The 113,633-nt window shown below is 70.7% G+C and carries 103 protein-coding genes, 3 tRNA genes and 1 other RNA gene (2 of these 107 running past the window's edge); 50 read left to right on the plus strand and 57 right to left on the minus strand.

The window, feature by feature from the left end:
• Both metH and AC2AXK_RS07080 read left to right on the plus strand, forming a co-directional pair.
• Positions 1–1,899, plus strand: partial view of a methionine synthase gene (gene metH / locus AC2AXK_RS07075; RefSeq protein ID WP_484344648.1) — the 3' portion only. It extends 1,632 nt beyond the left edge of the window; the window shows 1,899 of its 3,531 coding nt (coding positions 1,633–3,531); its start codon lies off the left edge, out of view; it ends in the stop codon at positions 1,897–1,899.
• Entirely contained in the window at positions 1,896–2,873 is a 978-nt protein-coding gene (locus AC2AXK_RS07080) for an aminoglycoside phosphotransferase family protein (protein ID WP_484344649.1), read from the plus strand. Before metH ends, AC2AXK_RS07080 begins: the two co-directional genes overlap by 4 nt.
• 55 nt (positions 2,874–2,928) lie before the next feature.
• Here the strand turns inward: AC2AXK_RS07080 and AC2AXK_RS07085 are convergent, their stop codons facing one another.
• The 7 genes from AC2AXK_RS07085 to AC2AXK_RS07115 all read right to left on the minus strand — a co-directional run bounded on the left by AC2AXK_RS07085 (position 2,929) and on the right by AC2AXK_RS07115 (position 11,619).
• On the minus strand, positions 2,929–3,753 hold the full coding sequence (locus AC2AXK_RS07085; RefSeq protein ID WP_484344650.1) for an ECF transporter S component: 825 nt from the start codon (positions 3,751–3,753) through the stop codon (positions 2,929–2,931).
• Positions 3,750–5,399, minus strand: coding sequence for an ABC transporter ATP-binding protein (locus tag AC2AXK_RS07090; RefSeq protein ID WP_484344651.1), 1,650 nt, complete (start codon positions 5,397–5,399; stop codon positions 3,750–3,752). The genes AC2AXK_RS07085 and AC2AXK_RS07090 overlap by 4 nt, the downstream gene beginning before the upstream one ends.
• Complete coding sequence (locus tag AC2AXK_RS07095; protein ID WP_484344652.1) at positions 5,396–6,439, minus strand: hypothetical protein; 1,044 nt, start codon at positions 6,437–6,439, stop codon at positions 5,396–5,398. Before AC2AXK_RS07095 ends, AC2AXK_RS07090 begins: the two co-directional genes overlap by 4 nt.
• Before the next feature lie 2 nt (positions 6,440–6,441).
• Positions 6,442–7,245 (minus strand): hypothetical protein, encoded by an 804-nt coding sequence (locus AC2AXK_RS07100; protein ID WP_484344653.1) that lies wholly within the window; start codon positions 7,243–7,245, stop codon positions 6,442–6,444.
• A 1-nt stretch (position 7,246) separates the two neighbouring features.
• Positions 7,247–8,302 carry a prenyltransferase/squalene oxidase repeat-containing protein gene (locus AC2AXK_RS07105; protein WP_484344654.1) on the minus strand — a complete coding sequence of 352 codons (1,056 nt, stop codon included), beginning with the start codon at positions 8,300–8,302 and terminating at the stop codon, positions 7,247–7,249.
• 49 nt (positions 8,303–8,351) lie between these two features.
• Complete coding sequence (locus tag AC2AXK_RS07110; RefSeq protein WP_484344655.1) at positions 8,352–9,401, minus strand: GNAT family N-acetyltransferase; 1,050 nt, start codon at positions 9,399–9,401, stop codon at positions 8,352–8,354.
• Between the two features lie 91 nt (positions 9,402–9,492).
• Entirely contained in the window at positions 9,493–11,619 is a 2,127-nt protein-coding gene (locus tag AC2AXK_RS07115; protein ID WP_484344656.1) for a DNA gyrase/topoisomerase IV subunit B, read from the minus strand.
• A gap of 127 nt (positions 11,620–11,746) precedes the next feature.
• Between AC2AXK_RS07115 and AC2AXK_RS07120 the strand changes: the two genes are divergently transcribed.
• Entirely contained in the window at positions 11,747–11,956 is a 210-nt protein-coding gene (locus tag AC2AXK_RS07120; RefSeq protein ID WP_484344657.1) for a DUF7455 domain-containing protein, read from the plus strand.
• Positions 11,957–12,173: 217 nt separating this feature from the next.
• Here AC2AXK_RS07120 and AC2AXK_RS07125 read toward each other — a convergent pair whose 3' ends face one another.
• The 3 genes from AC2AXK_RS07125 to AC2AXK_RS07135 all read right to left on the minus strand — a co-directional run bounded on the left by AC2AXK_RS07125 (position 12,174) and on the right by AC2AXK_RS07135 (position 15,670).
• The gene (locus tag AC2AXK_RS07125; RefSeq protein ID WP_484344658.1) at positions 12,174–13,688 is read right to left on the minus strand and encodes an RNA polymerase sigma factor; all 1,515 of its coding nucleotides are present in this window, start codon (positions 13,686–13,688) and stop codon (positions 12,174–12,176) included.
• Positions 13,689–14,009: 321 nt separating this feature from the next.
• Complete coding sequence (locus tag AC2AXK_RS07130; protein WP_484344659.1) at positions 14,010–14,420, minus strand: universal stress protein; 411 nt, start codon at positions 14,418–14,420, stop codon at positions 14,010–14,012.
• Positions 14,421–14,494: 74 nt separating this feature from the next.
• Positions 14,495–15,670, minus strand: coding sequence for a DUF4192 domain-containing protein (locus tag AC2AXK_RS07135; protein WP_484344660.1), 1,176 nt, complete (start codon positions 15,668–15,670; stop codon positions 14,495–14,497).
• A 144-nt stretch (positions 15,671–15,814) separates the two neighbouring features.
• Here AC2AXK_RS07135 and AC2AXK_RS07140 point away from each other — a divergent pair, with 144 nt between their 5' ends.
• Entirely contained in the window at positions 15,815–16,924 is a 1,110-nt protein-coding gene (locus tag AC2AXK_RS07140; RefSeq protein WP_484344661.1) for a polyprenyl synthetase family protein, read from the plus strand.
• Between the two features lie 32 nt (positions 16,925–16,956).
• On the opposite strand, the gene AC2AXK_RS07145 is transcribed toward AC2AXK_RS07140, so the two are convergent.
• Entirely contained in the window at positions 16,957–17,424 is a 468-nt protein-coding gene (locus AC2AXK_RS07145) for an Rv2175c family DNA-binding protein (RefSeq protein WP_484344662.1), read from the minus strand.
• A gap of 204 nt (positions 17,425–17,628) precedes the next feature.
• Between AC2AXK_RS07145 and AC2AXK_RS07150 the strand changes: the two genes are divergently transcribed.
• Positions 17,629–18,675: a lytic transglycosylase gene (locus AC2AXK_RS07150; protein ID WP_484344663.1), complete on the plus strand. Its 1,047-nt coding sequence runs from the start codon at positions 17,629–17,631 to the stop codon at positions 18,673–18,675.
• Between the two features lie 91 nt (positions 18,676–18,766).
• Positions 18,767–20,938 carry a Stk1 family PASTA domain-containing Ser/Thr kinase gene (gene pknB, locus AC2AXK_RS07155; protein WP_484344664.1) on the plus strand — a complete coding sequence of 724 codons (2,172 nt, stop codon included), beginning with the start codon at positions 18,767–18,769 and terminating at the stop codon, positions 20,936–20,938.
• Positions 20,939–21,040: 102 nt separating this feature from the next.
• On the opposite strand, the gene AC2AXK_RS07160 is transcribed toward pknB, so the two are convergent.
• From AC2AXK_RS07160 to AC2AXK_RS07170, 3 genes are all read right to left on the minus strand, one after another.
• A complete protein-coding gene (locus AC2AXK_RS07160; RefSeq protein WP_484344665.1) occupies positions 21,041–22,405 on the minus strand; it encodes a class II 3-deoxy-7-phosphoheptulonate synthase in 1,365 nt (454 codons plus the stop codon).
• Positions 22,402–23,619, minus strand: coding sequence for a pyrophosphate--fructose-6-phosphate 1-phosphotransferase (locus tag AC2AXK_RS07165; RefSeq protein ID WP_484344666.1), 1,218 nt, complete (start codon positions 23,617–23,619; stop codon positions 22,402–22,404). Before AC2AXK_RS07165 ends, AC2AXK_RS07160 begins: the two co-directional genes overlap by 4 nt.
• A 79-nt stretch (positions 23,620–23,698) precedes the next feature.
• A complete protein-coding gene (locus AC2AXK_RS07170; protein WP_484344667.1) occupies positions 23,699–24,478 on the minus strand; it encodes a lysophospholipid acyltransferase family protein in 780 nt (259 codons plus the stop codon).
• Positions 24,479–24,549: 71 nt separating this feature from the next.
• Here AC2AXK_RS07170 and AC2AXK_RS07175 point away from each other — a divergent pair, with 71 nt between their 5' ends.
• Positions 24,550–25,095: a hypothetical protein gene (locus AC2AXK_RS07175; protein ID WP_484344668.1), complete on the plus strand. Its 546-nt coding sequence runs from the start codon at positions 24,550–24,552 to the stop codon at positions 25,093–25,095.
• 1 nt (position 25,096) lies between these two features.
• Here AC2AXK_RS07175 and AC2AXK_RS07180 read toward each other — a convergent pair whose 3' ends face one another.
• On the minus strand, positions 25,097–26,041 hold the full coding sequence (locus AC2AXK_RS07180; protein WP_484344914.1) for an ROK family glucokinase: 945 nt from the start codon (positions 26,039–26,041) through the stop codon (positions 25,097–25,099).
• Positions 26,042–26,183: 142 nt separating this feature from the next.
• On the opposite strand from AC2AXK_RS07180, the gene AC2AXK_RS07185 reads away from it, so the two are divergent.
• The 3 genes from AC2AXK_RS07185 (at position 26,184) to AC2AXK_RS07195 (ending at position 30,240) form a co-directional block, all read left to right on the plus strand.
• Positions 26,184–27,998, plus strand: coding sequence for an AMP-dependent synthetase/ligase (locus AC2AXK_RS07185; RefSeq protein ID WP_484344669.1), 1,815 nt, complete (start codon positions 26,184–26,186; stop codon positions 27,996–27,998).
• 67 nt (positions 27,999–28,065) lie between these two features.
• Positions 28,066–29,958 carry a DEDD exonuclease domain-containing protein gene (locus tag AC2AXK_RS07190; protein WP_484344670.1) on the plus strand — a complete coding sequence of 631 codons (1,893 nt, stop codon included), beginning with the start codon at positions 28,066–28,068 and terminating at the stop codon, positions 29,956–29,958.
• Positions 29,959–30,240, plus strand: a complete 282-nt coding sequence (locus AC2AXK_RS07195) for an Lrp/AsnC family transcriptional regulator (RefSeq protein WP_484344671.1) — start codon at positions 29,959–29,961, stop codon at positions 30,238–30,240. It begins immediately after the preceding gene.
• 60 nt (positions 30,241–30,300) lie between these two features.
• Here AC2AXK_RS07195 and trpD read toward each other — a convergent pair whose 3' ends face one another.
• A complete protein-coding gene (gene trpD, locus AC2AXK_RS07200; protein WP_484344672.1) occupies positions 30,301–31,365 on the minus strand; it encodes an anthranilate phosphoribosyltransferase in 1,065 nt (354 codons plus the stop codon).
• Complete coding sequence (locus AC2AXK_RS07205) at positions 31,362–31,787, minus strand: response regulator transcription factor (RefSeq protein WP_484344673.1); 426 nt, start codon at positions 31,785–31,787, stop codon at positions 31,362–31,364. Before AC2AXK_RS07205 ends, trpD begins: the two co-directional genes overlap by 4 nt.
• Before the next feature lie 247 nt (positions 31,788–32,034).
• Here AC2AXK_RS07205 and ctaE point away from each other — a divergent pair, with 247 nt between their 5' ends.
• The 5 genes from ctaE to AC2AXK_RS07230 all read left to right on the plus strand — a co-directional run bounded on the left by ctaE (position 32,035) and on the right by AC2AXK_RS07230 (position 37,049).
• Positions 32,035–32,685: an aa3-type cytochrome oxidase subunit III gene (gene ctaE / locus AC2AXK_RS07210; protein ID WP_484344674.1), complete on the plus strand. Its 651-nt coding sequence runs from the start codon at positions 32,035–32,037 to the stop codon at positions 32,683–32,685.
• A gap of 90 nt (positions 32,686–32,775) precedes the next feature.
• On the plus strand, positions 32,776–33,555 hold the full coding sequence (gene qcrC / locus AC2AXK_RS07215) for a cytochrome bc1 complex diheme cytochrome c subunit (protein ID WP_484344675.1): 780 nt from the start codon (positions 32,776–32,778) through the stop codon (positions 33,553–33,555).
• Positions 33,552–34,583 (plus strand): cytochrome bc1 complex Rieske iron-sulfur subunit, encoded by a 1,032-nt coding sequence (qcrA, locus tag AC2AXK_RS07220; RefSeq protein WP_484344676.1) that lies wholly within the window; start codon positions 33,552–33,554, stop codon positions 34,581–34,583. Before qcrC ends, qcrA begins: the two co-directional genes overlap by 4 nt.
• The gene (gene qcrB, locus AC2AXK_RS07225; RefSeq protein WP_484344677.1) at positions 34,580–36,292 is read left to right on the plus strand and encodes a cytochrome bc1 complex cytochrome b subunit; all 1,713 of its coding nucleotides are present in this window, start codon (positions 34,580–34,582) and stop codon (positions 36,290–36,292) included. Before qcrA ends, qcrB begins: the two co-directional genes overlap by 4 nt.
• A 133-nt stretch (positions 36,293–36,425) precedes the next feature.
• Entirely contained in the window at positions 36,426–37,049 is a 624-nt protein-coding gene (locus AC2AXK_RS07230; protein ID WP_484344678.1) for a superoxide dismutase, read from the plus strand.
• A gap of 418 nt (positions 37,050–37,467) precedes the next feature.
• On the opposite strand, the gene AC2AXK_RS07235 is transcribed toward AC2AXK_RS07230, so the two are convergent.
• The 3 genes from AC2AXK_RS07235 to ctaC are packed head-to-tail and all read right to left on the minus strand — an operon-like array spanning position 37,468 to position 40,546.
• Complete coding sequence (locus tag AC2AXK_RS07235) at positions 37,468–37,866, minus strand: cytochrome c oxidase subunit 4 (protein WP_484344679.1); 399 nt, start codon at positions 37,864–37,866, stop codon at positions 37,468–37,470.
• Positions 37,863–39,650 carry an aa3-type cytochrome oxidase subunit I gene (ctaD, locus tag AC2AXK_RS07240; protein WP_484344680.1) on the minus strand — a complete coding sequence of 596 codons (1,788 nt, stop codon included), beginning with the start codon at positions 39,648–39,650 and terminating at the stop codon, positions 37,863–37,865. The genes AC2AXK_RS07235 and ctaD overlap by 4 nt, the downstream gene beginning before the upstream one ends.
• Positions 39,650–40,546, minus strand: coding sequence for an aa3-type cytochrome oxidase subunit II (ctaC, locus tag AC2AXK_RS07245; protein ID WP_484344915.1), 897 nt, complete (start codon positions 40,544–40,546; stop codon positions 39,650–39,652). The genes ctaD and ctaC overlap by 1 nt, the downstream gene beginning before the upstream one ends.
• A gap of 185 nt (positions 40,547–40,731) precedes the next feature.
• Here ctaC and AC2AXK_RS07250 point away from each other — a divergent pair, with 185 nt between their 5' ends.
• Complete coding sequence (locus tag AC2AXK_RS07250; RefSeq protein WP_484344681.1) at positions 40,732–41,937, plus strand: cysteine desulfurase family protein; 1,206 nt, start codon at positions 40,732–40,734, stop codon at positions 41,935–41,937.
• A complete protein-coding gene (locus tag AC2AXK_RS07255) occupies positions 41,934–42,191 on the plus strand; it encodes a sulfurtransferase TusA family protein (RefSeq protein WP_484344682.1) in 258 nt (85 codons plus the stop codon). The genes AC2AXK_RS07250 and AC2AXK_RS07255 overlap by 4 nt, the downstream gene beginning before the upstream one ends.
• Positions 42,192–42,349: 158 nt before the next feature.
• On the opposite strand, the gene AC2AXK_RS07260 is transcribed toward AC2AXK_RS07255, so the two are convergent.
• Positions 42,350–42,700 carry a HesB/IscA family protein gene (locus AC2AXK_RS07260; protein WP_484344683.1) on the minus strand — a complete coding sequence of 117 codons (351 nt, stop codon included), beginning with the start codon at positions 42,698–42,700 and terminating at the stop codon, positions 42,350–42,352.
• A gap of 149 nt (positions 42,701–42,849) precedes the next feature.
• Entirely contained in the window at positions 42,850–44,076 is a 1,227-nt protein-coding gene (locus tag AC2AXK_RS07265) for a glycerate kinase (RefSeq protein WP_484344684.1), read from the minus strand.
• 53 nt (positions 44,077–44,129) lie between these two features.
• Between AC2AXK_RS07265 and nadA the strand changes: the two genes are divergently transcribed.
• Together nadA and AC2AXK_RS07275 are read left to right on the plus strand one after the other, a co-directional pair.
• The gene (gene nadA / locus AC2AXK_RS07270; RefSeq protein WP_484344685.1) at positions 44,130–45,341 is read left to right on the plus strand and encodes a quinolinate synthase NadA; all 1,212 of its coding nucleotides are present in this window, start codon (positions 44,130–44,132) and stop codon (positions 45,339–45,341) included.
• 113 nt (positions 45,342–45,454) lie between these two features.
• On the plus strand, positions 45,455–45,985 hold the full coding sequence (locus tag AC2AXK_RS07275; RefSeq protein ID WP_484344686.1) for an acyl-CoA thioesterase: 531 nt from the start codon (positions 45,455–45,457) through the stop codon (positions 45,983–45,985).
• Positions 45,986–46,025: 40 nt separating this feature from the next.
• On the opposite strand, the gene AC2AXK_RS07280 is transcribed toward AC2AXK_RS07275, so the two are convergent.
• On the minus strand, positions 46,026–47,372 hold the full coding sequence (locus AC2AXK_RS07280; RefSeq protein ID WP_484344687.1) for a M20/M25/M40 family metallo-hydrolase: 1,347 nt from the start codon (positions 47,370–47,372) through the stop codon (positions 46,026–46,028).
• A gap of 55 nt (positions 47,373–47,427) precedes the next feature.
• Here AC2AXK_RS07280 and AC2AXK_RS07285 point away from each other — a divergent pair, with 55 nt between their 5' ends.
• Entirely contained in the window at positions 47,428–48,039 is a 612-nt protein-coding gene (locus AC2AXK_RS07285; RefSeq protein WP_484344688.1) for a DUF3043 domain-containing protein, read from the plus strand.
• A 49-nt stretch (positions 48,040–48,088) separates the two neighbouring features.
• Entirely contained in the window at positions 48,089–49,099 is a 1,011-nt protein-coding gene (locus tag AC2AXK_RS07290) for an aldo/keto reductase family protein (RefSeq protein WP_484344689.1), read from the plus strand.
• Between the two features lie 22 nt (positions 49,100–49,121).
• On the opposite strand, the gene AC2AXK_RS07295 is transcribed toward AC2AXK_RS07290, so the two are convergent.
• From AC2AXK_RS07295 to AC2AXK_RS07310, 4 genes are all read right to left on the minus strand, one after another.
• The gene (locus tag AC2AXK_RS07295; protein ID WP_484344690.1) at positions 49,122–49,337 is read right to left on the minus strand and encodes a hypothetical protein; all 216 of its coding nucleotides are present in this window, start codon (positions 49,335–49,337) and stop codon (positions 49,122–49,124) included.
• A complete protein-coding gene (locus AC2AXK_RS07300) occupies positions 49,334–50,365 on the minus strand; it encodes a quinone-dependent dihydroorotate dehydrogenase (protein WP_484344691.1) in 1,032 nt (343 codons plus the stop codon). The genes AC2AXK_RS07295 and AC2AXK_RS07300 overlap by 4 nt, the downstream gene beginning before the upstream one ends.
• An 80-nt stretch (positions 50,366–50,445) precedes the next feature.
• On the minus strand, positions 50,446–50,880 hold the full coding sequence (locus AC2AXK_RS07305; protein WP_484344692.1) for a hypothetical protein: 435 nt from the start codon (positions 50,878–50,880) through the stop codon (positions 50,446–50,448).
• Entirely contained in the window at positions 50,877–51,233 is a 357-nt protein-coding gene (locus AC2AXK_RS07310) for a hypothetical protein (RefSeq protein WP_484344693.1), read from the minus strand. Before AC2AXK_RS07310 ends, AC2AXK_RS07305 begins: the two co-directional genes overlap by 4 nt.
• A gap of 79 nt (positions 51,234–51,312) precedes the next feature.
• On the opposite strand from AC2AXK_RS07310, the gene AC2AXK_RS07315 reads away from it, so the two are divergent.
• The 4 genes from AC2AXK_RS07315 to AC2AXK_RS07330 all read left to right on the plus strand — a co-directional run bounded on the left by AC2AXK_RS07315 (position 51,313) and on the right by AC2AXK_RS07330 (position 57,268).
• Positions 51,313–52,821, plus strand: a complete 1,509-nt coding sequence (locus AC2AXK_RS07315; protein WP_484344694.1) for a leucyl aminopeptidase — start codon at positions 51,313–51,315, stop codon at positions 52,819–52,821.
• Positions 52,822–52,971: 150 nt separating this feature from the next.
• Positions 52,972–54,357, plus strand: a complete 1,386-nt coding sequence (gene lpdA / locus AC2AXK_RS07320) for a dihydrolipoyl dehydrogenase (RefSeq protein WP_484344695.1) — start codon at positions 52,972–52,974, stop codon at positions 54,355–54,357.
• A gap of 29 nt (positions 54,358–54,386) precedes the next feature.
• Entirely contained in the window at positions 54,387–56,237 is a 1,851-nt protein-coding gene (sucB, locus tag AC2AXK_RS07325) for a 2-oxoglutarate dehydrogenase, E2 component, dihydrolipoamide succinyltransferase (protein ID WP_484344696.1), read from the plus strand.
• A gap of 113 nt (positions 56,238–56,350) precedes the next feature.
• Positions 56,351–57,268: a TIGR01777 family oxidoreductase gene (locus tag AC2AXK_RS07330; protein WP_484344697.1), complete on the plus strand. Its 918-nt coding sequence runs from the start codon at positions 56,351–56,353 to the stop codon at positions 57,266–57,268.
• A 36-nt stretch (positions 57,269–57,304) separates the two neighbouring features.
• Here AC2AXK_RS07330 and AC2AXK_RS07335 read toward each other — a convergent pair whose 3' ends face one another.
• From AC2AXK_RS07335 to AC2AXK_RS07345, 3 genes are read right to left on the minus strand one after another with little or no spacing between them, the layout of a single operon-like run.
• Positions 57,305–58,798, minus strand: coding sequence for a hypothetical protein (locus tag AC2AXK_RS07335; RefSeq protein ID WP_484344698.1), 1,494 nt, complete (start codon positions 58,796–58,798; stop codon positions 57,305–57,307).
• Between the two features lie 53 nt (positions 58,799–58,851).
• Positions 58,852–59,925: a Gfo/Idh/MocA family protein gene (locus AC2AXK_RS07340; RefSeq protein WP_484344699.1), complete on the minus strand. Its 1,074-nt coding sequence runs from the start codon at positions 59,923–59,925 to the stop codon at positions 58,852–58,854.
• Complete coding sequence (locus AC2AXK_RS07345) at positions 59,922–62,168, minus strand: MMPL family transporter (RefSeq protein ID WP_484344700.1); 2,247 nt, start codon at positions 62,166–62,168, stop codon at positions 59,922–59,924. Before AC2AXK_RS07345 ends, AC2AXK_RS07340 begins: the two co-directional genes overlap by 4 nt.
• 52 nt (positions 62,169–62,220) lie before the next feature.
• Between AC2AXK_RS07345 and AC2AXK_RS07350 the strand changes: the two genes are divergently transcribed.
• From AC2AXK_RS07350 to glnA, 5 genes are all read left to right on the plus strand, one after another.
• Positions 62,221–62,658, plus strand: coding sequence for a MarR family winged helix-turn-helix transcriptional regulator (locus AC2AXK_RS07350; protein WP_484344701.1), 438 nt, complete (start codon positions 62,221–62,223; stop codon positions 62,656–62,658).
• Between the two features lie 9 nt (positions 62,659–62,667).
• On the plus strand, positions 62,668–63,360 hold the full coding sequence (gene lipB, locus AC2AXK_RS07355; protein ID WP_484344702.1) for a lipoyl(octanoyl) transferase LipB: 693 nt from the start codon (positions 62,668–62,670) through the stop codon (positions 63,358–63,360).
• Between the two features lie 34 nt (positions 63,361–63,394).
• Positions 63,395–64,405, plus strand: coding sequence for a lipoyl synthase (gene lipA / locus AC2AXK_RS07360; RefSeq protein ID WP_484344703.1), 1,011 nt, complete (start codon positions 63,395–63,397; stop codon positions 64,403–64,405).
• A 96-nt stretch (positions 64,406–64,501) separates the two neighbouring features.
• Complete coding sequence (locus AC2AXK_RS07365) at positions 64,502–65,251, plus strand: DUF4191 domain-containing protein (RefSeq protein ID WP_484344704.1); 750 nt, start codon at positions 64,502–64,504, stop codon at positions 65,249–65,251.
• A 147-nt stretch (positions 65,252–65,398) separates the two neighbouring features.
• Entirely contained in the window at positions 65,399–66,823 is a 1,425-nt protein-coding gene (gene glnA, locus AC2AXK_RS07370; protein WP_484344705.1) for a type I glutamate--ammonia ligase, read from the plus strand.
• Positions 66,824–67,029: 206 nt separating this feature from the next.
• Here the strand turns inward: glnA and AC2AXK_RS07375 are convergent, their stop codons facing one another.
• Positions 67,030–68,904 (minus strand): alkyl/aryl-sulfatase, encoded by a 1,875-nt coding sequence (locus tag AC2AXK_RS07375; RefSeq protein WP_484344706.1) that lies wholly within the window; start codon positions 68,902–68,904, stop codon positions 67,030–67,032.
• Positions 68,905–69,170: 266 nt separating this feature from the next.
• Between AC2AXK_RS07375 and AC2AXK_RS07380 the strand changes: the two genes are divergently transcribed.
• On the plus strand, positions 69,171–70,331 hold the full coding sequence (locus AC2AXK_RS07380; protein ID WP_484344707.1) for an AI-2E family transporter: 1,161 nt from the start codon (positions 69,171–69,173) through the stop codon (positions 70,329–70,331).
• Here AC2AXK_RS07380 and AC2AXK_RS07385 read toward each other — a convergent pair.
• Together AC2AXK_RS07385 and AC2AXK_RS07390 are read right to left on the minus strand one after the other, a co-directional pair.
• Positions 70,313–73,414 (minus strand): bifunctional [glutamine synthetase] adenylyltransferase/[glutamine synthetase]-adenylyl-L-tyrosine phosphorylase, encoded by a 3,102-nt coding sequence (locus tag AC2AXK_RS07385; RefSeq protein WP_484344708.1) that lies wholly within the window; start codon positions 73,412–73,414, stop codon positions 70,313–70,315. The genes AC2AXK_RS07380 and AC2AXK_RS07385 overlap by 19 nt on opposite strands.
• Before the next feature lie 37 nt (positions 73,415–73,451).
• A complete protein-coding gene (locus AC2AXK_RS07390; RefSeq protein WP_484344709.1) occupies positions 73,452–74,786 on the minus strand; it encodes a glutamine synthetase family protein in 1,335 nt (444 codons plus the stop codon).
• Positions 74,787–74,866: 80 nt separating this feature from the next.
• On the opposite strand from AC2AXK_RS07390, the gene AC2AXK_RS07395 reads away from it, so the two are divergent.
• Together AC2AXK_RS07395 and panB are read left to right on the plus strand one after the other, a co-directional pair.
• The gene (locus tag AC2AXK_RS07395; RefSeq protein ID WP_484344710.1) at positions 74,867–76,528 is read left to right on the plus strand and encodes an NAD+ synthase; all 1,662 of its coding nucleotides are present in this window, start codon (positions 74,867–74,869) and stop codon (positions 76,526–76,528) included.
• Positions 76,529–76,567: 39 nt separating this feature from the next.
• Complete coding sequence (gene panB, locus AC2AXK_RS07400) at positions 76,568–77,407, plus strand: 3-methyl-2-oxobutanoate hydroxymethyltransferase (RefSeq protein ID WP_484344711.1); 840 nt, start codon at positions 76,568–76,570, stop codon at positions 77,405–77,407.
• Positions 77,408–77,441: 34 nt separating this feature from the next.
• Here the strand turns inward: panB and AC2AXK_RS07405 are convergent, their stop codons facing one another.
• Positions 77,442–77,627, minus strand: a complete 186-nt coding sequence (locus AC2AXK_RS07405; RefSeq protein WP_484344712.1) for an SPOR domain-containing protein — start codon at positions 77,625–77,627, stop codon at positions 77,442–77,444.
• 159 nt (positions 77,628–77,786) lie between these two features.
• Between AC2AXK_RS07405 and map the strand changes: the two genes are divergently transcribed.
• Together map and ppgK are read left to right on the plus strand one after the other, a co-directional pair.
• Positions 77,787–78,653 carry a type I methionyl aminopeptidase gene (gene map, locus AC2AXK_RS07410; RefSeq protein WP_484344713.1) on the plus strand — a complete coding sequence of 289 codons (867 nt, stop codon included), beginning with the start codon at positions 77,787–77,789 and terminating at the stop codon, positions 78,651–78,653.
• Positions 78,650–79,453, plus strand: a complete 804-nt coding sequence (ppgK, locus tag AC2AXK_RS07415) for a polyphosphate--glucose phosphotransferase (protein WP_484344714.1) — start codon at positions 78,650–78,652, stop codon at positions 79,451–79,453. The genes map and ppgK overlap by 4 nt, the downstream gene beginning before the upstream one ends.
• Positions 79,454–79,558: 105 nt before the next feature.
• On the opposite strand, the gene AC2AXK_RS07420 is transcribed toward ppgK, so the two are convergent.
• From AC2AXK_RS07420 to AC2AXK_RS07430, 3 genes are all read right to left on the minus strand, one after another.
• Positions 79,559–79,903, minus strand: a complete 345-nt coding sequence (locus AC2AXK_RS07420; RefSeq protein ID WP_484344715.1) for an STAS domain-containing protein — start codon at positions 79,901–79,903, stop codon at positions 79,559–79,561.
• Positions 79,904–80,069: 166 nt separating this feature from the next.
• Positions 80,070–80,451: RNase P RNA component class A (rnpB, locus tag AC2AXK_RS07425), an RNA gene on the minus strand.
• Positions 80,452–80,483: 32 nt separating this feature from the next.
• Positions 80,484–80,870: a tautomerase family protein gene (locus tag AC2AXK_RS07430; RefSeq protein WP_484344716.1), complete on the minus strand. Its 387-nt coding sequence runs from the start codon at positions 80,868–80,870 to the stop codon at positions 80,484–80,486.
• A gap of 53 nt (positions 80,871–80,923) precedes the next feature.
• Here AC2AXK_RS07430 and AC2AXK_RS07435 point away from each other — a divergent pair, with 53 nt between their 5' ends.
• Positions 80,924–81,709, plus strand: coding sequence for a YaaA family protein (locus tag AC2AXK_RS07435; RefSeq protein ID WP_484344717.1), 786 nt, complete (start codon positions 80,924–80,926; stop codon positions 81,707–81,709).
• Between the two features lie 55 nt (positions 81,710–81,764).
• Here the strand turns inward: AC2AXK_RS07435 and AC2AXK_RS07440 are convergent, their stop codons facing one another.
• The 6 genes from AC2AXK_RS07440 to AC2AXK_RS07465 all read right to left on the minus strand — a co-directional run bounded on the left by AC2AXK_RS07440 (position 81,765) and on the right by AC2AXK_RS07465 (position 86,982).
• Entirely contained in the window at positions 81,765–82,538 is a 774-nt protein-coding gene (locus AC2AXK_RS07440) for a histidine phosphatase family protein (protein WP_484344718.1), read from the minus strand.
• Between the two features lie 3 nt (positions 82,539–82,541).
• A complete protein-coding gene (locus AC2AXK_RS07445; protein WP_484344719.1) occupies positions 82,542–83,291 on the minus strand; it encodes a zinc ribbon domain-containing protein in 750 nt (249 codons plus the stop codon).
• Entirely contained in the window at positions 83,288–84,517 is a 1,230-nt protein-coding gene (locus AC2AXK_RS07450; RefSeq protein WP_484344720.1) for a Nif3-like dinuclear metal center hexameric protein, read from the minus strand. The genes AC2AXK_RS07445 and AC2AXK_RS07450 overlap by 4 nt, the downstream gene beginning before the upstream one ends.
• Before the next feature lie 88 nt (positions 84,518–84,605).
• The gene (locus AC2AXK_RS07455) at positions 84,606–85,937 is read right to left on the minus strand and encodes an amidohydrolase family protein (RefSeq protein ID WP_484344721.1); all 1,332 of its coding nucleotides are present in this window, start codon (positions 85,935–85,937) and stop codon (positions 84,606–84,608) included.
• 202 nt (positions 85,938–86,139) lie between these two features.
• Positions 86,140–86,304 carry a hypothetical protein gene (locus AC2AXK_RS07460; protein WP_484344722.1) on the minus strand — a complete coding sequence of 55 codons (165 nt, stop codon included), beginning with the start codon at positions 86,302–86,304 and terminating at the stop codon, positions 86,140–86,142.
• Between the two features lie 267 nt (positions 86,305–86,571).
• Positions 86,572–86,982, minus strand: coding sequence for a DUF6157 family protein (locus AC2AXK_RS07465; protein WP_484344723.1), 411 nt, complete (start codon positions 86,980–86,982; stop codon positions 86,572–86,574).
• A gap of 81 nt (positions 86,983–87,063) precedes the next feature.
• Here AC2AXK_RS07465 and AC2AXK_RS07470 point away from each other — a divergent pair, with 81 nt between their 5' ends.
• Positions 87,064–87,918 (plus strand): helix-turn-helix domain-containing protein, encoded by an 855-nt coding sequence (locus AC2AXK_RS07470; protein ID WP_484344724.1) that lies wholly within the window; start codon positions 87,064–87,066, stop codon positions 87,916–87,918.
• A gap of 46 nt (positions 87,919–87,964) precedes the next feature.
• Here AC2AXK_RS07470 and AC2AXK_RS07475 read toward each other — a convergent pair whose 3' ends face one another.
• Complete coding sequence (locus AC2AXK_RS07475) at positions 87,965–88,690, minus strand: hypothetical protein (protein ID WP_484344725.1); 726 nt, start codon at positions 88,688–88,690, stop codon at positions 87,965–87,967.
• Positions 88,691–89,243: 553 nt separating this feature from the next.
• On the opposite strand from AC2AXK_RS07475, the gene AC2AXK_RS07480 reads away from it, so the two are divergent.
• From AC2AXK_RS07480 to AC2AXK_RS07495, 4 genes are read left to right on the plus strand one after another with little or no spacing between them, the layout of a single operon-like run.
• Positions 89,244–89,495 (plus strand): hypothetical protein, encoded by a 252-nt coding sequence (locus AC2AXK_RS07480; RefSeq protein ID WP_484344726.1) that lies wholly within the window; start codon positions 89,244–89,246, stop codon positions 89,493–89,495.
• Positions 89,492–90,307: an ABC transporter ATP-binding protein gene (locus AC2AXK_RS07485; protein WP_484344727.1), complete on the plus strand. Its 816-nt coding sequence runs from the start codon at positions 89,492–89,494 to the stop codon at positions 90,305–90,307. The genes AC2AXK_RS07480 and AC2AXK_RS07485 overlap by 4 nt, the downstream gene beginning before the upstream one ends.
• Positions 90,304–91,077, plus strand: a complete 774-nt coding sequence (locus AC2AXK_RS07490) for an ABC transporter permease (RefSeq protein WP_484344728.1) — start codon at positions 90,304–90,306, stop codon at positions 91,075–91,077. Before AC2AXK_RS07485 ends, AC2AXK_RS07490 begins: the two co-directional genes overlap by 4 nt.
• 15 nt (positions 91,078–91,092) lie before the next feature.
• Entirely contained in the window at positions 91,093–91,932 is an 840-nt protein-coding gene (locus tag AC2AXK_RS07495; protein WP_484344916.1) for a MerR family DNA-binding transcriptional regulator, read from the plus strand.
• On the opposite strand, the gene AC2AXK_RS07500 is transcribed toward AC2AXK_RS07495, so the two are convergent.
• From AC2AXK_RS07500 to AC2AXK_RS07510, 3 genes are all read right to left on the minus strand, one after another.
• A tRNA-Val gene (locus AC2AXK_RS07500) sits at positions 91,889–91,965 on the minus strand. The two genes, AC2AXK_RS07495 and AC2AXK_RS07500, sit on opposite strands and share 44 nt — an antisense overlap.
• An 84-nt stretch (positions 91,966–92,049) precedes the next feature.
• On the minus strand, positions 92,050–92,523 hold the full coding sequence (locus tag AC2AXK_RS07505; RefSeq protein ID WP_484344729.1) for a peroxiredoxin: 474 nt from the start codon (positions 92,521–92,523) through the stop codon (positions 92,050–92,052).
• Positions 92,520–92,933: a DUF3052 domain-containing protein gene (locus tag AC2AXK_RS07510; protein ID WP_484344730.1), complete on the minus strand. Its 414-nt coding sequence runs from the start codon at positions 92,931–92,933 to the stop codon at positions 92,520–92,522. Before AC2AXK_RS07510 ends, AC2AXK_RS07505 begins: the two co-directional genes overlap by 4 nt.
• Before the next feature lie 397 nt (positions 92,934–93,330).
• Here AC2AXK_RS07510 and aceE point away from each other — a divergent pair, with 397 nt between their 5' ends.
• Positions 93,331–96,075, plus strand: a complete 2,745-nt coding sequence (aceE, locus tag AC2AXK_RS07515) for a pyruvate dehydrogenase (acetyl-transferring), homodimeric type (protein WP_484344731.1) — start codon at positions 93,331–93,333, stop codon at positions 96,073–96,075.
• 94 nt (positions 96,076–96,169) lie between these two features.
• Here aceE and AC2AXK_RS07520 read toward each other — a convergent pair whose 3' ends face one another.
• Positions 96,170–96,826 carry a hypothetical protein gene (locus AC2AXK_RS07520; RefSeq protein ID WP_484344732.1) on the minus strand — a complete coding sequence of 219 codons (657 nt, stop codon included), beginning with the start codon at positions 96,824–96,826 and terminating at the stop codon, positions 96,170–96,172.
• A gap of 155 nt (positions 96,827–96,981) precedes the next feature.
• Between AC2AXK_RS07520 and AC2AXK_RS07525 the strand changes: the two genes are divergently transcribed.
• The 5 genes from AC2AXK_RS07525 (at position 96,982) to AC2AXK_RS07545 (ending at position 101,935) form a co-directional block, all read left to right on the plus strand.
• Positions 96,982–98,175, plus strand: a complete 1,194-nt coding sequence (locus tag AC2AXK_RS07525) for a PucR family transcriptional regulator (protein ID WP_484344733.1) — start codon at positions 96,982–96,984, stop codon at positions 98,173–98,175.
• Between the two features lie 95 nt (positions 98,176–98,270).
• The gene (locus AC2AXK_RS07530) at positions 98,271–99,272 is read left to right on the plus strand and encodes an ACP S-malonyltransferase (RefSeq protein WP_484344734.1); all 1,002 of its coding nucleotides are present in this window, start codon (positions 98,271–98,273) and stop codon (positions 99,270–99,272) included.
• Positions 99,269–100,273, plus strand: a complete 1,005-nt coding sequence (locus AC2AXK_RS07535; RefSeq protein WP_484344735.1) for a beta-ketoacyl-ACP synthase III — start codon at positions 99,269–99,271, stop codon at positions 100,271–100,273. The genes AC2AXK_RS07530 and AC2AXK_RS07535 overlap by 4 nt, the downstream gene beginning before the upstream one ends.
• Positions 100,274–100,326: 53 nt before the next feature.
• A complete protein-coding gene (locus AC2AXK_RS07540; protein WP_484344736.1) occupies positions 100,327–100,575 on the plus strand; it encodes an acyl carrier protein in 249 nt (82 codons plus the stop codon).
• A 115-nt stretch (positions 100,576–100,690) separates the two neighbouring features.
• On the plus strand, positions 100,691–101,935 hold the full coding sequence (locus AC2AXK_RS07545) for a beta-ketoacyl-[acyl-carrier-protein] synthase family protein (RefSeq protein ID WP_484344737.1): 1,245 nt from the start codon (positions 100,691–100,693) through the stop codon (positions 101,933–101,935).
• Between the two features lie 132 nt (positions 101,936–102,067).
• Here AC2AXK_RS07545 and AC2AXK_RS07550 read toward each other — a convergent pair whose 3' ends face one another.
• The 5 genes from AC2AXK_RS07550 to AC2AXK_RS07570 all read right to left on the minus strand — a co-directional run bounded on the left by AC2AXK_RS07550 (position 102,068) and on the right by AC2AXK_RS07570 (position 105,855).
• Positions 102,068–102,568 carry a DUF3145 domain-containing protein gene (locus AC2AXK_RS07550; protein ID WP_484344738.1) on the minus strand — a complete coding sequence of 167 codons (501 nt, stop codon included), beginning with the start codon at positions 102,566–102,568 and terminating at the stop codon, positions 102,068–102,070.
• A gap of 129 nt (positions 102,569–102,697) precedes the next feature.
• The gene (gene def / locus AC2AXK_RS07555; RefSeq protein ID WP_484344739.1) at positions 102,698–103,186 is read right to left on the minus strand and encodes a peptide deformylase; all 489 of its coding nucleotides are present in this window, start codon (positions 103,184–103,186) and stop codon (positions 102,698–102,700) included.
• A gap of 96 nt (positions 103,187–103,282) precedes the next feature.
• Positions 103,283–104,101 (minus strand): DUF1206 domain-containing protein, encoded by an 819-nt coding sequence (locus tag AC2AXK_RS07560; protein WP_484344740.1) that lies wholly within the window; start codon positions 104,099–104,101, stop codon positions 103,283–103,285.
• Positions 104,098–104,661 (minus strand): type 1 glutamine amidotransferase domain-containing protein, encoded by a 564-nt coding sequence (locus AC2AXK_RS07565; RefSeq protein WP_484344741.1) that lies wholly within the window; start codon positions 104,659–104,661, stop codon positions 104,098–104,100. Before AC2AXK_RS07565 ends, AC2AXK_RS07560 begins: the two co-directional genes overlap by 4 nt.
• A gap of 84 nt (positions 104,662–104,745) precedes the next feature.
• Complete coding sequence (locus AC2AXK_RS07570) at positions 104,746–105,855, minus strand: saccharopine dehydrogenase family protein (protein WP_484344742.1); 1,110 nt, start codon at positions 105,853–105,855, stop codon at positions 104,746–104,748.
• Positions 105,856–105,967: 112 nt separating this feature from the next.
• Between AC2AXK_RS07570 and AC2AXK_RS07575 the strand changes: the two genes are divergently transcribed.
• The 3 genes from AC2AXK_RS07575 (at position 105,968) to AC2AXK_RS07585 (ending at position 106,697) form a co-directional block, all read left to right on the plus strand.
• Positions 105,968–106,044, plus strand: a tRNA-Ile gene (locus AC2AXK_RS07575).
• Between the two features lie 39 nt (positions 106,045–106,083).
• Positions 106,084–106,608: a hypothetical protein gene (locus AC2AXK_RS07580; RefSeq protein WP_484344743.1), complete on the plus strand. Its 525-nt coding sequence runs from the start codon at positions 106,084–106,086 to the stop codon at positions 106,606–106,608.
• A gap of 16 nt (positions 106,609–106,624) precedes the next feature.
• A tRNA-Asn gene (locus AC2AXK_RS07585) sits at positions 106,625–106,697 on the plus strand.
• Positions 106,698–106,757: 60 nt separating this feature from the next.
• Here the strand turns inward: AC2AXK_RS07585 and AC2AXK_RS07590 are convergent.
• From AC2AXK_RS07590 to AC2AXK_RS07605, 4 genes are all read right to left on the minus strand, one after another.
• Positions 106,758–108,551, minus strand: coding sequence for an ABC transporter ATP-binding protein (locus AC2AXK_RS07590; RefSeq protein WP_484344744.1), 1,794 nt, complete (start codon positions 108,549–108,551; stop codon positions 106,758–106,760).
• A complete protein-coding gene (locus tag AC2AXK_RS07595; RefSeq protein ID WP_484344745.1) occupies positions 108,548–110,461 on the minus strand; it encodes an ABC transporter ATP-binding protein in 1,914 nt (637 codons plus the stop codon). The genes AC2AXK_RS07590 and AC2AXK_RS07595 overlap by 4 nt, the downstream gene beginning before the upstream one ends.
• A 66-nt stretch (positions 110,462–110,527) precedes the next feature.
• Positions 110,528–112,480: a DNA primase gene (gene dnaG / locus AC2AXK_RS07600; RefSeq protein ID WP_484344746.1), complete on the minus strand. Its 1,953-nt coding sequence runs from the start codon at positions 112,478–112,480 to the stop codon at positions 110,528–110,530.
• A 78-nt stretch (positions 112,481–112,558) separates the two neighbouring features.
• Positions 112,559–113,633: the 3' portion of a deoxyguanosinetriphosphate triphosphohydrolase gene (locus tag AC2AXK_RS07605; RefSeq protein WP_484344747.1), read on the minus strand. The gene runs 227 nt beyond the window's last position; the window shows 1,075 of its 1,302 coding nt (coding positions 228–1,302); the start codon falls outside the window, past its right edge; it ends in the stop codon at positions 112,559–112,561.

The following is a 113,633-nucleotide window of genomic DNA, read 5'->3' on the forward strand; positions in this document are numbered from 1 at the left end:
GTGTCCAACGTGTCCTTCGGGCTCAACCCGGCGGCACGCGTCGTGCTCAACTCCGTCTTCCTCCACGAGGCCGTGCAGGCCGGCCTCGACTCCGCGATCGTGCACGCCGCGAAGATCCTCCCGCTGTCGAAGATCTCCGACGAGCAGCGCCAGGCCGCCCTCGACCTCGTCTGGGACCGCCGCGAGTTCGACGCCGAGGGAAACATGACGCACGACCCCCTCGCGCACCTGCTCGACCTCTTCGCCGGCGTCGACAGCGCCGCGCTCAAGGACGTCCGCGCCGCAGAGCTCGCTGCCCTGCCCCTCGGTGAGCGCCTCGAGCGCCGCATCGTCGACGGCGAGCTCAAAGGTCTCGACGCCGACCTCGACCAGGCGCTCTCCGAGGGCATGAAGGCCCTCGACATCGTCAACGACCACCTGCTCGCGGGCATGAAAGTCGTCGGGGAGCTGTTCGGCAAGGGCGAGATGCAGCTGCCCTTCGTGCTCCAGTCGGCCGAGGCGATGAAGACCGCCGTGGCGCACCTCGAGCCGCACATGGAGAAGTCCGACGAGGCCGGCAAAGGCACGATCGTCCTGGCGACCGTGCGGGGTGACGTCCACGACATCGGCAAGAACCTCGTCGACATCATCCTCACGAACAACGGCTACACGGTCGTCAACATCGGCATCAAGCAGCCGATCGCCGCGATGATCGAGGCCGCAGAGGAGCACGACGCGGACGTCATCGGCATGAGCGGGCTGCTCGTGAAGTCCACCGTCGTCATGAAGGAGAACCTCGAGGAGCTCAACTCGCGAGGGCTCGCCGGCCGGTGGCCCGTGCTGCTCGGGGGCGCGGCGCTCACCCGCACGTACGTCGAGGACGACCTCGCGGACGTCTACGACGGGGAGGTCCGTTACGCCCGGGACGCGTTCGAGGGTCTGCGGCTCATGGAGCCGCTCGTACGGATCGCGCGCGGCGAGGACCCAGGTTCCGTCGGTCTGCCGCCGTTGAAGAAGCGTCGCCATGCGACGGTGACCGTGACCCAGACGGCGGAGGAGGACCTGCCGGTGCGGTCCGCGGTCGCTACCGACAACCCGGTGCCCACTCCCCCGTTCTGGGGCACGCGCATCGTCAAGGGCATCCAGCTCGCCGACTACGCCGCGTTCCTCGACGAGCGCGCCACCTTCATGGGCCAGTGGGGCCTCAAGCCGTCGCGCGGCGACGACGCCCGGAGCTACGAGGAGCTCGTCGAGACGGAGGGCCGCCCGCGGCTGCGCGAGTGGCTCGACCGCATCAAGACGGAGGACATGTTCGACCCGTCGGTCGTCTACGGGTACTTCCCCGCGGTGTCCGAGGGCAACGACATGATCGTGCTCCACCACGACGGGCCCGACGGCGGCTCCGGCGGGGAGCCCGGCACGGAGCGCGTGCGCTTCACGTTCCCGCGCCAGCGCCGTGACAAGCACCTGTGCCTCGCCGACTTCGTCAAGCCCAAGGAGTCCGGCGAGATCGACGTCGTCGCGTTCCAGCTCGTCACCGTCGGCGCGAGCGTCGACGCGCACACCGCCAAGCTCTTCGCAGAGAACAGGTACCGCGAGTACATGGAGCTGCACGGGTTGTCCGTCCAGCTCACCGAGTCCCTCGCGGAGTTCTGGCACTCCCGCATCCGGGAGGAGCTCGGCTTCGCAGCCGAGGATCCCGCGGACCTCGACGGCATGTTCAAGGTCGCCTACCGGGGTGCGCGCTACTCCCTCGGGTACCCGGCGTGCCCGGACATGGAGGACCGCCGCAAGGTCATGGACCTCCTGCGCGCCTCGCGGGTCGGCGTGGAGCTGTCCGAGGAGCTCCAGCTGCACCCGGAGCAGTCGACGGACGCGATCGTGTTCCACCACCCCGAGGCGAAGTACTTCTCGGTATGACCGGCAGCACGGGCGGCGTCGGGAGCACCGCGGGAACCCCGGGATATCGGACCGCGCAGCGCCCCCGGTGGGCCGATCTGCCCGCCACGGTCCACGAGGCGGTCGAGACCCGGTCCGGGGCCCGCGTCGTTGCCGCGACGACACAGGAGGCTGGTTTCACGCCCGGATTCGCGAGCCGGCTCCTCCTGGAGGACGGCCGACGTCTCTTCCTCAAGGGCGCTGGCCCTGCGGCCGAGGCCTGGCTCGTCGCGACCTACCGTCATGAGGCACGGCAGGTCGCTGCCCTGCCCGCGCACGACGCGCTCGTCCCGGGCCTCTGGAACGTCGACGTCGCCGGCTGGTTCCTCGCCGCGTACGAGGACGTCGAGGGCCGTCACCCTGCGCGCCCGTGGCAGTGGGCCGAGGCAGCCGCTGTGCTCGGAGCGCTCGCGGATGCAGCGCGTGCGCTCACCCCCCTTCCTGACGGGACCCAAGCACCGTCGTGGGCCACCGAGCTCGCACCCTGCGTGGACGGGTTCGACGTCCTCATCCCTGTCCTCGGACCCGAGCGGTGCGCCACAGCCAGGGAGCTGGCGCTGCGCGTGCTCCGCGAGGCACCCCCCACGACGCTCTGCCACGACGACGTCCGCGACGACAACCTGCTCCTCGAGGCGGACGGTCGGGTCCGGCTCGTCGACTGGAGCCTCCCGATCGCGGCGCCCGCATGGTTCATGCCGGTGGTCGCCATGATCGCGGTCGCCGGGGACGGTCTCGACGCGGACGCGCTGCTCGCCGCCCACGACGCGACGTCCCAGGTGCCGGGCGACCACATCGATGGCGTACTCGCGCTGCACCTCGGGTACTACGCAGGGGTCGCCGAGCAGGACCACGTCCCGACCTCACCCTGGTTGCGCCGCCACCAGCGCTGGTACCGCGACGCGACGTTGGGGTGGCTCGCGCGCCGACGCGGCTGGAACCTCACTGCTGCTTCTTGAGACAGGTACACCGCCGGCCTCCGCGCTGCCCGCACGTTGGACGAGCGGGCGCATCTCAGCCGAACGACGCCCGCCGTCGTGCCCGGGCTAACGTCCCGAGCACGGGCCGGCCGAGCAGCACGACGGCGACGACGTTCGTCACGGCGCGCACCGTGTCCCACGTGAACGTCGACGTCGCCGCGGTGAAGACCGCGAAGCGCCGCAGGTTCTCGACGAGCCCTCCCCCGGGCACGTAGGAGATCGCGGTGTCGCCGCCGAGCGCGAACGGCCAGAACCACAGGTTCATCAGGGCGCCGAAGAGGTACGCGGCGACAGCGGCGTAGACCGCGAGCGCCGTGAGCTCCGCGCGGCCGCGGGGCGCGACGCGTCCGGCGAGCGCCTGGCCGAGGAGGCCCGCGCCGAGCCCGACCCACCCGCAGGCGAGCATCTGGAAGGGCAGCCACGGCCCGATGCCAGCCGTGAGGAGCGCTGACGCGAAGAGCGAGAGCGTCCCGAGGAGGAAGCCGAACACGGGGCCGAAGGAGTAACCGGCGAGGACGAGGAGGAAGAAGACGAGCTCGATCCCCCCCATTCCGGCCCCGACGAGACGGAGCGCCGCGTTGACGGCGGCCAGCACGCCGAGCATCGCGAGGGTCCGTGGGTCGAACCCGTCCTGGCCGAGGTGGAGCAGCACGGCGAGAAGGAGGACGGGGAGCAGGACGAGCATGACCCACGGTGTGCTCGGTGCTCCGTCGGCGGGGAGCACACTGCCCACGAGCGGCCAGCAGAAGACGGCGATCCCGACGAGGCTCGTGGCCGCGAGCACGAGCGCAGCAGCCCGGGGCGACCGACCAGCCCGATCGGCCTGAGCAGCACCCCTGAGCGCCCCGACGGCGGTCATGGCGCGCTCGCTGCGCCCGGTGGCGCTTCGAGGCCGAGATCGCTCAGCAGCATCCACGGGCCGGGCGCGAGGATCTTCGCGATCTGGGGCGCGAAGGCCGGGGAGCCGGTGAGCATGGCCCGTGCGGGTCCGTCGGCGACCACCTCTCCCTGTGCCATGAGCACGACGCGGTCGGCGACGGCGGCCGCGAGCTCGACGTCGTGGGTCGCGACGACCACCGCGTGGCCGTCGCGTGCGAGGGCACGCAGGGCGGCGACGAGTCCGTCCTTCGCGACCGGGTCGAGTCCCCGGGTGGGTTCGTCGAGGAGGAGCACCGGGGGTGGCGTGGCGAGCGTGATGGCGAGGACGAGGCACAGGCGCTCCCCCTCTGACAGGTCGCGGGGATGCGTGCCCGGGTCGAGCTCCGGGGCGAGCCGGGCGGCGAGCGCGGCGGTCGTGCCGGGGGGGACGCCGGCGTCCTTGTCCGACGCCGCGCACTCCTGCGCGACGGTCTCGAGGTAGAGGAGGTCCGCGACGTCCTGCGGCACGAGCCCCACAGCCCGCCGGGCACGCCGGGCATCGACGTCGCGCGGATCGGTCCCACCGACGTCGACGCGCCCCGCATCGCGCCGGCCCGTGCCCTGCAGGGACCACAGGAGCGAGGACTTGCCGGAGCCGTTGCGTCCCATGAGTGCGACGACCTGCCCGGCGTGGAGCTCGAGGTCGACCGAACGCACTGCCTCGTGGGACCCGTGACGCACGCAGATGCGACGGGCGCGCAGCGCCACGGGGCCGGACGAGGGTGACGGCTCGGGCGGCACCGGCGCCAGCGGGCCGAGCTCGGGCACGCGGCGTCGGGCGTCGCGGACCGACAGCGGGACGGGGTGCCAGCCGGCGGCCGCAGCGAGGCGCACCACGGGTGGGGCCACGGCGGTGCCGGGCAGGAGGACCTCGGGCGGTCCGCACCGGACCGAACCGTCCCCCACGAGCTGCACGACGGTGTCTGCGAGCTGGACGACCCGTTCGAGCCGGTGCTCGGCGAGGACGACCGTGAGGCCGAGGTCGTGGACGAGGCGGGCGATCGTCGCGAGGACCTCCTCCGCGCCCACGGGGTCGAGGGCCGACGTCGGCTCGTCGAGCACGAGGACCCGCGGTCCGCTCGTGAGGACGGCGCCGATCGCCACCCGTTGCTGCTGGCCGACAGACAGTGAGTCGAGCGGACGCTCTCGCAGCGCGGTGATCCCCACGAGGTCGAGCGTCTCCTCGACCCGGCGCCGCATCACCGCGGGGTCGACGCCCTGCTGCTCCATGCCGAACGCGAGCTCGGACTCGACGTGTGCGGTGACGAACCCGAGTGCCGGGTTCTGTCCCACGTAGCCCACGAGGCCGGCCAGCTCCCGGGGCGGCACGTCTCGTGTGGAGATCCCGGCGACCCGGACCTCACCCGTCATCCGGCCACCGGTGAACCGCGGGACGAGGCCGTTGATCGTCTGCAGCAGCGTCGACTTCCCTGAGCCCGTGAGCCCGACGACGAGCGCGAGCTGACCCGCGCCGATCGCCAGGTCGACGTCACGCAGGACCGGAGCAGCGCCCTCGTGGGCGAACGTCACGCCGGACAGGGCGATCACGGGCGGCTCGACGGGTCCACGCGGTCCGGCCGCGCTCATGTGTGCCCCCGTGGTGCGAGTGCGACCGGCAGGCACGCGAGGAGCGCAGCGACGAGGCCGACGGCGGTGAGGTCGGGCAGCGTCCCCGGCGCCGGGTGCCGCACCGCGAGCGGGACGGCGACGAGCAGCGCTCCCAGGCTCGATGCACCGCTCGCACCGGTCGCGGTCGACCGCCACCCCCACGCGTGCGGACGGTAGACCGTCCGCCGGCGGGTCCGGTCGACGAGGGCCGCGCCGGTCGCGGCGAGCACCGCGAGGGTGCCGAGCGCGAGCGGGGACCACCGGGGCCACGCGACGTCGAGCAGGGCGTAGGCGGCGAGCGCCACGGCGAGGACCGACGTGAGCACGAGCGTCGTCTGGAGGCGCTCCGTGCGACGTGCGGCGGCCCCGTCGCCACCGTCGGCGGCGGTGCCGGTGCCGGTGCCGGACGCACCCAGCCCGCGGACCTCCATCGCGGCACCGAGGGCGAGCGCGCGGTCCATCGCACCCTCGAGGACGGGCACGACGAGGCCCCGGATACCGGAGCGGCCACCGCGCAGCCGCGCGGCACGACGGACGTCCTGGACGCTGCGAGTGAGGGCCGGGAACACCGAGACGGCGATGACGAGAGCCGTGGACATGCCCGCGAGCGCGGGCGGGGCGTGCTTGAGCAGGTCACGGGGGTCGGCGAGCGTGTGGGCCGCACCGACGGCGAGGATCATCACCGCGAGCTGCGCCCCGCCCGTGAGACCGCTGAGCAGCGCTCCGGCGGTCACGGTGCCGAAGAGGTCGAGCTGACCGAGCGACACCGTCGGCAGGACGAGGACGGCGTCGCCCCCTCCCGCGGCCGGGAACACGACCCGGAACGCGATGCGCAGCACGACGACGACCGTGGCGACGACGAGGTAGAGCCCGAACCCGGCGCCCGTGGCTGATCGCGGCCACGACACGACGACGACGCAGGTCACGGCGACGAGGAGCAGGAGCACGAGGACGTTGGTCGTCGACGACGCTGCCACGGCGAGCGCGGCGGCCCACAGCCACCACGCTCCGGGGTGCACGGTCATCGTCGGGCCGCACGGACGACGGCGACGGCGGCCAGCGCCACGAGCAGTGCGACAGCGACGAGCGGGACGGCACCCGGCCGACCGCCCTCGGTGACAGCGCTGCCGGCCGCGGGGAGGGCATCGTCCTCCTGGCTCGGCGCTGCCGCTCCGTCCGCCGGGTCGTCGTCCTCGACGGCGAGCTCCGACCAGCCGGTCGGCAGGATGCGCGCCGTGGCTGCCTCTACGGACACCCCCGGCGGCACCGCCTGCGCCTGGCCGACGGTGAATGCGAGGGCCAGTGCGTCACCGGGCGACAGGACGACCTCGGTCACGCCGACCGCCGCGTACGCCCAGCCCTGCGTCGCGCCCGCCGACGCGGTCCACACGGACCAGTAGGCGGCCTGCGAGGGTGTGCGAGCGCACGCTTCCCTCACGACGCCCCCCTCCGGCAGGATGACGTCCTCGTCGCTCGCCGGACGGCCGGCGACGCGGCAGACGAACGCGTCACCCCACTGGGCTGTGCCCGCCACCTCGAGCCCGGCGCGCGCCAGGACGTCGGAGGCCGTGGTGTCGACGTCGACGTCGACGCACGCGAGGACCCCCTGCACCTGCTCGCTCGACGTCTCGGGCACCCGGGCGCCACCGAGCGTGGTGAAGTCGGCTACCACCGCGATGCCATCGCACGGCGTGCCTCCGGCCTCGGCCGACCACAGGGGCGTCGGCGAGGCGACCGGTCGGGCGCTGGCCGGCGCGCCGGCCACGACCGGCACGCTGAGCACCGAGATCCCGATCGCCGCGAGCATGCGCGGACCGCGCCTCATGTCACTCCCGGGCGCCGAGAACCTGGGCCAGCCCTGACCCGGACAACGCGAGGGTCGCCTGCGCGGTCGCGCGCAGGTCACCCTCGGGCGCCGTCCCTCCGTCGCCCTGGACGAGCGCGAAGGCTCCGGCGTCGGGTCCCTCGTCGATCGCCTGACCGGCGAGCCAGTCGCGCGCGGGGGCGGCATCCTGTGCCGCGTCCGCCAGGGCGGAGACGGCGACCGCCGTCGTGTTGACACTCGGCTCGGCGCCTCCCGCAGCAGCCCATGATGCTCCGCCGTCACTGTGCTCCTGGAGCCAGGACACGGCGCCGTCGACCGCCGCGTCGTTCCCACCCGCGGCCGTGAGCGCGGACACGGCGAAGGCCGTCGCGTCGACGTCCGGCTCGCACGCGGCGGTCGGCTCGTCGGCGAGCTGCGCGGGGAACGCGCCGTCGTCGCACTGCTGCGCCGTCAGGTACTGCACGGCCGCCGGGGAGGCCTCGCCGACCGTGGCCAGGGCGAGCACCGCCCACGACTGGGACACCGTCTGCGAGTAGTCAGCGTCACCGAGATCGGTGAACCGCCCCGAGGGCGACTCGCGCGCCGCGAGCTCCGCAACGAGGTCCCGGCCGTCGAGCGCACGCGGGTCCTGGCCCACCGCGTCGAGGACGGCGACGAGCTTTGCCGCTGACCCGGCATAGAGGGCCGTATGTCCGTCGCCCACGTACGCGGCAGCCGAGGCAGGGTCGGTGAGCGTCTCCGCCACGCTCCCCGCTGCTCCCGGCTCGCCCGCGGCGAGCAGTGCGAGGACGGCGTCAGCGCGGAGCCCGTGGTCGGTGAACACCGTGCCCTCGAGCTCGAGGTCGAACGCGTCAGCCTCCGCCGCGGCAGACGTCAGCCACTCCGCGGACGCCGATGCGGCGGCGGGCTGCCCTCCACCCGGCGCAGGACTCGTCGTGCTGCCACCGGAACCCTGCGCGTCAGCCGCCCGCTCGGAGCACCCCGCCAGGCACATGCTGACCCCGACGAGGCCGGCGAGAGAGACGGAGACGAGACGCGGGCGACGAAGGGTGATCACGTCCCAGAGTCTAGGTTCCGGGCCCCGACCCGAGGGCGGCGTCTCATGCTCAGAGCTCGATGGAGTACATGCGTGAACCGCTCGTCCGCTCGAACCCGAGACCGGCATAGAGCCCGTAGGCACCGGACGGGCTGTCTGCGTCGACGTCGAGCTCCGCGAACTCGACCCCCTCAGCGGCGTATGTCCGCATCGCGTGAGTGAGGAGCGCCACGGCGATCTTGCGGCCGCGGTACGCCCGGCGTACGCCCAACGCCTCGATGTACCCGCTCGAGTGCCCCATGACGGGCCAGTCCTGCTCGTACCGCCCGGACATGAGGTAGCCCGCCACGAACGGCTTGCGGTCGTCGGGCACCGTCTCGTCGAGCATGACGAAGCTCCACGCCGGGGCGAACATGCTCCTGCCCTGCGTCCAGGACTCCGCGGTCGCAGGCTCGCTCCCCCAGTGGTCGCGGAACGCGTCGTTGTGCGCCAGACGCGCACCCTCGTCGAGCGAGTCCTCCCAGGCGGCGATGCGGAGTCCTGGTGCGACGGGCACGTCGCGCAACGGCGTCGCGAGGTCTCGGCGCAGGTTCGAGTAGAACCGCTGCGCGCGATAGCCGGCTGCCTCGAACAGTCGCCACTGGTCGGGCGCGGAGTCGTCGAGGAACGCGGCGATCCGCCCCGGCGTCCCGCTCCCCAGCTCCGCGAGCTTCGCGTGCGCGCGCGCGGTCATCCAGGCGAGGACCTCCCGGCCCACGCCGGCCCCACGGACGCCGGGGTGCACGCCCCCCATGAGGAATGCCCGACGCACGCTCTCGTCACCGGGCGGGCATTCGACGCTGCCGTACGCCCGGAAGACGCCGCGCTCGTCGATCCCGACGAGGGTGTCCTGCGCCGGGTCCTTCCAGCTGCCCGCGAACAGGTCCGCGATCTCGTCGAGCGCGGTGCGGTAGGGCGGCGCGTCGGCTTCCTCGATCGCGGAGACGAGCCCGAACAGGTCAGGCACGTCCTGCGGCGTCATGGCCCGCCACAGCAGCCCCAGGTCGGCGCTCACGGGCGCGGTGGCCCCGGAGGCAGGCTCGGCGATTCCTCCACCGCTGGCGTCCGGGGTCTGCTCCATAGACCAAGACTAGGGGCGGCATGGCTGCAGGGGAACGCTCTGCGGCGCCCGAGGAGCGCACCAGCGAAGGTCGGCCAGGAGACCGCGCGCGTCACGCGTCGATTCGCGCCCGGTCGAGGGCGTTCGCACCAGCGATGATGAAGTCCTTGCGAGGAGCGACATCCGAGCCCATGAGGAGCTCGAAGACACGCTCGGCAGCCTCCGCATGGTCGGCCGTCACCCGTCGCAGCGTCCGGTGACGCGGGTCCATGGTGGTCTCGGCCAGCTGGTCCGCGTCCATCTCCCCGAGGCCCTTGTACCGCTGGATGTCCTCCTTGTACCGCTTGTTGGCCTTGTCGAGCTTCTTCAGCGTGGCAGCGAGCTCCGCCTCGGAGTACGTGTAGATGTACTCGTTCTTGCGCGAGCCCGCACCGATCACCTCGATCCGGTGCAGCGGCGGGACGGCCGCGTACACCCGGCCGGCATCGACGAGCGGCCGCATGTACCGGAAGAACAGCGTGAGGAGCAGGGTGCGGATGTGGGCGCCGTCGACGTCGGCGTCGGTCATGAGGACGATCTTGCCGTAGCGGGCGGCCTCCAGGTCGAAGGACCTCCCCGAGCCTGCACCGAGCACCTGGATGATCGCTGCGCACTCAGCGTTGCGGAGCATGTCGCTCACAGACGCCTTCTGCACGTTGAGGATCTTCCCGCGGATGGGCAGGAGCGCCTGGAAGTCCGAGCTCCGCGCGAGCTTCGCGGTCCCCAGAGCACTGTCGCCCTCGACGATGAACAGCTCGCTGCGGTCCACGTCGTCGCTGCGGCAGTCGGCGAGCTTGGTCGGCAGGGACGAGGTCTCGAGCGCGTTCTTGCGACGCGAGATCTCCTTCTGCTTGCGCGCGGACAGGCGCGCGCGCATCTCCGCGACGATCTTGTCGAGCAGGAGTGCAGCCTGCGTCTTGTCGTCGCGCTTCGGGGAGGAGAACAGCGCGTTGATCTCCTGCTCGACGACGCGGGACACGATGGCGCGGACCGGAGCGGTCCCCAGGACCTCCTTCGTCTGCCCCTCGAACTGGGGCTCCGCGAGCCGCACCGTGAGGACCGCCGTGAGACCGGCGAGGACGTCGTCCTTCTCGATCCGCTCGCTCGAGTCCTTGAGGGACACCTTGAGCTTGCGTGCGTTCGCCTCGACCGCCTTGCGCATGACCTTGAGCAGGCCCGCCTCGAAGCCCGCGAGGTGCGCGCCACCCTTGGGCGTGGCGATGATGTTGACGAACGTGCGGACCTCGGTCTCGTACCCGGTGCCCCACCGCATGGCGAGGTCCACCTCGCAGTCACGCACGACCTCCTGCGGGGTGAGGTGGCCCCGCTCGTCGAAGACCGGCACGGTCTCCTTGAACGTTCCGGTGCCGGTGAGGTGCCACGTCGCCGTCACCGGGGCGTCGGGAGCGAGGAACTCGACGAAGTCGACGGTCCCGCCGTGGTGCACGAACGTCTCCTCGTGCGGCCCGTTCTCGCCCGGCGTGCCGGGCAGCCCACGCTCGTCCCGGATGGTGACCTGGAGCCCGGGTACGAGGAAGGTCGTCTGCCGGACCCGTGTGACGAGCTCGTCGTAGGAGAAGACGGCGGTGGTGGGAAAGACCTGGCGGTCCGCCCAGTACCGCACGCGTGTACCGGTCTGCCCCCGCTTGACCTTGCCGACGATCTCCAGCTCTGACGTCTCGACGAACGGCGTGAACGGCGAGTCCGGGCCGAGGCCCGCGGAGTCGTCGAAGCGGCCGGGCTCACCGCGTCGGAAGGTCATGCGGTGCACCTTGCCGCCGCGGTCGACCTCGACGTCGAGCCGGGACGACAGGGCGTTGACGACGGAGGCGCCCACCCCGTGGAGACCACCCGAGGCCGTGTAGGAGCCGCCACCGAACTTCCCGCCGGCGTGGAGCTTGGTGTACACGACCTCGACGCCGCTGAGACCGGTCTTGGGCTCGACGTCGACGGGGATCCCTCGCCCGTCGTCGCTCACCGACACGGACGAGTCGGCGTGGAGCGTGATCCCGATGCGAGAACCGTGGCCCCCGAGCGCCTCGTCGACCGAGTTGTCGATGATCTCCCACAGACAGTGCATGAGACCGCGCGAGTCCGTGGACCCGATGTACATGCCGGGGCGCTTGCGGACGGCTTCCAGCCCCTCGAGGACGGAGAGGTGCCGTGCGGTGTAGCTCGATTCTGCGGATGCTGTCGTCACGATGGTCGAGCCTAACGGGTGCCACCCACACGGCGGTGGGAGCGCGCACAGGTCCCCGGACTACGCGGGGAGCGAACCACCCGCTTCTCATGGCCGGAAACAGGCCGGAGGGTGGTTTGATTGTCAGGTGACTACGACAACGACTGAAACCCTGACCGTGGCCGACCGCTGCGACCGCTGCGGTGCTCAGGCCTACGTTCGTGTGCTGCTCCCGTCCGGCGAGCTCCTGTTCTGTGCGCACCACGCGCGCGCGCACTCAGACGCTTTCACGGGAATCGCGACACACATCCAGGACGAGACCGACCGGCTCCTCGAGGAGCACGGCGCGCGGAGCTGACGCAGCTCCGACTCGTCCCACCGACGACACCTCGTCCTCACCGGACGACACCCGACACGACGAAGGAGCCCGGCCCCCTGCGGGGGGCCGGGCTCCTCTGTCGTCGTCGCTCGACGATGTCCACCTGGTCCGCGTGGTCCACCTGGTCCGGGAGGTCCACCTGGTCCGCGAGCGCCGAAGCCTGCAGCGCACACCGTGCGCTGCAGGCTGTCGGCCGTCAGTCGAGGTAGTCGCGCAGCACCTGGGACCGGCTCGGGTGACGCAGCTTCGACATCGTCTTGCTCTCGATCTGCCGGATGCGCTCACGGGTCACCCCGTAGACCTTGCCGATCTCGTCGAGCGTCTTCGGCTGGCCGTCGGTCAGCCCGAAGCGCATCGAGACCACGCCAGCCTCACGCTCCGACAACGTGTCGAGCACCTGGTGCAGCTGCTCCTGCAGCAGGGTGAAGCTCACCGCGTCCGCGGGGACCACGGCCTCGGAGTCCTCGATGAGGTCACCGAACTCGCTGTCGCCGTCCTCGCCGAGCGGGGTGTGCAGGGAGATCGGCTCGCGGCCGTACTTCTGCACCTCGACGACCTTCTCGGGCGTCATGTCGAGCTCCTTGGCGAGCTCCTCGGGCGTGGGTTCGCGTCCGAGGTCCTGGAGCATCTGCCGCTGCACACGGGCGAGCTTGTTGATGACCTCCACCATGTGCACCGGGATACGGATGGTGCGGGCCTGGTCGGCCATCGCACGCGTGATGGCCTGACGGATCCACCACGTCGCGTAGGTCGAGAACTTGTAGCCCTTGGTGTAGTCGAACTTCTCGACCGCACGGATGAGGCCGAGGTTCCCCTCCTGGATGAGGTCGAGGAAGAGCATGCCGCGTCCCGTGTACCGCTTGGCCAGGGACACGACGAGACGCAGGTTCGCTTCGAGCAGGTGGTTCTTGGCGCGGCGACCGTCGCCCGCGATCCACTCGAGCTCGCGGCGGGCCTTCGCCTCGAACTTCGTGCCCGACGCCAGGCGCTCCTCGGCGAACAGGCCGGCCTCGATCCGCTTCGCGAGCTCGACCTCCTGCTCGGCGTTGAGGAGCGCGACCTTGCCGATCTGCTTGAGGTAGTCCTTGACGGGGTCGGCGGTCGCGCCGGCGGTGACGACCTGCTGGGCGGGTGCGTCGTCGTCGTCCGCGTCGGAGTAGACGTATCCGCGGGACTCGTCGCCCTCCTCGGCGGCCTTCTTGGCACCAGCGACCTCGGGGTCGACCTCTTCGACGTCCGCAACCTCGACGCCGTCCGAGTCGTGGGCGCCGTCGTCAGCGGCCTTGCGGCGACCGCGCTTGACGGGAGCTGCCTTCGCAGCAGCGGTCTTCGGGGCAGCGGCCTTGCGAGGCGCACGCTTCGGGGCGGCAGGCGCCTCGACGGCGCCCTCGGCGACCACATCCACCGTGTCGGGCGCGCCGTCCACGATCGTGGTGCCGGCGGCGGCCTCGGCCGCTGCCTTCTTCGCGGCGGCTGTCACGCGCGGCTTCACTGCGCGCGCCGTCGTGCTGGTGGCACGGGGTGCGGCGGCGGCGGCGACCTTCGTCGCGGCGACGGTGGGGAGATCGACCTCGACGCCAGCGGCAGCGAGCGCTCGGTAGACGACCTTGAGGCGACGAGCGTCTGCCACCGACGCGGACTCGCACGCCTCGCGGAAGCTCTCCGCGTCGATGCGGCCGTGCGTCGCTCCGCGACGGATGAGTTCTTGCATAGCGGGGTGCTCGAATTCGCGCGGAAGTGCGGGATTCGCAGAAATGGGCGCCACGAACGACCTTTCGGCATCTCAGGTAGGCGGATCCGGCTCGCTCGGCGAGTGTCCCGGAGCAGCCGTGAACCATCATTGTACTTTGCTCGCGCCGAGCCACCTACCCTGGGGGGTGGTCAGAAGGGCCTCGAGGGGACCTTCGGGGTGACGTCGCGCGAGGATCATCGCGGGGACCGCGCTGATCTCCGACAACCGACCGGTGCCGGTGCCATACGTCCACAACGCCGCGGTGGGGAAGAAGATTCCCGGTGCTTCGGCAGGCGTGCGTCAGGCAGAGACAGGACGCTGCGGCTTGACCGCGAGGACCGGGCACGGGCTCTCGAGAAGGATCCGTTGGGCGTTCGAGCCGAGGATGAGCTTGCCCACCGGGCTCCGGCGACGCAGGCCGATGACGATGACGTCAGCGGCGACGTCCTCGGCCACGGCGATGAGGTCGTCGGAGACGTCGTGCCGCTCGTCGAGGACCCGGATGTCCAGCGCGACCCCGTGCGCCGCAGCCGACGACTGGAGCTCGGCGAACTCGGCCGCGCGTTGCTCGAGGACCTCAGCGGCCGGCGGACGAGGCTTCTCGCTGACGACCACGACGAGGTCCGTCTCCCTGCGTGCCGCCTCGGTCACCGCCGCGCTGAGGCCTTCTCGCCCTTCAGCAGTGGCCAGGTACCCGACGACGACGGTCATCACAATCCTCCGAGATTCACGGTGCGCGCGCCCGACCGGGCGCACTCTGAACCTACCCGACCTCGGCGCGCGCGTCAGTCCGGCTGCGCCGCCGCGAGCCGGCTGGCCGCGACCCATCCCGGAGCCATCCCTGAGTCGAGGGCCTGACCGACCAGGCGCGCGAGCCGGTACACGCTGTCGTCCCTCGTCGCGAGCTCGAGGAGGACCGCGGCGCGAGCACCGCTCCCACCCCACCAGGCGAGGAGCGCGAGAAGGGTGAGTGCGGGGGCCTGCCCGGTCGCCGGTCCGTGGCCGACGACGTGCTCGAGCACGACCCGCGCGGCCGTGCTCGTCGCCGTGTCCGGACGGACACCCTCCCGAGGGTCCACGATCGCGGCGATGGCACGCCCGACCTCGCTGTCGGTGGTGGCGTCAGGCTCATCCGCAAGCATCCGCTCGGCCAGGTCCCCCGTCCCGCGGACGAGCGTGACGAGGACGGCGTCGCGGACGGTGATGTCGTCCAGTCCCGGGAGGATCACCCCGAGCAGCGACGGTGACGGGACCGCACCCGGGTCGTGCGCTGCCGCCGTCGTCGCTGTCCGCCAGGCCAGGAGGACCTCCCGTCGCCACCGCGCGATGTCCGCAGCGCACGTCGCGGCACGGCGCCGGGCGCGCACCCGGTCAGAAGCCGCAGCCGTCCGACCGCGTTCCTCGTCACCCGCGACCGAGATGCAGGCGAGCTCCTCACGCTCGTCGGCGACCGTCGCCCCCTCGACCACCATCCTCGCGGCGACGGTCGTCTGCTCAAGGTCGGACAACGGCCTGCCGCCCGGGGGGCAGCAGCCGTGATCGCGGCAGTCGGGCGCGAAGTACCCGACGGACGTGACGATCCAGACGTCCACGGGATCGATGAACGGGGCCGCGGCCTCTCGGACGAGGTCGACGGCCGGCAGCGCAGGGTCCCGGCGTCCGTCCGTCGTCGCGGTTCCCGCGGGGCACCCGTCCGAGTAGACGACGAGGACAGCGCTGCGCCCACCGTCGGCGACGACGTGCGACACGAGGGTCTGGGCCAGCATCGCTCCGGACGGCCGTCCGCCTGCAGGCGCGGCTGGGGCGAGGTCGGCGAGGTCGACGCGCGCCACGAGCCCGACCCGTTGGCGTGGCTCGCGCAGGCTCACGACGACGAGGCTCTCGCGTGGCCGGAAGCCGAGCTGGTACGGGATGAGGGCGAGCAGCTCCTGGGGTTCGCGAACCCGGGTCGTGTGTCTCATCCCCGCACCCTGCCGGGACTGCCCGACCAGATCCGCCCAGCGATCACCGGTTGGGGACGACCGACCGCGAGCGGATGCTGTGGGTGAGGTCTTTGCGGCCGCGCCGATGCGGACGGCCGCACCCCGGACGCCTAGGCTCGTCGCATGCCCGCCTCCTCCCCCGCCCTCGTCGACCTCGACGACGTCCGCACCCGTGTCGAAGACGCGCTCGACCGGGTCCTCGAGCGCGAAGCCGCCGTGCTCTCCGGGATCAGCAGCGACGCGGCCCCGCTCGTCGATGCGTGGCGCGGCATGCTGCGCGGCGGAAAACGCCTGCGGGCTGCGTTCTGCTACTGGTCGTGGCGCGCTCATCTCGGGTCAGCAGCCGCGGTGCCCGCCGGGAGCGTCATCGGCGTGGGAGCAGCTCTCGAGCTGTTCCAGGCAGCGGCCCTCTTCCACGACGACGTCATGGACAAGTCCGATACCCGCCGCGGCGTGCCGACCGCGCACCGGGCGTTCGCCGACCGGCACCGCCGGTCGGGGTGGACGGGCGACGACGAACAGTTCGGCGTCTCGAGCGCGATCCTGCTCGGGGACCTCAGCCTCGTGGCGAGCGAGGAGGAGTTCGTCCGCGCGCTGGACGGTGAGGCGCGACCGCTCGTCGGTCGCGCCCGTCGTGTCTTCACGCAGATGCGGACGGAGGTCACCGTCGGGCAGTACCTCGACATGTACGCCCAGGTCCTGCCATGGGGAACCGACCTCGAGGCGGACGAGGCGCGAGCCCGGGAGGTCATCCGTTCGAAGTCGGCACGCTACAGCGTGGAGTGCCCCATCCTCCTGGGAGCCGCGCTCGCCGGGGCGAGCGAGGACGCCCTCGCGACATGCTCCGCGTTCGGCCTGCCGCTGGGCGAGGCGTTCCAGCTCCGCGACGACATGCTCGGCGTGTTCGGGGACCCCTCCGTCACCGGAAAACCTGCCGGCGACGATCTGCGGGAGGGCAAGCGCACCGTCCTCATCATCCGGACGATGCGGGCGGTCGACGCATCCACGCGGGACCAGATCGCGGCGCTGCTCGGCCGGCCGGACCTGTCCGAGGACGAGATCCGGGTGCTGCAGGGCGTGATCCGGGCATCGGGCGCGGTCGAGCAGGTCGAGGACCTCATCGCCGACCTCTCGACGAGAGCGCTCCAGGCGCTCGGCTCCGCCCCGCTCGAGCCGGACGCGGGCGACGTGCTGCACCGGCTCGCACGGTCGGCGGTCGAGCGCAGCGCCTGACCGGGACCCGGGCGCGGGTCAGGCGCAGGACCTCAGGCGAGACCCTGCGCTGCGCGGCGCACCGGGCTCTTGCGCCCCTCGAGCAGGGCGTCGATCGGTCGACCGCCCACCGAGGGCTCTGGCGTGAAGAGCCACTCGATGATCTCTGGATCGCTGAGACCGGCGTCTCCGAGAACGAGGATCGTGCCGCGCAGCGACGGGAGGATGATCACCTGCTCGCTCTCACCGTCGGTGGTGCGCACCGGCTTGACGTTCGCCGGGTTGGCCAGATGGATCGGCACGAGGAACGCCGCGGGTACGGAGAAGATCTGGCGCTCGCCCCTCTTCATGCCGACGATGCGACGGTCGCGCAGAGCACTGCGCACAGAGCTCACCGACGTCCCGAGCAGCTCGGCCATCGCCGGGAAGCTCAACCACTCCCCGACGAGCGCCTCGATCGACGCGGTCGGATCGGTCGGGTCGGCGGGGACGGCAGCGGCATCGCGTTCTGAGGAAGTCACGGACCAAGCCTACGGTCTCGCCCGAGCACGATCGCGTCCCCGATCGACGCTGTGCCGCACGTCGCTGCGGGGGGTCGACTTCCCACGGTCTCCGATCTCCTTTACGGTCAAGTGGTACGAGGCCGCGCCGATGACGCCGCGCAGTGGCCGAGCTAGACGCACCGTGGGGCGCTGGGAGAGCGGCACCCCCGCAAAGGAGAGACGATGCCTGCAGCGCCCACTGAGCCCCCGACCACGCGCCCCGCCACGACCGATGCAGCGGAACCGGTGGACCTCCCCAGCTCCTCGCTCCCCCGGACCCTCGGCCGGTACGCGGTCCGGTACGGGACAACCACGCTTGCGCTCGCCGCAGCATCCATCGCCGTCAGCGCGTCGTCCGCTGCCGCGGACGAGTCCTACACGGTCCGCGCCGGAGACACGGTGAGTGACATCGCGCTGCGCACGGGGGTGCCCGCAGAGTCGATCCGGGCGGTCAACTCGCTCGACTCGCAGTACCGCATCCGTGCCGGGCAGCAGCTCGCGATCCCCTCGGGTGCGGGCTCCTCCGCCCCGACGACGGGTGCGACGTCAGGCCAGCCGAGCGCGACGAAGCACGTCGTCGTCGCCGGTGACTCCGTCTCCGCCCTGGCCGCTCGGCACGGCACCACCACCGCGCAGATCGTTGCCGCCAACGGTCTCGGAGCCGACGCGATGATCCGCATCGGCCAGACCTTGGCCATTCCTTCCGGCACAGCGGGAGCGGTCCAGACGTCGTCCCCGTCGAAGGCGCTCGTGGGGGACACGTTTGCCGGGCGGACCTACGCCTCCGACGTGGTGTCGGCCGCGAACCAGAACAAGGCGACCCTCCTCGCCATGGACGTGCCGACGAAGGACGAGATCCGCACGATGGTCCGCGAGACGGCGCGGGCGCACGGGGTCGATCCCTCCCTCGCGCTCGCTGTCGCGCTCCAGGAGTCCGGGTTCGACCAGCGGGCGGTGTCCCCCGCCAACGCGATCGGCGCGATGCAGGTGATCCCCTCGTCCGGGGACTGGGCGTCAGAGCTGACCGGCCAGGACCTCAACCTCCTCGAGGCGCGAGACAACGTCACGGCCGGGGTGGCGATCCTCGCCCGCCTCCTCGAGACGAGTCCGTCCCTGGAGACGGCGATCGCCGGGTACTACCAGGGTCAGACCTCCGTGCGGAACAACGGCATGTTCGACGACACGCGTCGCTACGTCGCCAACGTGCAGACCCTCGCCGCCCAGCAGTGAGGACCGCGGGCGCGAGGTCCCCGCACCTTCGCCACGCGTCGCAGCCCCCGACATCCCGCGCTGACGGCCACCGACCGCCTAAGATCGTCGAGTGGCCACCATCCTGACGGACTCCCTCGTCGGCCAGCTCGTCGACGGCCGGTACAAGGTCGACCGCAGGATCGCGCGCGGGGGCATGGCCACCGTCTACCTCGCGACCGACCGACGCCTCGACCGCGAGGTCGCGCTCAAGGTCATGCACCCGCACCTCGCAGACGGCGCCACCGGCGGGGACTTCGTGTCGCGCTTCCGCCGCGAGGCCCGTGCCGCCGCGCGCCTCACGCACCCCGGTCTCGTCGCGGTCTACGACCAGGGGCTCGACGGCGAGACGAGCTACCTCACGATGGAGTACGTCGACGGCACGAACCTGCGCCGGCGGCTGCACCAGGACGGTCCGCTCGCCGTGGGCACGGCGCTCGCCATCATCGACGACGTCCTCGACGCGCTCGCCGCGGCACACCGCCAGGGGCTCGTGCACCGTGACATCAAGCCCGAGAACGTCCTGCTCGCCACGGACGGCCGGGTCAAGGTCGCCGACTTCGGTCTGGCCAGGGCCGTCACCGAGGTGACGTCGACGACGACGGGGACCATCCTCGGCACGGTGGCGTACCTCGGTCCCGAGCTCATCGCCACCGGCGCGTGCGACACGCGGACCGACATCTACGCCGTCGGCATCATGCTCTACGAGATGCTCACGGGACGGCAGCCCTTCGTCGGTGAGACACCGATCCAGGTGGCGTTCCAGCACGTCAACAACGACGTTCCGCTCCCGTCCGAGCTCGTCTCCTGGCTGCCCCGCGAGCTCGACGAGCTCGTGTGCGCCATGGCCTCGCGGGACCCGCAGAACCGGCCGACCGACGCACCGGCGGCGCTCGAGCGCCTCCGGAGCGCGCGCGTCGCGCTGCCCCCTGAGCTCGCCGCACGCAGGGCGGACCCGCCCCCTCCCCTCGTCTCCCTCGCCGAGGGCACCCCCGTCGAGGACGACGACGACCCTGCCGGCGCCACGACCGACGCGGTCGCCCACGACACCGACGGGGTGGGCGACACCCCGGACCGGCACGGTCCGACGGCGACCGGGCAGGCGCCCGGGGCGAGCGGTGCATCCGTGAAGACCGCCTCGGCCGTCCCGCATGCTGCTGCTGACCGCGACACCCCGGACGAGGATGGCTCGGGCACCGATCACCCACCCGAGCCGTCGCACCCGACCGAGCTGCTCGTCCAGGGGTCGAGCGGGTCCACGATCGCGCTGCCCGTCGGGAGCGCTCGCACGTTCAACCAGACGGTCACCGTCTCGGACCGCGGGGGTCCTGCGGCGGCCGATCGCGTGCGCCGTCGCCGGCGCACGGTCCTGTGGTCGCTCGTGACGCTCCTCGTCCTCGCTGGGCTCGGCGGAGCTGGAGCGTGGTGGTTCCTCGTCGGACCCGGCGCTTACACCACCGTCCCGGAAGGGCTGTCTGGGACGACCCTCGAGGAGGCGACCGCCGTCGTCGAGGCAGCGGAGCTCGAGGTCCGCACGGCAGAGGCGTTCAGCGACTCTGTCGCGGCGGGGACCGTCATCGACGCGGATCCGCGCAGTGGCGAACGCATCCTGCGCGACGGGGCGGTCGAGCTCACGGTCTCGCTGGGGATCCAGCATTTCACCGTGCCGGCGGACCTCGTCGGAGCCAACGTGTCCGACGTCGTGGCAGCGCTCGAAGGTGCGGGCTTCACGGCCGTCACCCAGGAGCGTGTGTGGGACACGGCGACCGCCGCCGACGTCGTCATGAGCATCTCCGTCGACGAGGGGCAGCTCCTGCCGCACAGCACGCCCATCACGGTCGTGGCCTCGAAAGGCCCCGAGCCCGTGACCGTGCCCCAGGTGGAGCTGCTCGACCTCGACAGCGCGACGGAACAGCTCAGCCCCTGGGACCTCACCCCCGTCGCGACCGAGGAGTACAGCGACACCGTCGCTGAGGGCAAGATCATCTCGCAGAGCCCCGAAGAGGGCAGCGGCGCCTTCCGCGGCGACACCGTGGACGTCGTCGTGTCCCTGGGGAAGCCCTTCGTCACCGTGCCCGACGTCGTGGCCACACCGCACGCCGAGGCGGCGCAGATCCTCGAGGACGCGGGCTTCGAGGTGAAGGTGACGTACTGGTTGGGCGTCTTCGGCAACGAGGTCCGGTCCCAGAGCGCCGCCCCGGGCAGCCAGCTGCGCAAGGGCAGCACCATCGAGCTCTTCCTCTGACGCTCGCGGGCGGGCGGGTGCCACGCCGCGTGCCGCTCGGAGACGACAGCAGGCTCTCACCCCTGGGGTGAGAGCCTGCTGTCGCTCCGCTGAGCTGGTGCCTCAACGGCCCTGGAGCATCTCCGCGACCTGGAAGGCCATCTCGAGCGACTGCTGGTGGTTGAGGCGCGGGTCGACGAGCGTCTCGTAGCGCAGCGCCAGCCCCGCGTCGTCGATCTCCTCGCTCCCACCGAGCACCTCGGTGACGTCGTCACCCGTGAGCTCGACGTGCAGACCACCCGGGACGGTGCCGAGGCTCCGGTGCACCTCGAAGAAGCCCCGGACCTCGTCGAGGACGTCTTCGAGCCGTCGTGTCTTGTACCCGCTGTCCGAGGTGATCGTGTTGCCGTGCATCGGGTCGGTCACCCAGGTCACGGGTCCTCCGACCGCCGCGACCTTCTCGACGAGCGGGGGCAGTGCCTCGCGGATCTTGCCCGCACCCATGCGGGTGATGAACGTCAGCCGGCCGGGGATCCCCTCCGGGTTGAGCTTCTCCTGGAGGGCGAGGGCGTCGTCGGCCGACGTCGTCGGGCCGAGCTTCACCCCGATCGGGTTGGAGATCCTCGAGAGGAAGTCCACGTGCGCCCCGTCGAGCTGCCTCGTCCGCTCTCCGATCCACAGGAAGTGTCCGGACGCGTCGTACGGTGCGCCGGACCGCGACGAGACTCGGGTCATCGCGCGCTCGTAGTCGAGCAGCAGGGCCTCGTGACTCACGTAGAACTCGACGCTGCGGAGCGCGTCGAAGTCCGCGCCGCACGCCGCCATGAACCGCACAGCACGGTCGATCTCCGTCGCGGTGCGCTCGTACCGTGCGTACGCGGGGTTCGTCATGAACCCGCGGTTCCACTCGTGGACCTGCCGCAGGTCGGCGAACCCACCCGTGGTCAGGGCACGGACGATGTTGAGCGTCGCCGCGGAGATCGTGTACCCCCGGAGCAGACGCTCCGGGTCCGGGACCCGCGCCTCAGGAGTGAAGGCGTGCCCGTTGACCATGTCACCGCGGTAGGCGGGAAGCGTGACACCGTCGCGCGTCTCGTCGTTGGAGCTGCGCGGCTTCGCGTACTGCCCGGCCATCCGGCCCATCTTCACGACAGGCATGCTCGCGCCGTGGGTGAGCACCACGGCCATCTGGAGGATGGTGCGCACCTTGTTGCGGATCCGGTCGGCGTTCGCCTCGGCGAACGTCTCGGCGCAGTCACCCCCCTGGAGGAGGAAGGCCTCACCACGGCCCGCAGCGGCGAGCCGGCCGGTGAGCGTCTCCAGCTGGGAAGGCACGACGAGCGGCGGCACCTCCGCGAGGCGCTCGCTCACCGACCGGAGATGCTCAGGGTCCGGCCAGACGGGCTGCTGCCCGGCGACGAGCGTGCGGAAGTGGTCGAGTCCGGCGGCGACCTCTGGGTCTACGGCGACACCGGGAGCGATGCTCATGAGCCCGCAGGCACCAGCTGCTGTCCGATCTCACCGAGAAGGTCGCCGAACCACGGCTGCGACACGTCGAACGCCTTGCCGCCCGCGATCCGCGGGAACGCGATCGCCTTGAGGCGGTCGCCGTCCTCCTCGTCGTGGCCGACGACGCCCGACTCTCCACGGAACGCACTCTCGACGGCGAAGTCGGTCATCGACTTGATGAGACGCAGGTCCTCGGCGTTCGCAGCCGCGGCACGGGAGTAGTAGCCCGACTTCTGCACCATGGTCTTCTCGGCACCGAGGAGCTCGGCGAACTGCTTCGCGAACCACGCGCCGGGGTTGATCGTGTCGAGCTTGACGTGACCGAACGGGTCGCGGCCGACCGTCTCGCCAGCGGCCTCGAGCTGCGCCACGATCTCGTGCATCCCGGCCCCCTCGGACAGGAAGATGTTGACGTTCCCGACCTCGTCCATGACGGTCCGCAGGCGCGCGGCCTCCGCCTCGATGTCGAGCTTGAGCTCGGGCACGAAGACGGCGTGGATGTCCCAGCGCTCACGCGAGAGCCCGATGCCGGGCACCCACTCCTGGGTGTCGAGCCACTTGCGGTACTCGACGGCCGAGGCGGCGGTCAGCCAGCCGCAGTGACGTCCCATGACCTCGTGGACGATGAGCATGCGCGGGCCGGAACGGTGCTCGCCGATGATGTTCGCGGCGAAGCCCGCGGCCTCCTCTGCGGCGGTCCACGCGCCGAGCGACTGCTTGATCGGGATGACGTCGTTGTCGATCGTCTTCGGCAGACCGACGACCGTGAGGTGGTAGCCGTTCTCCTCGAGGTAGGCGGCGAGGTCGGCTGCCGTCGTGTTCGTGTCGTCGCCACCGATGGTGTGCAGGACGTCCACGCCGTCGGCCTTGAGCTGCTCCGCGGCGACGGTGAGGGGGTTCTCCCCCTCCTTGACGAGGCCGCGCTTGACGCAGTCCGCCGCGTTGGTGAGCTTCACCCGGCTGTTGCCGATCGGAGATCCTCCGAACCGGTGGAGGATCCCGGCGCGCTGACGGACCTCGTCGTCGACGACGATCTTGTTGCCCGTGAGCAGACCGTGGTAGCCGTGCTGGTAGGCGATGATCTCGACCTCGGGGGCGAGCTCCGTGTACCGCTCGATGAGTCCACCGACAGCGGAGGACAGGCAGGGCGCGAAGCCTCCGGCAGTGAGCAGCGCGACGCGACGGACCGTCATGGGGTCAACCTCTCATTGGGCCCGGCCGCGCGGCAGGCGCGGCGGCGGGGCGGGTTCGTTCGATGTTGCGGACCGTCGCTCAGTCTACCGAGGCGACGGGAGGCTCCTGGGGTGGTTCCGGAACCTGGACGTCGGGCGCGGGGCGCCCGCCGGGAGCGATGGGGGCGCCCGCCGCGGTGGCGGCGGGACGCACGCCGGCCGCCAGGCGCGCCTTCTGCGTGGCGGCGTAGATGTCCACGTACTCCTGGCCGGACAGGCTCATGAGCGCGTACATGATCTCGTCGGTGACGGACCGCAGGATGAAGCGGTCCGTCTCCATCCCGCGGTACCGGCTGAAGTCGAGCGGCTCACCGACGACGATGCCGATACGCATGGGCTTCGGGATCCGTCGGCCGATCGGCTGCGCCTTGTCGGTACCGATCATCACGACGGGCACCACGGGGGCGCCGGACTCGAGCGCGAGCCGGGCGACGCCCGTCTTCCCGCGGTAGAGGCGTCCGTCAGGGCTGCGCGTCCCCTCGGGGTAGATCCCGAACAGGCCACCGTCGTTGAGGCGTTTGAGCCCGGTGCGCAACGCGGCCTCGCTGGCCTTGCCGCCCGAGCGATCGACGGGGATCGTGCCGACACCGCGCATGAAGCCCGCGGTCATCCGACCCTTGAGGCCTGTTCCCGTGAAGTACTCGGACTTGCCGATGAACACGATCTCCCGGTCGATGACGAGCGGGAGGATGAAGGAGTCGATCACCGCTAGGTGGTTGCTCGCGACGATGGCAGGCCCGTCACCGGGGATGTTCTCGATACCGCGGATCCACGGGCGGAACATCAGTCGTAGGAAGGGGCCGACCAGGACCCGCTTCATCAGCCAGTAGAACAACCCGCCTCCTCGTGACCGCATCCGCGGGACTCGCGTCCGACTCTAGAGTGATGTACATGCCAGGAACCACTGACACCCCCGACGATCTCCCGGGCGAGCCCGTCGACCCGCGTGAGCGCGGGACGAACGACCCCGACGAGCAGCGCCGTCACGATGCCGCGTGGGCGCAGATCGTCGCCGAACTCTCCGATCTTTCCACGGATCCCTCGTCGCAACGAACGACGGATGTCTCCGGGGAGGAGCCCGGACCCGGCGCGCGGACGGTCGCTGCCCCGGTCGGCCCCGGCGTCACGAACCACGTCGGGACCGGCCCGCGCGACTCTCCCCGGACCCCGGAGGTGGAGGCGCTCGACGATGCCGAGGGCGAGTTCGTGCCGCCCGACCCCGGGTTCACGCTGAGCACGGACAAGCTCCGCAACCTCGGGTGGTCAGCACTCGTCTCAGCGGTGCTGGCGCTCGTCGTCGGCGCGGTCCTGTGGGACACGGCGCCGACGGGGTTCTTCGTCAGCGCGGGTGGCGTGTTCCTCGTCGGCGTCGCGCTGCTGCTCTGGCGGCTCCCGGACGACCGGGAACCGCCGAGCAACCAGGGCGCGGTCGTCTAGGTCAGATCCGCGCGAGGTCCGCTGCTCCGACGATCCCCGCCTCGTTGCCGAGCGCGGCGAGCTCGATGCGCGCCTCCGGGCGGTGGCCACGCGCCGGCAACGCCTCGCCGTACGCCTGGCGTGCCGGGCCCAGGAGCAGGTCGCCGGCCGCACCGACTCCCCCGCCGATGACGATGAGCTCGGGGTCGAGCAGCGCTGCGACGGACGCGGAGCCTGTCCCGATCCACCCGCCGAGGTTCGCGAGGAGGCGGATGGCGAGGGGGTCGCCGGACTGCGCGGCCATGGTGACGAGCGGGCCGGTGATGAGCTCGATGCGCCCCTGGGCGAGGTCGATGAGGCGTGCCGCGTCCTGCGGCCTCGCGGTCGCCGCCGAGCGCGCGTCGCGGACGAGGGCGGAGCCTGAGGCGTACTGCTCCCAGCATCCCTCGTGGCCGCACCCGCAGTAGTGCCCGCTCGGGACCACTCGCATGTGCCCGACCTCTGCCGCGACGCCCCACCGGCCACGCACGAGCTGGTCGTTGACGACGAGCGCGCCGCCGAGGCCGGTCCCCACCGTGAGCATGAGCATGTCGGTCGCGTCCCGCCCGACGCCGAAGCGGAACTCCGCCCACCCGGCCGCGTTCGCGTCGTTCTCGACGACGATCCGCACGTCGTCGCCGATGAGCGCCCGCACCCGCTGACCGATCGGGTAGTCACGCCAGGCGATGTTCGGCGCGAACAGGACGGACGTGCGGTCCGGGCTGACGAACCCGGCGGCCGCGAGCCCGACCGCGCCGACCACGAAGTCCTTGGTGAGCTCGCGATACACCTCCGCGATCGCCCGGTCGATGCTCGACGCGTCGTCCGGCTCCGTGCTCACCCGCGTCTGAGCGAGGATCTGTCCGTCCTCGTCGACCACCCCGGCCGCAATCTTGGTCCCGCCGATGTCGACCCCGATGGCATGCATGCCCGTTCCCTCGCTCACCTCGTAGTGTGCACAGCGCGTGCTGTGACTCCGGATGAATCGTACTGGGCCGGTCATGACCGTTGCACGCCTGCCGAATGGGTAAGGTCTTACCACCCATCGACCAACTGTCACTGGAGCCAGCATGGACGAGTTCCGCACACCTGCCCTCATCGACGTCCCACCGGACAAGAACCTCAACGATCTGTTGGCGGACCGGGTGGCATCGTCGGGTGACGCGACCCTCATGGAGCGCAAGGCCGCGGGTGCCAGCACGTGGACGGCCATCACGGCACGAGAGTTCGACGCCGAGGTCGTCGCCGTCGCGAAGGGGCTCGTGGCAGCGGGCGTCGAGCCGGGCCAGAGCGTGGGGATCATGTCCCGGACCCGCTACGAGTGGTCCCTGCTCGACTGGGCGATCTGGGCCGCTGGCGCCGTGACCGTGCCGCTGTACGAGACATCGAGCGCGGAGCAGATCGAGTGGGTCCTCGTCGACGCGGACGTCCGCCTGCTCGTGGTCGAGACCGACCAGCACCGCGCGACGGTCGAGGAGGCGCGACCGGTCGCGACGTCCTTGTCGACCGTGCACGTGATCGACGAGGGTGGCATCGACGCACTCAAGGCTGCCGGGGCCGCCGTGTCGGACGAGGAGATCGCCCGACGCCGCTCGCACGCCTGCCTTGCCGACGTCGCGACGATCATCTACACCTCGGGCACGACAGGTCGCCCCAAGGGTGCCGAGCTCACGCACGAGAACTTCTACGTGCTCACGGTCAACGCCGCACAGCGGCTGAGCGACGTGCTCCAGTACGGCGCGCGCCGCACGCTGCTCTTCATGCCGCTCGCGCACGTCTTCGCGCGTTTCATCCACGTGCTCGTCGTGCCGGCGGGCTCCGTCATGGGCCACTCGCCAGACACCACGACTCTCCTCGAGGACCTGGGCACGTTCCGCCCGTCCTACATCCTGTCGGTGCCCCGTGTGTTCGAGAAGGTCTACAACAGCTCCGAGCAGAAGGCTGCCGCAGGTGGCAAGGGCAAGATCTTCCACTGGGCGGCGGCGACGGCGATCAGCTACTCGCGCGCCCTCGACACCCCGTCGGGACCGTCGCTGGTGCTCAAGGCCCGTCACGCGGTCGCGGACGCGCTCGTGCTCAAGCGGATCCGCGCCGCGCTCGGCGGACAGGCGCGCTACGCCGTCTCGGGCGGCGCGGCGCTGGGTGAACGGCTCGGGCACTTCTACCGGGGTGTCGGTCTCGTCGTGCTCGAGGGGTACGGCCTCACCGAGACGACGGCGCCGACGAGCGTCAACCTTCCCGAGGGCGGGAAGATCGGCACGGTCGGCCCCCCGCTGCCGGGCAACGCCGTGAAGGTCGACGCCGACGGCGAGATCCTCATCCAGGGACCGCACGTGTTCCGTGGGTACCACAACAACCCCGAGGCCACCGCCGAGGCGTTCGTCGACGGGTGGTTCCGGTCGGGTGACCTGGGAGCCGTCGACGAGCACGGTTACCTGCGGATCACCGGCCGCAAGAAGGAGATCATCGTCACGGCGGGGGGCAAGAACGTTGCGCCGGCCGTGCTCGAGGACCGCCTGCGTGCACATCCCGTGATCAGCCAGGTCGTCGTCGTGGGCGACGGCCAGCCATTCATCGGCGCGCTCGTGACCCTGGACCCCGACGGGCTCCCCGGCTGGCTGGCGACGCACGGCAAGGGCGCTCTGACGATCGAGGAGGCGACCGAGGACACGGACGTGCTCGCGTCGATCGACGCCGCCGTCCAGCGCGCCAACCGTGCGGTCTCGCGCGCTGAGTCCATCCGGAAGTTCTCGGTGCTCACGACCGACTTCACGATCGCCAACGACTACCTGACGCCGTCCCTCAAGGTGAAGCGATCGAAGGTTCTGGTGGACTTCGCCGAGCAGATCTCGACGATCTACGCGGACGTCAAGCACGTCGACTGAGGTCACGGCGGGACCCACCGACACCCGGAAGCGTCCGGGTGTCGGTGGGTCCTCGTACGTTCGGCCCATGCTCGCGCAGCCAACCGACGAGACGCGTCCGCTCCCAGGCCTCCGCCAGGCCGGGAGACGGATCGGCACTCCGACCCCAGACCTCACGTGGGCGCAGCCCGGCGTGCCCGTCCAGCTCACGCTCGACGAGATGGGCACGCCCCTGCGGGACGTCACATTCGTCGTCGTCGACCTCGAGACCACCGGCGGCTCGGCCAAGGATTCAGGGATCACCGAGATCGGAGCCGTGAAGGTCCGCGGTGGTGAGATCCTCGGCGAGTTCCAGACGCTCGTGGACCCCGGGGTCCCCGTCCCGGCCTTCATCGCACGGCTCACCGGGATCACCACGACGATGCTCGTCGGCGCGCCCCGCATCGAAGCCGTGCTGCCCGCATTTCTCGAGTTCGCGCGCGGTGCGGTGCTCGTCGCGCACAACGCACCGTTCGACATGTCGTTCCTGCGCGCAGCCGCCGCGCGCATGGACCTGCCCTGGCCGCCGGCGCAGGTCCTCGACACCGTTCCCCTCGCACGACGTGTCGTGACCCGGGACGAAGCACCGAACCACAAGCTCTCGACCCTCGCAGCGCTCTTCCGCGCCACCGTGATCCCGGACCACCGTGCGCTCTCGGACGCCCGCGCGACCGTTGACGTCATGCACGCGCTCTTCGACCGTCTCGCTCCCCTCGGCATCACGCACCTCGAGGATCTGGCGACCGCGACGGACCCCGTCCCGGCGGACGTCCGGCGCAAGCGACACCTCGCTGACGGGCTGCCCACGGGTCCGGGGGTCTACATGTTCGTCGGCCCCCGCGACGAGGTGCTCTACGTGGGGACATCCACGTCGATCGCACGGAGGGTCCGGAGCTACTTCACGGCCTCGGAGAAACGTGGGCGGATGATCGAGATGATCCGGCTCGCAGAACGGGTCCGGGCCGTGCCGTGCGCGACCCAGCTCGAAGCCCGGGTGCGCGAGCTACGACTCATCACCGAGCACGCGCCGCGCTACAACCGGCGCTCGAAGTTCCCGGAGCGGATGCACTGGGTCCGGCTCACGGCCGAGGCCTTCCCTCGCCTGACCATCGTCCGCGATGTCCGGCAGGACGCCCCTGGCCGGTACGAGCCGCACATCGGCCCGTTCGCGTCGCGGGCGCGGGCGCAGCTCGCCCTCGAGGCTGTGCAGGCGGCTCATGACATCCGTCAGTGCACCCGCAAGCTGCCCGCCGTGACGAGCGCGACCACTGGGGCGTGCGCTCTCGCTGAGATGGGACGCTGTGGCGCTCCGTGCGTCGCGGAGGACAGTCGTCCACCCGGAGCCTCGTCGGAGCCGTACACGTCCGTCGTGGGCAAGGTGCGAGAGTCGTTGCACGGTGACCCCGACCGGGTCGTGGTGGGGCTCTCCGCACGGATCCAGGACCTCGCGCGCAGTGAACGGTTCGAGGACGCCGCCACCGAGCGGGACCGGCTGGCGGCGTTCCTCGCCGCAGCGGCCCGCGCACAGCAGATCCGACCGTTGAGCGGATGCTCCGAGATCGTCGCCGCCGGACCGGCCGAGCAGGGCGGGTGGGAGATCGTCGTCGTCCGCCACGGCCGGCTGGCAGCAACCGCAGTGAGCGCGCCAGGTCACGACCCGTACGTCGCCATCCACGCGGCGACGGCTGCTGCCGAGCACGTCATCGCTCGCCCCGAGCCCGCGCCAGCCTGCCACCCGGAGGAGACCGACCTCGTCGTGCGATGGCTCAGCAGGCCGGGCGTCCGCCTCGTGGAGACCTCCGGCACGCTCACCTGCCCCGTGCGGGGCGCGGGACGCTACCTCGACGGCACGACCGCCGAGGTCGTCACGGCGAGCCTCGCACGGCATGATCGGACCATGCCCACACCCACGGGCACGACCACCACTGCGAGGAGCGCGTAGATGCCCACGGCAATCGTCATGATCGACACGGACCAGGCACGGATCCCGGAAGCCGCTGCCGCGATCGCCGACGTCAGCGGAGTGTCGGCGGTCTATTCGGTGACCGGAGAGGTCGACCTCATCGCCGTCGTCAAGGTGGACGACCATGAGGAGTTCGCCGACGTCATCGCGGACCGCATCAGCAAGATCCCGGGCGTGCACAGGACACGGACGTACCTGGCGTTCCGCGAGTACTCGAGCAGCGACCTCGATGCCGCGTTCGCCCTCGGGCTCGAGGACTAGGCGCTCGCTGCCCGGCGGCCGACCGTCGGGCAGCGAGGACTAAGTTCGGATCAGCGAGGACTAACCTCGGATCGCGTCCGCGCGACCCGACGCCGCGACCCAACGCCCGAGGAGCGCCGTCGCGGCACCGGAGTCGACGGCAGCGGCCGCATGGTCGATGCCCCGCCGCAGGCGCGCCGCCAGATCGCCCTCCGCCGTGCCCTCGAGCGAGCCTTCCGCGACGAGCGCGGCTGCGGCGTTGAGCAGGACCGTCTCCCGTACCGGTCCCCCGCCACCTGCCAGGACGTCGCGCGCCACCGCAGCATTGGCGGTGGCGTCGCCGCCCCGCAGGTCGGCGATCGCCACCGGTGCGAGGCCGAGATCGGCGACAGGATCGAGGGAGTGCAGCACGACCTCGTCCGCCACCACTTCCCAGACCTGCGCGGGGCCGGTCGGTGCGAGCTCGTCGAGGCCGTCCGCGCCCCGGAACACGAGCGCCTTCGTCCCCCTGCGGGCGAACACCCCGGCGATGAGGGCCGCCATGCGTGCGTCCGCGACACCCACCGCCGTCGCCGACGGCTGGGCCGGGTTGGTGAGCGGCCCCAGGAAGTTGAAGACCGTCGGGAGCCCGAGCTCCCGACGCACCTGCCCGGCGTGCCGCATCGACGGGTGGAACACGTTCGCGAAGCAGAAGGTGATCCCCACCTCGTCGGCGAGCTCGGCCACCCGCTCCGGGGTGTGGTCCAACCGGATGCCGAGGGCCTCGAGCACGTCCGCGGAACCGGAGGACGACGACGCTGCGCGATTGCCGTGCTTGACGACCGTCAGACCGGCCGCACCGAGCACGATCGCGGCCATCGTCGAGATGTTCACCGTGTGCAGCATGTCGCCACCGGTGCCGACGATGTCGACCGTGCGGCCACCCACCGTGAACCTTCGCGCGTGCGCGAGCATCGACTCCGCGAACCCCGACAGCTCCTCGACGGTCTCACCCTTCGCCCGCAGAGCCACGAGGAATCCCGCGAGCTCGACCGCGTTCGCGCGACCCGACATCACTGTGTCCATGGCCCATGCGGTGTCCGTCGCCGTCAGGTCCTGCCCGCCGATGAGCGACGCCGTGAGGGCCTTCCAGCTCGTCGCGCTCACGTGGTACGCCCCGCCGCAGGCACACGCCCGAGCAGCGAGCCGACCTCCCGCTGCAGCTCGAAGGGGTCGAGCGGACGCGACACGACCCCGTCGGCCAACGACCACGACGCGAGCCACGCGTCCTGCGGCCGCCCGGTGAGGACGAGCACGGGCGGGCAGTCGTAGATCTCGTTCTTCAGCTGGCGGCACACACCCATCCCGCCCGCCTTGTCGGCCTCGCCGTCGAGCACCATGAGGTCGATCCCACCCTCGTCCGCACGCGCGACGACAGCGTCGTACGACGCGACCTCGACCCAGACGAGCTGCTCGCCCGCTGCCGTGACGCTGCCAACAGCGCCGCGCACCGTGTCACGCACAGCCCGGTCGTCGCTGTAGAGCAGCACCGTGCGTGCAGGGGCGGAAGCAGACGGGGTGATCGACATGGAGATCCTCGCAATCGACGTCAGGGGCACAGGCGCCCACGGTGAGCCTACTGTGGCCCCGCCCTGACGCTCCAGACCATTGCGCGACCCGTGCGCGGCGCGTCGAACCGAACGGCCGGTCACCCCCCGCCGATGGGTGCGCACGGACGCACGCGGGCCGCAGTTGGACACGCGGACGGGCATTGTGACATTCGCCGCTGCGCCCGCATGGGCCCTTGGGACCAAACATGCGCCGTCATCGGCCATAATGGTTCCTGTGTCGACTGCAACGGCTGCGCCCTCCGCCCCCCTCCATGTGAGCGTGAACCGACCGAACCCTGTCTCGGTCGGAACCATCGTGTGGCTCGCGAGTGAACTCATGTTCTTCGCCGGCCTGTTCGCGATGTACTTCACGATCCGCGCCACGATCCCTGCAGAGCAGTGGGACGAGGGCGTCGGACACCTCAACCTCACGTTCGCTCTCATCAACACCTGTGTGCTGGTCGCGTCCTCGGTGACGTGCCAGATGGGCGTGTGGGCCGCCGAGCGGTTCCAGCCGCGACGCACCGGCTCGCTCCTCCAGTTCACCAAGTGGGGCATGAACGAGTGGATCACCCTGACGTACATCATGGGGTCCTTCTTCGTCGCCGGGCAGATCTTCGAGTACGCCGAGCTCGTCGAGCACGGCCTGACGATCTCGTCGAGCCCGTACGGTTCCGTCTTCTACCTGGCAACGGGCTTCCACGGCCTGCACGTCGTCGGCGGACTCATCGCCTTCCTCGCCCTCCTGGGCCGGTCGTTCACCGCGAAGAAGTTCGGCCACCACGAGGCCACCACGGCGATCGTCGTGTCGTACTACTGGCACTTCGTCGACGTCGTGTGGATCGCTCTCTTCGGCGTCATCTACTTCCTGCAGTAAGTCATCCCCGTCTGCCCGTGCAGGCGCCCGTGCCCAGCGCACGCTCCGTCCCTGTTTTTCTGTCACCCCCTGCGAGACGAGGATCCATCCGTGAAGGCACTCGCCGCCCGCCGACACCACCGGTTGACGCCGGTCGTGCTCCTGCTGCTGGCGCTGTTGGTCACCGGCGGCATCTATGCCGTCCTGTCGCCGAGCCCCGCCAGAGCCGAGACGACGACGTCTGAGGACATCGAGAACGGCGAGAAGCTCTTCCAGGCGAACTGCGCCTCGTGCCACGGCACCAACGCCGAAGGCCGGGGCAACGCCCCGTCCCTCGTCGGCGTCGGTGCGGCCGCGGTCGACTTCCAGGTCGGCACGGGCCGCATGCCCATGCAGACCAACGGCCCGCAGGCGCTCGCGAAGCCTCGTCAGCTCGACGAGGAGCAGACCCGTCAGCTCGCGGCCTATGTCGCATCGCTCGGTCCTGGACCGTCGATCCCCACAGCCCAGCAGGTCAACCCCGCGCTGGGAGACGCCGCCAACGGCTCGGTCATCTTCAGCACCAACTGCGCCATGTGCCACAACGCTGTCGGCGCGGGCGGCGCGCTCTCCGAGGGCAAGTTCGCCCCCGCCCTGTGGGACACGACTCCCGAGCACATCTACGAGGCCATGACCACCGGGCCCGCATCGATGCCCGTCTTCAACGAGGCGACGCTCACGCCCGAGGAGAAGCGCGACGTCATCGCGTACCTCGTCGAGCAGCGTGACGGCTCGGCCGGCGGCCTCGGCCTCGGCTCCCTCGGCCCTGTCAGCGAAGGCCTGTGGGTCTGGATCGTCGGAATCGGCGCCCTGATCGGGTTCTCCATCTGGATCGGAGCGAAGTCCTCATGAGTGTGCAGAAGAACTCGGGCGACGTCGTCACGGCGGCCGGATCCGACATCGAGAAGTTCGACGACCCCGGACTGCCGGAGCACCGCGACCGCATGGCGGACCGCGACCCGAAGGCCGCGAAGCGGGCCGAGCTCCAGGTCGTCATCCTCTTCGTGCTCTCCATCATCGGCACGATCGGCATGATCGTCGCCTTCTTCGCGCTGCGACCCGACGGAACCACCGAAGGCCTGCGCCTCACGAACTTCGCGCTCGGTTTCGGGTTGTTCCTCTCGCTCATCGGGATCGGCCTCGCCGCCGTGCACTGGGCGAAGACCCTCATGTCCGACCACGAGCAGGTCGACGAGCGTCACGAGATCCGGAGCCCCGACGACGTCCGCAAGGACGCTGTTGCAGCGCTCAGCGCTGGAGCGAAGGACTCGGGTATCGCCCGTCGCGGGGTGCTCAAGGGTGCCGTCGTCACCGCGCTCGGTCTGTTCCCGCTGACCATCGCCGTGCCGCTCATCAGCTCCGCGGGTGGCGACTGGGACATCAGCAAGTTCAAGCACACGATGTGGAAGAAGGGGATGCGTCTTGCGACGGACCCCGCAGGCCGCCTCATCAAGCCCTCCGACCTCACCGTCGGTTCCGTCGTGCACGTCATCCCTGACGTCCCGGCGGAAGAGCGCCTGACGCACCACTGGATCACCGAGAAGGCCAAGGCTGTCGTTCTCCTCGTCCGTCTCGCTCCTGAGGACCTCAAGGAGGCCGAGGACCGCAAGGACTGGTCGTACCACGGCATCGTTGCGTACTCGAAGATCTGCACGCACGTGGGATGCCCTGTCGCACTCTACGAACAGCAGACCCACCACCTGCTGTGCCCCTGCCACCAGTCGACGTTCGACGTGGCCGACGGCGCGAAGGTCGTCTTCGGACCCGCGCACCGCCCGCTGCCTCAGCTGCCGATCACCGTGGACGACGAGGGCTACCTCGTCGCGCAGGACGACTTCGACGAGCCCGTCGGACCGAGCTACTGGGAGCGCCTCAAGTGAGTACATCCCCCACCACACGGGCGGCAGCGGGTACCGCTGACTACCTCGACCAGCGCACCGGGATCGGCCACGCGGTCAAGGGCTTCGCGCGGAAGGTCTTCCCTGACCACTGGTCGTTCCTGCTCGGCGAGATCGCGCTCTACTCGTTCGTCGTGCTGCTCATCTCGGGCGTCTTCCTCGCCATCTTCTTCGTGCCCTCGATGGGACTCGTCGAGTACTCGGGGCCCTTGGCGTCGATGAACGGTCGACTGGTCTCCGAGGCGTACGCATCGACGCTCGACATCTCGTTCAACGTCCAGGGTGGTCTGCTCATGCGGCAGATCCACCACTGGTCCGCGCTCATGTTCGTCGCTGCGATCGTCGTGCACATGATGCGCGTGTTCTTCACCGGCGCCTTCCGCAAGCCGCGCGAGCTCAACTGGATGGTCGGGTTCCTCCTGCTCATCCTCGCGCTCGCTGCGGGCTTCACCGGATACTCGCTCCCCGACGACGTGCTGTCGGGCAACGGGCTGCGGATCACCGACGGAGTCGTGAAGGCGATCCCGTTCGTGGGCGCGTACCTCTCCTACTTCCTCTTCGGTGGCGAGTTCCCCGGCGACGCGATCATCCCGCGCCTGTTCACGATGCACATCCTCGTCGTACCCGCTCTGATCCTTGCGCTCATCGGCCTCCACCTGCTGTTCGTCGTCGTGCACAAGCACACCCAGTACCCGGGCGGTGGACGCACGGACAAGAACGTCGTCGGATTCCCGCTCTTCCCGGTGTACGTCGCGAAGGCTGGCGGATTCTTCTTCATCGTCTTCGGCGTCCTCGCTCTCATGGGCGGGACGATGGCGATCAACAACGTGTGGAACTACGGTCCCTACGACCCCTCCCCCGTGTCGGCCGGTGCACAACCCGACTGGTACATGCTGTTCCTCGAGGGATCGCTCAGACTCATGCCCGGGCAACCCGAGTACGTGATCGGTGGGTACACGTTGTCCCTCAACGTGCTCATCCCGGCCGTGGTCATCCCTGGCCTGCTGTTCACGTTCCTCGCGGTCTACCCCTTCCTCGAGGCCGCGGTGACGCGCGACAAGCGGGAGCACCACGTCCTGGACCGCCCGCGCAACGTGCCTGTGCGCACCGGCCTGGGCGTCGCGTTCCTCACGGCGTTCATCATCCTGGCCATCGCCGGGTCCAACGACCTCATCGCGACGCACTTCGATCTCTCGCTCAACGCCATCACGTGGGTGCTCCGGATCGCCTTCTTCGTCGCCCCGGTGATCGCGTTCTGGGTCACGAAGCGCATCTGCCTCGGGCTGCAGCGCAAGGACCGCGAGCTCGTGCTCCACGGGCACGAGAGCGGTCGGATCGTGCGGTTCGCCAACGGCGAGTACATCGAGGTGCACACCCCGCTGTCGGACGAGGAGCGGTGGGTCCGGGTCAACTACGACGCGCACCGCCCTCTCGAGATCGCTCCACGAGAAGACTCTCGCGGCGTGCGCCGCAAGGGCTACCGCAAGGATCAGATGCTCCAGAAGCTCTCGCGGTTCTTCTACGAGGACCGGGTGGAGCCCGTCACGCCGGCTGAGCTCGCAGCAGCTCAGTCACACGGGCACCACGATGCGCTCGAGTCTTCGGAGTCGGAGTCCTCGCTCGCAGTCATCGGCGCGGACGGCAGCACCACGGGTGGTCACCCCGCGGACAGCACCGGGCACCAGCACTGATCTTGCTGCAAAGTAGGTGAGTGGCCCGTGAACAACCGCCTCGGATGAGGCCACGTTCACGGGCCACTCGTATTTTATTTTCCAGTGAGTCACGGCAGCACTGCCGTGGAAGACGCACCAGGAGGACTTCGCAATGGCTGTCTACACCTTGCCCGAGCTCGGCTACGACTACGGTGCGCTCGAGCCGCACATCTCAGGTCGCATCATGGAGCTCCACCACTCCAAGCACCACCAGGCGTACGTGACCGGGGCGAACACCGCCCTCGAGAAGCTCGCCGAGGCGCGTGAGAAGGGCGACTTCGCAGCGGTCAACCTCCACGAGAAGAACCTCGCGTTCAACCTCGGCGGCCACGTCAACCACTCCGCGTTCTGGACCAACCTCTCCCCCGAGGGCGGCGAGCCGCAGGGTGAGCTCGCTGCTGCCATCGACGAGGACTTCGGTTCCTTCGACGCGTTCAAGAAGCACTTCGCCGCGGTCGCCGCGGGCGTGCAGGGATCCGGCTGGTCCATCCTCGCGTGGGACTCCCTCGGCCAGAAGCTCATCATCGTCCAGCTGTACGACCAGCAGGGAAACATCCCGCTGGGCCTCGTGCCCATCGTCCTGCTGGACGTGTGGGAGCACGCCTACTACCTCGACTACGCGAACGTCCGTGCGGACTACATCGCCGCGTGGTGGAACATCGTCAACTGGGCTGACGCGGCGGCGCGCTTCGACCGTGCCCGCAGCCAGACCGCAGGGCTCATCGTCCCGGCCTGACACATGACGTGACGGACGTCTTCACGTCCGGCGCTGCACCACACCAGAGAGGCACCTCCCCCCGGGAGGTGCCTCTCGTCGTCCTCAGCACCGCACCTCCCCCCCGGGAGGTGCTTTCGTCGTCCTCAGCACCGCGTTCGCCCCTGGGGCCTCTACCGACCCGTCCCGGCGCCTCCGTGTATGCCCCGCCCTTGCCGGGGCCCCCTGCCTGGGGCGTGCTGGGACTCTCCCGCCGCACTTAGCGCGCGCCGTCGAGATCCCGCGCCCGGGTGAGAGCGCGTGCCTCCCAGTCTGCGGCGGGTCCCGTCGGGCGAGGAGCGCACCGCATGAGAAAAGAGGCCCTCCCGCGACGGGAGGGCCTCTTGGATGCGCTGCGCGCGGTGCCGCGTTCTACCGGGCTGAGGCCCGGTCACGCCGATCAGTGGGCGTGGAGCCCACGCGAGTACTCGAACACCCAGCCGACGAGCGCGATGATGGAGAAGACCACGCCGATGCCGAAGATCCACCACCCTGCGGCCAGTCCCAGGAAGCAGATCGCCGCGCCGGCCCCGATGGCGAGGGGCCACCAGCTCCAGGGGGCGTAGACGCCCTGCTCCCCCGCCCCCTGAGCGATCTCGCCCTCAGGGTCGTCCTCCGGCCGCGCGTCGATACGACGCGCGGTCGACATGAGGTACCAGCCGATCATGGCGACGAGCCCGGTCGTGAGGAACAGCGCCGTCGTGCCGACGGGCTCCCACCGGCTCCAGAGCCCGTAGACGACCGCGACGAGAAGGAAGAACGGAGCCAGGTAGGTGAAGAACTTGCTCTCGATCTTCATCGGGTGCCCTCGCTGTCGGTCGGAGTGTCAGGGGTCGAGGAGTCCGACACGCGCCGTGCGGCATCCTCCTGCTCGCCGCGACGGTCCGCTTCACCGTAGATGACGTCCAGCATGCCCTTGTTGGGCTGGTGGTAGTCCATCGCCGCGACCTCGGGGTGGTGCAGGTCGAAGGCGGGACGCTCGGAGCGGATCCGCGGAAGCGACACGAAGTTGTGGCGCGGCGGCGGGCACGACGTGGCCCATTCCAGCGACGACCCGAAGCCCCACGGGTCGTCCACGGTCACCTTGGGCGCGTTGCGCCACGTGATGTAGACGTTCCACAGGAACGGCAGGGTCGAGGCGGCGAGGATGAACGAACCGACGGTCGACACCTGGTTCATCCAGGTGAAGCCCTCCTCCGGCATGTAGTCGGCGTAACGCCGCGGCATTCCGGCGACGCCCAGCCAGTGCTGGATGAGGAACGTCATGTGGAACCCGATGAACAGCAGCCAGAAGTGCAGGCGGCCGAGGCGCTCGTTGAGCATGCGTCCCGTGAACTTCGGCCACCAGAAGTAGAACCCGGCGAACATCGCGAACACGACGGTCCCGAAGACGACGTAGTGGAAGTGCGCCACGACGAAGTAGGAGTCAGAGACGTGGAAGTCCATGACGGGGCTCGACAGGATGATGCCCGTCAGACCACCGAAGAGGAATGTCACGAGGAAGCCGATGGACCAGAGCATCGGCGTCTCGAACGTGAGCTTGCCGCGCCACATCGTGCCGATCCAGTTGAAGAACTTCACCCCGGTGGGCACCGCGATGAGCATGGTCATGAACGAGAAGAACGGCAGCAGCACCGCGCCGGTGACGTACATGTGGTGCGCCCACACGGTCACAGACAGGGCGGCGATGGCGATGGTCGCGTAGATGAGCCCCTTGTAGCCGAAGATCGGCTTGCGGCTGAAGACGGGGAAGATCTCGCTGACGATGCCGAAGAACGGCAGGGCGATGATGTACACCTCGGGGTGGCCGAAGAACCAGAAGAGGTGCTGCCAGAGGATCGCTCCTCCGTTCTCGGGGTTGAAGACCTGCGCACCGAGGCGGCGGTCCGCTCCGAGAGCGAACAGCGCGGAGGCGAGCGGCGGGAACGCCATGAGCACGAGCAGGCTCGTCACGAGCGTGTTCCACGTGAAGATCGGCATCCGGAACATCGTCATGCCCGGCGCGCGCATGGTGATGATCGTCGTGATGAAGTTGACGGCTCCGAGGATCGTCCCGAACCCGGTCATCGCCAGGCCGAAGACCCACAGGTCACCGCCGAGCCCGGGGCTGAAGGTCGTGCTCGACAGCGGCGCGTAGGCGAACCATCCGAACGATGCCGCACCCTGCGGGGTGAAGAACCCGGCGCAGGCGATGAGTCCACCGAAGAGGTAGAGCCAGTACGCGAACATGTTCAGACGCGGGAAGGCCACGTCGGGTGCACCGATCTGCAGCGGCATGATGACGTTCGCGAAACCCGCGAAGAGCGGCGTGGCGAACAGCAGCAGCATGATCGTCCCGTGCATCGTGAACAGCTGGTTGTACTGCTCGGTGCTCTGCACCACCTGGATGCCGGGCTCGAACAGCTCCGCCCGGATCACCAGCGCCATGAGGCCACCGATGCAGAAGAAGATGAACGACGTGATGAGGTACATGTACCCGATCACCTTGTGGTCGGTCGACGTGACCCACTTGATGACGGTCCGTCCGAGCGTCTGACGCGCAGGCGCCAGGCCGGGGACCGTGGTCGTAGCCGCGGCGGCCATCAGTTCTCACTCTCTCGGGGACCCGAGGGGATCCCGTGCTGTCGGTTCAGGTCGAGACCGAGCTGGCCCGTCTGGCCCTTGTCGGCCAGCGCCTGCATGTGCGCGTCGTACTCCTCGGGTGAGACGACCATGACGTTGAAGAGCATGCCCGCGTGCCACTCTCCGCAGAGCTCGGCGCACTTGCCGGCGTAGACGCCCTCACGCATGGGGGTCACCTGCCACACGTTGGTGCGGGAGGGGATCATGTCGAGCTTGTCGAGGAACGCCGGGATCCAGAAGGAGTGGATGACGTCGCGGGACTCGAGCTGGAACTCGACCCGCTGCCCGACGGGCAGGTAGAGGGTCGGCAGCGTGGGGCTCGTCCCAGGGGCGCCGAGCGTCTCGGTCAGCTCACCCGGGCGCTCTGCGTGGACGCCGGAGTCGTAGACGTCATCGTCGACGTAGTTGAAGTCCCAGCTCCACTGCTTGCCGATCACCTGGATGGTGAGGTCCGGCTCAGCGGACGTGTCGCGGATCTCGGCCTGGTCGCGGGCGGTGAAGAAGAAGAGCACGCCGACCATGACGAGCGGCACCGCCGTGTACATGATCTCGAGCGGCAGGTGGTAGCGGGTCTGGACCGGCAGCACCTCGTCGTTCTTGCGCTTGCGGTACACGATCACGCACCAGAGCATCAAGCCCCAGGTGATGATGCCGACGATCATGGCAGCGATCCACGAGCCCACCCACATCGATGTGAAGGTGTCGGTCTGGTTCGTCACAGGTCCGTCGGTGAACCCCGGGAGGAAGCCACGCTGGGCTTCTGGGGAACATCCGGATACTGCGAGCGCGACGAGCACGGCGGCTCCGAGGAGCCTGCCTTGTGTCCGCCGACTGCGGGTGGGGCGTTCCGAGCGCAAAGGAGGGCCTTTCACTTCGCGTCCTGTCGTCCGACCCCCGGAAAAAGGGCAGCGAGCAGGACCTTCGTCCTCGACAGCGCCAAGCGTATCGCGCAACCGGTCGTGCGCAGGCCCGCACGACGCCGGTTGCGGTGTGACGAATGCCCGGTCACCCTCTCTCGCGCCCCAACCGATACGGTGGTCGCGTGACTGACGGCACCGCTCTCGGCGCGTCCCCCACGCGCGTCCACCTCGATGCCGGCGGGAGCGCCCACCCCCACGAACGCGCCCGCCTCGCCTTCGAGCAGGCTCTCGGCGAGGGGTGGGCCGACCCGCGCCGGCTGTCGTCCGAGTCGCGGCGCGCGTCGGCGCTCCTGGGGGCTGCGCGCGAGTCGGTCGCGCACAGCCTCGGGGTCCGGACGCAGGAGGTGCACTTCGGTCCCTCGCACACGGCGGTGCTGCACGCAGCGGTTCGCGGTGTCGTCCGCGGCCGACGGCGTGCAGGCGGGACGGTGGTCACGTCAGCGGTCGAGCGATCGGCGGTGCTCGATGCCGCCTCGTTCGTCACCGGGCCCGGTCGGGTCGACGTGCGCGGATCCGGTGTGACGAACGCGCACGTCCCCGCGCACGTGCGCATCCCCGTCACTCGGACGGGCCAGGTCGACGCAGAGGTCTTCGCCGGTGCGCTCGTGCCCGGTGTCGCGCTCGCGGCGCTGCAGCACTCGAACGGCGAGGTCGGGACGCTGCAACCGCTCGACGCGGTCCATGCGGCGGCACGTGCTGCCCGCGTCCCGCTCCTCGTCGACGCCGGAGCCGCGATCGGACACGTCGCGGTACCGCAGGCGTGGGACGTCCTCGCGGCAGATCCGGCTGACTGGGGCGGTCTCGCGGGGATCGGCGTGCTCGCGGTCCGTCCCTCCGTGCGGTGGGCGGCGGACTGGCCGGAGGATGCCGACGCGTGGTTCCCGGGCGGGGTGAGCGTTCCGCTCGCCTTCGCAGCAGCGGCGGCGCTCGAGGCGGCGCAGGACGACCTCGACGCGCAGGCCGTCCGGCGCCGGGAGCTCGTCGACCTCGTCCGCAGCCGGGTCATCGACATCCCTGACGTCGAGGTCGTCGGAGAGCCGGTGGACCGGCTCCCCCACGTCGTGACGTTCTCCTGCCTCTATGCCGACGGCGAGGCGCTCGTCTCGGCGCTGGACCGGGCGGGCTTCGCGGTGGGCAGCGGGTCCGCGTGCGCATCGACGACGCTCGATCCGAGCCACGTGCTCGCCGCCATGGGTGTGCTCACCCACGGGAACGTGCGTCTGGCGCTCGACCGGACGACGACCGCCGCCGACATCGAGGCCTTCCTCGACGCCCTCCCCGAGGTCGTCGCCGGCGTCCGCAGCATGCTCGGTGCGCAGGGCCTGTGAGCGACGCCCACGTCGTGGATGCCCGCGGCCTACGCTGCCCGTTGCCGGTGATCCGGCTCGCCGCGGCCGCTCGCGACCTCCCGGCGGGAGTACTGGTCGTCGTGTGGAGCACAGACCCGGCAGCGGAGCACGATGTCCCGGCCTGGGCTCGCATGCGGGGTCACGCGGTCGTCGCGTCCGCGCGTGAGCACGACGGCGACGGCGGGCACCTCGCGCTGACCGTCGAGCTGGGCGCCGGTGCCCCACGGGGCTGATCGCGCTCACCCGTCTGCTCTCTTCACGCTGCGCGTCTCGCGGATCACCAGCCCGTCGTCCCGGAACGCGACAGGGCACGGAAACGCGACAGGGCCCGGATCGTGCGATCCGGGCCCTGTCGTCCGCGTGCGGGCGGGTGTCGTCCGTCAGCGGGTGGTCAGCTGAAGGAGCCCCCGCACGCGCAGCCGTCGCCCGCGTTGGGGTTGTCGATGGTGAAGCCCTGCTTCTCGATCGTGTCAGCGAAGTCGATCGTCGCGCCGTCGAGATACGGCACGCTCATCTTGTCCACGACGACCTCGACGCCGTCGTAGTCGCGCAGCGCGTCGCCGTCGAGCACACGCTCGTCGAAGTACAGCTGGTAGATGAGGCCCGAGCAGCCGCCCGGCTGGACAGCGACGCGCAGACGCAGGTCGTCACGGCCCTCCTGCTCGAGCAGGTCGCGGATCTTCTGGCCGGCGACGTCGGTCAGCAGGACCCCGTGGGTCGCGGTCTCGGTGGTCTCGGTCATGGTGTCTCCCCACAATGAAGAAAATAGACGGGTGTGCGGCGGTGCCCGGGAACCCGGTTGCGGCCCCGCCAGGCGCATCTCTCGTCGGGTGGTGCCAGCGTGAGGTTCAACCACGCGTCCTCACGCTTTGTTCCCACCAGCGTAAGCCCTCAGCGGGTCGTGCCGGCGAGCCTGCTCGGGGACCAGGTCCGGGCCAGGCGTTCCGCACACCTGCCGAGGTCGTCGAGGAGCTCGCCGGGACCGGGCTCCTCGACGAGCGGGACCGCTCCCCGGCCAACGACGGTGTGGAGCGAGGAGATGCCGTGCGCGGAGTACTCCCGCGTGCTCATGAGCGAGGAACCTGCGACGACGAGGCACGGGATCCCCACCTCGCCAGCTGCTCGTGCGGCCTCGCGCACGGCTGTGAGCTCGAAGGTCGCGCCATCGAGCTCGCCCCGGACGGCGACGACGAGGTCGACCGACGCGACGCGTCGGTCGAGGTCGACGGCCGACGCCGCGACACCTGGTCCTGGGAGCAGCCGGCCCCCGAGCGCGACGAGCGCGAACCCCGCTCCGCCGCCGGCTCCGGCGCCGGCCGTGCTGGCCGACGACCGGGATGCCGCCGACGCGCTGCGGGCGGTTGCGAGCGGCAGGAGCTGGCGCGGGCCTGGCACACCCTCCCGCAGGGCGTGCGCATAGTGACCGAGCGCACGTTCGAGCTCCTGCGCGGTCTCGTCGTCGAGCACGCCCGCCCGGGCCGCGCCCGCGCTCGTGCCGTGCAGACCGAGCAGTGCGATGTCGGTCGCGACAGCGCCGACGAGGTCCGCCCCGGCCAGCCGTCGGTGCGCGGCGACGAGCACCTCGTGCCAGGTGGCCGGGTCTGCTCCGAGGAGATCGATGACCGCTCGTGCGGCACCGGGACGGGTCGGCCCGGGGCCCTGCGCGTGCTGCGCCGTCGACTCCTCGAGGCCTGCGAGCATCGAGGCCGCAGCCTGGGAGCCCTGCTGGGCGGCGAGCGTCAGGAGCAGGCCTGCCCCGCCGTCCGGCACCTGCCCGGGCGCGGGCCCGGCATCGAGCCCGACGACGACCCGGGTCGCACCGCAGTCGAGCGCGTGAGCGACCTGCGCGCCCAGAGACTGCGACGTGGCACCGTCGCGGCGCTCGACGTACGCCGTGCGGTCACCGCCGGTCCCGCGGACGACAAGGAGCCCGTCGGCGTCCAGGCCGACGCCGAGAGCCTCGGCGAGGAGCGGGACGACTCCGCGTCCGCCGTCGGGCAGCCCGAGTCCCGCCACGACGTCGTGCGGAGCACCACGCAGCCACCCGGACGCAACCGCACGCGCGACGTCCCCCGTCGGAGCGGGCGGGAAGGAGTCGGCGACGACGAGGACGTGCATGGTGCCATCCTCGCGCACGAGAGCCCTCTCCGGGCACGGAGCACCATGAGATGATGGCGCGCGTGAGCACCCTCGTGAACTCGACCTTCGCAGAGCCCCAGGCATCGCCCGCGCTTCTCCTCCTCGGCCAGGGTCGCGACCTCGCGTCCGAGCGGGGTGTCGAGTGCACGGGGGAGCTGCCGGCCGCGAGCGACCCCGACCTCGTCGCCCGCGCACGGGCTGCCCGCGCGGCACTCGGAGACCGTGCGTTCGTCCTGGGTCACCACTACCAGCGCGACGAGGTCATCGACTTCGCGGACGTCACCGGGGACTCGTTCAAGCTCGCCCGCGAGGCGGCTGCCCGCCCGGAGGCCGAGTTCATCATCTTCTGCGGCGTGCACTTCATGGCTGAGAGCGCGGACATCCTCACCTCGGACGACCAGCGGGTGATCTTGCCGGACCTCGCCGCGGGATGCTCCATGGCGGACATGGCCGCGATCAACCAGGTCGAGGAGTGCTGGGACGTCCTCGCGGACGCGGGCATCGTCGACGCCACCGTTCCGGTGACGTACATGAACTCCTCCGCGTCCATCAAGGCGTTCACCGGCAGGCACTCGGGAACGGTGTGCACCTCGTCGAACGCCGAGGTCGCGCTGCGGTGGGCGTTCGACCAGGTCGGCGGTGTCGACGGCACGGGCAAGGTGCTGTTCCTGCCCGACCAGCACCTGGGACGCAACACCGCGCTGCTCAAGCTCGGTCTGCGCCCTGAGGACTGTGTCGTGTTCGACCCCCGCAAGCCGGACGGCGGGCTCACGTACGAGCAGCTCCGTGACGCACGGATGATCCTGTGGCGCGGCCACTGCTCCGTGCACGGGCGGTTCTCGGAGCGCAACGTCGCGGACATCCGTGCTGCGGTTCCGGGCGTCAACGTGCTCGTGCACCCGGAGTGCAAGAACGAGGTGGTGCAGGCTGCCGACCTCGTCGGATCGACCGAGTTCATCATCTCGACGCTCGACGCCGCGGCACCAGGGTCGGCATGGGCGATCGGCACCGAGCTCAACCTCGTGCGCCGCGTCGCGCGTGCGCACCCGGACAAGCAGGTGCACTACCTGGACTCGACCGTCTGCTTCTGCTCGACGATGAACCGCATCGACCTCCCGCACCTCGTGTGGGTCATGGAGTCTCTCGTGGCCGGGCGGCTCGTCAACCAGATCGTCGTCGACCCTGACGACGCGCACTGGGCGCGGGTGGCGCTCGACCAGATGCTCGCGCTGCCCGGACTCTGAGCGGAGCCGGCCTCGCCGGACGCCGGTCCCCCGACCTCCCGGACCGACCGGGGCCCGGCCCCCGGGTCCGAGTCCGCCTACGCCTGGATACCTGCTACTCGTAGTACCGTGCGATGGTGACCCGCCAGATCGCGCTCGCCCTCGCCACGTTCCGTCCACGCCGCCCCGTCCCGGGCCAGACGCTGCTCGACCCGTCGATCACCCGGACCCGCGTGCGGCCCGGCGACCTCGACATCTACCTCCACGTGAACAACGCGGTGTACCTCAACATGATGGACGCCGCGCGGAGCAACCTCATCGCCGACTGCGGCGCGATGCCGACCCTCAACGCTCGCGGCTGGTACCCGGTGGTTGCCGCATCGACGATCCTGTACAAGCGTTCGCTCACGCTCTGGCAGCCCGTCGTCATCACGACGCGCGTCCTGGGGTGGGACCCACGGCTGGCCTACCTCGAACAGGTGGTGACCGTCCGCGGAGAGCTCGCCGCGCGGGCGATCGTCGCCGCCCGATTCCTCGGCAAGGGCGGGACCCGGGTCCCCGCGCCCGACGTCGTCGAGCTGCTCGGCGGACCGCCGCAGACGCCCACGCTGCCCGACGACGTGCTCGCCTGGGCACGCGCACTGGACATCGCCCACCGCTCCTGACGTCGCGACGCCCGGGCACGAACGGGCCCGGGCGTCCGCGTCAGGACCGACGCCCGAGCCTGGAGAGCAGCAGCGCCTCGGCGAGCACGACCTTCTCGAGCTCCCCGAGATGGACGGACTCGTCGGCGCCGTGCGCGCGAGAGTCAGCGTCCTCGACCCCCGTCACGAGGATCGCGGCGTCCGGGTAGACGTCGAGCAGGTCGGCGATGAACGGGATGGAACCCCCGATGCCGATGTCCACCGGCGCAGTCCCCCATGCCTGCTCGAAGCACGCGCGTGCCGTCTGCATCGCCGCGGAGTCGGCGGGCGCCTGGAACGACCGACCGAGCTCACCAGGGCGGATGACCACCTGCGCGCCGAACGGTGCGTGGGAGGTGATGTGGGCCTGCAGCGCCGCGAAGGCCTCCTCAGGGTCCTGGCCGCCCGCGATGCGCAGCGAGAGCTTGGCCGTCGCGCGCGGTGCGAGCGTGTTCGACGCCGTGGCCACCGCCGGCGCGTCCAGACCGATGACGGCGAGGGCAGGGCGGGTCCACATCCGAGCGGAGAGCGGACCGGTCCCGGCCAGCGTCGCGCCCTCGACGAGACCGCTGTCGGCGCGGAGCTCGGCCTCGTCGTAGTCGACCGTGGGGTCCGGCCCACTGGCCAGGCCCGCCACCGCGACCGAGCCGTCGTCGTCGTGCAGGGTGGCGATCAGCCGGGAGAGGAGCGTCACGGCGTCGAGCACCGGGCCGCCGTACATGCCCGAGTGGACCGCGTGGTCGAGCACGGTGACCTCGACCTCGCAGTCGACGAGCCCGCGCAGGGACGTCGTCAGCGCCGGCACCCCGACCTTCCAGTTCATGGAGTCGGCGACGACGATGACGTCGGCCTGCAGGAGCGACTCGTACTCGGCGAGGAACGCCCCGAACGCGGGCGAGCCGATCTCCTCCTCGCCCTCGACGAAGACGGTCACCCCGACCTCGAGATCGTCTCCCAGGGCCCGCAACGCACCCAGGTGCGCAATGATCCCCGCCTTGTCGTCAGCGGCGCCACGTCCGTACAGACGGCCCGCGCGCTCCTGCGGCTCGAACGGCTCGCTCGTCCAGTGCTCGCGCTCGCCCGGGGGCTGCACGTCATGGTGGGCGTACAGCATGACCGTCGGCGCCCCGTCGGGCGCCGGCCGGCGCCCGACGACCGCGGGCCTGCTCCCACCGGCGCTGAGCACCTGCACGTCGGGGAGGCCCGCAGCGCGCAGGAGCTCTGCGACGGCATCGGCGCTCGCGGCGACGTGCGCCTGGTCGAAGGCCGGGGCGGAGACGCTCGGGATGCGGACGAGGGCCTCGAGGTCAGCACGCAGGACGGGGAAGAGCTCGCTCACGCGGGCACGGAGGTGGGAGAAGTCGCTCATCACAGCACCGTATCGCGGGCACCTGGGCGCTCGTGGCGTCGACTACGATCGGTGGGTGTTCTCACGCAAGAAGCCCTCAGACGCCCCAGACACCTCGGCCACCCCCGACGACGCCACGGCGACGGCCGCCGAGATCGAGCAGTCGGTCGGCAAGGGTCGCCCCACCCCCACCCGGCGCGAGGCCCAGGCCGCCAACAAGCGTCCGCTCGTCCCGGACGACCGTCGGGCGGCCGCGAAGGCGGCGCGCGCCAAGCAGCGCGAGGTCCGCGAGCGTGAGTACAAGGCGATGAAGACGGGCGACGACAAGAACCTGCCCTACCGGGACCGGGGCGCCGTGCGCCGGTACATCCGCGACTATGTCGACGCCCGCTGGAACATCGGCGAGATCTTCCTCTTCCTCGCGGCGCTGTTCCTCGTCGTGACGTTCGCCGCGCAGCAGAACGCCTACATCGCCCTCGGCGCGATCGTCGCGCTCTACCTCGTGGTGCTCCTCGCGATCGCCGATGCGTTCATCATGTGGCGGATGCTCAAGAAGCGGCTCATCGCGAAGTTCGGCGAGGAGCACCTCGTCCGCGGGACGGCGATGTACGCGGTCATGCGCGCGTTCCAGATCCGTCGTGCCCGCCTGCCCAAGCCCATGGTGAAGCACGGTGAGTACCCGTCCTGACCGCTCGCGCCCGCGAGCACGACCCGCACGGCGTGGTTAGGGTCGTGAGATGGTCAACTATCGATACCTCGGCAACTCCGGTCTCAAGATCACGGAGATCACCTACGGCAACTGGCTGACGCACGGCTCGCAGGTCGAGAACGACACCGCCACCGCATGCGTCCACGCCGCGCTCGACGCGGGCATCACGAGCTTCGACACCGCCGACGCCTACGCCAACACGGCTGCTGAGCAGGTGCTCGGCGACGCTCTCGCCGGTCAGCGGCGCGAGAGCCTCGAGATCTTCACGAAGGTCTACTGGCCCACGGGTCCGGGCGGCGCAAACGACTCCGGCCTCTCCCGCAAGCACGTCCTCGAGTCCATCAACGGGTCCCTGCGGCGCCTCGGCACCGACTACGTCGACCTCTACCAGGCGCACCGCTACGACACGGAGACCCCGCTCGAAGAGACGATGCAGGCGTTCGCCGACATCGTCCGACAGGGCAAGGCGCTCTACATCGGCGTGAGCGAGTGGACCGCGGACCAGCTCCGCGCGGGCCACGCGCTCGCCACGGACCTGGGCTTCCAGCTCATCTCCTCCCAGCCCCAGTACTCGATGCTGTGGCGCGTCATCGAGGACGAGGTCGTGCCCGCGTCGCAGGAGCTCGGCATCTCCCAGATCGTGTGGTCGCCCGTGGCCCAAGGTGTCCTGTCCGGGAAGTACCGGCCGGGCGCCGAGCTTCCTGCCGGGTCGCGCGCGACGGACGAGAAGGGTGGCGCGAGCTTCATCCAGCGCTTCCTGCGCGACGACGTGCTCGAGCGCGTGCAGAACCTGCGGCCGGTCGCGGACGAGCTGGGCCTCACTCTTGCGCAGCTCGCGGTCGCCTGGGTGCTGCAGAACCAGAACGTCGCCGCCGCGCTCATCGGCGCATCGCGGCCCGAGCAGGTCGCCGAGAACGTCAAGGCGTCCGGGGTCGAGATCCCCGCGGAGCTGATGACACGGATCGACGAGATCCTCGGCGACGTCGTCGAGCGCGACGCCGGCAAGACCGCAGAGGGAGCCCCGAAGCAGCGCCCGTAGCCCACGGGTCAGCGAGCAGCGGTCACGGCACGTGCGTCGACAGGCGCACGGCCGTGGCCGCCTGCCTCCCGTCGTGCAGCAGGCGAGACTCCGCAACACCCTGCTCCGCCAGCCCACGCCACTGCTCTCCGAGCCATTGCTCGGCGTCGTACTGGGTGGTGAACACCGGGCTGATCGGCTCCTCGAGCACGGAACCGTCAGCGGCGACCATCTGCCACACCCACCGCGGGGGGATCATCGCAGCAGCCCCGTGTTGACCCGGCGCGCCCACAGCGGACCCTCGTAGACGAAGCCCGTGTACCCCTGCGTGAGGTCAGCGCCCGCGTCGAGGTAGGCGCGAGCGTCTGCAGCGGTGCGGATGCCACCGGCACCGATGATGACCGTGCCCGGACCGAGCCTCTCCCGCAGTCGGGCCACGACCGTGAGCCCGCGCTCGAGGAGCGGCGAGCCCGAGAGCCCACCCGGCCCGAGGTCGTGGTTGATCGTCGTGTTCACGGCCACGACTCCGTCGAGGCCGAGCTCGAGGACGAGGTCGGCGACGGCGTCGATGTCGGTGTCCGCAAGGTCGGGGGCGATCTTCACGAGGAGCGGGATGCGGGGGCGGCCCGCGGACTCGCACGCCCGGTCCGCCGCTGCCCGGACCGCGACGAGGATGGGCCGGAGCGCGTCGACGGACTGCAGGTCCCGGAGCCCGGGAGTGTTCGGGGAGGAGACGTTGACCACGAGGTAGTCGGCGAGCGGGGCGAGCAGGCTCGCACTCGTCGCGTAGTCACCGGGGGCCTCCGCAGCCGGGGTGACCTTCGTCTTGCCGATGTTCGCCCCGACGAAGATCGCGCGACCGGACCTCGTCGAGCGCAGGTCACGGAGCCGCTGCGCGGCTTCCGCCGCTCCCCCGTTGTTGAAGCCCATCCTGTTGCGGACGCCCCCGAGCTCGATCTCCCGCCACATCCGCGGCTTCTCGTTGCCCGGCTGCGGCTGCGCGGTGACGGTGCCGATCTCGACGAACCCGAAGCCGAGCATCGTCAGGCCCCGGACGGCCTCCGCATTCTTGTCGAACCCACCGGCCAGCCCGAAGGGCGCCGGGACGCGGCGCCCGAACACGCGGACCCCGGGGCCCCGCTGCAGGTACGGCGCGAGCGCACCTTGGACGACGCCCGCGAGGACGGGCACCCGCCCGACACCGGCGATGAGGCGGAAAGCGACCGTGTGGGCGCGCTCAGGGTCCATCCGTCTGAAGACGGCGTTGAAGAGGAGAGGGTAGATCATGGCCGCTGGATGTCCTTCGGTCGGGTCGTCGTGCAGAGCGGGTGGGGCAGGACGGGGCGGGCGCGCGCGCCGCACGTCGGTCACCGGGTGGCGCCCTCCCGGGTGCGCAGGAGCCAGACGAGGCCGATCACCGGCAGGACCAGCGGGACGTATCCGTACCCCTGGCCGAATGCCGACCACACGGTGCTGTCGGGGAAGTCCGCCTGGTCGACGAGCGTGAGCACACCCACGGTGAGCACCCCGACGAGCTCCGTCCCGCACGCGACCCACGCCACGGTGCGCCAGCGCCCTGTGCCCTTGGCCAGGGCCACGGTGGCGACGATGTAGACGATGCCGGCCGCGAGCGACAGGGAGTACGGCACCGGCGCCTGGGACCCGTCGGAGATCAGCTGGTAGGCGCCGCGGACGGTCGCCGCGAGCGCGAGGATCCCGTAGACGAGGACGAGCAGGCGCCCGAAGCCGCTGGCCGTGGACGCGGGCCCGTGGGGCTGCGGGGCGGACGGGGGCGCGCTCATGCTGCCCAGACCTGGGTGAGACGGAACTCGAGGAACACGACGGTGAGTGCGGCGACCACCATGACGACCGAGCTCCACCGGGTGCGCTCCGCGAACGCCCAGGCAGCGGCGAACGGGAGGATGAGCAGGACCGTGAGGAGGTAGCCCCACAGCTCGCCCGCCCGGACGTCGTACGACCCCGTGAGCAGGATCCCTGCGGCGACGATCACCTGGACGACGAGCAGACCTTCCACGACCGCCGCACCCCAGAGCTGCTTGAGGACGACAGCGCGGTCCTGGATGACGAACCACGTCGCCCAGCCGGCCTGGGCGAGGGCCACGGCCGCGATGAGGATGGTCAGGGGTGCGAACACAGGACGAGGTTACCGCTCGCGCTGCCGGGGCCGTATGCCGCCCGGTCCTGCGGGCAGGTCCGAGGGTTACCATCGAGCGGTGGCAGACATCTCCTTCACCAGCACAGACATCAGCACGATCGCGACCGAGGCCCTCGTCGTCGGGGTGACCGGGACGCGCGACGCGCTCTCCGTCGTCTCCGCGCAGCCGCTCCCGGCACGCGTGCTCGCAGCCCTCGCACCGGACCAGCTCCGGGTGCTCGGGGTGCGCTCGGACGCCGAGTCGATCACGCGGCTCCCGGCGGGCGACGGCCTGGCGGCACGCGTTCTCGTGCTCGCCGGTCTCGGCACCTCCCCGGCGACGCCGGAGACCCTGCGCCGCGCTGCGGGGGCGGCCGTGCGGTCGCTCGCCGGCGGAGGCAGCGTCGCCGTCGCGCTGCCCGGCGCCGAGGTCGCCGACGTGGCAGCGGTTGCGGAGGGAGCGCTCCTCGGCGCCTACGCCTACCGGACGTACCGCACGGGTGAGGCAGCCACCGCAGGCACGCCGGTGAGCGACCTCACGATCGTCACGCCGCTCGCGGGGACCGCCGCCGTCACGGACGCCGGCGCGCGCGCCGAGATTGTCGCGCGTGCCGTCCATGGCACGCGCGACCTCGTCAACACGGCGCCCAACGATCTCTACCCGGGTGCCTTCGCGGAGGCCGCACGCAGCGCGGCCCGCGGCACCGGGGTCAAGGTCACGGTCCTCGACGAGAAGGCACTCGCCGCCGGCGGCTACGGCGGGCTGCTCGGTGTCGGCATGGGATCGGTCCGCGGCCCCCGGCTCGTCAAGCTCGTCTACTCCCCCGCTCGCGCCACAGGTCGCGTCGCGCTCGTCGGCAAGGGCATCACCTTCGACTCGGGCGGCCTGTCGCTCAAGCCTGCGAAGGGCATGGAGGCCATGAAGTCCGACATGGCCGGTGCCGCGGCTGTGCTCCACACGGTGCTCGCCGCGGCCCGGCTCGAGCTGCCCGTCGCCGTCACAGGGTGGCTCTGCCTCGCCGAGAACATGCCGTCAGGCACCGCCCAGCGTCCCTCTGACGTGCTGACCGTCCGTGGCGGCACCACCGTCGAGGTGCTCAACACCGACGCCGAGGGCCGCCTCGTGCTCGCCGACGGGCTCGTGGCCGCGCGGGAGGACGGTGCCGACGTCATCCTCGACGTCGCCACGCTCACCGGCGCGCAGATGGTCGCCCTCGGCAACCGGGTCTCTGCGGTCATGGGGACGGACGACGTCCGCGCCGACGTCGTCGCTGCGGCTGGCGCGGCCGGTGAACAGTTCTGGCCGATGCCGCTGCCGGCCGAGCTCCGCGCGAGCCTCGACTCCCCCGTCGCGGACCTCGCGAACATCGGGGAACGGTTCGGGGGCATGCTCGTCGCCGGTCTGTTCCTCAAGGAGTTCGTCGGAGACACCCCGTGGGCGCACCTCGACATCGCGGGCCCAGCCTTCAACGAAAGCGCACCCCACGGGTACACGCCCAAGGGAGGGACCGGAGTGGCTGTCCGCACCCTGCTCTCCTACCTCGAGTCCTGGTCCCCCGGCAGCTCCGCCACCCGAACGGCGGGCTGATCGTCGTCCGGCTCTCACCGCCCCAGGTGCGGGGTGTCTTGAGCGTCACAGCCCGCGACGCCCGAAAGACCGGCACCGCGCTTGGGGCAGGGCTACCTTGATGACAAGATGGAGACCGTACCGAACCCTTTTGCGCCTAAGGAGCTGCACGTGGCCGAGACCCCCGGCACCGAGTTTGACATCGTCGTCCTGGGCGGAGGGAGCGGAGGCTACGCGGCCGCGCTCCGGGCCGCCCAGCTGGGCCAGAAGGTCGCCCTCATCGAGGCGGACAAGCTCGGTGGGACCTGCCTCCACTACGGCTGCGTCCCCACGAAGGCTCTCCTGCACGCGGCAGAGCTGGCCGACAACGCCCGCGACGGCAGCCACTTCGGGGTGAACACCGAGCTCAAGGGCATCGACATGGAGGGCGTCAACAAGTACAAGGACGGCGTCGTCTCGGGCCTCTACAAGGGCCTCCAGGGACTCATCAAGTCCCGTGCCATCACCGTCGTCGAGGGCTACGGAAAGCTCGTCGGACAGGACGCGGTCGAGGTCGACGGGACCCGGTACACCGGCAAGCACGTCGTCCTCGCCACCGGCTCCTACTCGCGCTCGCTGCCCGGCCTCGAGATCGGCGGCCGTGTCATGACGTCCGACCAGGCGCTCAAGCTCGACACCGTGCCGAAGTCCGTCATCATCCTCGGTGGCGGCGTCATCGGTTCGGAGTTCGCGAGCGTCTGGCGCTCCTTCGGCGCCGACGTCACCATCATCGAGGGCCTCCCGCACCTCGTCCCCGCCGAGGACGAGTCGCTGAGCAAGAGCCTCGAGCGTGCGTTCCGCAAGCGTGGCATCGCCTTCAACCTCGGCGACCGCTTCGCCGGCGTCACCCAGGACGACTCGGGCGTCCACGTCACCCTGGAGTCCGGCAAGACGTTCGACGCAGAGCTCCTGCTCGTCGCCGTCGGTCGTGGACCGCGCACCGCCGACCTCGGCTACGAGCAGCAGGGCATCACGCTCGACCGCGGGTTCGTCATCACCGACGAGAAGCTCCACACGGGCGTCGGCAACATCTGGGCTGTCGGAGACATCGTCCCCGGCCTGCAGCTCGCCCACCGCGGCTTCGCCCAGGGCATCTTCGTCGCCGAGCAGATCCTCGGTCTCAACCCCGCGCCGATCGTCGAGTCCGGCATCCCGCGCGTCACCTACTCGGACCCGGAGATCGCGTCCGTGGGCCTCACCGAGGTCAAGGCCAAGGAGCAGTACGGCGCCGACTCCGTCGAGGTCCTCGAGTACAACCTCGCCGGGAACGGCAAGAGCAAGATCCTCGCCACCCAGGGCTTCATCAAGCTCGTCCGCCAGAAGGACGGGCCCGTCGTCGGAGTCCACATGATCGGCGCCCGCGTCGGCGAGCTCATCGGGGAGGGGCAGCTCATCGTCAACTGGGAGGCCTACCCCGAGGACGTCGCAGCGCTCGTCCACGCACACCCCACTCAGAACGAGGCACTCGGAGAGGCCTTCCTGGCCCTGGCCGGCAAGCCCCTGCACGCCCACAACTGACCAAGCGATCGAAGGAGACCGGAGAGGTCATGCCAGACAACGTGCAGATGCCCGCCCTGGGTGAATCAGTCACCGAAGGCACCGTTACCCGCTGGCTCAAGCAGGTCGGCGACACCGTCGAGCTCGACGAGCCCTTGCTCGAGGTCTCGACCGACAAGGTCGACACCGAGATCCCCTCGCCGTTCGCTGGCGTGCTCGAGAAGATCCTCGTCGAGGAGGACGAGACCGTCGAGGTCGGCGCTCCCCTCGCGGTGATCGGGTCCGGCTCGGACAGCGACGAGTCCGCGTCGCCTGAGCCGGAGCAGACCGAGGAGTCCCGCCCGGAGCCCGCTCAGGCGGAGTCGACCGAGAGCCAGGCTCCCGCTGCGGGTGGTGGGTACGAGTCGCCCACCCCGGCGCAGGAGTCCGCGCCTGCCGCGCAGGACGCCCCCGCTGACGCGCCCGCCCCGGCCGACGCCGGAAGCGCCGCCGGCGAGGAGATCAAGCTCCCGGCCCTGGGCGAGTCCGTCACCGAGGGGACCGTCACGCGTTGGCTCAAGCAGGTCGGCGAGACCGTCGAGGTCGACGAGCCCCTTCTCGAGGTGTCCACCGACAAGGTCGACACCGAGGTGCCGTCACCCGTGGCAGGCACGGTCCAGCAGATCCTCGTCCAGGAGGACGAGACCGTCGAGGTCGGCACCGTCCTGGCCATCGTCGGCTCCGGCGCTGCACCGGCTGCGGCCGACGAGGCTCCCGCGAGCACGGCCTCGACCGCCGAGCCCGCGCAGACCACCGCCGGCGAGGCGCTGCCCGTGGCAGCCGAGGAGTCAGCTCCCGAGCCCGCGCAGGAGGCTGCACCGGCGCCCGTTCAGCAGGAGCCCGCAGCCCCCGCCGAGCAGGCACCCGCGGCCCCCGCCGAGCAGAGCCAGCCGGCGTCGTCGCCCGCAGGCGGCGTGTACCTCACGCCGCTCGTCCGCAAGCTGGCTGCCGAGAAGGGCGTCGACGTGACGTCCCTCACCGGCACCGGTGTCGGCGGTCGCATCCGCAAGGAGGACGTCCTCGAGGCGGCCGCCGCCGCGGAGCGCGCCAAGCAGGCAGAGGCCGAGAAGGCCGCTGCGTCGTCCCAGGCGACCGCAGCTCCGGCTCCGTCCGCCACGTCGGCCGCGGTTCCCGACGTCTCCCCGCTGCGCGGGACGACGGAGAAGGCGAGCCGACTGCGTCGGATCATCGCGGAGCGCATGGTCGAGGCCCTGCACACGCAGGCCCAGCTCACGACGGTCGTCGAGGTCGACGTCACCCGGGTCGCGCGCCTGCGCGCCAAGGCGAAGGAGACCTTCAAGGCCCGCGAGGGCGCGAACCTCACCTTCCTGCCGTTCTTCACGCTGGCCGCGGTCGAGGCCCTCAAGGCTCACCCGAAGGTCAACGGGGTGCTCGAGGGTGACACGATCACCTACCACGCCCAGGAGAACATCGGCATCGCGGTCGACACCGAGCGCGGGCTCCTCGTCCCGGTCATCCGGGATGCCGGGGACCTCAACCTCGGCGGGATCGCCCGCAAGATCGCTGACCTCGCGACGCGGACCCGTTCCAACAAGGTCACGCCGGACGAGCTCGGTGGAGCCACGTTCACCATCACGAACACCGGCTCCGGCGGCGCCCTCATCGACACGCCGATCGTCCCCGGCGGGACGTCGGCGATCCTCGGTACCGGCACGATCGTCAAGCGCCCGGTCGTCATCACCGATGCGGACGGCGCGGAGGTCATCGCGATCCGTTCCATGTGCTACCTGAGCCTGTCCTACGACCACCGTCTCGTCGACGGTGCGGACGCCTCCCGGTACCTCATGGCGATCAAGAAGCGCATCGAGGACGGTGCGTTCGAGTCCGAGGTCGGACTCTGACGCGCGGCACCACCTGACACCACGAGAGGCCCCCGACCGCACGGTCGGGGGCCTCTCGTGCTCGCGCACAGCTCCGCCGAGCCGGTCCGGCGGCCGGGTCCTACGCTGGCGAGATGGTCCATGAGGCGAGCGTCCACCCCACAGTCGTCGTCGCGGGCTCGCACGGCCTCATCGGTACCGCGCTCGTGGCTGCCCTGCGCCGTGAGGGGAGCACGGTGCGGACCCTCGTGCGCGGCCCCGCCCGCAGCGCCACGGAGATCCAGTGGGACCCTGCACGGGGGACGCTTCCCCCGACGGCGCTCGATGGCGCGTCGGCCGTCGTCAACCTCGCGGGCGTCGGGGTCGGAGACCGTCGGTGGTCGGCGAGCCAGAAGGCCGCGATCCTCGAGTCGCGCACGGCGACCACGGACCTGCTCGCGCGTCGGCTGGCAGACAGCCGGAGCCGCTCGACCGTCCTCGTCCAGGCATCCGCCATCGGCGCGTACGGGGACCGGGGTGACGAGGTGCTCACCGAGGAGACAGCTCCGGGGGACGGCTTCCTCGCAGACGTCGTGCGTGACTGGGAGGCGGCCACGGCTCCCGCGAGTGCTGCGGGCGTCCGCGTGGTGCTGGCCCGCACCGGGATCGTCCTCGCACCGCACGGCGGCGCGCTCGGGCGCCTCCTGCCCCTCGTCCGGCTGGGGCTCGGTGGGCGGCTGGGATCAGGACAGCAGTTCTGGAGCTGGATCACGCTCGAGGACGAGGTGCGGGCGTTGCGGTTCCTCATCGACGCGCCGATCGCCGGTCCCGTGAACCTCACGGCACCCCAGCCCGTGCGGAACCGGGAGATCGTCGCGGCTCTGGGCCGGGCCTACCACCGGCCGACCGCGCTCCCCGTGCCGGCGTGGGCGCTGCGGCTCGCGCTCGGCGAGTTCTCCTCGGAGATCCTCGGGTCTCAGCGTGTCCTGCCTCGCGCTCTTCAGGACGCCGGCTTCCGGTTCGATCACCCGGACATCGACAGCGCGGCCCGCTGGGTGCGGTCGGCTGGGTGATGGCGGTGCGTGCGCGCTCCACCGCGGCTGCTCGGCTCACGCGCCTGCACCGGAGACCGCCTCGGTGACAGACGCGACGCGCCACGCAGGCTGCGTCGCACCGGTGACCGGCACCTGGACGAGTCCGAGCACGGCGTGGTGCTCGCTGGCACCGACGACGCGGGCGCCGAGCGCCGTGCGGACCGCGTGCTCGCTCACCGTGTAGCCGACCGCCACCGACGCGGCGCCCGCGTCGTGCTCGACGACCTCCGCGCTCGTCACGGTCACGCTCAGTCCGCTGATCGTCATGCCGTCGGTGATGAGCAAGCTGACGAGGGCGTCCGCCTGCGTGTGGGCAGCGGAACCGATGACGACGACGTCCGACCAGGCCACGTCGTCACCCGTCGCGCCCGCGCCGGCGAGATCGGTGACGAGGTCGAAGCGCGCCACCGTGAGGTCCGCGGCCGCGCGCGCCGGGTCCACCTGCTCGTCCGGGTCCTGCGCGTGGTCGTCCTCCGGCGCCCCCGCACTCCCAGCCGCACTCGCGCCCTGTCGGGCGTGCCCACGGTCGGCGCCCGTGCCCGCCCACGCGGTGCTGGCGGTTCCGCCGGTCGGCGCCGGCGTCGCACCGCTGCCGAGCCGCAACGTGGGGACGACGAGCAGTCCCGCGACCACCAGCACCACCACGCCGAGAGTGCTGAGAGCACCGACGGGACGCCGCAGCCGCGGCCGTGTGCTGACCTGCGCCGACGATCGGCGGAGAGTAGCGATCGTCCGGTCCGGTGCTCCGTGGTCCGGGTCGACCGGCGGGGACGCGGCGAGCAACGGCTGGCAGGGCACGAGGTCGTGGCTGCGGCTCGCCAGGGTGCCGACGCCCGGCCTGTCCTCGGCGTCGCCCAGGGCAGACACGAGCAGCCGGCCGAACGCGCGCACCACGCGCCTGTCCTCGGGCGAGCTCCCCACGTCATGGGCCGCGACGAGGAGGGGGTCGACGAGCGCTGCCAGGTGGTAGGCGTCCTCGCTGGCCGAACGTGGGAGCACGCCACCCCGGTCGGGGAGCGGCAGCGTGAGGACAGGCCGACCGTTCGTGATGAGGATCCGCTCGGCGACAAGCACCCCGTAGGAGTCTCCGGCGTGATGGAGCAGCGCGAGCGCCCGACCGAGGACGACGAGGAGCGTGCTGGCACGGCCCGCGGACAGGGCGCCCTCGTCGGCGCAGAGCCGCGCGAGCGTCGGGCCGGTGCTGCGGGGCGTGACGAGGCCCAGTGCCGTCTGACCCAGGTCGACGACGTCGACGAGACGCTCCAGCGCGGGGTCGTCGACCTCGTGCCACGTCTCGAGGCGTCGCATCGACTGCCCGCGCGTGTCCGGGTCGGGAGCCGGAAGGACCGTGAGATCGAGCCGGGCGTCCTGCGGTCCGAGCACCGCGTACCGGCATGCGAGCGCGGGCGGGTCGGACGCGCCGTCCGGCTCGGGACGGTACCCGGCGGCGCGGAGCGCGTCGAGCATGGCGGGGGCGAGCGCCGGTGCCGCACGGGAGTCGGAGTGCATGCCCCCATCCCACCGGATCCGGTGCGCGAGATGCTGTTGTCCACAGGCCTCACTCAGACAGGGATGCGTCGACCCGTCCTGGCGCTCGTCCGCGCAGCGTCCAGCACGCGCGCTGTCGCGACCGTCTCCGCCGGGTCGACGGGAGCAGAGCCGTCACCCCGGAGCCACCGCGCGACCGCCGGGTAGATGTCACCGTGCCCCCCGGGCGCCCGAGGAACGCGCACCCGTTCCCGCCCTCGGGCGATCCAGCCCTCGGAGCTCGCGGCGGCTGTCGCGTCCATCTCCTCGAACGGCGAGGCATCGCTCTCGAAGCTCGTGACGACGTATGCCCCGCCGGTCCCGAGCACCCGGGTGCGCGGCCCCGGTGCCCCGACGACGGACCCGGCCCACAGGCGGCTGCGCACTGCGGGCCGCTCCCCCACGGGCGCATGCTCCAGGGAGAGGAAGACGTCGTCCTCGGTGGGTGTCGTCAGGCCACGGAGCTCGGCGTACACGCTGGTCGCCGGACCGAAGAGCTGCACCGCCGAGTCCACGAGGTGGGTCCCGAGGTCGAGCAGGAGCCCGCCACCGACCGGGTCGTTCTCCTTCCACCTGTCCTGGGGGACGGGGCGCCACCGTTCCCACCGCCGTTCGAACGTGTGCACGTCGCCGATCGCCCCGGAGGTCAGCACCTCGCGCAGGGTCAGCTGCTCCGGGTCCCACCGCCGGTTCTGGAACACGGTGAAGGGCGTACCGGTCTCGTCCGCGAGCGTGACGAGCCGTTCGGCGCCGTCTGCTGTGAGCGCGATCGGCTTGTCGAGGAGCAACGGCACACCCGCCGACACGACCTGAGCGGCGTGGGCCTCGTGCAGGGCGCTCGGGCTCGCGAGGACGACGAGGTCGTACCTGTCGCGGTCGGCGAGCAGAGCCTCGAGGGTCTCGTGGACCGCCACGTCCGGCCAGTCCTCGCGCGCGTGCCGAACCCGCTCCGGGGAGCGGACGACGACTGCCGTCACCGCGTAGCCCGCGTCACGGATGAGCCGGGCGTGGATGCCACGCCCGGCTCCCCCGTAGCCCACGAGACCGACTCTCAGGCCGCGCTCGTCTGCCGTCCGGTTGCGGCCGGGCTCGTGCACGTGGTCGCTCATGCGTCCACGGTAGTGGCGTTCCTCCGGTCGTCAGCGTCGTCGTCCTCGCGGCGGGCGAGTGCCGAGGGCCACCAGACCTTCGGGCCGATGTCGTGGACAAGGGCAGGCACGAGGAGGCTGCGCACGACGAGGGTGTCGAGCAGCACACCGAACGAGACGATGAACGCCAGCTGGGCCAGGAAGAGCAGCGGGATGATGCCGAGAGCGGCGAAGGTCGCGGCGAGCACGATGCCGGCAGACGTGATGACCGAGCCGGTGAGGCGCAGTCCGCGCGTGACGCCGTCCCGCGTGCCGTGCTGCTTGGTCTCCTCCCGGACCCGGGTCATGAGGAAGATCGTGTAGTCGACACCGAGCGCCACGAGGAAGCAGAAGGCGTACAGCGGGACCGTCGGGTCCGCGCCCGGGAAGTCGAAGACGTGGTTGAACACGATGGCGGACACACCGAGCGCCGCACCGAAGGACAGGACGTTCGCCGCCATGAGGATGAGCGCGGACACGACGGACCGCAGCAGCAGCATGAGGATGAGGAGGATGACGACGAGCACGACGGGGACGATCACCGTGAGGTCGCGGGTTCCCGCGTCCTGGGTGTCCAGTCGTTCCGCCGCAGCCCCACCGACGACCACGTCGTCGGAGACGTCGTGCACGGCGTCGCGCAGGGCGCCCACGGTCTCGACCGCTTCCTGCGTGTCGGACGGGGCCGTCGTCGTGACGTCGATGCGTACCCGGCCGTCGACGACCGTGGGCGGCCCCTGCGCGGGGGCGCCCGGCGCACCCGTGCTGCCCTCGGTGACGAGCGCTGCACCTTCGACACCGTCGACCGCCGCGGCGGCGTCGAGCACCTCGTCCGCCTGGGCCTCAGGAGCGATGACGATGACGGGCTGCGTGCTCACGCCCGAGAAGTGCTCCAGGAGCACCTCCTCGCCGTCGACGGCGTCGACCTGGGTGAGGAAGACGTCCGACTCGCCCGTGCCCCGGGCGTCGAGGGTCGGGACGAATGCGGCGCACGCGGCGAGGACGAGAGCGGTGGTGATCCACACGGGGCGGTCGTGCTTGGCGACGAACGTCGCGATCCGTGCCCACAGGCCGCCGCGGCTCCCCTCGTCGACGACGCTCTCGGCGGTGGCACCCTCGAACCGGGGGCGGCGGGGCCAGAAGACCGCACGTGACCGCTTGCCGCCGACGAGGAGCAGGGCGGGCAGGAACGTCATCGCGGCGAGGACCGCGGCGACGATCCCGACGGCGGCGACGGGTCCGAGGCTGCGGTTCGACGCGAGGTCGGACAGCAGGAGGCACAGCAGCCCGGCGATCACGGTGCCAGCGCTCGCGAGGATCGGCTCGAAGGACGCTCGCAGCGACTTTGCGAGTGCCGTGGCGGGGCTCTCGTACCTGTGGAGCTCCTCGCGGTACCTGGCGACGATGAGCAGCGCGTAGTCCACGGACGCACCGACGACGAGGATCGAGAGGATGCCCTGCGCCTGCCCGTTGAGCACGAGCAGGTCGGCGTCCGCCAGGTGGTAGACGACGAGTCCCGCGAGGCACAGCGCGAACACCGCGGTGAGGATGACGATGATCGGCAGGATCGGCGAGCGGTAGACGACCGCGAGGATGACGAGCACGGCGATGAGCGCGACGAGCAGCAGCACGGTGTCGATACCACCGAAGGCGGTGACGAGGTCCGCGACGAACCCGGCGGGCCCGGTGACCCAGGCGTTGAGCCCTGTTCCCTCGAGCTGTTCTGCCAGCAGTCCGCGGATCTCCTCGACGACGACGGGGATCACCGCCTCGCCGTCCGCGAGCGGGCTCTGGGTCTGGCTCGCGTCGATGCTCACCGTGACGAGCGCGGCGAGACCGTCCTCGGAGGGGATGACCACGGGTGGTGCAGCGAGCACGTCACCGACCGTCGCCGGGTCGCCCTCCCCTGCCCCGGGGATCGGCGCGGCCCCGAGCGACTGGGCGAACTGCTCGAGGACGGCGAGCTGTTCGGGCGTCAGCGGCTCGTCGTCCTGGCTGGTGACGACGACGAGCCCGGGCAGCGACTCCTGGTCGACGAACTCGGCTGCGAGCTCGCCGGCCCTGGTCGACTCGGCGCTCGAGGGCAACGACGCGGCTGCGTCGTTCGTCTGCACGGAGCTGAGCTTGCCCTGCGCCTGGCCGCCGACGGCGCCGATCCCCAGCCAGACGGCCAGGGCGACGAGGATGATGAGGCCGCGGACCACGCCGCCGGATCGTTTACTCAGCATGCTGAGTACTATTGGCTATCACGCACGTCGTTGCAACCGGGAGGACCACCACGTGACCGAGGACGCCACCAGCTGGCCGACCGGACGCCTGCTCTCCCATGTCGCGCGGAACCTCGAGCGTCGCTGGAACGCCCACCTGGACGGCTGGGGCCTCAACCACGCGAACACCCCCGTGCTCCTCGCGCTGCTCGCCCAGGACCACTCGCAGCGGGAGCTGGCCCTCGCCTCGAACGTCACCGAGCAGACGATGAGCCGCGTCGTCGCGCGGCTCGAGCGCCTGGGGTACGTCCTGCGCGCCGACGACCCCGACGATGCGCGGCGACGCCTCGTCCAGCTCACCGACGCCGGACGCGTCGCGGTCCTCGACGCCGCCCGGCGGGAGATCGGTGAGGACATGGCGACGCGCGGACTGACCCCCGAGCAGGTGGCCACGCTCCGGGAGATCCTCCTCGCGATGGTCCGCGCGGAGTCCCAGGAGCACGAGGACTAGCCTGACCCCATGGAGTTCCAACCGGTCGACCTGGGGACCGCCCACGCCGACTACGAGACCACGTGGGCGCTGCAGCGCCAGGTGCACGCGGAGGTCGTCGAGGGTCTGCGGCCGGACACCGTCCTGCTCGTCGAGCACGCCTCGGTCTACACCGCGGGGCGGCGCACCCGGATCGCGGAGCGCCCCACGGACGGGACCCCGGTCGTCGACGTGGACCGCGGCGGGAAGATCACGTGGCACGGCCCCGGGCAGCTCGTCGCGTACCCGATCGTCGCGCTCCGCGAGCCGCTCGACGTCGTGGAGTACGTGCGCCGGCTCGAGCAGGCTGTCATCGACCTCTGCGCCGACCTCGGGCTGACGACCGTCCGCGTCGAGGGACGCAGCGGCGTCTGGTTCCCGGCGACGTCGTGGCAGCGCGACCGCAAGGTGTGCGCCATCGGCGTCCGCGTCGCACGCGGCGTGACGATGCACGGGCTCGCGCTCAACTGCGACCCGGACCTCGACCGCTACGGGTCCATCGTCCCCTGTGGCATCACCGATGCGGACGTCACCTCTCTCAGCGTGGAGGCCGGTCGTCGGATGACCGTCACCGACGTCGCACCCTTGCTGCAGATGCATCTCGAACGGACCCTCGCCGACGTGTCACCCACGTCACATCTGCTGCTTCCAGCAGACCCGGGTCCGAGCCCTGTGCTGCCGTAGGCTGACCCGAACGCCAACTCCTGGGAGACCTCGCGTGACAATCGCACCTGAAGGACGTCGCATGCTCCGGGTCGAGGCCCGCAACAGCGCCACCCCGATCGAGAAGAAGCCCGAGTGGATCAAGACCCGGGCGACGATGGGTCCGGAGTACACGGAGCTCAAGGGCCTCGTGAAGAAGGAGGGGCTGCACACCGTCTGCGAAGAAGCCGGGTGCCCCAACATCTTCGAGTGCTGGGAGGACCGTGAGGCGACGTTCCTCATCGGTGGGGACCAGTGCACGCGCCGGTGCGACTTCTGCCAGATCGACACGGGCAAGCCCGCAGACTTCGACGCGGACGAGCCGCGTCGAGTCGCGGAGTCCGTCCTGTCGATGGGCCTGCGGTACTCGACGATCACCGGCGTCGCGCGCGACGACCTGCCCGACGGCGGCGCATGGCTCTATGCCGAGACCGTCCGGCAGATCCACGCACTCAACCCCGGCACCGGGGTGGAGCTGCTCATCCCGGACTTCAACGCGATCCCCGAGCTCCTCGACGCGGTCAACGAGTCCCGCCCCGAGGTCCTCGCGCACAACCTCGAGACCGTCCCCCGGATCTTCAAGGAGATCCGCCCCGGGTTCCGGTACGACCGCTCGCTGTCGGTCCTCACCCGGGCGCGCGAGGCCGGCCTCGTGACGAAGTCGAACATCATCCTCGGCATGGGCGAGACGATGGACGAGGCGAAGGAGGCTCTCCAGGACCTCCACGACGCCGGGTGCGACCTCATCACCATCACGCAGTACCTGCGTCCGTCCGTGCGCCACCACCCGGTGTCCCGCTGGGTCAGGCCCGAGGAGTTCGTCGAGCTGTCGGACGAGGCCGAGCGCATCGGGTTCCTCGGCGTCATGTCCGGGCCGCTCGTCCGGTCCTCCTACCGTGCCGGCCGCCTGTGGGGCCAGGCCATGAAGCGACGCGGCATGGACATCCCCGCTGCGCTCGCCCACCTCGGTGAGCCGACGACGTCCCGGCAGGAGGCCTCGAGCCTCCTGCTGCGCCCGTCGCGCTGACGCCGCTCCTGACCCGTCCGCCCGGCGCGCACAGGCCCCCGTCCACGTCGCTGACGTGCGCCGGGGCCTGCGTACGCCCCCACTAGACTGAGGATCATGGCTCGCAAGAACAGTGACGCAACCGCCCCCGGTGGTGCTCCCGGTGCGCAGGGCGCACCGAAGCAGAAGAAGCCCAAGAAGGTCCGCTGGTATCACCAGGTGGCCCGCGCCTACCGCATGACGTACGAGCACGACCGCGTCCTGCCGTGGCTCATGCTCGCGGCGTTCGCGGCGGTCATGGCGGTCGCGGTCCTGCTCGGCCTCTGGTGGGGCCTGGTCATCTACGTCTCCATCGTGGGCCTGCCGTTCGCCCTCCTGGCTGCCATGTTCGTCCTGGCGCGCAGGGCTGAGAAGGCGCAGTACGCCGAGATCGAGGGTCAGCCAGGCGCGTCGCGCGCCGCGCTCGGGACGATCCGCCGCGGCTGGACGTTCGACGAGGAGCCCGTCGCGGTCGACCCCAAGACTCAGGACCTCGTGTTCCGGGGCCTCGGACGTCCCGGGATCGTCCTCGTGACCGAGGGGCCCCCGCACCGCGTGAAGAAGCTCATCGATGCCGAGCAGCGCAAGCTCAACCGCGTCCTGTCGAGCGTGCCCGTCATCGTCGTGCAGTGCGGCAACGCCGAGGGCCAGGTGCCCCTGCCCAAGCTCGCGCGTCACGTGCAGAAGCTCAAGCCGAAGCTCACGCGCGCCGAGGTCGGCGAGGTGGGCAAGCGTCTCACCGCGCTCGGGAAGATCCGGATGCCGATCCCCAAGGGCGTCGACCCCAACCGTGCGCGACCCGACCGCAAGGGGATGCGGGGGCGCTGACCCTCACGGACCGCGCCGGACACGCGACCGATACACGGGCGACGTCTTCGTAACACGCGCGAAACATGAGGAACATGCACGAGAAATCCCTGACCTCTAGTTTTTCACTGCCCGGGTAAGAGGGCGCCCCCGATCAAGGAGTAGCGGATGTTCAAGAACGCCGAGGAGGCCATTGCCTTCACCCAGAACGAGGGTGTCGAATTCGTCGACGTCCGGTTCTGCGACCTGCCGGGCGTGATGCAGCACTTCAACATCCCGATCTCGCAGTTCGCCGCGTCGGCCTTCACCGACGGAATGATGTTCGACGGGTCCTCGATCCGTGGCTTCCAGGCGATCCACGAGTCGGACATGAAGCTCATCCCCGACGTCACCACCGCGTACGTCGACCCGTTCCGCAAGCGCAAGACGCTCATCGTGAACTTCTCGATCGTCGACCCCTTCACCGACGAGGCGTACTCGCGCGACCCGCGCAACGTGGCCTTCAAGGCTGAGGCCTACCTGCGCTCCACCGGCATCGCGGACACGGCGTTCTTCGCGCCCGAGGCCGAGTTCTACATCTTCGACGACGTCCGCTTCAAGACGAGCGCGAACGAGTCCTACTACAAGCTCGACTCCAAGGAGGCGGCCTGGAACACGGGCCGCGAGGAGGAGGGTGGCAACCTGGGTTACAAGACCCGCTACAAGGGTGGCTACTTCCCCGTCTCCCCCAACGACCAGATGGCTGACCTGCGTGACGAGATGTGCGCAGTCCTCGGCGAGGTCGGCCTCGACGTCGAGCGCGCGCACCACGAGGTGGGCACCGCCGGCCAGCAGGAGATCAACTACCGCTTCTCGACGTTGACGGCCGCTGCCGACGACCTCATGAAGTTCAAGTACGTCATCAAGAACGTCGCCTGGGAGGCCGGCAAGTCCGCGACCTTCATGCCGAAGCCGATCTTCGGCGACAACGGCTCGGGCATGCACTCCCACCAGTCGCTGTGGAAGGACGGCGAGCCGCTCTTCTATGACGAGAAGGGCTACGGCGGCCTCTCCGACATCGCGCGCTGGTACATCGGCGGTCTGCTCAAGCACGCGCCCGCGCTGCTCGCGTTCACGAACCCGTCGGTGAACTCCTACCACCGCCTGGTCCCGGGTTACGAGGCGCCCGTCAACCTCGTCTACTCGGCGCGCAACCGCTCCGCGTGCATCCGTATCCCCGTCACCGGGAACTCACCGAAGGCGAAGCGCGTCGAGTTCCGCGTGCCGGACCCGACGGCCAACCCGTACCTCGCGTTCGCAGCCCAGCTGCTCGCAGGCCTCGATGGCATCAAGAACCGCATCGAGCCCCCGGAGCCGGTCGACAAGGACCTCTACGAGCTCCCGCCCGAGGAGCACGCTGCGATCCAGCAGGTGCCCGCGTCGCTCGGCGAGGCGCTCGACGCCCTCGAGGCCGACCACGACTTCCTCACGGTCGGTGACGTCTTCACGCCGGACCTCATCTCGACGTGGATCGACTACAAGCGCACGCACGAGATCGACCCGATCCGTCTGCGCCCGCACCCGCACGAGTTCGAGCTGTACTACGACATGTGACCTCTGATGGTCGCCTGACCTGCGGGAACGCTGGCCAGGTCCCGCAGTAGTCCGCAAAGAGTCCGCACGAGCCGCCAGACAACCACGGCGGCACGTGCGGACTCTTCTGCGTCCGGGGGCACGTGGCGGTCGGTAGCGAACCTCGTCGTCACCCGCTGCACCCCGGAATCCGGGCCTGCCGCGGGTGGCCCTGCTCGCCCCCGCGCCTACGGTGTGACGATCGGGAAGGCGGGGTCCCCCCGGTCCAGCACTCCGAGGAGTGCATCGAGTACTGCCGCATCGCCGGTGAGCTCCACGCCGGGGGAGGTGAGGTCGCCGGCCATGAGGGCGATCATCCGTCGCTTCGTCGCACTGACCGTCAGTCGCTCGGTGGTGTCGTCCTCGCACCGGGCGCTGATGAGCACGCCATTCTTGAGAGTGAGCCGGTAGGCCTCCTCGAGCTCCGTGAACCTCACGACCAGGGCGAGGTCGAGGTCCCACGCCTCAGGACCGTCGACCGACACCGCAAGGGCGTCGAACAGGTGCCTGGGCGTGAGCTGGGCGAGCAGGGCGGGCGCGGCTGAGGAGGACGAAGGGGTGCCGAGGCTGCTCCCCCGCAGCTCGGCCGCACCGGCGAGGAAGAAGTTGCGCCAGGTGCCGTTCTCGGCGCCGTAGCCGAGCTGCTCCAGCGTGTCGGCGTGGAGCGCGCGTGCGGCGGCGTGGTCCTCGTCGGCGAAGACGGCGTGGTCGAGCAACGTCGCCGCCCAGCGGAAGTCTCCGGCGTCGAACGCCGCCTGCGCGAGGTCGACGGTCCTGTCGATGCCTCCGAGGGCGTCGACGTATCGTGCCGCGAGCTGGGCTGGGGGATGCGGCCAGAGCCGGGCGGGGTTGCCGTCGAACCAGCCCATGTAGCGCTGGTAGATCGCCTTGACGTTGTGGCTGACCGAGCCGTAGTAGCCCCGCGCGTTCCACGCCCTCCGCAGCGCCGGCGGCAGCTCGATGACCTCGGCGATCTCGGTGCCGGTGAGGCCCTGGTTGAGGTGCCGGAGCGTCTGGTCGTGCAGGTACGAGTACAGGTCGCGTTGCGTGCTGAGGAACTCGACGATCTCCTCCCTCCCCCATGTCGGCCAGTGGTGCGAGGCGAACGCGACCTCGGTGCGGTCGGCGAAGAGCGTCAGCGCTTCGGTGAGGTATCCCGCCCAGGCATGCGGATCGCGCACGAGCGCACCACGGAGCGTGAGGAGGTTGTGCAACGTGTGGGTGGCATTCTCAGCGAGGCACAGCGCCCGGTAGCGCGGGAGATAGAGGTGCATCTCGGCCGGTGCCTCGGACCCGGGAGCCATCTGGAACTCGATCTCTATGCCGTCGACGGTGTGCGTCTGCCCGGTCCTCGTGATGTGGATGGTCGGCACGATGAGGCCGACCTCTCCCCCGGACGTCGTCTGGCCGAGGCCGGCACCCACCTGCCCCCGCGGACCTCGATCCAGCGATGCGGCGTACATGTATCCGGCGCGTCGGGCCATCGCCACGCCGGCGTAGACGTTCTCGGCGACCGCGTGCTCCGTGAAGCCCTCGGGGGCGATGATCTCGATGCGCCCGTCATCGACGTCCGCCTGGGACGCGACACCGAAGACGCCGCCGAAGTGGTCGACGTGGCTGTGGGTGTAGATCACCGCGACGACGGGGCGCATTCCTCGATGCGCCGCGTACAGCTCCCGCGCTGCGGCCGCGGTCTCGGTGGAGATCAACGGGTCGATGACGATCACCCCGGTGTCGCCCTCCACGAAGGTGACGTTCGACAGGTCGAGCCCCCGCACCTGGTAGACCCCGTCGACGACCTCGTACAGGCCCTGCTTCGCGGCCAGCTGGGACTGCCGCCAGAGGCTCGGATGCACCGTCGTGGGCGCGGTGCCAGCGAGGAAGGCATAGCTGTCGTTGTCCCAGACGACGCGGCCGTCCTCGGCGGTGACGGTGCCCGGGACGCGGGCGGCCAGGAAGCCACGGTCCGCATCGCGGAAGTCCCGGTCGTCCGAGAACGGCAGCGACTCCTCCGCCTCCCGGTGCGCGAGCTCGATCTGCGGTGACGCGGGCTTCTGGTCCACGGTCTGCCTCCACTCACATCCCGTCCGCCCCGCGTGCCGCCGCGGTCCGACCGTGGACGCTCATCGTCTGTCGAGCTTCGAACACCCTTCACAATAGGCACATAGCGTGACATCGTCTCCTTTCGCTCACCGTTGCTGCTCGCACCAGACGGTGGCGTGGGCCGCGAGAAGGGGCGGCGCCTGTCCCTCTCTGCGGTAGGTTCACTCCCGGTGGCGCCCGGACAGCCCGCGTTCCACACCCATCGTCATCGGCTCGTGGAGGCCCCGTGGACACCCGCCCTGCTCTCATCGAGAGCACCCGCCCGCCGCGGTGGCTGCCGCGTGCGCTCCTGATGTGCATCGGCGCGGTGTTCCTCGGGATCTTCGTGTGGCGGGCGCTCGGGTCCCTCAACGGGCTGATCGTCAACCTCGTCATCGCGCTCTTCGTCGCGCTCGCCATGGAGCCGATGATCCTGTGGCTCGTTCGTCACGGCTGGAAGCGCGGCCTCGCCACCGGCGCCGTCCTGTTCAGCCTCATCGCTGGTGTCGGCGTCGTCCTCGCCCTCTTCGGCGGGTTGTTCCTCGACCAGGCCGGGCAGCTCATCACGACACTGCCCGACACGTACGACGACGTGACGGACTGGGCAGAGGAGCAGTTCGCCGTCCAGATCCCGGAGATGGCTGAGCTGCAGACCCAGGTCGTCAACGACTGGGGCGGAGAGGTGGCGAGCCGGGCGATCGAGATCGGGTCCTCGCTCGTCTCCGGGATCTTCAGCCTCTCGGTCATCCTCCTCGTCGCCTACTACCTCGCAGCTGCTGGTCCGCGGTTCCGTGCGTCCATCTGCGCGTGGCTGAGCCCCGCGAACCAGACGGAGGTGCTGCGCCTGTGGGAGATCACCCAGATGAAGATCTCCGGGTACATCAACTCCCGCGTCGCCCTCGCTGCCCTCTCCAGCGTGGCGACGGGCGTGTTCCTCACCATCATCGACATCCCGTTCGCGCTCCCGCTCGCGCTCTTCACGGGTGTCGTGTCGCAGTTCGTCCCCACGATCGGGACGTACATCGGCGGGGCGCTGCCCGTGATCTTCGCGATCACGACGGACGGACCGGAGAAGGCGCTGCTCGTCGCCGGGTTCATCGTCGCCTATCAGCAGATCGAGAACTTCTGGCTCTCCCCGAAGATCTCCGGGCGTGCCCTCGAGATGAACCCCGCGGTCTCGTTCGTCGTCGTGCTCGCCTTCGGAGCAGTCTTCGGTGCGCTCGGCGCGTTCCTCAGCCTCCCGATCGCCGCCACGATCCAGGCGGTCGCATCGACCTATCTGCGCCGCCACGAGCTCGTCGACTCCCCCATGTTCCAGGACCCGGGGTCCGCGGAGAAGAAGGCGCCGACGACCACCTCAGGATCCTCGGCCCGGGAGGACGAGGCAGGTCAGTCCTCGCGGCCGTAGAAGACGCGCTCCATGACGGCACGCGAGCGTCGAGCCGCCCGGAGGTAGTCCTCCTCGATCTCGGCGCCGCTGCCGGACTGGTAGTGCACCGCCCGGGCGATGCCGCCGAGCGCCACCCGGTCCGAGGGCAGCACATCGGCCGTCGCTCCTCCGATGCGCCCGGACCAGAGCACGACGGCGTCGCGGAGGTCCGAGGCGAACTGCCACGCCGTCGCGAGCGTCTGCACGTCCTGGGCGTCGAGGAGGCCGGCCTTCTGAGCAGCCGCCAGGCCGCTGAGCGTCCCGGTGGTCCGCAGCTCGGGGATCTCATGGGCGTGCATGAGCTGGAGGAGCTGCACGGTCCACTCGACGTCGCTGATGGCCCCACGGCCCAGCTTGAGGTGCCGCGTGGGGTCGACGCCCCGCGGCAGGCGCTCGGACTCGACGCGCGCCTTGATCCGGCGGATCTCCCGCACGGTCGCGGCATCGAGTCCGCCGACCGGGTAACGCAGCGGGTCGATGAGCGCGATGAACCGTTCGCCGAGCCCCTCGTCACCGGCCACCGGTCTGGCGCGGAGCAGTGCCTGGCTCTCCCACGGGGAGGACCAGCGACCGTAGTACTCGACGTAGGACTCGAACGACCGGACGAGCGGACCGTTCCGCCCTTCCGGGCGAAGGTCGGCGTCCACCTGCAGGGAAGGTTCCTCGCTGGCGGTCCCGAGGAAGGACCTCAGGCGCAGCGCGAGCGCGTGGGCGAACGCCTGAGCGTCCGCCTCGCTCGCTCCCTCGACAGCCTCGTAGACGAACATCACGTCCGCGTCGGACCCGTACCCGAGCTCACGACCCCCCAGACGTCCCATCGAGATGACGGCGAAGCGTGCGGGCGGGTGCGCAGTGCCGCGCTCCTCGCTCACGACCGCACAGGCCACACGCAGCGCGCCGACGAGGGCGACGTCGGCGGCATCGGAGATCGCCGGCGCGGCGTTCTTGCCGTCGATCACACCGAGAAGCTCGGCGCACGCGATACGCGCGAGCTCGCGGCGCCGCAGAGCGCGGACGAGCGTCACCGCCTGCTGCGGGTCGTCCGCACGCGTGAGGAAGGCGTCGAGCTCCGTGTGCAGCCGTTCGGCTGGCAACGGCTGCAGGCGCGCGTCCTCCGCGAGCCAGGTCACGGACTCCGGTGACCGCCCGAGTGCCTCCGCGACGTACCGCGAGGTCGAGAGCAGATACGCCAGGCGGAACGCCGCCGAGCCGGAGTCGCGCAGCAGCTTGAGATACCAGTGGGTGCTGCCGAGCTCCTCGGACAGCCGCCGGAAGGCGAACAGGCCGCCGTCGGGATCGGACCCCTCCGCGAACCAGCCGAGCATGACGGGCAGCAGCTGCCGCTGGATCGACGCTCGCCGGCTCATCCCCTCGGTGAGTGCGGCGATGTGCCGCAGAGCACCACCCGGGTCGCGGTAACCGATCGCCGCCAGGCGTGCACGCGCGGCCTCAGGGGCGAGGCTCGCCTCCTCCGCCGACAGCTGCGCGGTCGCCGGCAGGAGCGGGCGGTAAAAGAGCTCCTCGTGGAGGCCTCGGACCTGTCGTCGCGTGGTGCGCCACCGGGCGAGCAGTCCCTCGGCCCCCTCGGCGCGCATGCCCAGCGACCGGGCGAGCCTGCGCAGGTCGTCCTCGCTCGTCGGCATGAGGTGCGTGCGCTGCAGCTTGAACAGCTGGACGCGGTGCTCGAGCGAACGCAGGAACCGGTAGCACACGGCCAGCTGCGCCGCGTGCTCCCGCCCGACGTACCCACCCTCCGCCAGCGCGCAGAGCGCGGTGAGCGTGTTCGAGCTACGGATGGTCGGGTCGGAGCGGCCGTGCACGAGCTGCAGGAGCTGGACCGTGAACTCGACGTCCCGGAGCCCACCCTTGCCGAGCTTGATCTGCCGGTCTGCCTCGGCGGCCGGGACATGGTCCTCGACGCGGCGGCGCATCTTCTGGGAGTCCTCGACGAAGTTCTCGCGTCCGGCCGCGCTCCACACCATGGGCGTGACAGCCGCGACGTACTCCCGGGCGAGATCCGCGTCACCGGCGGCGAGCCGCGCCTTGAGCAGCGCCTGGAACTCCCACGTCTTGGCCCAGCGTTCGTAGTAGGACACGTGGCTCGCGAGGGTGCGGACCAACGGGCCGTTCTTGCCCTCGGGGCGCAGGGCCGCGTCGACGGGCCACAGCGCGGGCTCGCCGCTCGGGCCTCCGCACGCGCGCGTGAGACCGGTCGCCAGGCGTGCACCCACGGACGTCGCGTGGTCCTCGGAGTAGCCGGGCTCCGGCTCGACGACGTAGATGACGTCGACGTCGCTCACGTAGTTGAGCTCGCGACCGCCGCACTTGCCCATGCCGAGCACGGCGATGCGCACGCCCTCGCCGTGGTCCGGCAGCTCGGCACGCGCGATGGCCAGCGCGGCCTCGAGGGCGCCCGCGGCAAGGTCAGCGAGAGCAGCGGCAACGGCTGGGAGGATCGACAGCGGCTCGGTCGACGTGAGGTCGGTCGCGGCGATGAGCAGCAGCCGCCGACGGTAGGCCCGCCGCATCGCGTCGACCGCCTCGGTGTGGGAGAGCGTCGCGACCGGCGCACGCGCCTCGGGGTCTGCCCCCACGGCGTCGAGCATCTCTCGTCGCACGGTCCGGACGTCCACCCCGACGGCTGACCTGGCTGGCAGGAGGTCGTCGAGGAGGTCGGGGTGCCGCACGAGCTCGTCGCCGAGCGCGGAGGACGCGCCGAGGACTGCGACGAGGCGACGCCGGGCCATCTCCTGCGAGGGGTCCTCGCTGGGGCAACCGTCGGGGTCGTCGCGGAACAGGCGGCCCAGCTGCGCGGTGCGCGCGGCTCCGGCTGCGGACCCGTCGCAGGACGAGGACGCGCAGAGCCGGACGAGGGCGAGCAGCGCGAGGTCGGGGTCAGCGGCCTCGCCGAGCGCGGCGAGCACCGTCGAGGAGGGCGTGACCTCTCCGACCACCGCGACGAGATCCTTGTCGGAGCACAGCTGCACCGACCGTGCGACGTCGGTGAACCCGAGCCGGGTCAACCGGCCCCGGAGCGTCGGTCTACGGGTCGAGATCACCATCGGGTCCACCCGCCCGTCCCGCGATGGCCGGGGCTGCTCAGAGGACCTGGAGCAGGCGCTTGAGCTCGAACGGCGTCACCTGCGCGCGGTAGCCGTCCCACTCCTGGCGCTTGTTCCGCAGCACGAAGTTGAAGACGTGCTCGCCGAGCGTCTCGGCGACGAGCTCCGACTTCTCCATGATGTTCACGGCGTCGTCGAGCGACTGCGGGAGGGGCTTGATGCCCATCGCGCGACGCTCGGCGTCCGTGAGCTCCCACACGTCGTCCTCGGTGGCCTCGGGGAGCTCGTACTGCTCCTCGATCCCCTTGAGGCCGGCGGCGAGCATGAGCGCGAACGCGAGGTAGGGGTTCGTCGCGGTGTCGAGCGCCCGGTACTCGATGCGGCTGGAGTTGCCCTTGCCCGGCTTGTACATCGGCACGCGCACGAGCGCCGAGCGGTTGTTGTGTCCCCAGCAGATGTAGCTCGGCGCCTCGGCGCCACCCCACAGGCGCTTGTAGGAGTTCACGTACTGGTTCGTCACCGCGGTGATCTCCGCGGAGTGGTGCAGGAGGCCGGCGATGAAGTGGCGGGCGGTCTTCGACAGCTCGTAGGTCGCGCCGGGCTCGTGGAACGCGTTGCGGTCACCCTCGAACAACGAGAGGTGGGTGTGCATCCCCGACCCGGGCTGGTCGGCGAGCGGCTTCGGCATGAAGGACGCGAACACGCCCTGCTCGAGCGCCACCTCCTTGACGACCGTGCGGAACGTCATGAGGTTGTCGGCGGTCGTGAGCGCGTCCGCGTACCGCAGGTCGATCTCGTTCTGGCCCGGACCGGCCTCGTGGTGGGAGAACTCGACCGAGATCCCCATCGACTCGAGCATCGTGATCGCCGCACGCCGGAAGTCGTGACCCTGGGTCCGTGCGACGTGGTCGAAGTACCCGCCGTGGTCGATCGGCACGAGGGGGCCGTCGGCGGTGGGCGGCTCGAACAGGTAGAACTCGACCTCGGGGTGCGTGTAGAAGGTGAACCCCTGGTCGCTGGCCTTGGCGAGCGCCCGCTTGAGGACGTTGCGGGAGTCCGCGAGCGACGGCTCGCCGTCCGGGGTGAGGATGTCGCAGAACATGCGGGCCGCGCCGTGGTGCTCACCGCGCCACGGGAGCACCTGGAAGGTCGTGGGATCCGGGCGCGCGATCATGTCCGCCTCGTAGACCCGCGTGAGTCCCTCGATCGCGCTCCCGTCGAAGCCGATGCCCTCGGTGAAGGCGGCCTCGAGCTCCGCCGGGGCGATCGCCACCGACTTGAGCATGCCGAGCACGTCGGTGAACCAGAGGCGGATGAAGCGGATGTCGCGCTCCTCGACCGTGCGGAGCACGAACTCTTGCTGCCTGTCCATGAGTACATCCTGCCTGATGCCGAGCCCGGGCGGTGGCTGCCGCTCCGAAAATGCGCGACGAAAGCCCTAGGGTGAGGTGCATGGCCGAGATCCGGATCGCTCTAGCGCAGATCGACACGTGCGTCGGAGACATCGAGAACAACACCCAGGCCGTCCTCGACTGGTCCCGACGGGCGGCTGACGCCGGCGCCGACGTCGTGGTCTTCCCGGAGATGACGGTCACGGGGTATCCCATCGAGGACCTCGCCCTGCGGGCGTCCTTCCAGCGCGCGGCGCGCGACGCCCTCACCGTCCTGGCGGGCCGGCTCGACGAGCTCGGGCTGGGAGACCTCAGCGTCGTCGTCGGTTCCGTCGGGGCGTCCCGCGCGAGCGCCGACCATCCGACGACCCGCCCGACCAACAGGGCCGTCGTGCTTCAGCACGGCACGGTGGCGGCCAGCTACGACAAGCACCACCTGCCGAACTACGGCGTCTTCGACGAGTACCGCATCTTCGCGCCCGGCGATGCCACGTGCGTCATCGAGGTCCGCGGTCGCCGGCTCGGGATCGTCGTCTGCGAGGACATCTGGCAGGACAGCGGGCCCGTCGCCTCGCTTTCCGGTGCGGGGCTCGCGGCGCTGCTCGTGCTCAACGGCTCCCCGTTCGAGGAGGGCAAGGGGCACGTGCGGACGGACCTCGCTGCCCGGCGCGCGCGCGAGCTCGGTGCGCCCGTCGTCTACGTCAACATGGTCGGTGGCCAGGACGACCTCGTCTTCGACGGGGGGTCGTTCGTCGTCGGTGCCGGCGGGACAGTCCTGGCGAGCGCACCGCAGTTCGTCGAGCACCTGCTCGTGTGGGACCTCGCCGAGGATGACGAGGAGCCCCGCCGCGGCGAGGTCGCCCCGCCGTTGAGCACGGACGAGGAGATCTACCGGGCGCTCGTCGTGGGGCTCACCGGCTACGCCTCGAAGAACGGCTTCCGTTCCGTGACTCTCGGGTTGTCCGGCGGGATCGACTCCGCGCTCGTCGCAGCCATCGCCGCGGACGCGCTCGGCGGCGCGAACGTCGTCGGCGTCTCCATGCCGTCGGTGTACTCGTCCGAGCACTCCAAGGACGATGCGCAGGACCTCGCGCAGCGGATCGGCGCGGACTACCGGGTCCAGCCCATCGCCCCGATGGTCGATGCGTTCCAGGGCCAGATGCACCTGACGGGCGTCGCCGAGGAGAACCTCCAGGCGCGCGTGCGCGGCATGATCCTCATGGCCCTGTCCAACGCCGAGGGGCACCTCGTGCTCGCGACGGGCAACAAGTCCGAGCTCGCGGTCGGGTACTCCACCATCTACGGGGACGCCGTCGGTGGGTACGCCCCGCTCAAGGACGTCGACAAGTCGCGGGTGTGGGCGTTGGCCCGGTGGCGGAACAACCTCGCCGTCGACCGTGGAGAGATCCCACCGATCCCCGAGAGCTCGATCACGAAGCCGCCCTCCGCCGAGCTGCGCCCCGGGCAGGTGGACCAGGACTCGCTTCCGCCCTACGACCTCCTCGACGAGGTGCTGGACGCGTACATCGAGCACGCGGAGGGCCGCGCCGAGCTCCTCGAGCGGGGATTCGACCCCGCGGTGGTCGACAAGGTGGTCAGCCTCGTCGACCGGGCCGAATGGAAGCGACGGCAGTACCCGCTGGGTCCGAAGGTGACAGCCCTGGCGTTCGGGCGAGACCGCCGGCTGCCCATCACGTCGCGGTGGCGCGAGCCCCAGACCTGACTCCCCCGTCTCCCAGATCCTCCGGCCGAAGGCACACACATGGACCAGTCCCCCGCTCAGCCGAGCACCCCAGCGCCCCGCAAGCGGTTCCGCGTGCATCACCTGCTCGACGCGAAGGCGGCAGGACGCAAGCTCACCATGCTCACCGCCTACGACTCGATCACCGGGCGGATCTTCGACGCGGCAGAGGTCGACCTGCTGCTCGTCGGTGACTCCGTCGGCGACAACACCCTCGGCCACACCTCGACCATCCCGGTGACGATGGAGGAGATGATCGTCGCCTCCCGCGCCGTCTCCCGTTCGGTGAAGTACGCGATGGTGCTCACCGACCTCCCGTTCGGCGCGTACGAGGCCTCGCCGCAGCATGCGCACGCGAACGCGGTGCGGCTGCTCAAGGAGGGCGGAGCCCACGCGGTGAAGCTCGAGGGTGGAGCGCGGATGGCTCCGCACGTCGAGCTCCTCACGGCCTCGGGAATCCCGGTGTTCGGTCACCTCGGCTTCACGCCGCAGTCGGAGAACCTGCTCGGGGGGAAGCGCGTGCAGGGCCGCGCCGAAGGTGCCGGCGACCGGCTCCTCGCGGACGCGGTCGCGCTCCAGGAGGCCGGCGCCGTCGCTGTCGTCCTCGAGATGGTGCCCGCGCCGGTGGCGGCGAGGGTCACCGAGGCCCTGCGGATCCCGACGATCGGCATCGGAGCCGGCGCCGACGTCGACGGTCAGGTGCTCGTCTGGACCGACATGGCTGGCATGGGTGACTGGTCACCACGGTTCGCCCGGCAGTTCGGCCAGGTGGGCGCTGCGCTGACCACAGCGGCGCAGGACTACGTCGATGCCGTGCGCGGCGGTGCCTTCCCCGGCCCGGAGCACCAGTACGAGAGCTGAGCGCATCCCGAGGGATCACTCCCTGCGGGGGCAGCTACCGCTGCTCCTCCTCCTCGTCGGCCGCGTCCCACGTCTCCGTCCGCTGCTCGGCGAGGCTCAGCGCACGCGCTGCCGCCTCGCGCGTGGGGTACGGACCCATCCGGTGGCGCCACGAGGAGGGCTTACCCTCCTCGACCTCACGCGTCTTGGTGTTGAAGTAGAACTCCGCGGGTGCCGTCATGGTCCGCTCCTCGCCTCGCTCCGCGACCCGCTCGGGGTGCACGCCCTGGTGGACGCCTCCGCGCCCCGGTCACCCCCATCATGGCCGACGGAGCTGTCTTCTCGCCGGTCGAAGCCGGCCCCGGGGGGCACGGGAGACGGGAGTCCGTAGACTTCCTCCATGCCAGTCGCGCAGCGCCCCCTGCTCAGTCCCGGGACCGTCAGCCCGACGCTCGCCGTCCCTGCCTCGATCCCGCGTCCCTCGTACGTGGGCCAGCCGGCTCCCACGCCCTACACGGGTCCGGACGTCGTCCCGCCGGAGACGATCGAGAGGATCCGTGTCGCCAGCCGCATCGCAGCGCAGGCGCTCGCCGAGGTCGGCCGGCACGTCGCGCCCGGGGTCACGACAGATGCGCTCGACCGGATCGGGCACGAGTTCCTCCTCGACCACGGTGCGTACCCCTCGACCCTTGGGTACCGCGGGTTCCCCAAGTCCTTGTGCACGTCCGTCAACGAGGTCATCTGCCACGGGATCCCTGACTCCCTCGAGCTCGTCGAGGGCGACATCGTCAACGTCGACATCACGGCATTCATCGGCGGCGTGCACGGCGACAACAACGCAACCTTCGGTGTCGGAGAGCTCCCCGAGGAGTCCCGGCTGCTCGTGGAGCGCACACGCGAGGCGCTCGACCGCGCGATCAAGGCGGTGAAACCAGGGCGCGAGGTCAACGTCATCGGCCGCGTCATCGAGAAGTACGCGGACCGGTTCGGGTACGGGACGGTCCGCGACTACACAGGGCACGGCGTCGGGGAGGCCTTCCACTCGGGGTTGATCATCCCCCACTACGACGCCGCGCCCCACTACGCCACGGTGATCGAGCCGGGCATGGTGTTCACGATCGAGCCCATGCTCACGCTCGGCACCCACGAATGGGAGATCTGGGACGACGGCTGGACCGTCGTGACCAAGGACCGGCGGCGCACCGCCCAGTTCGAGCACACCCTCGTCGTCACCGATACCGGAGCGGAGATCCTCACACTGCCATGAACACCACACCCACAGCGGGCGCGAGCCCCACACAGAGCACACTCACAGGCATCGGGTTCGGCATCGACATCGGTGGGAGCGGGATCAAGGGCGCCCCCGTCGACCTGGCCACCGGAGAGTTCGCCGCAGAGCGCGTACGCATCAAGACTCCCGCAGCGTCGACGCCCGCCGCGGTGCAGGCGATCATGCAGGAGCTCGTCGGGTCGTTCGACCTCCCGGACTCGACGCCCGTGGGGGTCGCGTTCCCCGCACCCATCCATCACGGAGTCGTCCCGAGCATCGCGAACCTCGACGCGTCGTGGGCAGGGGTCGACCTCGAGGGCCTGGCCGCGGAGGCCACCGGCCGACGGGTCGTCGCGGCGAACGACGCCGACGCCGCGGGCTTCGGTGAGGCCACGTACGGAGCCGCCCGCGGACAGTCGGGGGTCATCCTCGTCGTCACGCTCGGGACGGGGATCGGCAGCGCCCTCATCGTCGACGGTCACCTGCTGCCCAACACCGAGCTCGGGCACCTCGAGATCGACGGCCACGACGCCGAGTCACGCGCGGCGGACAGCGCCCGCGACCGGGAGAACCTGTCGTGGGAGCAGTGGGCCAAGCGTCTCCAGCGCTACTTCTCCGTGGTCGAGTACCTGTTCTCCCCCGACCTCATCGTCGTCGGTGGGGGCGTGAGCAAGCACCACGAGCAGTTCCTGCCACTCCTCGACCTGCGCGCGCCGATCATCCCCGCGCAGCTCCGCAACGCCGCCGGGATCGTCGGTGCGGCAGCGCTCGCGGCGCAGCAGCGCCAGGGCGCCTAGGCGCCGCACGTCAGACGCCCCGGACCAGTCCTCTGGTCCGGGGCGTCTGCATGGTCGCGCATCCCCACTGCTCCGTAGGGTCGAGCCACGTGCGCGGCTCGTCGCTCAGCTGAGCGCGAGGTCCGCGGGCTCGCGCCGGAGGAAGTCGTCGACGCCGAGCATCGCGAGCACGTCGCTGACGGCCGTGGGCGGGTTGCGCAGGGTGACGTGCAGGCCCTCTTCGTGCCCGATCGTGTAGAACTGCACGAGGAAAGCGATCCCCGTCGAGTCCATGAAGGTCACCCGCGAGGTGTCGATGATGACCGGCAGATTGCGGTCGAGGGCGGTCGCGAGGGCCGCGCTCGCTTCGGGACGCAGAGCGACGTCGATCTCGCCCCACATCTCGACGACGCTCTTCGCCGACTCTTCGTTGAGCCGGATACCACCTGTTGAAGCCTTGATGTCCGTCATGCCACACCACTTTCGCGTCGGTGCCACGAATACTCCGGCTCACGCACGTGCCACATGAGCCCTGACGACACGCTCAACAGACTAGGACGCCGCGTGACTTCTTGGCAAGCGCTTGACCAATATCATACGTAGTTGCGTTTTCATCGAACGGCAGACGGTGAACGAGCGGATGAGTCAGCACGTACGCCGGGTTCTGTGTCCCGCGCACGGTTACCCACGCGCGGGCGACGACCATCCATCTACGACGTGCGTTGCCGCACGCCTCCAGCGGCCTACCCGGATGCTCGGGCGAGCAGCCCTCGAACGCATCCTGTCTGACCTTGCTCCAGGTGGGGTTTACCGAGCCGCACCGGTCACCCGGCACGCTGGTGGTCTCTTACACCACCGTTTCACCCTTACCGGCACCGCGAACGCTGCCGGCGGTCTGTTCTCTGTGGCACTGTCCCGCGGGTCACCCCGGGTGGGTGTTACCCACCACCTCGCTCTGTGGAGCCCGGACGTTCCTCGGCAGGAGGCGGACCTCCCGACGCGGCCGTCTGGCCAACTCATCCGCTCGGGGCAAGCCTACCGGGCGTGGCACTCAGACGGTGACCGTGTAGCCGAGCACGAGCTCGTCGCCACTCATCCCACGGATGCCCCAGTTCGCGCGGTCGCTCTCGATCAGGACGATCTCGAGGTCCTCCACGGCGAGGTCGAGCGCCGGGCACACGCGGTCGTACATCTCGCGAACGAGCGCCCGCTTGGCCTCCGGGCTGCGGCCGGTGAACGCGACGACCTCGACGACGAGGTACGCCGCACCACGCTGCGGGGCGACGAGGTCGTCGTCCTCGAGCCACAGGAACCGCTGGAACCGCTTGTCCGCGGGCATCTGCCACGCGGCGACGAGCGCGTCGTGGAGGAGGTCGGACAGCGCGGCCCGTCGCTGCCCCCAGACCGAGCGTCGGCCGTACACCTTGAGCTGTGCCATGGGCCGAGACTAGCGAGGCCGGTCACCGGTGCGCGAGGTACTAAAATCTTTCGGTGCTCATCCTCCTGCCTCCGTCCGAGGGAAAGACCGCTCCGGAGCAGGGCGAGCCGGTCCAGCTCGACACCTTCTCCGCACCTGCCCTCAACCGCCACCGGACACGCGTCCTGCGGGCGCTCGCCCGGGCGAGCGCCCGCCGGGATGCTCTCGAGACGCTCGGTGTCGGCGCCAGCCTCGCCCCGGAGGTGGCCCGCAACACCCGGCTCCTCACGGACCCCGCTGCTACCGCCGGATCGGTGTACACGGGCGTGCTCTACGGCGCGGCGGGGCTCGGCGATCTCGACGAGCGTGGGACGGCTCGCGCTGCGGCGTCGGTCGTGACCGTCTCCGCGCTGTGGGGTGCCGTCTCCCCCGCCGACCGGATCCCCGCGTACCGGTTGTCGATGAGCACGGATCTCCCCGGCATCGGGCCGCTCGCTGCGGCATGGCGCCCGCACCTGCACGAGGTGCTGCAGCCCCGGGCCGCCTCCGACGTCGTCGTCGACTGCCGATCGGCCGCCTACACCGCGGCGTGGCGCCCGGCAGCCGGGACGGACTGGGTGACGGTCCGGGTGGTGCGCGATCTCGACGGGGTCCGGTCCGTCGTCTCCCACAACGCCAAGCACGCACGCGGGGTCCTCACCCGGCACCTCCTCGTCCGCGCAGGCGCACCACCACGGACGAGCGCGGAACTGCTCGAGGCGGCGGGCGAGCTCGTCGGGACGCACGTGCTCGACGTGACGTTGGACACCACGACGGCGGCGAAGAACGGTCGCTCGACACTCGAGCTCGTCGTCACCTGATCCCGCAGAGGATCGCTCCGCGAGCCGTCGCTCCCGCGTCGGCCCTCGGGTCCGGTCAGGCCTCGGAGGGCATCCCGACGACGGTGATCTCGCTCGTCCCGTCGGGCCAGCGCCGGAGGATGCTCATCGATGCCGGTGGGACGCGGAAGCGCTGCCACCTGTCGACCGGCGCACCGGCGGCCATGCCGACGGCCGCCCGGACGACGACGGCGTGGGCCACGACGACGGTCGTCCTGCCCGGCGCGGTGTCGCCCAGCGACCCGAGGCACGCCTCGACGCGTGCGCCGACGTCAGCGATGGACTCACCACCCGGCGCTCGGACCTCGCCCGACTCGTGCCAGCGCCGGAGGTCTCCGGGCCACCGCGACTCGATCTCGGCGCGCGTGAAGCCTTCCCACTCACCGAAGTCGCACTCGGCGAGGCGCGGGTCGGTGCGCACGACCTGGCCAAGACGCCGCCCGACTGCCGCCGCGGTCTCCTGGGTGCGGACCATCGGGGAGGCGACGACGGCGCGGGGCCGCGGCAGGTCCTGCCACAGCTGCCTGCCGACCCGGTTGACGAGATCCGCGACCTTCGCCGCCTGGATGCGTCCGTGGCCTGTGAGCGAGGGGCCGGCAACTCCACCTCCCGAGTACGCGCCCACGAGCGTGTACGGCGTGACCCCGTGCCGGACGAGCACGATGGTCGCTGGCTCAGCGTCGTCGAACCGGAGCGTCGATCCTGACGGCCGGTGCACCCGGGAGCGCGGGTCGCCAGGAGCTCCGGCGTCCTCGGCGGCCCCACCCTGCCCGTCGGGCGTCATGCGGTCGGACGTTCCTTCGTCGACCATCGGCTACGCCTTGTGCTCGGTCTCCTGCGGGCGCACGAGGATGCGGCCGCACTCCTCGCACCGGACGACGTCCTCGGGCTTGGCGGCGCGGATCGCCTGGAGGTCGGTCTGGTTGAGCTCGAGCCGGCACCCCTCGCACCGGCGGCCACGGAGGGCGGCGGCGCCCAGGCCCCCGAGCTGCCCGCGGAGCTTGTCGTAGAGGGCGAGCAGGCCCTCGTCGAGCCCGCGGGCCGCGACCACGCGCTGCGCAGCCACGGACTCGAGCTCCGCGTCGATCTCCCCGAATCCAGCGTCCCGCTCCGCCTCGACCTCACGCTTGGCCTCGAGCACCTTCTCGTTGGCCTCGTCGAGCTTCGCGAGCGTGTCCTGGTGCGCCTCGAGCCGCTCCATGACCTCGAGCTCGATGTCTTCGAGCGCGCTCTGCCGGCGGGCCAGGGACTCCAGCTCGTTCGTGAGCGCCTGGGCGTCCTTGGCGCTCACCCCACCGGACGCGAGGCGCTGCTTGTCGCGGGTGACCCGCACACGCACCTGCTCGACGTCGGACTCGGCCTTGGCGAGCTCGCGACGCAGGTCGTTCACCGCTGTCCGCGACGCGACGAGCGCCGCATGGAGGTCGGCCAGCTGTGCCTCGACCTCAGCGACCCGGGCGAGCGCGGGCAGGGTCGTGCGCTTGTGCGCGAGCTGCTGTGTCCGGGTGTCGAGCGCCTGGACGTCGAGCAGTCGGCGCTGGTCCTCGACGGGTGCCGTGGTCACGAGCGGTGTCCTTCCGTAGGGGGTGCGAACAGCGGGGTCTGGGACGACGGGACGCGGAACGTCCAGGGGTCGGAGGACCGGGTGCTCACTGCGACCTCAACCGTAGTGCCGTCGGCGGCGAGGTCCTGCACCAGGTCCTCGCTCGCGTAGCGCAACCACGGCCACTCGGACGCGAAGTGCGCCGTGTCGACGAGGAAGGGACGGCCGTCGTCCGCGGACGCGCCGCGGTGCGCCGCCTCGAACGCGGCGCGCTCACGCGCCTCGGACGTGTCGTGGTGCTTGAGGTCGGACGTCACGTAGACGTCGACGCCAGCGTCCCGGGCAGCGCCGATGAGCGAGCCGCCCGAACCACCGAGCACCGCCACCGTCGTCACGGTCGCGTCCGGGTCTCCGGCGGCCCTGACCCCCTGCGCGGTCGCGGGGAGCTCGGCCGCGAGGAGCTCGGCGAGCGCACGGAGCGTCACCGGCTCGGGGAGGCGTCCGACCCGACCGAGCCCGGTCGCGACCTCGCGCCCGGCGAGCTCGAGGACGTCGTAGGCGGGCTCCTCGTAGGGGTGCGCCGCGATCATCGCTGCCACGACCTCGCGCCGGACCCCGCGCGGCGCGACCATCTCGATGCGGGTCTCCGTGACCTGCTCGGCCTCGCCCGGGCTGCCGATCGTCGGGTTGGCGTCGCGCGACGGGACGAAGGTGCCCGTGCCCGTCGTCGTCCACGCTGCCCGGGAGTACTCGCCGATCCCGCCCGCACCCGCGTCGGCCATGGCATCGATGATCGCGTCGGCGCCGTCGCTGGGCACCATGACGACGTGCTTGTCGAGCGGCAGGTCGGCCGCGGGGACGAGCGGGCGACGGTCGACGAGCCCGAGGAGGTCCGCGAGCGCGTCCGCGACGCCGCGCTCTGCGGAGTCGGCGTTGGTGTGCGCGGTGTAGAGACCGCAACCCGCTGCGAGAAGCCGTGTGACGACCGCTCCCTTGGCCGTGGTCGCGGCGACGGAGTGCACCGCGTCGAGGAGCAGGGGGTGGTGGGTGACGACGAGGTCGGCACCCCACGCGAGCGCCTCGTCGACGACGTCGAGGACCGGGTCGACCGCGAAGAGGACCTTGCGGACCGGTGCGGCCGGGTCGCCCGCGACGAGCCCGACGGCGTCCCAGCCCTCCGCGGTGCGTGGTGGGTAGCGCGCGTCGAGGTGTCGGACGACGGCGGCCAGGGTGGGTTCAGAAGTCACTCCCGCAGGCTAGCGGAGGAAGTCCGGGAGGATACGGGTCCGGGGCTCTAGGTCGTCGTGGTGCGCCTTATTGGTGGCTCCGTCTCTGTCAGCGCGCGGGGTACCGGGACGGCGCCACGAGCTCGTCCTTCTGGACCCCGACCAGCGCGGGCACCCTCCCTGCTCCGGGTGCGACCACACCGTCCCGGGCCGTCACCAGGGCCACCGGGCGCGCCGCCGAGCGGATGAGGTCGACCGGTGAAGGAACATCGAAGAGCGCACCACCCACGACTCCCCCGACCTCGAGCCCCGGGGCCGGTCCGGTGAGGAGGGACCGCGGGACGCGGCTGATCGCGTCGAGCAGCGCGAGCTGGTGGTCCGACGTGCTCATGTAGTTTGTGAGCGACGCGAGCCACCCGGCGTGGGTCAGCGAGGGCATCGAGACCGGGGTGAAGGCGTTCTCGTGGTTGTTGCTCGCCAGAGCGACCGGCACCCCAGCGTCGAGAAGCTCGGCGATGCGGGTCACGCCCCGGGTCGGTGCGACGTCCTGGTGCCGTCCGCTGAGGAAGAGATCGGTGGTGGGGATGGCGACGACGGCGATACCGGCACCACGCATGGCGGCCACGAGCTCGCGGACCTGCCGGGGCCCGAGCGCGGTGAGCGTCGTGAGGTGGCCCACCACGACGCGACCTTGCAGGCCCGCTGCCTCGATGCGCGGGATCACCTGGTCGAGGAGCAGGTCCTCGGGACGGTCGCTCAGGTCGAGGTGCAGGTCGACCGGCGCGTCCCACGCGCGTGCGAGGTCGATGAGGTCGTCGAGGTGCCGCAACGGGTCCGGGTCGGCGTAGGGGCACCCGGCCACGACCCGGCACCCGTCAGCCATGGCCCGGTCCATGCTTCGCAGCGTCCGGCTGTCGCGCGTGGTCCCGTGCTGCGCGAACGCCGTGAGCTCGAGCGAGATCTCCGGGTGGCGCTCGGCGAGGTCGAGGTGGAGGGCGACGATCGCGGGGTCCGTGGTCTCGCTGATCTCGACGTGACCGCGCGCAGCCACGGTGCCGCCGCTGACCATCATCCGGAGCACGCGGTCGGCGTTGCGCTCGACGGTCGCCAGGTCGAGCGAGCTGCGCAGGAGCGCCGTGCGCTCGATCGCCTGCTCGAGACTGTGCGCGCTCCCGTACGCACGCTCGAGGGCGGTCGCCTGAAAAGCCTTGTCGAGGTGGACGTGGAGGTCGACGAAGCCCGGAACGAGGAGGAGGCCCTTCCCGTCGACGGTGGTCGGCGTCGGCGTCGGCGTCGGCGTCGGCGTCGGCGTCGGCGTCGGCGTCGGAACATCGTCGCCAGCGAGCGCGAGGGACGTCATGCGTCCGTCGCTGACCACGACGTCCCACAGGCCGTCGCGGTCCAGGAGTCGGACGGAGGCAAGCGTGAACGAGGCAGCCATCACGGATGGACCCCGTGCACCCCGGAGGTCGCGGTCTCGGCGTGAGTGTTCATGCGGCGTGACGCTTCCACCCCGGAGTGTCCGGCGCGTTACGCGACGATCACACGTGGACGCACGTGCTGTTGTCCGGACATCGCGGGCATCAACGACTCGGCGGGTCACTCACTGCGGTCTGGTCGGAACTACGTCGTGCCTGACGGAACTACGTCGTGCGTGACCGTACGACCTTCGCGATCGCCGCAGGGTCCGTCTCGACGCCCCGACTCCTGAGCTCCTCCATGACAGCCGCGATCTGCTCGGCCTCGCTCTTCGTCGTGTCGATCGGGACCTGCGCGAAGGTCGTCTTCTCGTCCTGCGGATTGCCCACTGGTGTCTCCTTGCGTCGAGCGTCTGTGGCCGTCATCTCACGGTAGCGCGGTCGACTCGCTCGGTCGTCGCGGATGCCCGCGCGAGCTCGGTCACGAGCGTGTCCGCGAGCGCGGTGATGTGAATCAGGTACGTTCGCTGAGCTGGCCGACCTGTCGGTAAGGCCGCACACGGGTCGGCTCGCGGACGCGTGTCGAGAAGGGCAGGAAGTAGACCCCGGTGCTGCGCCAGCACGACACATCGATGGCGGGAGCCCGCTGTGGTCCTGTCAGGCGCGCTTCGACCGCATCGCCTTGAGCTGCTTCACTGCGGGGTCGGCGGAAAGGGCCCGGTACTCGGCTGAGCCGAGGGGCACGAGGGCGACCCGGCCGTCGTCGTCGTGATGGATGCCCCAGCCGTACCGCTTGCCCAGAGGTGAGGAGCGCAGGCATGCACGGTCTCGAGCGAAGAACTCCTCGCGCGCCGCCGGCCGAGCCTCGGCCGGGATGGAGTGCCGGGTCGCATGCACCTCGAACAGCACATCGTCGCTGGTGAGCTCGTAAGGACGCTCCAAGACGAGCGCACACTGCAGAGCCGCCACCGTCGGAGCCCTGTCGCCGACCGGTGGCCGTTCGGCCGCCTCGACCGGGCAGTCGTCTGCGACCTGGATGAACGTGCCGGTGTAGTTCGTGCTTCCCATACGCCCATCCTCGCCCGATCGAGAGGGACGCGATAGGAGAAAACCGGCAGCGGGACGGGCACGGTTGAGAGAATGCGAGACATGACCATCGCGCGTGAGGATCGGGCGCGCCCGATCTCCGTCTCAGAGCGATCCGGCGTGCTCTACCCTCACCGTCTCGCACGGTATGCAGCGGGCTGGATCGCACCCGACCCTGCCGTTTCAACGGTGGTCGATCACTACTGGCACGTCTCGTGGGCACTGGATGACGGCGAACGCCTGGATCAACCGATCATCGACCTGCCCGCGGTGAACGTCACGATCGAGGAGGGCGACGTGCCCGCCCCGCTCGTGGTCACCGGCGTGCACGGTCGTGCCTGGCGGCGCGTCATTCACGGCACGGGACGTGTGTTCGCGGTTCGCCTGCGACCAGCGGGGTTGGCGGTGCTCAGCGACCTCGCCCCTGCGGGGGTCGCCGATGCCACGGTGCCACTCACCATGAAGCTCGACCCGCGCCTGCACACACTCATGAGCGCGATTGCGGTCTCCCCCGATCCTGCCGCACGTGCACGGGTTGCTGACCGTGCCATCGGACAGATGCTCCTGGAGCGTCCGCCGACGCCGACGGGATTGCTCGCCAACGACGTGATGGCCGAGTTGCGCGAGCGCATCCACACCAGAACCGGCCCCGCCCTCGCGGAGCGCTTCCCACAGAGCGAGCGGACGATCCAACGTGCCTGCATGGACACGCTGGGACACGGCCCGAAGTGGCTGAGCCGCCGCATCCGCCTCCAAGAGGTCGCCCGAGCGCTGACTCTCCGACCCCATGAGGAGCTCGCGATCATCGCGGCGCGCCTGGGCTACACCGATCAGTCTCATCTCACCCGCGATTTTCGCACCGCAACAGGCATCACCCCCGATGCGTACCGGCGAGGCTCCGAGCGCTTGGCCGTCTGATCCGCAGTTCCCCGCCGAGCCGGACGCGAGTCAGCCGAGCATGCGCTCAGCGGGGAGCAGGGACGTCCCGCTCGGCGTCGAGGAGCCACCAGTCGCCGAGCCGGGCCAAGGCAGCGCGTTCGGCGAGGTCACGGTCGAGGAGGCCGCGTCGGCACAGAGCATCCAGGATCTCGCGCCGCTCGCCGAGGAGCGCCTCCTGCTCGGCCACGGGCAGCGACCGCAGGCGTTCGCCGAGCGCGGCCCGTCTCACGTCGCGCACCGTGCGGTCCCTGGAACCGACCAGCCGCGCGACCAGGGAGACGGCACCGATGATGCCGGTGGCGACGATGGGCACCGCGAGCGACGACAACGCCCCCGGCTCGGGTCGCGCGCTGTGCCACCACGCCGCGCCCGCCGCTGCAGCCATCGCGAGGCACGCCGCTGCGAGTCCGTTCCCGTCCCTGGGACGGCCGAGGCGCCACCAATCCGCGAGCGCCCACGCCTGACCGACCGCGGCGACCCAGAAGCAGATCGCAGCGACCGATCGAGCCAGGTCCGGGCTCATCGTGTCGGTGCCCGAGAACACGTCGGCCCCTGAGCCGCCCAAGGGCGCCAGCACGCCACCGAGGGGCGCGACCAGGGCGATCCCTCTCGCGAGGGTCGCGAACCCTGCGAGCGAGGTGCTCGTGCGCAGCGACGGTGTCGTGAGCGCCTGCTGCCACTCGAGCGACCCCAGCCGCACGCCGTCCGGGAACTCGTCCTCGCGTGCCTGCCGCACTGCGCGGTTCCGCATCTTCATCCTCGCCCACCGCTCTGTTCCGAACCCCGTTGGCATCGGACTCCTCTCGCGGCGGGAAGACCCTGGACAACGTGCGGGCCCGTCGCGGGACGACCGCACTGTCGCACCAGATCATCGACCTCGCCCTGCACGGACCGAATGGCTCGCCGAAGCAGAACGACGGGTCGGAGACGCTGTGGTCCCTGATCGAGGGCATCTTCACCGCTGGGACGCCACGCCCATGCTATCGCCCGATGGCAACACCTCATCGGACGAGAAGCGCCCGCACCTTTCCCTCTTGAAAGAGGGCACCAGTCCTCGGCCGGCACCGGAGTTCGTGGAATGGCAGATGGGTCTCGAAGCCGGCGGTGAGTCGGTCGGAGGCGTCCGATTGCCGGAAACGAAAGGATGCCGGGCGGTGAGGCCCCGCCCTATCCGTCTATTGCCTCGCGAAAGGGTCGCGCGTCATTCTGAGTTTGGCCCTTGACATTGATCCTGCATCAACCCTGCACCCTGGGTTTCAGGAGACCTCGCACAGGTCGGGACGCTCCGTGAGAGGAGGCGGATGATGTCGGGCTTCATCGAGAAGGTCGTCGGCGACATCGGCGACAAGAAGCGGTGGCGGGAGTACAAGCGGCACGCGAAGGCGCTGCCTGCCGGCTACGCGGACGCGGTCGAGGCGTTGAAGCGGTGCCTGATGTACCGCGGGGCGATCACGAGAACGAAATACGCCGAGGGCGAGTGGATCGACACCGAGCGCAAGCGTCTGGTCGATGCGATCGCCCGTGCCGAGGCCGAGAGCGGGAGCGGGCGTTCATGACCGCGGGATCAGCGATCGCTCCGGCGATCCAGGTGCAGGGTCTGGAGAAGTCGTACGGGAAGCTCTCGGTGCTGCGCGGGGTGGACTTCAAGGTCGCGTCGGGAAGCGTCTTCGCCCTGCTCGGCTCGAACGGTGCGGGCAAGACGACGGCGGTGCGCATCCTGTCCACGCTGTTGAGGGCAGACGCGGGAGCCGCCAGCATCAACGGCTTCGACGTCTCCTCCCAGCCGGCACAGGTGCGGGAGTCCATCAGCCTGACGGGGCAGTTCGCCGCCGTCGACGAGATCCTGACGGGTCGGGAGAACCTGATCCTCGTCGCCAAGCTCCGCCATCTGAAGGACCCCAGCGCGATCGCGGACGGTCTGCTCGATCGGTTTGCGCTGACCGACGCCGGCAACCGGAAGGTCGGCGAGTACTCCGGCGGCATGCGCAGGCGGCTGGACATCGCGATGAGCCTGATCGGGAACCCGCCGGTGGTGTTCCTGGACGAGCCGACCACCGGCCTGGACCCGGAGCGGCGCATCGAGGTGTGGAGGGCCGTCGAGAAGCTCGCAGCGGGTGGGACGACGGTGTTGCTGACCACGCAGTATCTGGACGAGGCAGAGGAGTTGGCCGACCAGATCGCGATCCTGCACAAGGGCCGGATCATCGTCAACGGCACGCTGGACGAGCTGAAGAAGCTGCTGCCGCCGGCGAAGGTCGAGTACGTCGAGAAGCAGCCGTCCCTCGAAGACGTCTTCCTCGCCCTGGTGGGCGAGGACAGCGACGCCGCCGGCGTGAACGGCGGCGCGGGCGAGAAGGGAACATCATGACCACCCATTTCTTCGGTGACACCGCCACCCTCACCGGGCGGTCGATGAAGCATGTCCTGCGCAGCCCGGACACGATCATCACGACCGCGGTCATGCCGATCGCGATCATGCTGCTGTTCGTCTACGTGCTCGGCGGCGCCGTCACCACCGGGCAGGACACCGGCTCGGGCGAGTACATCGACTACGTACTGCCGGGTGTTCTGCTGATCACGGTCGCGATGGGCATCTCCTACACCGCGTATCGATTCTTCATCGACATGCGGGGCGGTATCTTCGACCGCTTCCACTCGATGCCCATCGCCCGGTCGTCCGCTCTGTGGGCGCATGTGCTGACCTCGCTCGTGGCCAACGTCATCTCCGTCGTGCTCGTGACGGGAGTCGCGCTCCTCATGGGCTTCCGCACGGGTACCGGAGTGCTGGGGTGGCTTGCGGTCGCGGGCATCGTGCTCCTGTTCATCTTCGCTTTGACCTGGGTAGCGGTGCTGTCGGGGCTGTCGACGAAGTCGGTGGATGGGGCGAGCGCGGTGCTGCAGCCGCTGATCTTCCTGCCGTTCATCAGCTCCGCGTTCGTGCCCACCGGGTCGATGCCGGGACCGGTGCGGTGGTTCGCCGAGCACCAGCCGGCGACCTCCATCGTGAACACGATCCGCGACCTGTTCGCCCAGCAGCCCGTCAGCGGGGAGATCTGGGTCGCACTGGCATGGTGCGTCGGCATCTCCGTCGCCGCCTACGTCGCCGCGATGCTCGTCTACCGGCGGAAGATCGCCTGAAGCAGGGTGGATGTCATGCTCACCATCAGCCAACTCGCCGCCTACGCCGGGGTGACGGTGGCGGCCGTCCGGCACTATCACAGGATCGGTCTGCTGCCCGAGCCCGGCCGTGACCGCTCCGGGTATCGCAGCTATGACGCCGCTGCGGTCGTGCGACTGATCCGTATCCACATCCTCGCCAGCGCTGGCGTGCCACTGGCGCAGGTAGAAGACCTCCTGGGCGCCGATCCGGAGGAGTTCGCCGATGGGGTTCGGCAGATCGACAAGCGGCTGCGAGCCGAGGTCCGGCTGGTTCAGGAGACCCGCAAGAGGCTCGCCCAGCTCGCCGCCGGTGAACAGCTGGCACTCCCGGCGAGCGTTGTCGGGTACCTCGACCGGCTCCGTGGTCTCGGCATCGAGGAGCGATTGATCGAGCGGGAACGGGATGCCTGGATCATGGTCGCAGCCCAGATCCCGGAACAGATCGACGCGGTCATCGCACAGAAGCACGCCGACCTGGACGACCCGGACATGGTGCGGCTGTACACCCTGCTCAGCGGAGCGCTTGACTGGACGGTGGACGATCCTCGCGTGGTCGAGGCCGCCGACATCCTGGACCGCATCACCACCCGCGCGGTCGAATCCGGCGACGTGCGAGAGGACGGGTTCGACGACACCTTCGTCGACCTGCTGGACGCCACGATGGCCGAGTCCGCCCCCGCCGCCAAACGGCTGCTCGCCCTCCTGGAAGAGCGCGGCTGGAAGGGCTGGACCCGCTTCGAGCGCATGCCCGGCGAGACCGGTGATGCCGTTGGTGTGAACAACGATCTTCTGGTGGGCCCGGAGGGACTCGAACCCCCGACATCCACGGTGTAAACGTGGCGCTCTAACCAACTGAGCTACAGGCCCCGGTGAACGGGCGGACACAGCCTACCCGGTGCGGCATGCGTAGCCGCGTGTCCGGCCGGGTTCCGCACCTGGCCGTGACGATTCTCAGAGCGCCGCGAGCGCGCCCCGGTACGCGTCGAGCTCCCGGCGTTGGCCGCGCCCGTTGACGACGGACCAGCGCACGATCCCCTCGGCGTCGAGCAGGAAGCTCCCCCGCACTGCGAGCCCCAGGGTCTCGTCGAACACTCCGTACCGCCGGGCGACCTCACCGTGCGGCCAGAAGTCCGAGAGCAGGTCGAACCCGAAGTCCTCCTGGGCGGCCCACGCCTTGAGCGAGAAGACCGGGTCGCAAGAGATGGCGAGGAGCCGCACGCCCTGGGTCTGGAACTCCGCGATGCTGTCCCGCAGCTCGCACAGCTCGTTCGTGCAGATGCCGGAGAAGGCGAACGGGAAGAAGACGATGAGCACGCGCTCGCCCCGCAGGTCCGCCAGGCGCACGGGAGTGCCGTGCGTGTCCTGCAGGGTGAAGTCCGGCGCGGCCGTGCCGACCTCCGGGGCGCGTGCGGCGGCAGCGGTCACTTGCCGCGGCCGCGCGTCCCGAGCTTCGTCGCGGACCAGTCCTGGGCGATCGAGAAGGTGCTCGTCGCGTGCAGGCCGGCGGTCGTCGCGGCCTCCTGGATGTCACTGTGCCCCACGTGGCCGTCCCGGCCGGGCTTGCGCGTGAAGATCCAGATGAGGCCGCCGTCGTCGAGGACCGTCTGCACGTCGACGAGGGTGTCCGTGAGGTCACCGTCATCCTCGCGCCACCAGACCACCACACCGTCCGTGACGTCGTCGTAGTCCTCGTCGACGAGCTCGGTACCGGTGATCTCCTCGATCGCCTCCCGGAGGTCCTGGTCGGCGTCGTCGGCCCAGCCGAACTCCTGGACGACGAACCCGGAGGCGAAACCTAGGCGGTCCGCATCCTGGGGCTCAGTGGTCGCTACCACGGTGATGGTCTTCCCTTCCCGTCGGGGTCACCGCACGCAGGACGCGGCGGATCGATCAATGGTGGCAAACGTAGCCCACCCAGCGCCACGTCGGGGCGAAAACGGGCGCCAGGGGCGTCGTGTCCGGGCTCCCGGCGCGGCTGGCTCGCCGTCGCGGACCCGTCCCTGGCACGTCAGGATCGGCCCCATCACTGGGATGTCACGAATGTCACGTGCCCGGGTCAGTGGACAGAGTGGCTTTACCCTCGCTAGACCCACGAGAATGTGTGGAACTACCGAGAGACAGGCCACCGCTCGACGCTGCGCGCAGCGCCCGGACGACTGGTCGGGCTGCCGGTTGACGCGAGCGATGGGGCACACGGCCCCGCAATGCTCTGGACACGATGTGAGGTTGCTGGTGGCTAAGCACGACGAGACGCGACCGCTGATCAATGGTCTGTTGAGCCAGGTCCCTGATATCGACCCCTCGGAGACCGGTGAGTGGGTCGAGTCCCTCGACGGCCTGATCGACGACCGCGGCGGACCCCGCGCCCGCTACATCTTGCTCAACCTGCTCAAGCGGGCACGGGAGCGCAACGTCGCGATCCCGACGTCCATCAACACCCCGTACGTGAACACCATCGGTGTGCACGAGGAGCCGTACTTCCCGGGCGACGAGGTCATGGAGCGCCGGTACCGCAGCTGGAACCGGTGGAACGCGGCCGTCATGGTGACGCGCGCCCAGCGCCCGGAGATCAGCGTCGGCGGGCACATCTCGTCCTACGCCTCCGTCGCGACCCTCTACGAGGTGGGCCTCAACCACTTCTTCCGTGGCAAGGACCACCCGGGCGGCGGCGACCAGATCTACTTCCAGGGCCACGCCTCCCCCGGGGTGTACTCCCGCGCGTTCCTCGAGGGCCGCCTCACCGCGGACCAGCTCGACGGCTTCCGCCAGGAGCACTCCCACGCCGGCGGTGGGCTGCCGTCCTACCCGCACCCCCGCCAGATGCCGGACTTCTGGGAGTTCCCGACCGTCTCCATGGGCCTCGGCCCGGCGAGCGCGATCTACCAGGCGTGGACCAACCGCTACCTGCACAACAACGGGATCAAGGACACGAGCCAGCAGAACGTCTGGGCGTTCCTCGGTGACGGCGAGATGGACGAGCCCGAGAGCCGCGGCATGCTCCAGCTCGCCGCTCAGCAGAAGCTCGACAACCTCAACTTCGTGGTCAACTGCAACCTCCAGCGCCTCGACGGACCCGTCCGCGGCAACGGCAAGATCATCCAGGAGCTCGAGGCGTTCTTCCGCGGTGCGGGCTGGAACGTCATCAAGGTCATCTGGGGCCGCGAGTGGGACGTCCTGCTCAACGCCGACAAGGACCGCGCCCTGGTCAACCTCATGAACATCACGCCCGACGGCGACTACCAGACGTACAAGGCCAACGACGGCGCGTTCGTCCGTGAGCACTTCTTCGGCCGTGACCCCCGGACCAAGCAGCTCGTCGAGAAGATGACCGACGACGAGATCTGGGCCCTCAAGCGTGGCGGCCACGACTACCGCAAGCTCTACGCGGCATACGCCTCGGCCGTCGCCCACACGGGCCAGCCGACCGTCATCCTCGCGCACACGATCAAGGGCTACGGTCTCGGTTCGGGCTTCGCCGGCCGCAACTCCACGCACCAGATGAAGAAGCTCAAGGCGGACGACCTCAAGGGTCTGCGTGACGCGCTGAACATCCCCATCACGGACGCCGAGCTCGAGGCCGACCCCTACGCGCCGCCGTACTACCACCCCGGTGCCGACGCCCCCGAGATCCAGTACATGCTCGAGCGCCGCCGCCAGCTCGGTGGCTTCGTCCCCGAGCGCCGTTCCACGTCGACGGCGGTCACGCTGCCGGACGAGAAGATCTACGACGTCCTCAAGAAGGGCTCCGGGCAGCAGGAGGTCGCCACGACGATGGCGTTCGTCCGCCTGCTCAAGGACCTCATCAAGGACAAGGAGTTCGGCAAGCGCATCGTCCCGATCATCCCGGACGAGGCGCGCACCTTCGGGCTCGACTCGATCTTCCCGTCCGCGAAGATCTTCAACACCCAGGGCCAGAACTACCTCGCGGTGGACCGTGAGCTCATGCTCTCCTACAAGGAGTCCGAGTCCGGGCAGATCATGCACACGGGCATCAACGAGGCCGGCTCGGCCGCAGCCTTCCAGTCCGTGGGCACCTCGTACGCCACGCAGGGCGAGGTGATGGTCCCGTTCTACATCTTCTACTCGATGTTCGGCTTCCAGCGCACCGGGGACCAGTTCTGGGCGGCGGGTGACCAGCTCACCCGCGGGTTCATCATCGGCGCGACCGCAGGTCGCACGACGCTCACCGGTGAGGGGCTGCAGCACGCGGACGGCCACTCCCCGCTCCTCGCGGGCACGAACGCCGCCGTCGTCCAGTACGACCCGGCGTACGGGTACGAGATCCGCCACATCGTCCGTGACGGCATGCAGCGCATGTACGGCGAGAACGAGTCCCGCGACCAGAACGTCATGTACTACCTCACGGTGTACAACGAGCCGATGATCCAGCCGGCGGAGCCGGAGGACGTCGACGTCGACGGGATCCTGCGCGGCATCCACAAGATCGCCACCGCTGAGGGCGACGGGCCCCGCGCCCAGATCCTCGCGTCCGGCGTCGGTGTCCCGTGGGCGCTCGAGGCCAAGGAGCTGCTCGCCAACGACTGGGGCGTGCAGGCCGACGTCTGGTCCGTGACGAGCTGGAACGAGCTGCGCCGCGACGGTCTCGCCGCCGAGCAGCACAACTTCCTCAACCCGTCGGCCGAGCCCCGCGAGGCGTACCTCACGACGAAGCTCCGCGACGCCCAGGGTCCGTTCGTCGCGACGAGCGACTTCGACCACCTCGTCCCTGACCAGGTGCGTCAGTGGGTGCCGGGCGACTACGCGGTTCTCGGGGCGGACGGGTTCGGGTTCTCCGACACGCGCGCGGCCGCTCGCCGCTACTTCAAGATCGACGGCCCGTCCGTCGTCGTGCGGACCCTGCAGCAGCTCGCGAAGCGGGGCGAGGTCCCCGCGGACGCTCCGGCCCGCGCCATCGAGCAGTACCGCCTGCACGACGTCAACGCCGGGACGTCCGGCACCGCGGGCGGCGACTCCTGACGCCCGTCTGACGCGAACGACCGAGGCCCGGTCCCTGGCAACAGGGACCGGGCCTCGGTCGTTGGTGCTCCGGACGTCAGGGTCCGGGCCGGGATCAGGTCCCCGCGGGGTGCTGCTCGGCCTGTGCGATCTCGCGCTCCAGGCCCGCGCGGATCTTCGCGACGGCACTCTTGTCCGGGTGGTACGACAGCGCGTCGAGGTGCTGCCGGGCATCGAGGATCCGGTCCGCCTCGAGAGCGGCCCGCACGACCTGCTCCCCCACCTCGGGCGTGTGCTCGCGCGCCCGCCAGTGACCGACACCCAGGCCGAGGGCCTCGACAGGCAGGCCCGCCTCGCGGAGCGTGGCGATGCCCTCGGTCAGCGCCTGGCCGGACGGGTCACGGTCCGCCGCCGTGGCGAGCCGGCGGATCGCGGCATCCTGGTCGTCGTGGAGCGACAACCGCGCGAGCTCGATGAGCGGGTACCACGCGCGCGGATTCCCCGCGAGCTCCTCACCGAGTGCCCAGGCAGCGAGGTCGGCGGCGCGCTGCTTCTCGTGGTCGTCGGACGGCGCTGCGAGCGGGTCGTCCACCTGCGACCCCTCGGACGCACGGCGCCGGACGACCTCGGAGAGGGCTTGGAACGCGCGGATGTTGTTCGGGTCGTCCACGAGCATCGCGCGCAGCGCGTCCTCGTGGAGAGTGTCGCCGCGGCGGTCGCCTCGCGTGGGGCGGCGCGCGCCGATGGTCGACGCCGAAGTGGATCGGCGCATGAGCTGACGGAGTCTGGGCATGAGTGCCATGAGCCGACGATAGCCGTTCTGCCACGGTTGCACCGCCCCGATGACCGGGATGTGCATTCCGACACATTCGCGCATGCCACCGTGTTCTTGTGTGGACTCGACAAACGCCGGTCTACTCTAAGCGGATGGTTCCAGCTGTGAAGAAGGCGTCCGCGGGAACAGGCCCGGTGCCGGGGACGGCCGCGAACATCCAGCGCGTGCGCGACGGCAGCGGGCTGCTCACCGCCGCAGCGCTCCGCCGGCTCGACGACGAGCTGCCGTGGTACCGCGCGCTCGCCGCAGACGACCGGTCCTGGGTCGGGCTCGTCGCACAGTCCGGCATCACCGCCTTCGCCACCTGGTACGCGAACCCGAACGTCCCGCCGCACGGCGTCGGCGAGATCTTCGCCGCCGCACCACCGGACCTCACGCGATCCATCTCCTTGCAGCACACCCTCCAGCTCGTGCGCATCGTCGTCGAGGTGGTGGAGAGCCACAGCGACCAGCTGGCCGTGCCGGGTGGGGAACGAGACCTCCGCGAGGCGGTCCTGCGCTACTCGCGGGAGGTGGCGTTCTCCGCAGCGGAGGTCTACGCGCGCGCCGCCGAGGTCCGCGGCGCGTGGGACGCGCGCCTCGAGGCGCTCGTCGTGGACGCGATCGTGCGTGGTGATCACGACAACTCGTTGCGCTCACGGGTCTCGGCGCTCGGCTGGAGCGGGCGCGGGAGCCTCCTCGTCATGGTGGGGACGACCCCGACGGCACTCGACGAGGTCCGTGCCGCCGACCTGCGGCGTGCCACCCGGCGCGCCGTCGACGACGCTCTCGTCGGCATCCAGGGGGACCGCATCGTCCTCGTCCTGGGGGGCGAGGGCGACCTCTTCGCGGCCGCGAACGCCCTCCTTCCGCGGTTCGGCCCGGGCCCCGTGATCATCGGACCCGCGATGGAGAGCCTCGACGACGCATCCCGGTCAGCAGCGGCAGCGCTCGCCGGGCTCACCGCCGCACCTGCATGGCCCCACGCCCCGCGTCCCGTCCTGGCCGACGAGCTCCTGCCCGAGCGCGTGCTCATCGGAGACGCGGAAGCGCGCCGGACGCTCGTCAAGCAGGCCTACCTCCCCCTGTCGCAGGCGAACGGCTCGGTCCTCGAGACGCTCTCGGCGTACCTCGGCACCGGACGGTCGCTCGAGGCAGCGGCGCGCGACCTCTACGTCCACCCCAACACCGTCCGCTACCGTCTACGGAAGGTTGCCGAGCTGACGGGCTGGGACCCCATGGACGCCCGCGAGTCGTTCGTCCTGCAGGTCGCGCTCGCCGTCGGGCGGCTCCCGGCTGAACGCTAGGCCACTCCACCTTGTAGGTTGCTCACAATCCTCGCCCGGATTTCCGTGCGCGTCGTGACGGCCCTCACCCCCACAGGATCGGGCAGAGTTATACCGTGCTTGCCGTCGTATGCCCTGGACAGGGCTCCCAGTCCCCCGGAATGCTCGCGCCCTGGCTCGAGCTGCCCTCCGTCGCCGACCAGCTCGACAGCTTCTCTGACGCCGCCGGAATCGACCTCGCGGCCCATGGCACGACGAGCGACGCCGACACGATCCGGGACACGTCGGTGGCGCAGCCCCTCATCGTCTCGGCAGCACTCGTGTCCCTCCGCGCGATCCTCGGCGCGGGAGACGCACCCGTCGTCGTCGACGTCACCGCGGGGCACTCCGTTGGTGAGTTCGCCGCGGCAGCTGTCGCCGGCGTGTTCGACGACGCCGGCGCCGTCGGTCTCGTCCGTGTGCGCGCAGAGCTCATGGCTGCGGCGGCGGCCGCGACCCCGACGGGGATGAGCGCCGTGGTCGGCGGAGACCCGGCAGAGGTGCTCGCCGCGATCGACACAGCGGGCCTGTACGCCGCGAACGTCAACAGCGCCGGCCAGGTCGTCGCCGCAGGTTCGCCCGAGGGGCTCGCGAACCTCGCGGCGAACCCGCCGGCGAAGGCACGCGTCATCCCGCTGCAGGTCGCCGGTGCGTTCCACACCCCGTTCATGGAGGCGGCCGTCGAGGCGTTCGGCCCCGTCGCCGCGGACTGGTCCGCCCAGGACCCGCGCACGACGTTCCTGTCCAACGCCGACGGACAGACGTACGCGACCATCACGGGGGACGGATCGACCCACGGGACAGCGGCCAGCGTCCTCGAGCGCCTCACCGAGCAGATCGTCGCTCCCGTGCGCTGGGACCTGTGCCAGGAGCAGCTTCTCGCGCTCGGCGTCACCGGCCTCCTCGAGCTCGCGCCGGGTGGTGTCCTCACCGGTCTGGCCCGGCGTTCGTTGCCCGGGGTCGAGACCCTGGCGGTGAAGACCCCGGCAGACATCGCCGCGGCCCAGGATCTCGTCGCCAGGCACAGCACATCCACCCAGGCCCAGGCCGCGACGACGTCGGGATCGACCCCCCAGTGACCGTTCAGCTCAAGCAGTCCACCGGCCCCCAGTTCTCGCGGATCCTCGGCATCGGTGCGGAGCGCGGTGCGAACGTCGTGACGAACGACGACATCGCGGGCCCCATCGACTCGTCGGACGAGTGGATCCGCCAGCGCACCGGCATCATCACGCGCCGGCGCGCCGGTGCCGACACCGACGTCCTCGACCTGTCGGTCGCCGCCGCGGAGCGCGCGCTCGCAGCAGCTGGCCTCACGGGCGCGGACATCGACGCGGTCATCCTCTCGACCGTCACGTACTTCCACCAGACGCCGTCCGCCGCGGCCATCGTCGCCGACCGCATCGGGGCATCCCCTGCTGCGGCCTTCGACATCTCAGCGGCGTGCGCCGGCTACACGTACGGGATCGGTCAGGCGGACGCCCTCGTGCGTTCCGGGACCGCCCGGCACGTGCTCGTCATCGGCGCCGAGAAGATGAGCGACTTCATCGATCCGACCGACCGGTCCATCTCCTTCCTCCTCGGCGACGGCGCCGGCGCAGCGGTCGTCGGCCCGTCCGACTTCCCCGGCATCGGCCCCACCGTCTGGGGCTCGGACGGTTCGAAGGCGCAGACGATCCGCCAGACGCATTCCTGGAGCGACCTGCGGCAGAACCCGGAGCTCGGGTGGCCGACGCTGCGTCAGGAGGGCCAGCCGGTGTTCAAGTGGGCGAGCTTCCAGATGCCTGTCGTCGCCCAGGCAGCGCTCGATGCCGCCGGGGTCACCGCCGACGAGCTCCAGGTGTTCATCCCGCACCAGGCGAACATGCGCATCATCGACCAGTTCATCAAGCAGCTCAAGCTGCCGGAGAGCGTCGTCGTCGGACGCGACATCGCTGACACGGGCAACACGTCCGCCGCGTCGATCCCGCTCGCCGCGGAGCGTCTGCTCCGCGAGGGCGCCGCGAAGTCCGGTGACATCGCTCTGCAGATCGGCTTCGGCGCAGGGCTCGTCTACGCGGCCCAGGTCGTCGTCCTCCCCTAACCTTTCCTCTCGTTCCACTCGTCACATCAGCTCACCCACACAAGGAGAACCCCATGGCTCACACCACCGAAGACGTCCTCGCAGGTCTCGCCGAGATCGTCGCCGAGGAGACCGGCCTCCCGGCCGACTCCGTCACGTCGGAGAAGTCGTTCACCGACGACCTCGACATCGACTCGCTGTCGATGATGACGATCGTCACGCACGCCGAGGACAAGTTCGGCGTCACCATCCCCGACGACGAGGTCAAGAACCTCACGACCGTGGGCGACGCCGTCACGTTCATCACGGGCGCGCAGGCCTGATCCTCGCCTGACGCCGCCACGGCCGACGCCCGTCCCGTACGGGCGTCGGCCGGCACCGGGCCGCAGGTCACCCCCGCCGCCCCGCACCTCACCCGACACGCCCCAGGAGACCTGCATGAGCACCCATCGCGACGTCGTCGTCACCGGCCTCGGCGCCACCACTCCGCTCGGCGGGGACGTGGCCTCCACATGGAACGCTGCCCTGGCCGGCGAGTCGGGCGCACGCACCCTCGACAACGACTGGGCTGAGCAGTACGGCATCGCCGTGAACTTCGCCGCGTCCATCAAGGTCGCGCCGTCCGAGGTGCTCACCCGACCCGAGACCAAGCGGATGGACCCCTCCGCGCAGTACGCCGTCATCGCTGCGCGCGAGGCATGGGCCGACGCCGGTTCGCCCGAGATGGACGGCGACCGCCTCGGTACGGTCGTCTCGTCGGGCATCGGGGGCATCTGGACCACGCTCGAAGCGTGGGACACCCTCAAGGAGAAGGGCGCCCGCCGCATCCTCCCCATGACCGTCCCCATGCTCATGCCCAACTCGCCCACGGCCTACGTGTCGCTCGAGTTCGGAGCACGCGCCGGGGCGCACGCTCTCGTCTCGGCATGCGCGTCCGGGGCCGAGGCCATCGCGTACGGCGTCGAGATGATCCGATCGGGACGGGCCGACGTGGTCATCGCCGGCGGTACCGAGGCCACGATCCACCCGATGCCGATCTCGGCATTTGCTGCCTCACGGACGCTGTCCCTGCGCAACGACGACCCCGCGGGAGCCTCCCGGCCCTACGACGTCGACCGTGACGGCTTCGTCATCGGCGAGGGGGCGGCCGTGGTCGTCCTCGAGGCTGCCGACCACGCCGCCGCGCGCGGCGCCCGGGTGCACGGCCGTATCGCCGGCATCGGGCTCACCGCCGACGGCTACCACATCACGTCGCCCGAGCCGTCCGGCGCGGGCCAGGTGCGCGCGATGCGCGCCGCTCTCGAAGACTCCGGCACCACGACGGCCGACGTCGTGCACGTCAACGCCCACGCGACGTCGACCATCGTCGGTGACCTCATCGAGGCCCGCTCGGTCAGTGCCGTCCTGGGCAGCGATGCCGACCGCGTCGCGCTCTCTGCCACGAAGTCCATGACCGGCCACCTCCTGGGCGGCGCGGGGGCTCTTGAGACGATCTTCTCCGTCCTGGCCGTGCGCGACCGTCAGGCACCTCCGACGATCAACGTCGAGACGCCCGACCCGGAGCTCACGCTCGACCTCGTCCGCGAGACCCCGCGTGCCCTGCCTGCGGGTGACATCGTCGCGATCAACAACTCGTTCGGGTTCGGTGGGCACAACGTCGCTCTCGTGGTCGCCAGCGCCTGACGGCTCGGATCCACGCAGCTCCAGCACGGTGCCTGCCGCACCACGCGGGGCATGACGACGGGGCGGACCTCGATGAGGTCCGCCCCGTAGTCATGGGAGGGAGTTGTCGGCCGCTGGCGGGTCTCGATGCACCTAGCCCACGCGGTGGAGCCACCGCACGGGAGCGCCAGCGCCGGCGTAGCGGAACGGCTCGAGCTCGTCGTCCCAGGCCTGACCGAGGGCCAGGTCGAGCTCCTGACGCATGCGACGTGGGTCCTGGGCGTGCTCGAGCGCGGCACGGATGCGGTCCTCCGGCACGACGATGTTGCCGTGCACGTCGGTGGCTGCGTGGAAGAGGCCGAGGTGTGGCGTGTGGCTCCAGCGTGAGCCGTCGGTGCCGTGGCTCGCCTCCTCTGTCACCTCGTAGCGCAGGTGGCTCCACCCGCGCAGGGAGGACGCGAGGCGCGCGCCGGTGCCCTGGGGGCCGAGCCACGAGAGCTCAGCCCGCAGGAGTCCGGGCGCGGCAGGCTGCTCGGACCACTCGAACGTCACCGGCCCGCCCAGGACGTTGCCGGCAGCCCACTCCAGATGTGGGCAGAGCGCTCGTGGAACCGAGTGCACAAAAAGTACGCCGCGTGTGCTCGTACCAGCCATGGTGTCCCTCCCAGGGTTGAGATTCGTCTTCCCCAACGAACCTCTGGACCGGGACGAGCATGTCAGTACAGCGCACGGGTGCTTCCGTGGGTCACATCATGCCGGACGATCGTCCGGATGGCGAACGGCTCAGAGCGACTCGCGCAGCTCGCGCATGGCCTTCTTGCGGACCGCCCGCTCGAGCCGGTCGAGGTAGAGGTGCCCGTCGAGGTGGTCCACCTCGTGCTGGAGGCACCGCGCCATGAGCTCCGTCCCCTCGACCACGACCTTCTTGCCGTCGAGGTCGGTCCCCTCGACGCGCGCGTACCAGGCACGTTTCGTCGGGTACCACAGGCCGGGCACGGAGAGGCACCCCTCGTCGCCGTCTTGGTACTCGTCCTCCGAGAGCTCGACGATCCGCGGGTTGAGGACGTACCCGATCTCGTCGTCGATGTTCCACGAGAACGCTCGCAGGCTGACGCCGATCTGGTTAGCGGCGAGGCCGGCGCGGCCGTCGTGGTCGACGGTCTCGAGCAGGTCCGTGACGAGACCCCGGACCCGGTCGTCGATCACCGTGATCTCGTCGCACGGGGTGCGCAGGACGGGGTCGGGGATGACGCGGATCTCTCTCATAGCCATGCCGTCATTCTTCCACGAGGGCGAGCGCAGACCGGCACCCGCGTGCGCTCGCGCCGGGTGGCGTGCGTCGCAGCCGCCAGGGCTGCGACGCACCGCTCACATGCGTGCGTAGCGGGCGCGCGCGAACGAGTAGACGCCGTACGCGACGAACCCGAGACCGACGACGGTCAGGAGGATCTTGCCGAACGGCGCCTCGGCGAGGGACCGCAGCGCCGCGTCGAGGCCCGATGCCTTCTCGGGGTCGGCGGTCACGGCGCCGACGACGAACAGGGCGCCCATGATGAGCAGAGCAGCGCCCTTGGCGGCGTAGCCGATGGTGCCCGCGAGGACGACGCCACGGCCCAGCTGCCCGCCGGGTCCGGCGCCGAGATCCTCCTCGAACTTCTTCGTCACGCCCTTGTACACGTGGTAGCCGCCGACGGCCGCGATCCCGAGCCCCACTGCCGCCACGAGCATCTTGCCGCCGGTGGACGTGAGGAGCTCGGCGGTCAGAGCGCCGCTGCCACCGCCCCCGCCCGATCCTGTGACGACCGAGACCGTGAGACCGGCCAACGCGAGATAGGCCACGGCCTTGCCCGCCGACTTCGCCCGCTCGGCGGTGTCCGAGGCGTCGCGCCGCGCCGCCGGACCCGCCACGGCTCCGGTGATCTGCACGATCGCCAGCGCGACGAGGGCCACGACCGTGAACCACAGGAACGCGGGCCCCCAGGACGTCTCGTTGATCTCGGCGAGAGCTCCGGTCTGGTCCGCGCTCCCGCCCGCGTCGGAGGACGTGAGTGCGATCCGCACGGCGATCCATCCGATGACCAGGTGGAGCGCGCCGCTCGCGACGTAGCCCCCGCGGGCGAGGGTCCGCAGGTGGGGCGAGTGCGTCGCACCGGCCGTCGCGGACCTCGCTCCGCCCCGTGCGCTCACGCGGCGTCCCCGGTGAGCGCAGCGGTGATGGCCCCGACGAAGGCGGGCAGGTCGTCGGGGGTCCGTGAGGTGATGAGCAGCCAGCCGTCGGAGTCGTCACGCACGACCTCCTCGTCGAGCCAGCTGCCCCCGGCGTTCTGCACATCCGTGCGGAGGCTGGGGAACGAGGTGAGGGTCTTGCCGCGGACAAGGTCCGCCTCGACGAGCAGCCACGGTGCGTGGCAGACGGCGGCAACCGGTCGCCCCGAACGCGTGAACTCTCGCACGAGCGTGAGAGCCGTCGGGTGGGTGCGGAGCGTGTCGGCGTTGATGGTCCCGCCGGGCACGACGAGCACGTCGTAGTCCGCTGCCGACACGTCGCCGAGGGCGACGTCCGGGTCAACGGTGGGGCCGTCCTCGTCGTCGTTCACGAGCGTCCGGACGGGCGCCTTCTCGGCTGCGGCGACGGTCACGGCGGCACCGGCGTCCCGCAGCGCCGTGAGGGGGGTGAGCAGCTCGTCACGCTCGACGCCCGCGTTGGTGACGATGATCAGGGCACGCTTGCCGGAGAGCTCAGCCACGGTCGGGCTCCTTCTGCTCGGTGTGGGGACGGGCTATACCGTGGCACGGCCCGGGTGGACGTGCCACCGCGGCAGCACATCGCGTCACTGGGGGTAGATGCCTGCGCCTGCTGCGCCGTCGAGGAGGGCATCGAGGCCGAACGCCTCCACGGGCCCCAGGGCACCGGTGCCCTGCACGCCCTGATCCGCGGCTCGCAGCGCTCCCCAGGCGAGGAGGTCAGCGGTGAGACCGTACGCCTCGGGGCCGTCGAGCCGTGCCGTCCCCAGGAGCGTGCCGTAGTCGTCGAACGCCTCGGCGACGACCTGGGTACGCACGTGCGCCACCTGCTCAGGCGTCGGACCGGCCGGGAGCCGGTCGACGAGGGCGGCTCCGAGACGGGAGACGCCGCCCGGGGTGCCAGGAAGCCTCGCGAGCAGGCCGGTCACGGGCGCCAGCCTCTGCACCGCGACGGACATCGGACCGAACCACCCGAGGTAGACGTCGACATCCTTGAGCGTGGGGCACGACCGCGGGAGGGTCAGCTGTTCGGTGCCGCCCACGTTGAGGGCGGGCCGGGCTCTGCCGTCGACCATGAACCGGCGCAGCCGTGTCGCGGTGCGCTCCGGGACGAGCTGCCCGTCGTGGAACCGGTAGGCCGGTTCCCGTCCGGCGCCGAGCATCGATCGCGCCGTCCCCCGGCTCATGGCGTGGCGGTTCGCTCCGGTCATGAAGTACCCGACCCGCAGACGGGTCACGGGCCGAGGCGCGTCGGCGGCGGCCCGCAGGGCGAGCACGCCGGCCAGGTTCCCCGGCACCCAGTCGCTGCCGAACGCTGTGAGCAGTGCCGCGCCGGTGCCTTCGGCCTGGGGGCCGAACCTCGTGAAGACCTCGCGGATGAAGGGCGCCTCGCCGGTCGAGTCGAGGTAGGTGGCACCTGCCCGCACGGCGGCGGCGACCACGGGAGCGCCGAGCTGCTGGAACGGGCCCACGGTGCTGACCACGACGTCGCCCGGACGGATGAGGCGCGCCAACGAGGCCTCGTCGGTGACGTCCACCTGTGCGGTCTCGAGTCCGCCGAGCTCTGCTGCGAGGCGGGCGAGCCGGCCGGGATCGCGACCAGCGAGCAACGGTCGGCCCCCACGGTCGACGAGAGCGCGCGCCGTGCGCCCGCCCGTGTATCCGGTGGCGCCCAGCAGGACGATCCGCGCAGTCATCACTACCTCCGGTCTGCCGCGGCACAGATGCCACGACACGGGCCATCCTCCCGCTCGAGGAGCGGGTCGGCATCAGGGCCGTCGTTGCGATCCGGGCTAGGATCCTCACCGCGCCCCGTTAGCTCAGTTGGTCAGAGCACCCGACTCATAATCGGCTGGTCGCCGGTTCAAGCCCGGCACGGGGCACCACGCACCGCTTCACCCGCGCTCGCGGGCTACGGTGGGCGGATGGCTCTGTTCACACGCAAGGACGTGCTGCCCACCTCCGTCCGCGGGTCGCTGAACCTCGCGCACGGCGACGCTGTCCTCGGGCAGGCGCCGCTCGTCGACGGCCAGTGGGCCGTCGCGACGCGTCAGCGCCTCCTCGTGTCGAGCGCCGCAGGCACGACGGGCCTCGACCGCGCCTGGTACGACGTCGACCGGGCACGGTGGGACCCGGACTCCACGACGCTCACGGTGCACTGGGTCGACGGGGCCCGCCCGACGGCGCTGTCCGTCGCGACGAAGCGCACCGCGTTCCTGCGGGCGTTCCGCGAGCGCGTGCAGGCGTCCATCCTTCTCACGGAGACGGTGTCCCTCCCCCGCGGCTCCACGGCACGCGTCGCGGTACGCCGCACCCCCGACGACGAGCTGTTCGTCCAGGTGGTCGCGGACGAAGGAGCGGACCTCGGCTCGCCCGACTCGGCAGCCCTCGTCCGACGCGTCGTCGCCCGGCTGGCAGCTGCGTCCGGAGCACCGGCGGGAGCCTGCTAGAGTTTTCTTCGGTCGATCCCGCGTAGCTCAGTTGGCAGAGCATCCGACTGTTAATCGGACGGTCACTGGTTCGAGTCCAGTCGCGGGAGCCCACACAGAAGGCCCCTGACCTGCAGAGATGCAGGTCAGGGGCCTTCTGTTTCCGTGCCTCAGCGGTAGGCGGACGCCTGCAGGGTGAACAGCTCCGAGTAGATGCCGCCGCGCGCGAGCAGCTCGGCGTGGGTTCCCGTCTCCGCGATCCCACCCTCGTCGACGACGATGATGAGGTCTGCCATCCGCACGGTGGAGAAGCGGTGCGAGACGAGCAGCGTCACCGCTCCTGTCACCTCGGCCACCCGGCGCGAGCTCTCCGCATACCGCGTGAAGAGGTCGTGCTCCGCCTCCGCGTCGAGTGCGGACGTCGGCTCGTCGAGGACGAGCAGCAACGGGCGCTCACGCATCATCGCCCGGCCGAGGGCCAGCTTCTGCCACTGCCCGCCCGAGAGCTGTGTGCCCTCCGAGTGACTGTTCCCGAGCGGTGTGTCGAGGCCGTCGTCGAGTCGTTCGAGGATGCTCGTGGCACTCGCCCGGTCGAGGGCCCCGAGCACGGCGTCGTCCGAGTCGACGTGCGGGAGGTCGCCGAGGCCCACGTTCTGACGTGCGACGAGCTCGAACCGGGAGAAGTCCTGGAAGCCCGCCGCGATCCGCTCCCGCCAGGACTCGGTGTCGATGGACCGCAGGTCGGTGCCGTCGACGAGCACGGCACCGGACGTCACGTCGTAGAAGCGGCACAGGAGCTTGACGAGGGTCGTCTTGCCCGCGCCGTTCTCCCCCACGATCGCGACGGTCGACCCGGCGGGCAGGTGGAGGTTCGCCCGCGTGAGCACCGGGCGGTCCGTCCCCGGGTACGTGAACGACACGTCGGCGAAGGTGATGCCCTGCTCCAGGCGGGTCGGTGCGCTCGTCGGCGTCGTGCCGTCCTTTGGCGCGCGGGGCGCGACGAGGGCGCGGAGCCAGTCGAGCGTCACGAGCGACCGGGCACTGCGCTGGAGCTGCTGGAGGATGGTCACGGCCGACGTCACCTGGGCGTTGACCTGGGCGGCGAGCGTGATCACGAGGACGACGTCCCCCACCGTGTGCTCACCGGCGACGGCGTCGCGCACCACGAGGATGGTCGCAGCGACGTACGCGACGGCGAACACGAGCTGGCCCATGACCCGCAGTCCGCTCGCGCGCATCTCCCCCCGCCAGAGCAGGGCCGTGGCGGTCTCCCAGGAGAGCTTCTGACGTTCCCGCACCTCGGGGCCGAGACCGCAGACCCGCAGCTCCTTCGCCGGGCCAGGGTCGGTCGCGAGCCCGAAGAGGTGCCGTGCTCGTCGGTTCTCGAGGGCCGCCGCCTCTCGCGCCGCCGCCGCGACGGACTCCGCCCGCTTGCCGAGCAGGAGGGGCGGAACCGCTGCCAGCGGGAGCGCGAGGAGCCAGGGGTTGAGCCCTGCGAGGAGCACGGCCGTGATGACCACTGCGATGGCGAGGCCGATGCTCGACAGCAGGGCCTGCATCGATCCCCAGCCCGAGCGGTGCAGCTCCGTGCGCAGGACCTGGAGCTTGTCGGCGTAGTCCGGGCGCTCGTGGTGCTCGAGCCCGGGCGAGCCGTTCGTCACGTCGATGAGGTCCCGCTCGAGCCGCAGCACGGCCAGGTCCCCGAGCTCGAAGTAGAAGATGTGCGCGAAGTGGCCGGCGGTCAGGGCCGCGATGACGAGCGCCGCCACCGCGACGGCGTAGGCCGTCGCACTGCTGGCGTCGCCCGAGACGGCGGCGTCGGTGAGCCCTCCGAGCGCGGGCGCAGCGAGGGGCAGTGCCACGGACTGCAGCAGCATGAGGACGAGCGCGACGACGAACCGTCGCGGGTCCGTGCGGTACGCCAGGCGCATCAGGGCGCCCACGCCCTTGAGGGTGTCGATCATGATGCTCCTCCGTCGGTCGGCGCGGCGCTGGCGACGAGGTCGTCGTCGGGGTCGAGCGGCTCGGTGTCGCCGAACTGCTCGGCCTGGAGCCGGAAGAGTCCGGCATAGTGCCCGTCGAGCGCCATGAGCTCGTCGTGGCTGCCCTGCTCGACGAGCCGTCCCTCGTCGACGACGACGATGTGGTCGGCGCGCCGGACGCTGGAGAAGCGGTGCGAGATGAGCAGGGACGTCACCCCCCGCGTGAGGTCGACGAACTGGTCGAAGAACGCTGCCTCCGCACGCACGTCGAGCGCGGAGGTCGGCTCGTCGAGCACGAGGACCCGCGCTCCGCTCGCGAGGGCGTAGAGCGACCGGGCGATGGCGACCCGCTGCCACTGGCCGCCGGACAGGTCGGCGCCGTCCTCGTAGGCCCGCGCGAGCGGCGAGTCGATGCCCCGGGGCAGGCCGTCGAGGACGTCGAGGATCCCTGCTGCGTCAGCACTGGCACGGATGCGCTCGGTGCTCCGGGGCGCATACGCGGCGCCGAGCGCGATGTTGTCGGCGGCCGAGAGCTCGTAGCGGACGAAGTCCTGGAAGATCACGCTCACCTGCCGGCGCCACGCGTCGACGTCGAGCTCCGCGATGTCCGTCCCGTCCGAGGTGATGCGTCCTGACGTGGGCTCGTAGAGCCGCGTGAGGAGCTTGACGAGCGTCGTCTTCCCGGCACCGTTGACACCGACCACGGCCGTGCAGCGTCCGGCCGGCAGCTCGAGGTCCAGACCGTCGAGGACAGGTCTGCCCGACCCGGGGTACTGGAAGTCGACGCCCTCGAACCGGAGGGACGACTCCGGGCTGCGTGGTGGGACGGGGGCCGTCCCGGGCGCACGTCCCAGAGCGGCTGCCTCGCCCAGCCGCTCCTCGAACGTCGTCAGTGCGGTCATCGACAGCATCCCGTACTGGGTCGCGACGTCCGCCTCGGGGTAGTACTCCCCCAGGAGGAGCGCAGCCACCACGGCCTGCAGGCCGAGCGTCAGCCCGGTGAGGCTGATGTCCCCGGCAGCGGCGCCGCGGGCGAGCGTGACGATGACGAACGCACCCACCCCGAGCCCGATGACCGTGTAGAGGAAGTAGGGCCACAGGTACACGGTGCGCCGGCGTGCGGTCACGGGAGCGAGCATCGCCCGGCTCGCCTCGTCGTACCGGTCCCCGAACCACCCGGTGAGCCCGAAGACGCGCAGCTCCTTGGCGGCGGCCGGCCCCATCGCGACCTCGCGCAGGTAGAAGGACCTGCGTCGGTGCCCGACGACCGTCGCCCACACGCTGAAGTACTTCCGCAGCCCGCCGCGCTGCCCGTACCGGAACACCATCGTGGCTCCGACGAGCGCCAGCGCAGCCCAGCCGGAGGCGACGAGCGCAACGATGACGGCGTACCCCAGGAGCCGCACGTACCGCGCGACGAGCGCGAGGACGCCCGAGCACGCGGCACCGGGGGTCTGGAAGCTCGAGTCCATCTGGCGGCTCGCCTCACTCAGGGCGTCGAGCGTGCGCTGGTCCTCCATCGGGCCGATGCCGGTGGAGGACAGTGCGCCCGCGACGAAGCGATCGCGCAGACGACCGTCGACCCGCCGTTCGAGGGCCGCGCCCACCGCTGTCTGCAGCGGTGCGAGGACCTGCTGGAGGCAGAAGACGGCAGCGGTGAGGACGAACACCCACACGAGCTCGTCCCACGCCGCGCCGCCGACGCCCTCGGCGACGGCGCCAGGGACCTTCCCGACGACGACGCTCGTCCCGACGATGAAGGCTACGGGCGCCAGGCCGAGGAGGACGTTGAGGACGAGGAGAAGGGCCACGAGCCACAGCCCGCCGGTGGGCAGGAGCCGGGCGATGCGCAGGCGGGGAAGCAGGGCGGTGTCGATCCAGGTCCGGGTCACGGACGTGACCGTACCGCGATTCCCGTCCTGCGTATCCGTTTTTCTGGCGTCCTGGGACGACCTCCGCTATCCGGCGCCGTCACGCAGCTCTCGTCGCTCCGTCTCGAGGTGCAGGAGATCGGCGAACGCCTGCTGGTACGCCTCGGCGTCGGCGACCGGGTCGATCCGCTGGAGACGGCTCTTCGCGTCGCCGATCCGCCGGGTCATGCCGAGCTCGAGGAACGCTCGCACGACACCGCGGGCGTAGTCCTCGATGGCGCTCGGCCGATCCTCGGGCAGGGGCGCCACCGCCAGCTCGTTGACGAGCGCGACGACGGGCTCCGAGGCGGCCTCGGTGACGAGCCCCACCCATCCGGAGTCGGGGAGCGAGCTGGCGGCGCCCAGGCCGCCGGCGGCACGGACAGCCTCATGGACCGCGCGCCAGGCCGGGACGGTGAACGCGTCCCCGGGGAGCTGGTCGACCTTGTCGGCGGGTACGAGGTGCGGGTACTGGAGCAGCACCTCGAGGGTCTGGCGCTCGAGCCGCGCGATCGGGTCGTCCTGGCTCGCCCGGGTGTTCGCACTCCCGGCTGCGGAGCGCGCCGGCACCTGACCACGGTCGCCGGACGGTGACCCGGAACCCTGCCGCCCTGGTGCCCCTGCGGCGCCCTGGGCACCGCCCCGACCTGCGTCGTTGACGGCGCGACGCACGGTCTCGCCATCCATCCCGAGCCAGCCCGCGAGCATCCGCGCGTACTCCGGGCGCAGCGCGGTGTCCCGGATGCCGGCAACGATCGGCGCGGCCGATCGCAGGGCGGCCACGCGCCCCTCGGCGGTCTCGAGGTCGTGGGCGGCGAGCGTCGTGCGGATGACGAACTCGAAGAGCGGCTGGCGGCCCTCGACGAGCGCCTGGACGGCCTGCGGCCCGCGCGCCTGGCGCAGCTCGCACGGGTCCATGCCGCTCGGCTCGACGGCCACGAACGTCTGGGCGTAGAACTTCTGGTCCTCGCCGAACGCCCGCAGCGCGGCCTTCTGGCCCGCCGCGTCACCGTCGAAGGTGAAGATGATCTCCCCGCCGGAGGAACCGCCACCGGCGAGGCGTACCCCACCGCCCGCGCTCGTGTCCCCCACGAGCCTGCGCACGAAGCGCACGTGGTCAGGGCCGAACGCGGTACCGCAGGTCGCGACCGCTGTCGTCACGCCCGACAGGTGCGCCGCCATGACGTCCGTGTAGCCCTCGACGACGACGACCTGCTTGTTCTTGGCGATGTCCCGCTTCGCGAGGTCGATGCCGTAGAGCACCTGCGACTTCTTGTACAGGGCGGTCTCGGGGGTGTTGAGGTACTTGGGCCCCTGGTCCTCGTCGTAGAGCTTGCGCGCGCCGAAGCCGATCGTCTCACCGGTGACGTCGCGGATCGGCCACATGAGGCGACCGCGGAAGCGGTCGTAGACGCCACGGCTCCCCTGGCTGACGAGGCCCGAGGCCATGAGCTCCGGCTCCGTGAACCCGCGACCCCGGAGGTGTCGCATGAGGTTGTCCCACCCGTTGGGGGCGTACCCCACACCGAAGTGCTCGGCGTCCGCGCGGTCGAAGCTGCGCTCGGCGAGGAACGTCCGGCCGACCGCCGCCTCGGGGGTCAGGAGCTGCTCCATGAAGTAGGCACCGGCGATGCGGTGAGCCTCGATGAGCCGCTGCCGCTTTCCGGGCTCCTCGGTCCGCCGCGGACCGTTGCCCTCCTCGTACCGCAGCTGGAGCCCGACACGGCTGGCGAGGTGCTCGACCGCCTCGGTGAAGCCGAGACCGTCGATCTTCTGCACGAAGGAGATGACGTCGCCGCCCTCGTTGCACCCGAAGCAGTGCCAGCGACCCACCTGGGGGCGCACGTGGAACGACGGGGAGCGCTCGTCGTGGAAGGGACACAGACCCTTCATCGAGCCGACACCCGCGGACCGCAGCGTCACCTGCTCGCCGACGATCTCCTCGATGCGCGCCTTCTCCCGGACCGCGTCCACGTCTTCGCGCTTGATGAGCCCTGCCACACCGTCGAGTCTAGGCTCCGCGGCCACCGGGGGCCGACGGCGCCCGACGCCCGCTCCGGCGAGGTCCGGGACGTGCGGTCACACGTACGTCGTCGACCGTCCCGGCTGGACGAGGCGCGCGTGCCAGTGCGCGGCACTGACGTCCGTGAGCGAGGCCACTTGGTCGATGACGACCCGCAGGCGCGCCGCGTCGTCCGCGGCCTCCTTCCAGTCGACGGCGAACGCCGGCTCGAGCGCCACGGGTGCCCGCTCGGCGATGGTCGTCACGAGGTCCGCGATGAGCTCGCGCTGCCTGATGTACAGGGGCTCGCCCTCGCGCGGCGCCATGATGTAGGCGACCGCGAGGCCCTTGAGCACGAGGATCTCAGCGAGGGTGTGGGCCGGCACGATGAGGGTGGCGGCGTACCGCGTGAGGGGGCCGTCGCCGTACTCCGCGCGGGTGGCCTCCTCCGCGGCCTTCGCGAACCGCCCGATGAGCTGGCTCGTCGTGTCCTTGAGGACCGCGAGCGCCCGCCGGGACCCGTCGAACCCGTGGAGGAGCAGCCCGGCGGCATCGAGGCGGTCGATGGCCGCCCGCAGACCGTCGGGCGAGACGAGGTGTCCGTACCAGGCCTCGACCGCGTCGATCACCCTCGCCCGCTCCTCGTCGGCCGCGAGCACCGCGAGGTCGAACCGGCCGCCGACGATGCCGTCCTCGACGTCGTGCACGGAGTAGGAGATGTCGTCCGCGAGGTCCATGACCTGGGCCTCGAGGCACTTCACACCGGCGGGTGCGCCCTCGCGCAGCCACTCGAACACCGGGAGGTCGTCGGTGTACACCCCGAACTTGTGCGTGGGCCGGCCGTCGAGACCGACCGGTCCCTGCTGGTACGCCCACGGGTACTTCACGGACGCATCGAGACTGGCCCGGGTGAGGTTGAGGCCGGCTGCTGACCCGTCGGGGGCGAAGACCTTGCCCTCGAGCCGGGTGAGCAGGCGCAACGTCTGCGCGTTGCCCTCGAACCCCCCGATCGAGCTGGCGAGGTACGCGAGCGCACGCTCGCCGTTGTGCCCGAACGGCGGGTGCCCGAGGTCGTGCGCGAGGCACGCGGTGTCGACGACGTCCGGGTCGCACCCCAGTGCCTTGCCGAGCTCGCGGCCCACCTGGGCGACC

The sequence above is a fragment of the Sanguibacter sp. Z6_81 genome (assembly GCF_057180625.1).

Excerpts from the sequence above, each read along its gene's own strand:
- AC2AXK_RS07390 (WP_484344709.1), bottom strand. The coding sequence starts at position 74,786 with ATGGACAGGCAGCAAGAGTTCGTGCTCCGCACGGTCGAGGAGCGCGAC.
- AC2AXK_RS07420 (WP_484344715.1), bottom strand. The coding sequence starts at position 79,903 with ATGACGGACATCAAGGCTTCAACAGGTGGTATCCGGCTCAACGAAGAG.
- AC2AXK_RS07165 (WP_484344666.1), bottom strand. The coding sequence starts at position 23,619 with ATGACGGTCCGTCGCGTCGCGCTGCTCACTGCCGGAGGCTTCGCGCCC.
- AC2AXK_RS07125 (WP_484344658.1), bottom strand. The coding sequence starts at position 13,688 with ATGCAAGAACTCATCCGTCGCGGAGCGACGCACGGCCGCATCGACGCG.
- ppgK (WP_484344714.1), top strand. The coding sequence starts at position 78,650 with ATGAACACCACACCCACAGCGGGCGCGAGCCCCACACAGAGCACACTC.
- AC2AXK_RS07130 (WP_484344659.1), bottom strand. The coding sequence starts at position 14,420 with ATGACCGTCGTCGTCGGGTACCTGGCCACTGCTGAAGGGCGAGAAGGC.
- AC2AXK_RS07570 (WP_484344742.1), bottom strand. The coding sequence starts at position 105,855 with ATGACTGCGCGGATCGTCCTGCTGGGCGCCACCGGATACACGGGCGGG.
- lipB (WP_484344702.1), top strand. The coding sequence starts at position 62,668 with ATGGAGTTCCAACCGGTCGACCTGGGGACCGCCCACGCCGACTACGAG.
- AC2AXK_RS07340 (WP_484344699.1), bottom strand. The coding sequence starts at position 59,925 with ATGAGCGACCACGTGCACGAGCCCGGCCGCAACCGGACGGCAGACGAG.
- AC2AXK_RS07235 (WP_484344679.1), bottom strand. The coding sequence starts at position 37,866 with ATGAAGATCGAGAGCAAGTTCTTCACCTACCTGGCTCCGTTCTTCCTT.
- AC2AXK_RS07175 (WP_484344668.1), top strand. The coding sequence starts at position 24,550 with ATGCCAGGAACCACTGACACCCCCGACGATCTCCCGGGCGAGCCCGTC.
- AC2AXK_RS07545 (WP_484344737.1), top strand. The coding sequence starts at position 100,691 with ATGAGCACCCATCGCGACGTCGTCGTCACCGGCCTCGGCGCCACCACT.
- qcrA (WP_484344676.1), top strand. The coding sequence starts at position 33,552 with ATGAGTGTGCAGAAGAACTCGGGCGACGTCGTCACGGCGGCCGGATCC.
- AC2AXK_RS07085 (WP_484344650.1), bottom strand. The coding sequence starts at position 3,753 with ATGACCGCCGTCGGGGCGCTCAGGGGTGCTGCTCAGGCCGATCGGGCT.
- AC2AXK_RS07455 (WP_484344721.1), bottom strand. The coding sequence starts at position 85,937 with ATGGCTGCCTCGTTCACGCTTGCCTCCGTCCGACTCCTGGACCGCGAC.
- AC2AXK_RS07265 (WP_484344684.1), bottom strand. The coding sequence starts at position 44,076 with ATGCACGTCCTCGTCGTCGCCGACTCCTTCCCGCCCGCTCCGACGGGG.
- AC2AXK_RS07110 (WP_484344655.1), bottom strand. The coding sequence starts at position 9,401 with ATGGAGCAGACCCCGGACGCCAGCGGTGGAGGAATCGCCGAGCCTGCC.
- AC2AXK_RS07170 (WP_484344667.1), bottom strand. The coding sequence starts at position 24,478 with ATGAAGCGGGTCCTGGTCGGCCCCTTCCTACGACTGATGTTCCGCCCG.
- AC2AXK_RS07345 (WP_484344700.1), bottom strand. The coding sequence starts at position 62,168 with ATGCTGAGTAAACGATCCGGCGGCGTGGTCCGCGGCCTCATCATCCTC.
- AC2AXK_RS07495 (WP_484344916.1), top strand. The coding sequence starts at position 91,093 with ATGCTCACCATCAGCCAACTCGCCGCCTACGCCGGGGTGACGGTGGCG.
- AC2AXK_RS07335 (WP_484344698.1), bottom strand. The coding sequence starts at position 58,798 with ATGCACTCCGACTCCCGTGCGGCACCGGCGCTCGCCCCCGCCATGCTC.
- AC2AXK_RS07395 (WP_484344710.1), top strand. The coding sequence starts at position 74,867 with ATGGCCGAGATCCGGATCGCTCTAGCGCAGATCGACACGTGCGTCGGA.
- AC2AXK_RS07195 (WP_484344671.1), top strand. The coding sequence starts at position 29,959 with ATGCCCACGGCAATCGTCATGATCGACACGGACCAGGCACGGATCCCG.
- AC2AXK_RS07135 (WP_484344660.1), bottom strand. The coding sequence starts at position 15,670 with ATGAGACACACGACCCGGGTTCGCGAACCCCAGGAGCTGCTCGCCCTC.
- AC2AXK_RS07300 (WP_484344691.1), bottom strand. The coding sequence starts at position 50,365 with ATGATCTACCCTCTCCTCTTCAACGCCGTCTTCAGACGGATGGACCCT.
- AC2AXK_RS07090 (WP_484344651.1), bottom strand. The coding sequence starts at position 5,399 with ATGAGCGCGGCCGGACCGCGTGGACCCGTCGAGCCGCCCGTGATCGCC.
- AC2AXK_RS07185 (WP_484344669.1), top strand. The coding sequence starts at position 26,184 with ATGGACGAGTTCCGCACACCTGCCCTCATCGACGTCCCACCGGACAAG.
- sucB (WP_484344696.1), top strand. The coding sequence starts at position 54,387 with ATGCCAGACAACGTGCAGATGCCCGCCCTGGGTGAATCAGTCACCGAA.
- AC2AXK_RS07290 (WP_484344689.1), top strand. The coding sequence starts at position 48,089 with ATGGTCAACTATCGATACCTCGGCAACTCCGGTCTCAAGATCACGGAG.
- AC2AXK_RS07580 (WP_484344743.1), top strand. The coding sequence starts at position 106,084 with ATGGCTCTGTTCACACGCAAGGACGTGCTGCCCACCTCCGTCCGCGGG.
- AC2AXK_RS07190 (WP_484344670.1), top strand. The coding sequence starts at position 28,066 with ATGCTCGCGCAGCCAACCGACGAGACGCGTCCGCTCCCAGGCCTCCGC.
- AC2AXK_RS07480 (WP_484344726.1), top strand. The coding sequence starts at position 89,244 with ATGTCGGGCTTCATCGAGAAGGTCGTCGGCGACATCGGCGACAAGAAG.
- AC2AXK_RS07470 (WP_484344724.1), top strand. The coding sequence starts at position 87,064 with ATGACCATCGCGCGTGAGGATCGGGCGCGCCCGATCTCCGTCTCAGAG.
- nadA (WP_484344685.1), top strand. The coding sequence starts at position 44,130 with ATGGCGCGCGTGAGCACCCTCGTGAACTCGACCTTCGCAGAGCCCCAG.
- map (WP_484344713.1), top strand. The coding sequence starts at position 77,787 with ATGCCAGTCGCGCAGCGCCCCCTGCTCAGTCCCGGGACCGTCAGCCCG.
- AC2AXK_RS07385 (WP_484344708.1), bottom strand. The coding sequence starts at position 73,414 with ATGGTGATCTCGACCCGTAGACCGACGCTCCGGGGCCGGTTGACCCGG.
- AC2AXK_RS07485 (WP_484344727.1), top strand. The coding sequence starts at position 89,492 with ATGACCGCGGGATCAGCGATCGCTCCGGCGATCCAGGTGCAGGGTCTG.
- AC2AXK_RS07520 (WP_484344732.1), bottom strand. The coding sequence starts at position 96,826 with ATGCGCCGATCCACTTCGGCGTCGACCATCGGCGCGCGCCGCCCCACG.
- AC2AXK_RS07160 (WP_484344665.1), bottom strand. The coding sequence starts at position 22,405 with ATGAGCATCGCTCCCGGTGTCGCCGTAGACCCAGAGGTCGCCGCCGGA.
- AC2AXK_RS07100 (WP_484344653.1), bottom strand. The coding sequence starts at position 7,245 with ATGAGGCGCGGTCCGCGCATGCTCGCGGCGATCGGGATCTCGGTGCTC.
- AC2AXK_RS07230 (WP_484344678.1), top strand. The coding sequence starts at position 36,426 with ATGGCTGTCTACACCTTGCCCGAGCTCGGCTACGACTACGGTGCGCTC.
- def (WP_484344739.1), bottom strand. The coding sequence starts at position 103,186 with ATGGCTATGAGAGAGATCCGCGTCATCCCCGACCCCGTCCTGCGCACC.
- AC2AXK_RS07440 (WP_484344718.1), bottom strand. The coding sequence starts at position 82,538 with ATGGTCGACGAAGGAACGTCCGACCGCATGACGCCCGACGGGCAGGGT.
- AC2AXK_RS07430 (WP_484344716.1), bottom strand. The coding sequence starts at position 80,870 with ATGGCACAGCTCAAGGTGTACGGCCGACGCTCGGTCTGGGGGCAGCGA.
- AC2AXK_RS07295 (WP_484344690.1), bottom strand. The coding sequence starts at position 49,337 with ATGATCCCCCCGCGGTGGGTGTGGCAGATGGTCGCCGCTGACGGTTCC.
- glnA (WP_484344705.1), top strand. The coding sequence starts at position 65,399 with ATGTTCAAGAACGCCGAGGAGGCCATTGCCTTCACCCAGAACGAGGGT.
- AC2AXK_RS07490 (WP_484344728.1), top strand. The coding sequence starts at position 90,304 with ATGACCACCCATTTCTTCGGTGACACCGCCACCCTCACCGGGCGGTCG.
- AC2AXK_RS07275 (WP_484344686.1), top strand. The coding sequence starts at position 45,455 with ATGGTGACCCGCCAGATCGCGCTCGCCCTCGCCACGTTCCGTCCACGC.
- AC2AXK_RS07540 (WP_484344736.1), top strand. The coding sequence starts at position 100,327 with ATGGCTCACACCACCGAAGACGTCCTCGCAGGTCTCGCCGAGATCGTC.
- AC2AXK_RS07365 (WP_484344704.1), top strand. The coding sequence starts at position 64,502 with ATGGCTCGCAAGAACAGTGACGCAACCGCCCCCGGTGGTGCTCCCGGT.
- AC2AXK_RS07305 (WP_484344692.1), bottom strand. The coding sequence starts at position 50,880 with ATGAGCGCGCCCCCGTCCGCCCCGCAGCCCCACGGGCCCGCGTCCACG.
- AC2AXK_RS07205 (WP_484344673.1), bottom strand. The coding sequence starts at position 31,787 with ATGTCGATCACCCCGTCTGCTTCCGCCCCTGCACGCACGGTGCTGCTC.
- AC2AXK_RS07525 (WP_484344733.1), top strand. The coding sequence starts at position 96,982 with ATGGTTCCAGCTGTGAAGAAGGCGTCCGCGGGAACAGGCCCGGTGCCG.
- AC2AXK_RS07080 (WP_484344649.1), top strand. The coding sequence starts at position 1,896 with ATGACCGGCAGCACGGGCGGCGTCGGGAGCACCGCGGGAACCCCGGGA.
- AC2AXK_RS07475 (WP_484344725.1), bottom strand. The coding sequence starts at position 88,690 with ATGCGGAACCGCGCAGTGCGGCAGGCACGCGAGGACGAGTTCCCGGAC.
- AC2AXK_RS07465 (WP_484344723.1), bottom strand. The coding sequence starts at position 86,982 with ATGGGAAGCACGAACTACACCGGCACGTTCATCCAGGTCGCAGACGAC.
- AC2AXK_RS07550 (WP_484344738.1), bottom strand. The coding sequence starts at position 102,568 with ATGGCTGGTACGAGCACACGCGGCGTACTTTTTGTGCACTCGGTTCCA.
- AC2AXK_RS07590 (WP_484344744.1), bottom strand. The coding sequence starts at position 108,551 with ATGATCGACACCCTCAAGGGCGTGGGCGCCCTGATGCGCCTGGCGTAC.
- AC2AXK_RS07280 (WP_484344687.1), bottom strand. The coding sequence starts at position 47,372 with ATGAGCGACTTCTCCCACCTCCGTGCCCGCGTGAGCGAGCTCTTCCCC.
- AC2AXK_RS07150 (WP_484344663.1), top strand. The coding sequence starts at position 17,629 with ATGCCTGCAGCGCCCACTGAGCCCCCGACCACGCGCCCCGCCACGACC.
- ctaE (WP_484344674.1), top strand. The coding sequence starts at position 32,035 with ATGGTTCCTGTGTCGACTGCAACGGCTGCGCCCTCCGCCCCCCTCCAT.
- AC2AXK_RS07140 (WP_484344661.1), top strand. The coding sequence starts at position 15,815 with ATGCCCGCCTCCTCCCCCGCCCTCGTCGACCTCGACGACGTCCGCACC.
- AC2AXK_RS07330 (WP_484344697.1), top strand. The coding sequence starts at position 56,351 with ATGGTCCATGAGGCGAGCGTCCACCCCACAGTCGTCGTCGCGGGCTCG.
- AC2AXK_RS07405 (WP_484344712.1), bottom strand. The coding sequence starts at position 77,627 with ATGACGGCACCCGCGGAGTTCTACTTCAACACCAAGACGCGTGAGGTC.
- AC2AXK_RS07260 (WP_484344683.1), bottom strand. The coding sequence starts at position 42,700 with ATGACCGAGACCACCGAGACCGCGACCCACGGGGTCCTGCTGACCGAC.
- AC2AXK_RS07180 (WP_484344914.1), bottom strand. The coding sequence starts at position 26,041 with ATGCATGCCATCGGGGTCGACATCGGCGGGACCAAGATTGCGGCCGGG.
- panB (WP_484344711.1), top strand. The coding sequence starts at position 76,568 with ATGGACCAGTCCCCCGCTCAGCCGAGCACCCCAGCGCCCCGCAAGCGG.
- ctaD (WP_484344680.1), bottom strand. The coding sequence starts at position 39,650 with ATGGCCGCCGCGGCTACGACCACGGTCCCCGGCCTGGCGCCTGCGCGT.